Here is a 112,258-nt window from a genome sequence, read left to right on the forward strand (position 1 = left end):
TGGGCGATCTCAAAGTGAAATACGGTTCACTGTGGGAACTGGCTTGCCTGCGATAGCGGTTTGTCAGCTGATACAGCTGTGACTGATACACCGCCATCGCAGGCAAGCCAGCTCCCACACAGGGCTGCATTTCAAGTCAGGATTGTTGGTAGACCTTCGCAAATCCTTCGCGGATTTTGTCTTCCGGCAACTCATCGGCAATAAACACAATCACACTTTCGCGCGCCTCGCCCTCGGCCCATTCGGTGTCCCAATCGAACCCGTAAAGCTTGAGCACGCCTTGAAACACCATGCGCCGGTCTTCGCCGGCAATATTCAGCACGCCCTTGTAGCGCAGCAGTTGCTTGCCGTGGTCTTCCAGCAGCTCGTTCATGAACTCGCTGAGGCGGTCGATATCCAGCGGCTGGTCGGTGCGCAGCACCAGGCTGGAAATGCGGTCGATGGCCGGCGCCGCGCTGACCGGGCGCAAGCTCATGCCGGCGTTGAGGTTGAAGCCGCGCACATCAAGCAATTCGGCCAGGTCGATGGCGCCATGATCGACCACGCGGATCGGCGCGCGGCGGTTGATGCGGGTCAGGCGCTGGCTGAGGGCGTCGAAGGTGGCCTCGTCCACCAGGTCGCGCTTGCTCACCAGCAAGCGGTCGGCAAAACCGATCTGGGCCTGGGCGATGGCCTGGGTCAGGTGGTGTTCGGCGTGGGCCGCGTCCACCAGGGTGATGATGCCGTCGAGAAGGTAGCGCTCGCGCAGTTCTTCGTCGATGAAAAAGGTCTGGGCCACCGGCGCCGGGTCGGCCAGGCCGGTGCACTCGATCACCAGGCGGTCGAAGGCAATCTCGCCGCTGTCCAGGCGCTCGAGCAGCAGGTACAGGGCTTTGGTCAGGTCAGTGTGGATAGTGCAGCACACGCAACCGTTGGACAGGGTCATGACCTGCACCGGTTCTGCGCCCAGCAGCTGGGTGTCGATACCGGCGTCACTGAATTCGTTTTCGATCACGGCGATTTTCAATCCGTGCTCGGCCTTGAGCAGGTGGCGCAGCAAGGTGGTTTTGCCCGCGCCGAGGAAGCCGCTGAGGATGGTGACGGGGATGGGAGAGGACAAAACTATTCTCCTGTTTAATGAAATAACTGAAGGAACACAAAACAAATGTGGGAGCTGGCTTGCCTGCGATGCAGACAACTCGGTATTTCAGTCAGACCGAGGTGATGCCATCGCAGGCAAGCCAGCTCCCACATAAAGCCCTGCCCCCACAAGGGGACTCGCTAACCCGACAGGCGGGCTAGCAGCACTTGGGCCCACCCTTGCCACCGTAACGGGCTTCCTGGCGTTCCCGGAAGAACGCCTTGTAGTCCATCACCGGTTTGTCCGGGTGTTTGGTTTGCATATGCTCGACGTAGGTGTCGTAGTCGGGCATGCCGACCATCAGGCGCGCGGCCTGACCGAGGTATTTACCGAGGCGACTGATGTCATTGAACATGGTTGCAATCCTCGATTACGCGTCCGGAACCGCCTGGAACGGGGCTTCTTTATCCGTACGTTCTTTGTTGCCCCAGGCGGCGACGCCGACCTTGAGCGCATAGAACAGGATGCTGAAGACCACGAACAGGAACAGCGCCGTGAGCGTTGCGTTGGTGTAGGCGTTCCAGATCACGTGTTGCATCTGGTCGATGTTCTTGGCCGGCGCCAGGATCTGGCCGCCTGCCAGGGCATCGCTGTACTTCTTGGCCAGCGACAGGAAGCCGATCGCAGGGTTTGCGTCGAACAGTTTGATGAAGCCCGCCGTGGTGGTGCAGATCAGCAGCCAGACCGCCGGCAGCATGGTCACCCAGATGTAGCGCTGGCGTTTCATTTTGATCAGCACGACCGTGGCGAGCATCAGTGCGATCCCGGCCAGCATCTGGTTGGAAATACCGAACAGCGGCCACAAGGTGTTGATGCCGCCCAGTGGGTCGATCACGCCTTGGTACAGCAGGTAACCCCACATTGCCACGCAACCTGCGGTTGCGATCAGGTTGGCAGTCCAGGATTCGGTACGCTTGAGCGACGGCACGAAGGAGCCGAGCAAGTCCTGGAGCATGAAGCGACCGGCACGGGTACCGGCGTCAACCGCCGTCAGGATGAACAGCGCTTCGAACAGGATTGCAAAGTGGTACCAGAACGCCATGGTGTTTTCACCCGGCAACACACTGTGCAGGATCTGCGCGATACCCACCGCGAGGGTCGGTGCACCGCCGGCACGTGCCAGGATGGTGGTTTCGCCGATGTCATGGGCCACTGCTTGCAGCGCTTCCGGCGTAATCGCAAAACCCCAGCTGCTGACGGTTTGTGCCACGGCCATCACATCACCACCGACCACGGCGGCGGGGCTGTTCATGGCGAAGTACACACCAGGTTCGATCACCGAGGCGGCAACCATTGCCATGATGGCCACGAACGATTCCATCAGCATCGCGCCGTAGCCGATGTAACGGGCGTTGACTTCGTTATCCAGCAACTTGGGCGTGGTGCCCGAGGAAATCAGCGCGTGGAAACCCGAGACCGCGCCACAGGCGATGGTGATGAACAGGAACGGGAACAGGCCGCCCTTCCACACCGGGCCGGTGCCGTCGATGAACTGGGTCAGCGCCGGCATTTTCAGCTCTGGCATGGTGACCAGAATGCCGATCGCCAGGGCAATGATGGTGCCGATTTTGAGGAAGGTGGAAAGGTAGTCACGCGGCGCCAGGATCAGCCACACCGGCAGTACTGCGGCAACGAAGCCGTAGCCGATCAGCATCCAGGTGATTTGGATCCCGGTGAAGGAGAAGGCCTTGGCCCATACCGGGTCAGCGGCAATCTGCCCGCCCAGCCAGATCGAACCGAGCAGCAACAGCACGCCGATCACCGAGATTTCACCAATGCGGCCCGGGCGGATGTAGCGCATGTACACGCCCATGAACATCGCAATCGGGATGGTCGCCATTACGGTGAAGATGCCCCATGGGCTTTCGGCCAGGGCCTTGACCACGATCAGCGCCAGCACCGCGAGGATGATGATCATGATCAGGAAGCAACCGAACAACGCGATGGTCCCCGGGATGCGGCCCATCTCTTCGCGAACCATGTCGCCAAGGGAGCGGCCATTGCGACGGGTGGACAGGAACAGGACCATGAAGTCTTGCACTGCACCGGCCAGCACCACGCCTGCAATCAGCCACAGGGTGCCGGGCAGGTAGCCCATCTGCGCCGCCAGCACCGGGCCGACCAGCGGGCCTGCACCGGCAATCGCCGCAAAGTGGTGGCCAAAAAGGATGTGTTTGTTGGTCGGCACATAGTCCAGACCGTCATTGTTGAGCACTGCGGGGGTGGCCCGCCGTGGATCGAGTTGCATCACGTTGTTTGCGATGAACAGACTGTAGTAACGGTACGCAACCAGGTAGATGGCCACAGCAGCGACCACAATCCACAAGGCGTTGATCGCCTCGCCGCGGCGCAAGGCCACTACGCCCAGGGCGCACGCTCCTACGATTGCCAGCACCAGCCAGGGTAGGTGGCGTAGCAGGCTATTATTATTTTTCATTTTTATATTCCAGCCAGGGTGGACAGAAAGGACAGCCAGTCCGAGTTTAGCGCTGTTGGCTTTAAAGGCCACCCCCCTACATTGGTCTAGAGCCTTGCCCGGGCAAAAAAAGCACAAATAAAAGCTCGATGATGGCGCACGGCTACAATCCTTCTATCCACAGAGGATTTGACATGAACGAACAGTCGTCTGATCGACGCCGTTTTCGGCGTATCGCCTTCGATGCACGAACGACCATTGCGCAGAACGGCTGGAATTGGCCGGTGCAACTGGTGGACTTGTCGCTCAAAGGTTTGCTGGTGCAGCGCCCGGATGACTGGCAGGGCAATCGCACGGAGTCGTTCGACGTGGATATCCGCCTTGACCCGCAGGCGCATATAAAGATGCAGGTGAAGCTGGCCCATGACGATCACGGGCAATTGGGGTTTGTGTGCGAGCACATCGACCTGGACTCGATCAGCCATTTACGCCGGCTGATCGAACTGAACCTCGGCGATCAGGAAGAACTTGAGCGCGAACTTGGCGCACTGCTGCAGGTGTGACGCGTCAGGGAAACGCCGTACGCGCAGGGAACTCGTTTTCTGCGTCCCAGTAGCCCGCCTTCTGACTCGACGTGGCCTGCCATTGCCCGTCGACAAAACGGTAGGTTTCAAACCGGGTGGCAAAATCATCATCGCCGTCACCGTCCATGAATGACGAGACTTGCAACAACTCATCCGCGCCACCTTCGGCGGGCGTTGCGATCTGCCACGCGGCTTTGCCGGTCTGCGCCAGGGTCAATGGCTCGACCTTAGCGTCGGCGCTTTTGTAATTCAGCGGCGTGAGTTGCTGCCGGCTCGGCAGCAGCAGCTGTGTCGCGGGGCCGCTGTAGCTGCCCATCGGCGCGGTTTGATCGATGGTCAAAAAATACACAGGTTCCGGCAGCCCTTTGATGGGGGCCTTCTCCACCTGGGCCAAGGGGTAGCCGAGTTCTTCGCTTGCCAGCACTTCTCCGGACGCCGACAGCAAGCGCAGTCGGGCGTTAAGCAGCGGGTGTTCAACCAGATCACCGGGCTCGTCAAACGAGTCCTCATCCAGGCCATTGCCCCAGCTGTCTTTGTGCAACTGGGCGCTGATGCGCTGGTCTTCCAGTACCTGCAACACGCTGGCGTCTTGCGTTGCCAACGTCTGCGCCGATCGGTAACCGACCGGCAGCTTGGCTGGCTCGGCCAAAGCACCCATCGGCAACCCAACCAAGGCCATGAACAGGGCAACGGCTGCCCAGCGATTCGAGTTGTGCATTGCACTCATCCCTGACTGATCCATGAATTATTCGAACAGTGCATCCAGCGCCTGCTCCAGGCGGGTTACACCGATCACCTTCAACCCTGCCGGCATTTCCTTGGGCGCGTTGCCCTTGGGCACAATCGCGCGCTTGAAGCCGTGCTTGGCCGCCTCCTTCAGACGCTCCTGGCCGCTCGGCACCGGGCGCACTTCGCCCGACAGGCCAACCTCACCAAACACCAGCAGATCGTGGGGCAACGGTTTATTGCGCAGGCTGGACATCACCGCCGCCATCAACGCCAGGTCGGAGGCGGTTTCCAGCACCTTCACCCCACCGACCACGTTGAGAAACACATCCTGGTCGTGGGTGGGAATGCCGCCGTGACGGTGCAACACCGCCAGCAGCATTGCCAGGCGATTCTGGTCCAGGCCAAGGGTCACGCGGCGCGGGTTGGCCAAATGGCTGTCATCCACCAGTGCCTGCACTTCCACCAGCATCGGGCGAGTGCCTTCCCACGTAGCCATCACCACGCTGCCTGGGACTTCTTCCTGAGCGCGTGTGAGAAAAATCGCCGAGGGGTTGGAGACTTCTTTAAGCCCACGGTCGGTCATGGCAAACACGCCCAGTTCGTTCACCGCGCCGAAGCGGTTCTTCACTGCCCGCAGCAACCGCAAACGGCCATCGGATTCACCCTCGAAATACAACACGGTGTCGACCATGTGCTCCAGTACCCGCGGGCCGGCCAGCGCACCTTCTTTGGTTACATGGCCGACCAGGAAGATCGCCGTGCCGCTCTGCTTGGCGTAACGCACCAGCAGCGCCGCGCTCTCGCGCACTTGGGAGACGCCGCCCGGCGCCGATTGCAGCTGTTCGGTAAAAATCGTCTGGATCGAGTCGATCACCATGACCTTGGGCTTTTCGATGCGCGCCGTGGCGATGATGCTTTCGATGCAGGTTTCGGTCATCACCCGCAGTTGGTCCTGGGGCAAGCCCAGGCGGCGGGCGCGCATCGCCACCTGCTGCTGGGATTCTTCGCCGGTGACGTACAGCGCCGGCATGCGGCTGGCGATGCTGCACAGGGTTTGCAGCAGGATGGTCGACTTGCCGATGCCCGGGTCGCCGCCGATCAGCACCACCGAGCCGTCCACCAGGCCGCCGCCGAGCACGCGGTCGAGCTCACCGGACGCGGTGGAGAAACGCGGGATTTCTTCGACGCTGACTTCCGCCAGGGTCTTGATCTGCGCCTGTTGCCCGGTCCAGCCGGCACGGCCGGTGGGCGCTGCGGCGCCGCCGCTTTCAATCATGGTTTCCGTCAGGGTGTTCCACGCGCCGCACTCGGTGCATTGGCCGGCCCACTTGGGAAAGGTCGCGCCGCACTCTGTGCAGCCGTACATGCGCTTGGCCTTTGCCATTTGAGAACCTCCAACCGAAAAACCGCGATGATAGCTCAGCGCGGCGCCGGGGTCCGGATTTCACCACTGGCCAATCGTGAAGCGCTGTTGCCGATCGGGTCTTCAGCGTTGAGGTCGGCGCCTTTGGCTTTCAACTCATCCAACAACTCGACGCGCTTGAACAACCCGGCGTACATGGCCGCGGTCTGCCCGGCGCCGTTGCGTTGGTCGGGGTTGCAGTCAGTGGCCAGCAGACGCTGGGCGATTTTCAGCTCGCCTTTGAAAATTGCGCCCATCAGGGCGGTGTTGCCGCGTTTGTCTTGCACGCAGGCGTCGGCGCCGGCGCTGAGCAGGCGCTCCACGAAAGGGCCCTGGCCGTGATAGGCGGCGAGGATCAGCGCGGTGTAGCCCTTGTCGTCCTGGGTGTTGAGGCCGTAGCCGGACTCGATGAAGGTGTTGAGCATGTCGATATCGCCACGGCGGGCGGCATCGAAATAGTAGTCCTGCAGCTGTGCCTTGAGCGCGACCGGGTCAGGCGACTCGGCATGGGCGACAAAGGCCAGCATCGCCATCAGTAAACCAATCGAAATACGCATGGGGGTGTTCTCCTGCCAGGGGTCGACGCCCGTGCAAGGGCGCCGACCGGAACCAACGTCAGTCAGTGAGTTTTTCTGCCAGCGCTTTCACGCGAGCCAAATCACCCTTGGCGACCTTGGTCACGCCGGTGCCGTACTCCGGGTCGGCCTTGTAGAGGAACGACAGGATGATGTGCTTGCTCTCGTCATCCGTGGTGGCCAGCGAGCCGCCAAAGTTGTCGATCAGGTCCTGACGCTCTTTCTTGTTGTACGAGCGGTACAAGTCGCCAGCCTGCTTGAAGTTCTGCTCACGCTGGATCTTCGCCTGCTGGGTGCTGCCCGACAGCGCCGACTGGCTGTAGCGCGCGGTTTGCGGCTCTTCGCGCGGCAGCAGGCGGCTTGGCTGGTAGTTCACGCCGGTAGTGGTTTTGCCTGCATTCATCGCGCCGTCCTGGTTACCGTTGTTAACGGTTACCCGTGGGGCGTTGATCGGCAGTTGCAGGGCGTTCGGCCCCAGGCGGTACATTTGCGTGTCGGCGTAGGAGAACACCCGGCCTTGCAGCAGGCGGTCTTCAGAGGGCTCGATACCTGGCACCAGGTTGGCCGGCGCCATGGCCACTTGTTCGGTCTCCTGGAAGACATTCGCCGGGTTACGGTTCAGCACCATCTGCCCGACTTTACGCTCCGGTACGTTCGGCCAGATTTTGGTGGCGTCCAGCGGGTCGAAGTCGAACTTGGCCAGGTCCTCAGGCTTGAGCACTTGCACGTACAGGTCCCACTTGGGGAAGTCACCCTTGTTGATGTGGGTAACCAAGTCATGGGTCATGTGGCTGTAGTCACGCCCTTGCACTTCGGTGACTTGCTTGGGGTCAAGGTTGTTGATGCCCTGCAGGCTCTTCCAGTGGAACTTGACGTAGTGCACTTCGCCCTTGGCGTTAATCAACTTGTAGGCATGTACGCCGTTGCCGTCCATTTCCCGATAACTGGCCGGGGTGCCGGCGTCGGAGTACAACTCGGTGAGTGTACGAGTGGACTCTGGAACATGGGAGAAGAAGTCGAAACGGCGGGAGTCGTCGTCCAGGTTAGTGCGCGGGTCGGGTTTGAACGCATGAACCATGTCCGGGAACTTGATGGCGTCGCGAATAAAGAAAGTCGGGAAGTTATTGCCGACCAAGTCCCAGTTACCTTCGGCGGTATAGAACTTGGTGGCAAAGCCGCGTGGATCGCGCAGGGTTTCCGGAGAGTGGTTGCCGTGCACCACGGCCGAGAAGCGCACGAACACGGGCGTGGCCTCGCCTGCGGCGAACACTTTGGCCTTGGTCAGGTCGCTGAGGTCGTCAGTGACGGTGAAGGTGCCGTGGGCGCCGGTGCCACGGGCATGCACCACGCGCTCCGGAATGCGCTCACGGTCAAAGCGTTGCAGTTTTTGAATCAGTTGCACGTCTTGCAACAGCACCGGGCCATTGGCGCCGGCCGTTTGCGAGTTCTGGTTGTCGCCCACCGCCGCGCCGTTATCGCGGGTCAGGTTGGCAGCGTGTACGGAGAGTGAAAGCAGGGTGGCGCTCGCCAGTATCAGCGCGTGTCGCGCGATAACCGGGCGGCGCTTGATTGGATTCTTCATCGAGGTTTCCTCTGGTTTTTCTAGTGCACATTCAGTTGTGCTTGCCAGAGGCTAGTGACCCGCGACGCAGAAGATAAATAGAAAAACCCCACCGGGACGATTAAGAAAATACGGTGGTAAGCCACTGAAATAGCGAGTATTTCGCGCGCGATTGGTGGCACTTTGCAAACTATTTGCGTTTTAATGTGTCGATAAAAGCTGACAGTGTTAACGGTTGTGTCGCGCAAGCCCTCTACGACTGACTTACACTGACCTCCACCCTTCTCATCTGTAACAAGGAATAACCTATGGGCGTGATCAGTGAGTTCAAGGCCTTCGCGGTCAAAGGCAATGTGGTCGATATGGCCGTCGGTATCATCATCGGTGCCGCCTTCGGCAAAATTGTTTCCTCGTTTGTAGGCGACGTCGTAATGCCGCCGCTCGGTCTGCTGATCGGTGGTGTGGACTTCGGCGATTTGGCAATAACACTCAAGGCCGCTCAGGGCAACGTCCCTGCGGTGGTGTTGGCTTACGGCAAGTTTATCCAGAGCGTGGTCGACTTCCTGATCGTCGCGTTTGCAATCTTCATGGGCGTGAAGGCGATCAACCGCCTCAAGCGTGAAGAGGCTGTGGCCCCAAGCTTGCCGCCGACCCCGACCAAGGAAGAGGTGTTGCTGGGCGAGATCCGCGATTTGCTCAAGGCACAGAACGACAAGCCGCTTTAACCGGCACTGGTTTGGCAAAAAGGGCGCCTGTTGCAGGCGCCTTTTTTTATGCGCCGTACTACCAGTAATTCTCTACTGCCACCTGGCCTGGGCGACGGCTCAGGCTCAGTTGCATGTCGCGTTGCTTGAGCAATTGACGCGTGTCGTCGACCATCTGCGGATTGCCGCAGATCAGCACGCGGGAGTGTTCCGGGGTCAACTCGACGCCGGCCGCGCGCTCCAGTTCGCCATTCTCGATCAAGGTGGTGATGCGACCACTCAGGGCGCCAGGGTGTTGCTCACGGGTGACGGTGGGGATGTAGACCAGCTTGTGCGCATACTCGGCCAGGTACTCACGCTCGCCCAACGCGTGGATCAGTTCCTGATACGCAAGCTCCTTGGCCTCGCGGGCGCTGTACACCAGGACAATGCGCTCGAATTTTTCCCAGACCTCGAAGTCCTGCAGGATCGACAGGAACGGCGCCACGCCTGTGCCAGTGCCCAGCAGCCACAAATCTCGCCCGTCCACAAATCGGTTCAGCGTCAGAAAGCCTGTGGCCTGGCGCTCGACCATCAAGGTGTCGCCCACTCGCAGGCGGCTCAATTGACTGGTGAACTCGCCGCCCGGAACAACAATGGAGAAGAAGTCGAGGTGCTCGTCAAACGGTGAGGACACGATCGAATAAGCCCGCCAGACGGTGCTGCCATCCGCCTTGGTCACCCCCAGGCGCACGAACTGGCCGGCGGTAAACCGAAAACCCGGGTCGCGAGTGGTACGCAAAGTAAACAGGCTGGGGGTCAGCGATTGCACATCGAGCAAGGTCTGGCGGGTAAATTTCTCAGCACTGGCCGTCATGGGGGGCTCCGTTGAACAGGTGCCCTAGTGTCCCTCAAAGCGGCGTTGGGAAACACCGGTGGTTTGTACTGGCATTTTCATTGCTCGGGCATTCGCGAATGTAACGCCAATGAAACGCTGATGCTTTCAACGCAATTGCACCGTCGCCGGGGTTTTGGTGCTCACACTAATTATTTAGCTATCGCCCCTCATCCAATAGGCCATTAGATGATGGCGTTCATAAAAACAGCCCTGAATAGGCCATTTCCACAACCTGTTAAATTCAATAAGTTTTCTTCACCCAACAACTAACCTCCACAAAAACTCAGTTGTTGTACAAGCTCAACAAGTATAAATACCCGATCTTTCTGACAACTTTTTCATCTCAGTATGTGGGCTTTATCCTACACTCCTGTTCGTGGCGCATTGGGAGCCAGGACGTCCCCAACTCACACCTACCCCATGGAGATTCACCCTATGGTTAACTGGCGCAACACGAGACTCCCAAAACTGGAAGGCGAGAACAAGATCACCACTGTTTACGAGATGATCGTCAATCAAACTTTCCAGCTCGGTTTTGAATATTGCTCATTTACGATGAGTTCCCAACAACCTGCCAACCAGACACAACCTATTCGATTAAACAACTATCCAAATGAATGGAATGCACTGTACAACCAAGCGCATTTTTTTGATGTGGATCCCATAGTCGCCCACTGCAAACGCAGCGTAATGCCGCTGGTCTGGGATGAAAAAGCGTTCAGCACCGCGCCGAATCTATGGACGCTGGCCCAATCGTTTGGTGTGCACCTGGGATGGACTCAAGCCGTGCATGACTTCCAGGGTGTGTTCAGCATGCTGACCCTGGGCCGAAGTACCGGCAGCGTCAGCCCTGAAGAACTGTACGAAAAAGCAGGCCAGGTACTGTGGCTATGTCACGCCATGCACGCCGTCGTAGCGCAAACATATGCCGACACACCCAGTATCACGCCGCCCTGCAAACTGACCCCACGGGAAATAGAAATTCTCAGGTGGTCAGCCATCGGCAAGACCGCCTCGGAAATCGCCACGATTCTTTGCCTGTCAGAGCGGACCGTGGGCTTTCATATCAGCAGTTGCCTCAAGAAACTGGGCGTTACCAACAAGATCGCGGCTGTACTGCGCGCCTCAAAAGCGGGGTGGTTTTAGCCAACCTGGAAACACCGCATGTAATCCCCTTGAAAAAAACGTAACATTTACGGCCAATTCTGAGTGTTGACGCTGCGCCTTGGGTGCCGCCTCGCCGTACACTCAGACGGTTACGCCGGGTACCACGCCCGTCGAACGCCCATCGATGACCAGAGTCTCCCCCGCCATGCCCCTGCTTGACAGCCCCTTCGCCCAGCTCGATCTGATCCGCCAGCCAGAGCAACACAATGACCCGCTGCAGGCCTTTGATGCCGCCGATGAGTACTTGCTCAACTACCTGGCCGAACAGTCGCTGAATTCGGCAACCCGCGTGCTGGTGCTCAATGACAGCTTCGGCGCCCTGGCGGCCAGCCTCGAAGGCCAGGTGCAGGTGACCTCCAGTGGCGATTCGTTTCTGGCAGCCCTTGGCCTTGAGAAAAACCTGGTGCGCAACGCCAAGGCGTTTGATGCCGTGGCGTTTGTGCCAGCCTCGCACGTAGCCACCGGGCCTTTCGACCGCGTGCTGATCCGCGTGCCGAAAACCCTGGCCTTGCTCGAAGAACAGTTGATTCGCCTGCAAGGCCAACTGGCGCCAGGCGCCGAAGTGATCGCCGGGGCGATGATCAAACACCTGCCACGGGCCGCCGGTGAACTGCTGGAGCGCTACATAGGGCCCATGCACGCCTCGCTTGCGGTCAAAAAAGCCCGGCTGCTGATCGCCACCGTAGATGCTCGCCCAACCGCCGTGTCGCCCTACCCTACCCGCTACACCCTGGACGCACCGGCCATCGAGCTGCTCAACCATGCCAACGTGTTCTGCCGCGAAGGCCTGGACATCGGCACCCGCGCCTTCCTCCCGCACCTGCCGAACAACCTCGGCAGCGCCCGCGTGGCAGACCTTGGCTGCGGTAATGGCGTGTTGGCGATCGCCAGCGCCCTGCAAAACCCCGACGCGCAGTACACGCTGGTGGATGAGTCCTACATGGCCGTGCAATCGGCGGCCGAGAACTGGCAGGCCGCCCTGGGCGCTCGCGCGGTCACCCTGCGCGCCGACGACGGCCTGGCCGGTCAGGCGCCGCAGTCGCTGGACGTGGTGCTGTGCAACCCGCCCTTCCACCAGCAGCAGGTGGTCGGTGACTTCCTTGCCTGGCGCATGTTCCAGCAGGCGCGTGATGCCCTGGTCGTTGGTGGCGCGCTGTATATCGTGGGCAACCGCCATTTGGGCTATCACAGCAAATTGGCGAAGCTGTTCCGTGGCGTCGAGCAAGTCGCGGCCACGCCAAAGTTTGTGATTCTCAAAGCGCGCAAATAAAAAAACCCTGCCGCTCTTGCGAGTGGCAGGGCTGAAAAGCCGGGCCGCGAGGCCCGGATTGGGATGTCAGTGGGTGGTCAAGCCCGCCGCGCTCATGAACATGCGCATCAGGCTGGCCACGACAAACAGGGCCAGCACGCTGCCGGTCCAGATCATCGCCAGCCACCCCAGGCGCCGCCACAACGGCTGTTTCTCGGCCTGTTCGATCTCGTGCAACGAAGGTTTGCCGGACATGAAACGACCCTCCTAGTGATAGCCGTCTTCGTGGGTGACCTTGCCGCGGAACACGTAGTAGCTCCAGAAGGTGTAGCCCAGGATGAACCGGATGATGAACAACGTGCCCACCAGCATGAAGCCCTGGCTTTGCGGCGGTGCAGCGGCGTCCCAGATGGAAACCGACGGCGGAATGATGTTCGGCCACAGGCTGATACCCAAACCGCTGTAGCCGAGGAATATCAGCACCAGCGTCAGCAGGAACGGCGTGTAGTGCGCATTTCGCGCCACTGCGCGGATCAAGCCGTACATGGTCACCAGCACCAGAATCGGCACGGGCAGGAACCAGAACAGGTTCGGCAGGGTGAACCAGCGCGAGGAGATTTCCGGGTGCGCCAGAGGCGTCCACAAGCTGACAACGCCGATCACCGCCAACACCACGAACGCCAACGGCCGCGCCAGGTTGTGCATCTGCTCCTGCAACTTGCCTTCGGTCTTCATGATCAGCCAGGTGCAGCCGAGCAAGGCATACGCGATGACCAGCGCAACGCCGCAGAACATCGTGAACGGCGTGAGCCAATCCAGCGAGCCACCGGCAAACTGACGGTCGACCACCGGAATGCCATCGATGAACGCCCCCAGTGCCACGCCCTGGAAGAAGGTCGCCGCAATGGAACCGCCGATAAACGCCTTGTCCCACAAATGGCGCTTGTCGTCCTTGGCCTTGAAACGGAACTCGAAAGCCACGCCACGGAAAATCAGCCCGATCAACATCAGGATCAGTGGCAGGTAAAGCGCCGACAGCACCACCGAGTAGGCCAGCGGGAACGCGCCGAACAACGCCGCGCCGCCCAGTACCAGCCAGGTTTCATTGCCGTCCCATACCGGGGCGACCGTGTTCATCATCACGTCACGGTCGACTTTGCCGGGAATGAACGGAAAGAGGATGCCGATACCCAGGTCGAAGCCGTCCATGACCACGTACATCATGATGCCGAAGATGATGATCACGGCCCAGATCAGCGGAAGATCAATACCCATCTCAATTCCCCTTGTGCTGAATGTGGGCGTGGTCGTCGTCGCTGCCATCATCGGCGGCGGACAACGGACGGGCCGGCGTGCGTTTCTGGCCAGGGCCACCATGGGTAGGCTCGCTGCCTTCGTGGGTCTGCGGCCCTTTGCGCACCAGGCGCATCATGTAGCCCAGCCCTGCGCCGAACAGCGCGAAGTACACCACCACGAACAGCACCAGGGTGATCGTCATCTGCGCCAGGCTATGCCCGGAGGAAGCGTCCGCCGTGCGCATCAAACCGTAGACCACCCACGGCTGGCGGCCGATTTCGGTGGTAAACCAACCGGCGAGAATCGCGATCAGGCCGGACGGGCCCATCCACAGCGCCAGGTACAGGAACGGCCTGGAGGTGTACATCTTGTCGCCCCGACGCAGCCAGAGGCTGAACAGGCCGGTGAAGATCATCAGGAAACCCAGGCCAACCATGACCCGGAACGACCAGAACACAATCGTCGAGTTGGGACGGTCTTCAGGCGGGAACTCCTTGAGCGCCGGCACCTGTTTGTCCAGGGAGTGCGTCAGGATCAGGCTGCCCAGGTAAGGAATTTCGACCGCGTATTTGGTTTTTTCGGCCTTCATGTCGGGCAGGCCGAACAGGATCAGCGGCGTCGGCTCGTTGCCGATATTTTCCCAGTGGCCTTCAATCGCGGCGATTTTCGCCGGCTGGTGCTTGAGGGTATTCAGGCCGTGGAAGTCACCGATCACCGCCTGGATAGGCGCCACGATCAGCGCCATCCACATTGCCATCGAGAGCATGGTGCGGATCGCAGGGTTGTCCTTGCCGCGCAGCAGGTGCCAGGCCGCCGACGAACCGACGAAGAACGCCGTGGCCACAAAGGCCGCCGTGGCCATGTGCATCAGCCGGTACGGGAACGACGGGTTGAAGATCACCGCCAGCCAGTCGGTCGGAATCACGCGCCCGTCGACGATTTCAAAGCCTTGCGGGGTCTGCATCCAGCTGTTGGACGCAAGAATCCAGAAGGTCGAGATCAGCGTGCCGACGGCCACCATCACCGTGGCAAAGAAGTGCAGCTTGCGCCCCACCTTGTTCCAGCCGAACAGCATCACGCCGAGGAAACCCGCCTCCAGGAAGAAGGCCGTGAGCACCTCGTACGTCAGCAACGGCCCGGTTACAGCGCCGGCGAAGTCCGAGAAGCGGCTCCAGTTGGTGCCGAACTGGTAGGCCATGACCAGGCCCGAGACCACGCCCATGCCGAAGTTGACGGCAAAGATCTTCGACCAGAAATGGTAGAGGTCACGGTAGGTGTCGTTATGGGTCTTGAGCCACAAACCTTCCAGCACCGCAAGGTAACTGGCCAGGCCGATAGTGATCGCCGGGAACAGGATGTGGAACGAGATGGTGAATGCGAATTGAATTCGGGCGAGATCTAGCGCCTCCAAACCGAACATAAGTCTTCCTCTGTCAGGTAATACCGGCTGCTGGCTGGGAGCCTGCACCCACTGCCCCCACGGATATGGAGTGTGGCGAATTTCAATTCGTTTCTTTTTTTAAACCACCACGTAGGGAATCGGGCCTTTCGGCCTCCAGAACAATCCCGGGGCCGGTTTTGATCTGGATCAAGCATTGCTGAAAGAGTAGTCCCATTTTCGCTGTAGGAAGGCGTGGTCTTTTGCCGCGTGACAGCTTGCCTCATACCGGTGCACAGCAAACCCTTGCAACTATTTGTTACAGCATGATGCTAATCTCGCCGTTCCCTCTGCTCCCGACCTGAATTCCCGATGCCTACTAGTGAACCCGCGTTGCTGTTGCGTCACCATCGCCCTTTCATCGCGTTCTGGCTGGCACGGATCTTCACCGCCAGCGGCTTCCAGATGCTCACCGTGGCCATCGGCTGGAACCTCTACCAACTGACCGGCAACGTGCTGGACCTGGGCCTGGTCGGCCTGGTGGAATTCATCCCGCGCGTACTGTTCATGCTGCACACCGGGCATGTGGCCGATCGCTATGAACGACGCAAGGTCGCCGCCATCTGCCAGACCGTGCAGGCGCTGATTGCCTTGTCCCTGGCCATCGGCGGCCTGACCGGCAACGTGACGCGCGAGATGATCTTTATCCTCGCCTTCCTGCTCGGCGCCGCGCGTTCGTTTGAAATGCCGACCACCCAGGCGCTGCTGCCAAGCATCGTGCCCAGCGCACTGTTCCCGCGGGCCGTGGCCTCGTCGCAATCGGCGCAGCAACTGGCGACCATTGTCGCGCCGGCCTTGGGCGGCCTGCTCTATGCATTTGGCAGCGTGTGGGTGTATGGCCCGACAGTGGCGTTGTACCTGATCGCCTGCGTGCTGACCCTCAACCTGCCCGCACGCCAGACCCCGCTGAACAAAGCCAAGGCCACCATGGACTCGCTGCTGGCCGGGATTCGCTTTATCCGCAGCCGCCCGGACATCCTCGGCGCCATCTCGCTGGACCTGTTCGCCGTGCTGTTGGGCGGCGCCACCGCGTTGCTGCCGGTGTTTGCCAAGGACATCCTGCTGACCGGCGCCTGGGGCCTGGGCCTGCTGCGCTCGGCACCGGCGGTGGGCGCGTTGTTGATGTCGTTGTGGCTGGCACGGTTCTCGGTGGACCGGCATGTCGGGCGCGTGATGTTTACTGCCGTCGGCGTGTTTGGCGTGGCGACCATCGCGTTCGGCCTGTCGACCTCGTTCTGGTTTTCCCTGGCGGTGCTGGTGGTGCTGGGCGCAGCAGACATGATCAGCATGGTAATTCGCGCGTCGTTCGTGCAACTGGAAACGCCGGATGAAATGCGCGGCCGCGTCAGTGCGGTCAACGGCCTGTTTATCGGCGCGTCCAATCAGCTGGGCGAGTTCGAATCGGGGATCACCGCCCACTGGTTCGGCACCGTGCCCGCCGTGGTCATGGGCGGAATCGGCACGCTGCTGGTGACCGGGGTGTGGATAAAACTGTTCCCAACCCTGGCCAATCGCGACCGGATGCATGTGGCGGTAGAAGAGCCGAAGGCTGAAGCGGCGAAGGTCTGAGCACCGCCGCCTGACCGGAGGCAGCACTACAGAACACTGTGGGAGCGGGCTTGCTCGCGAAGGCGGTGCATCAGTCGATACAGTCATTGACTGACGCCGCGCTTTCGCGGGCTAACCCGCTCCCACAGTGGTTTTGAGGTGTGTGCTAGAGCACCTTGTCCAGGGTGACAGGGAAGTCGCGTACCCGTTTGCCGGTGGCGTGATAAATCGCGTTCGCCACCGCCGCCGCCACCCCGACGATGCCGATTTCGCCCACGCCTTTGGAGCCCAGGGCATTGACCACGTCGTCGTGTTCTTCGACAAAGATCACGTCAATCTCGCCAATGTCGGCGTTCACCGGGATGTGGTACTCGGCCAGGCTGTGGTTCATGTAGCGCCCCAGATGGTGGTCGATCTGCGTCTCTTCATGCAGCGCCATGCCAATACCCCACACCACGCCGCCGAGGATCTGGCTGCGGGCCATCTTCGGATTGACCACGCGACCGGCGGCAATCGCGCTGACCACGCGACTGACCTTGATGGTGCCCAGGTCTTCATCGACCCGCACTTCCACAAATACCGCCGAGTGAGTGGCCGTGGCGTAGCCCTCGCGTTTTTTGTCGAGCTCGCTGTCGACCTGCACTTGCAGCGCGTCCTCACCGCTGTCTTTAACCAGTTGGGCCAACGACACACTCACGTCGCCTGTGTGCAATTGGCCGTCTTCAAAGCGCACGGACTCGGCGTCTTTGAACACCGGGTACGTCTGCCGGGCAATCTTCAGCAGTTTGGCGTTGAGCGCTTCGCACGCCTGTTGCACGGCAGTGCCGACGGACGACACGGTAAACGAGCCGCCCTGCAAAGGCGCGGTGGGCAAGGACGAGTCCCCCAGCAAAAATTGGATATCGCCCATCGCCACACCGCTGGCCTGCGCGGCAATCTGGGTCATGACCGTGTAAGTGCCGGTGCCGATATCGGTGGTGGCGCTGCTGACTGTCAATTTGCCTTCGGCGTCGATGCTCGCCTTGGCGCTGGCCTTCATCTGCATGGCTTCCCACACGCCGCCGGCCATGCCCCAGCCGATCAACTGGTTGCCGTCACGCATGCTGCGTGGCTCCGGGTTGCGCTGGCCCCAACCGAAGCGTTCGGCGCCTTCGCTGTAGCATTCGCGCAGGGCTTTGCTCGACCAGGGTTTGTCTTCGTTCTGGTTGCGCTCGGCGTAGTTGATCAGGCGCAACTGCACTGGGTCCATGCCCAAGGCACAGGCCAGTTCGTCCATGGCGCACTCCAGGCCGATCACGCCCAGCGCGGCGCCTGGCGCGCGCATGTCCAGCGGGGTGTACACATCCAGCGGCACCAGGTTGTAGGTCAGCTGCACGTTATCGCAGTGATAGAGCATGCCGCTCCACTCCACCACGTGCTCGCTGAAGTCTTCGAAGCGCGAGGTCTGGCCAATTGCGGTGTGCCCCAACGCCAGCAGCCGACCGTTGGCGGCCGCGCCCATCTGCAACCGCTGCAAGGTGCGTGGTCGGTAGCCAAAGGTGAACATCTGTTGACGCGTCAGGGTGACGCGCACCGAACGCTTGAGCGCCAATGACGCCATCACCGCCAGGGGCAACTGGTATTGCGGGCGCAGGCCGGAACCGAAAGCGCCGCCGACGAACGCGGCAAAAATCCTCACCTGGCTCTTATCCAGGCCGAAGATTTTTTGCACATAGGCCTGGCAGTTCTGTGGGCCTTGGGTTTTGTCGTGGATATGCAGGGTGCCGTCCGGCTGATACAGCACCGTACTGGCGTGGGGTTCCATCGGGTTGTGGTGTTCGATGGGCGTGCTGTAGTGCACGTCGAGGCTGACGGCGGCAGCGCTCGACTCGGCCTGGAAGTTACCGCGGGGCGCGGGCGGCGTTTGTGGCGAGGGGTGCGCCTGCTCCTGCATGGCCAGCAAGTCGGTTTCAAAGGCTTCGCTTGCGTACTCGATCTCGACCAGAGAACCGGCATGTCGCGCCAGCTCCAAATTGTCGGCAATCACCAGCGCCAAGGGCTGGCCGCTATAAAGGACGCGGTCGTTGTAGAGCGGGCGAAACGGCGAGCCATCCGCCGCATCGTCGTCGGCGAACGCGTCATCGTAGCTGGCAAGCCTGGGGCGATTGTGGTGATCCAGCACCATGACTACGCCCGGCAGCGCCAGGGCCTTTGAGGCATCGATCTTGATCACCCGGCCCTTGGCGATGGTGCTGGAGACCACACTGCCGTGCAGCAAGTCTTTGTCTGGAAACTCGCCGGCATATCGCGCCTGGCCGGTGACCTTGAGCAGACCGTCGACGCGGTCCAGAGGTTTGCCGATAGCGGTCATGGGCGTTCTCCTGCGACAGCCGCGTCGCTCAGGGCGCGAATAATGCCACGGCGCGCTAGCTTGATTTTGAAGCCGTTGTGTTCCAGCGGTACGGCATCTTGCAGCAAGGCGTCGGCGGCGTTGCTGAAGGTTTCGCGGCTGACCGTCTGGCCGATCAGCGAGGCTTCCACCGCGCGGTCACGCCAAGGCTTGTGGGCCACGCCGCCCAGCGCAACGCGGGCGTCGATGATTTGGTCGCCGTCCAGTTCGAGGGCGGCGGCCACGGAGACCAGGGCAAAAGCGTAAGAGGCGCGGTCGCGGATTTTCAGGTAATGGCTGTGACGGGCCAGCTGGTTGGCGGGCAGCTCGATGGCGGTGATCAACTCATCGTCGGCCAGCAGGTTGTCGCGCTGCGGCGTATCGCCGGGCAGTCGATGGAAGTCAGCAAATTCGATGACGCGCGCACCCGCGCGGCCTTCGACATGCACCCGCGCCTCCAGCGCCGCCAAGGCCACGCACATGTCAGACGGGTGCGTGGCGACGCAGTGTTCGCTGGCGCCGAGGATCGCGTGAATACGGTTCAAGCCGGTGCGCGCCGGGCAGCCGCTACCGGGTTCGCGCTTGTTGCAGGGCACGCTGGCGTCATAAAAGTAGTAGCAGCGAGTGCGCTGCAACAAGTTGCCGCCGGTGCTGGCCATGTTGCGCAACTGCGGCGAGGCTCCGGCCAGGATGGCCTGGGACAGCAGTGGGTAACGCGCCTCGATCACGGGGTGCCAGGCCAGGTCGGCGTTGCTCACTAGCGCGCCGATCATCACGCCGCCACTGGCGGTCTCTTCAACGCCCTGCAGCGGCAGGCCGGTGATATCGATCAAGTGCTCGGGGCGGCTGATGTTTTCTTTCATCAGGTCCAGCAGGTTGGTGCCACCGGCGATAAAACGTGAAGCCGCGCTGCTCATGTGCACGGCCTCGTGCACATCGGCTGGCTTGCTGTACTGGAAGGGATTCATTGCTCACCTCCCTGGGCACGGCAGGCCGGCAAGGCATCTTCGATGGCATCGCGGATGTTGCTGTAGGCGCCGCAGCGGCACAGGTTGCCGCTCATCAGCTCCTTAATCTGCGCGGTGTCGTGGGCGCGGCCTTCATTGGCCAGGCCGACGGCGGAGCAGATCTGCCCTGGGGTGCAATAGCCGCACTGAAAGGCGTCATGTTTGATAAAGGCTTGCTGCATCGGGTGCAACGCGTCGCCGTCGGCCAGGCCTTCGATGGTGGTCAATTCGGCGCCATCGCACATCACCGCCAGGGTCAGGCAGGCGTTGACGCGTTTGCCGTCGCGCAACACTGTGCAGGCGCCGCATTGGCCGTGGTCGCAGCCTTTTTTACTGCCGACCAGGTCCAACTGTTCGCGCAGCAGGTCCAGCAAGGTGGTCCAGGGCAAAACGTCAAGTTGGCGGTTCTGGCCGTTCAGGGTCAGACGAATCGGGTGGCTGACGAACGGTCTGGCCGCCGCGCCATTGGGGGTTGCGCTCATAAACACCTCACGGGTTGGGGTATATCCGCGGCGTTCAGGAAAGTCGCCGTCTCAGGGGTACGACTTCCCGGGGTATTGAGCGTTCAAGAGGATTGATCAGCGGATGTTGAGCATCGTCGTCAGCGGGGTTTGCGAGCCGTTGATCGAGGAATTGCTGTACTCGAACCAGCCAGGGGCCTGGACGTTCAGGTCAAACACATAGATGTAGCCCATCACAGTGCCCACGCCATTACAGGCCTGGCTGATATTGCCGACCTGGCATACCGGCGAGCGTTGCCCGTTCAACTCGGCGCCATCGAAACGGCCCATCGGGCTTTTGCCCAGGCCGACTTCCATCACCGACACCTTGGTTGGGCCGCGATGGGCGCACATCTGCGTGCTGGTCGCGCGCTCCGGGATGGTTTCAGCGCAAGCGGCAGACTCCACTTTGAACACGCGCACTTCGCTCAACGCCGGTGCAGTCGCGCCCCAAGCCGGTGCCGCCAGCCCCAGGCCGATTAGGGCGAACAGAGCTAGACTGCTGGCGTTGGCTTTTTTCATGCTGTTGACGACTCTGGATTAAACGTCGACGCAGTATGCCTCAAGGCCATCCACCCACAAAACCAAGCCTATGCGCCATTGGCCTTCGGCTGCTGGTATGATGCGCCGCTTTTTCCGATCCTCTCTGAAACCACAGCCGCTTGGCGCAGTTTGTGCTTTGACTTAGAGGTCAACAAATAACGACGCAAAATAGCGTCACAGGGAGCCGGCATGCTGGAAAAGCTGTTTCAACTCAACGCACACAACACCAACGTGCGCACCGAGATTCTTGCGGGGATCACGACCTTTCTGGCCATGGCCTACATTCTGTTCGTGAACCCGAGCATCCTTGGCGAGACGGGCATGGACAAGGGCGCAGTGTTTGTCGCGACCTGCCTGGCCGCTGCCATCGGTTCGACCGTGATGGGCCTGATCGCCAATTACCCGATCGCACTGGCGCCGGGCATGGGCCTCAACGCCTTCTTCACCTACACCGTGGTGCTGCACATGGGCCACACCTGGCAAGTGGCGCTGGGCGCGGTGTTCATTTCGGCGGTGCTGTTCTTCCTGCTGTCGATCTTCCGCATCCGTGAGTGGATCATCAACAGCATCCCCTTGCCCCTGCGCTCGGCGATTGCCGCCGGTATCGGTCTGTTCCTGGCGCTGATCGCCCTGCACAACGCCGGCATCGTGGTCGGCAATCCGAACACCCTGGTGGGCCTGGGCGACCTGAAAAAACCGGCGCCTATCCTGGCCACCTTTGGTTTTATCCTCATCGTTGCGCTGGAAGCCCTGGCCGTACGCGGTGCAGTGCTGATCGGCATTCTGGCCGTGACCATTGTCTCGATCCTGTTGAATGTCACCCCGTTCGGCGGCGTGATCTCGATGCCTCCGTCCCTGGCCCCGACCTTCCTGCAGCTGGATATCAAAGGCGCGCTGGATATCGGCCTGGTCAGCGTGATCTTCGCGTTCCTGTTCGTTGACCTGTTCGACAACTCCGGCACCCTGATCGGCGTCGCCAAGCGCGCCGGCCTGATGGGCAAGGACGGCCACATGCCAAAAATGGGCCGTGCGCTGATCGCCGACAGCACCGCGGCCATGGCCGGCTCGCTGCTGGGCACCTCGACCACCACCAGCTACATCGAGTCTGCTGCGGGCGTGAGTGCCGGTGGCCGTACCGGTTTGACCGCCGTCGTGGTCGCGATCCTGTTCCTGCTGGCGCTGTTCTTCTCGCCACTGGCGGCCAGCGTTCCGGCCTTTGCCACCGCGCCTGCGTTGCTGTTCGTGGCCGTGCTGATGACCTCGGGCCTGGCCGAAATCGACTGGGATGACATTACGGTTGCAGCGCCGGTGGTGATCACCGCCCTGGCGATGCCCTTCACTTACTCCATCGCCAACGGCATTGCCTTCGGTTTCATCGCCTGGACCGCCATCAAGCTGCTTTCGGGCCGCTACCGTGAGCTGAACCCGGCACTGGTGATCCTGTCGATTCTGTTTGTGATCAAGCTGGGCTGGTTCAACGCATGACTTTTGACGCCGCAAGCTACACCGCTCAACTGCAAGACAAGGTCACGCGCTTGCGTGACCTGCTGGCACCGTTCGACGCACCCGAGCCGCAGGTTTTCGATTCGCCGCTGCAGAACTTCCGCCTGCGCGCGGAGTTTCGCCTGTGGCGCGAAGGCGGTGAGCGCCACTACGCGATGTTTTCCCAGGACGACAAGCGCACGCCGATTCTGATCGAAGAATTCCCGATTGCCAGCCAGCGCATCAACCAGTTGATGCCGCAACTCAAAGCCGCCTGGCAAGCCAGCGCGGCCCTGAGTCACAAGCTGTTCCAAGTGGAGTTCCTCACTACCCTGGCCGGCGACGCGATGATCACCCTGTGCTACCACCGCCCGCTGGACGAGCACTGGCACGCGGCCGCCAACCAACTCGCTGCCGATTTGAATGTCAGCATCATCGGCCGCTCCAAGGGCAAGCGTGATGTGATCGGCCACGACTACGTGGTGGAAAAACTCGCCGTCGGCGGGCGCACGTTCAGCTATCGCCAACCTGAAGGCGCGTTCACCCAGCCCAACGGCACGGTGAACCAGAAGATGCTCAATTGGGCGTATGAAGCCTTGGGCGATCGTCCGGATGATTTGCTCGAGCTGTACTGCGGCAACGGCAACTTCACCCTGCCGTTGGCGACCCGTGTACGCAAAGTGCTGGCGACCGAGATCAGCAAGACCTCAGTGAATGCGGCGTTGAGCAACCTCGATGAAAACGCGGTGGATAACGTCACCCTGGTGCGCTTGTCAGCCGAAGAACTCACCGAGGCGCTCAACGAAGTGCGCCCGTTCCGCCGCCTGCATGGCATCGATCTGAAAAGCTACGAATTCGGCAGCGTGTTCGTCGACCCGCCGCGCGCCGGCATGGACCCGGACACCTGCGAGCTGACGCGGCGCTTTGACAACATCCTGTACATCTCCTGCAACCCGGAGACGTTGGCGGCGAACATTGCGCAACTGCATGACACGCACCGGATTACCCAGTGTGCGATGTTTGACCAGTTCCCATGGACTCACCATATGGAATCCGGCGTGTTGTTGACCCGCCGGTAACCCGTCTCTTGCGCGTGCGACCGCCCCCTGGCTATTGGCAAGGGCGGTCGCCGACCACCGAACCCCCTCCCCCGCGCTGATTTACGGTTCGATAATCGAACAGATCCGCTGCCGTCAATTGACCAAATTAACCATCCAGTACATTTTATCTCCACAACCAATAATAACTGTGGAGATACCCCAATGCCGCCCATCGTGCTGGTGCTCAACGGCCCCAATCTCAATCTGCTCGGCACCCGCGAGCCCGCCACCTACGGCCATGAAACCCTGGCCGACATCGCCGCCCTGTGTGGGCGCAGCGCGGAAAAACTCGGGTTGAAAATCGAATTCCGCCAGACCAACCACGAAGGCGAACTGCTCGACTGGATCCACAGCGCCCGCGCCCGTTGCGCTGGCATCGTGATCAACCCGGCAGCCTGGACCCACACCTCGGTAGCGATTCGCGACGCACTGGTGGCCAGCGAAGTGCCGGTGATCGAAGTGCATTTATCCAATGTGCACGCGCGTGAGGCGTTTCGGCATCACTCGTTTGTGTCGCCCATTGCCAAGGCGGTGCTCGCCGGGTTCGGCAGCCATGGTTACCACCTGGCCCTGGAACACTTCAGCCACACGTTGAAAGGGTGAGCCCGATGAAACCGCGCATCCTCGCCGGCCTGATCGGCGCAGGTATCCAGGCCTCCCGCACGCCGGCCCTGCATGAACACGAAGGTGATGCCCAGGGCTTGCGCTACCTGTATCGCCTGATCGACCTGGAACCGCTGCAGCTGAACCTCAATGCCCTGCCCGACCTGCTGGACGCCGCCGAGATGATGCAGTTCACCGGCTTGAACATTACCTACCCGTGCAAACAGGCGATTCTGCCATTGCTCGACGAATTGTCCGACGAAGCCATGGGTATAGGCGCGGCCAACACCGTGGTGTTCAAAAACGGCAAACGCATCGGCCACAACACCGACTGCCTGGGCTTCGCCGAAGGGTTCCGGCGCAATTTGAATGACGTCGCGCGCCAGCATGTGGTGCAGATGGGCGCCGGCGGGGCGGGCGCGGCGGTGGCCCACGCGCTGCTGGCCGAAGGCGTGCACCACTTGAGCATTTTCGACGTGGACGTCGCCCGCGCTCGGGACCTGGTGGATAACCTTGCCCAGCGTTTTGGCGCCGGGCGCGCGCAGGTCGGCAACCACCTGGAAAGCGCCATGGCCGAGGCCGACGGGCTGGTCAACACCACGCCGATGGGCATGGCCAAGCTGCCCGGCACGCCGGTACCGGCCCAGCTGTTGCGGGCGGCATTATGGGTTGCAGAAATCGTGTATTTCCCGCTGGAAACCGAGCTGCTGCGCGATGCCCGCGCCCTGGGCTGCCGCACGCTGGATGGCGGCAACATGGCGGTGTTTCAGGCAGTGAAGGCGTTTGAACTGTTCAGTGGCCAGAGGCCGGATGCGCAGAGGATGTTGGCGCACTTCCAGAGCATGAATACCTGACTGCTGAAACCGAACCCCATGTGGGAGCGGGCTTGCTCGCAAAAGCGCTGTGTCAGTCGCCGGCTGTATTGGCTGACACTCTGCATTCGCGGGCAAGCCCGCTCCCACCCGGGTTATTCGATAGATTTAGGCTTGCAGGTAACGCATCACCGACTCACAGATCATCTCCCGATGCCGCTGCTTAACCGCTTCGTCCGACAACTCGATCTGAAAGATCTCACTGAACGTATGGCGGTTGGACACCCGGTAAAAGCTGAACGAGTTGATCAGCAGGTGCACGTCCAACGGGTCCAGCCCTTGGCGGAACACGCCCAGCTCGGCGCCGCGCTGCAACGTGGCGCCAAGCCCTTCGAGAATATTGCTGTTCATCGCCTTGATCGAATCCGAGCGCTTCACGTATTCGGCGTTGTTGATGTTTTCGATGCTGACGATGCGCACGAAATCCACGTTCTGGTCATGGTGATCAAAGGTGAATTCCACTAGCCGGCGGATCGCTTCGCGCGGCTCCAGGGCGGTGAGGTTCATGCGGGTTTCAGTATTGCGAATGTCGCCGTAGAGCTTCTCCAGCACCTCGACGTACAACTGCTCCTTGCTGCCGAAGTAGTAATAAATCATGCGTTTGGAGGTGTGGATGCGTTCGGCGATGGCATCCACGCGAGCGCCGGACAGGCCCTGCTGGACAAACTCGACGATCGCTTCCTGCAGGATGTTTTCGCGGGTCTTTTCCGGATTGTTCTTACGACTCTTGCGCGGTGCGTCTGACACAGCGGAGAGATCGGGGGTCAGGGTCATGGTGCGCTCACGGCCATTTTTGTTGTGCAGGCCGCGATTATGGGCCGAGGCGCTTCCCGAAGGAAGCACCTGGCCGCGCCGTCATAACCGTGCTTGTCGCGGCGCCCCGCTACGCGATTTGGCCATCGCCGCCAGGCGCACGGCCACGTTGGCTGCGCCATACCCGGCGTAGCCGTTTTTGCGCTGGATGATCTCGAAGAAAAACCGCCCTTCGAACGGCTCGGTGTACACATGAAACAGCTCACCGCCCTGGGCGTCACGGTCGTACAGCACGTTGTAGTACGCCAGCTCGCTGAGGAACTCGTCGTCAAAATCAAAGCGTGCCGCCAGGTCGTCGTAGTAGTTGAGCGGGATGTCCAGCAATGGCACACCTGCCTCTTTGGCCCGACTCACCTCGGCGAAAATATCTGCACAGTCGAAGGCGATGTGGTGCACACCCGAGCCGCGGTAGCTCGACAGCGCGTGGGAAATCGCCGTGTTGCGGTTCTCGGAAATGTTCAACGGCAGGCGAATCGAGCTGCAACGGCTGCGCAGCGCGCGGCTTTTCACCAGGCCGTAGGGGTCAGGCAGCACCACTTCATCATCGGCTTCGAAATCCAGCAGGCTCTTGTAGAACAACACCCAACTGTCGAGGCTGTCGGCGGGCAAGGCCATGGCCATATGGTCAATGCGCAGCAGGCCGCCGCTTGAGGCGGTAGTCGGTTGCAGATTGAAGTCGGTGCCGTACAGCCCGCCTTCGTTCTGATCCACCAGGTAAATCAGGCTGCCGTCCGGCGCACGCACGGCGGCCAACTCCAGTTCATTTGGCCCTACAAGCCCACGATATGGCTGCCCCTTGTAAGCCACCGCCCGCTGCAACGCCTTGGCGCTGTCCTTGACCCGAATCGCAGTGGCGCACAGCGACGGCCCGTGGGCTTCAAAAAAGTTGTGGGCAAAAGAATAGGGTTCGCAATTGAGGATCAGGTTGATATCGCCCTGGCGCAACAGGCTCACGCTCTTGGAACGGTGCTGCCCGGCCTTGACGAAACCCAGGCGTTCCAGCCATTGGGTGAGCTTGGCTGCGAGGTTTTCATCCACGGCAAACTCAAGAAATTCGATGCCGTCGTACTCGCTGGCGGCCGGCGTATCAAACAGGAGGTCGACCGGTTGAGCAGGCGCTCGCTGCTTGAGGCGCTCGCGGGTTTTCTCTTCCAGGTACAACAGCGAGCGCAAGCCATCCGCCGCATTCGCCCGCGTCGGGGCTGCGCGAAAACCATCGTTGAAAATTTCCAGGGACAACGGCCCGCTGTAGCCACTCTGGATAATCGGCGCAAGAAACCCCGCCAGATCGAACTCACCCTGCCCCGGGAAGCAGCGAAAATGCCGGCTCCACTCCAGCACATCCATGGCCAGGATCGGTGCGTCGGCCATTTGTACAAAGAAGATTTTGTCCCCCGGGATCTGGGCGATTGCACTCGGGTCGCCCTTGAGCGACAGGGTGTGGAAGCTGTCGAGCAACACGCCAAGGCTCGGGTGGTCGATCTGGCGCACCAGGTTCCACACTTGCTGCCAGGTATTCACGTGCTTGCCCCAGGCCAGCGCTTCATAGCCGATGCGCAGGCCACGGCGACCGGCGTGCTCAGCGAGCAGGCTGAGGTCGTCGAGCAAAATCTGCTCATCGCCGACGCAATCGGCCGAGGCATTGCTGCACACCAGCACCAGGTCGGTGCCCAGCTCCTGCATCAAGTCGAACTTGCGCTCGGCGCGCTCCAGGTTGCGCGCCAGGCGGTCGCGGCGGCAGCCTTCGAAGTCGCGAAACGGCTGGAACAAGGTAATGGCGATACCCAGGTCGGCGCACATCTGCCTAACTTCCCGTGGGCTGCCGTCGTAATACAGCAGATCGTTTTCGAAGATTTCCACACCATCAAACCCGGCAGCGGCAATGGCTTCGAGTTTTTCCGGCAGGGTTCCACTCAAGGAAACAGTGGCAATGGAGCGTTGCATGGGGCGACTCCCGGCAAATGAGGCTCGTCTTATTTACGGCAAATTATTGGCCGCTAAACTGTGCACAGCAATTGAAATGTACGAACCGGTTAGTTTTTTGGGCGATTATCGAACAAAATGGCAATCCGCGAATTGACGAGTTTTTAGCCACTGCGCACCATCGAACACGTATCAAGACCCAGAACACACCATAAAAATTTCAAAAAACGGGTACGACCTCATGCCTTCGCAAACTCCCGCCGTGGCCGTGCGCCACAGCAATCCGCACAGCGGCATCGGCGACAAAATCCGCGGCGCCATGGCCGTGGGCAAAACCCGCTGGGGCATGCTGGCCCTGGTGTTCTTCGCCACCACCCTGAACTACATCGACCGCGCCGCGCTGGGCGTGATGCAACCGATCCTGGCCAAGGAGATGAGCTGGACGGCGATGGATTACGCCAACATCAACTTCTGGTTCCAGGTTGGCTACGCCATCGGCTTTGTGCTGCAAGGCCGGCTGATTGATCGAATTGGCGTGAAGCGCGTGTTTTTCTGCGCCGTGCTGCTGTGGAGCCTGGCCACGGGCGCCCATGGCCTGGCGACGTCGGCCGTGGGCTTTATGGTGTGCCGCTTCATTCTCGGGCTGACCGAGGCCGCCAACTACCCGGCCTGCGTGAAGACCACGCGGTTGTGGTTCCCGGCCGGCGAGCGCGCAGTGGCCACCGGTATTTTCAACGCCGGCACCAATGTGGGCGCGATGATGACGCCGATGCTGCTGCCATTGATCCTTCACGTCTGGGGCTGGCAGGCGGCGTTTCTGTGCATGTCGGCACTGGGCGGGATCTGGCTGGTGTGCTGGGGCCTGAAGTACTACAACCCGGAAGACCACCCGACGGTCAAACAATCCGAATTGGACTACGTGCAGCAGGAAGTCGAACCGCCGCAACCCAGCGTGCCCTTCAGCCGCATCCTGCGCATGCGCGGCACCTGGGCCTTCGCCCTTGCCTACGCAATGACCGCGCCGGTGTTCTGGTTCTACCTGTACTGGCTGCCGCCGTTTCTGAACCAGCAATACAACCTGGGCATCAACGTGACCCAAATGGGCATCCCGCTGATCATCATTTACCTGACAGCCGACTTCGGCAGCGTGGGTGGGGGGATTCTGTCGTCATTCCTGATCGGCCGTGGGATGAATCCGATCAAGGCGCGCCTGTTGTCGATGCTGCTGTTTGCCTGCTGCATCGTCGGCGTGATCATGGCCGCCGGCTCCAGCCAGTTGTGGGTCGCCGTGTTCGCCATCTCCCTGGCCATCGGCGCGCACCAGGCCTGGACCGCCAACATCTGGAGCCTGGTGATGGACTACACGCCCAAGCACATGATGAGCACGGTGTTCGGTTTCGGCGGCATGTGCGCGGCCATCGGCGGCATGTTCATGACCCAGATTGTCGGCCACATCCTCACGGTCACGAACAACAACTACACCGTGCTGTTCACCCTGATCCCAGCGATGTACTTCATCGCGCTGACCTGGATGTACTTCATGGCACCGCGCAAGATTCCGACAGTCGAGGTTTGATTCAACGCCGCCGCTGCTGCCAGGCAGCGGCCAACCCGCTCATGCAGATCACCCCGATGCCGACCACCGTGGTCATGTCGGGGGTATGGTTGAACACCAGCCAGCCCAACAAACCCGCAAACACGATCTGGCAGTAGCCGAACGGTGCCAGCAAGGCCGGCGCCGCAAAGCGGAAGGCCTGGGTCAACATCAAGTGCGCGGTCATGCCGCACGTGCCTAACGCCAGCATCAGCACGCCATGCCACACCGTGGGCAACTGCCAGAAGAACGGCACCAGCGCACTCATCACCAGGGTATTGCACAGGCCGGCGAAAAAGTTACTGGTGGTCGGCGTGTCGTATTGGCTGAGGATGCGCGTGAGCAACTGGTAGAAGCAGAAGAACAACGCCGAACACAGCGGCAGCAGCACCGCAGGCGTGAACAGCTCACCGCCGGGGTGGATGATGATCAGCACGCCGACAAACCCGCAGATCACCGCCAGCCATTGGCCACGTGTCACGTGTTCACCGAGCAAGGGCACCGACAACGCTGTCACCAGGATCGGCGCCAGGAAGTTCACCGCCGTAGCTTCCGCCAAGGGGATGTAATGCAGCGCCGCGGTAAAAAACAGGCTGGTGCCCAGCAGGCACAACGCACGCACCACCTGCATGCCCGGGCGTTTGCTGCGCAGCACGCGCAAACCCGACTGCGGCAGGAAAATGCCGGCCATCAGCAAGGTGTGCACCAGGTACCGCGCCCACACCACCATCACAATCGGGTAGAACCCGGCCAGGTATTTGGACAAGGCGTCGTGGCTGGAAAACAGAAACGTCGCCACCACAATCAGCAGGATGCCTTTGAAGGGATGGTTGACGCCGGAAAGGGGTGTACTGACAGTCATTGAATTCTCTTGCATGGCGGGCTGAACGCTGAGCACTGAGCACTGAACACGCAGGCACTCAACCCGGTAATCTAGCAGGCGGGCCTGCGTGCGCCCCAAGAGCATAACCAAACACCGTGCGAACAGCGCACTAAATCACCGGATTCGAGTCCAACGCTGCACCTTTGCCCGCGCGTTGCACTTTTTAACCAAGGCCTTGCCGCTATGAAAAAGACACTCTTTGTTCTTTCTGCTCTCGTCCTGCTCACTGCTTGTAACCAAGAGTCCAAAGAAGCGCCCAAGCCCGCCCCGGCTTCGGTGCAAGCCACCCTGGTACCGGCCACGCCGCCCACCGACAAATGGGTCGGCAAGTGGATCGGCGTCGAAGGCCTGAACCTGACCATCGCCAAGGACGACAGCATCGGCCGCGGCCACTACGTTCTGACCATGAAGTACGGCCTTGACGCCGACGACGAAGGCACCTTCAAAGGTGAAGCCAACGAAGACGGTATCGCCTTTACCCGCCCGGACGGCCCGCAACAATTGAGCGCCGGTGACGGTGAGGCCACTGGCCTGAAATGGCTGGCGGATAAAAAGGACTGCCTGATCGTCGATACCGGCGAAGGCTATTGCCGCGACTGACCCAATCAACGTGACACAACTTTCATCTGGCGCCCCTGCCCGCACGGCCTGACAGCAACGATACTAGGCAACTCTCGTTGCTTGTCGGACAGCCGGGCTGGCGCCATTCATACGCACCAACAACACTGCTCTTAGAAAAGTGTTCGACAGGTTTAACGAGAGGATTGCCCCATGCTATGGAAAAAAGGCCGACGCAGCGACAACGTGGTAGATGCCCGCGATGACAGTGGCGGCGGCGGTGGCGGCATGCGGTTTGGCGGCGGCAAGGGGCTGAGCCTGACGGCAATTGTGTTGATCGTCGGTATTGGCTGGCTGACCGGCCAGGACCCGCTGCAGATCCTCGGCCAATTGACCGGCCAGGCGGAGCAAGCGCCGTCAGTGAGCACGCAGCCGCGCCAGGCACCGCCGGCCAATGACCAGCAGGCCGATTTCGTCCGCGCGATTCTGGGTGATACGGAAGACACCTGGGGCCAGGTGTTCAAGGAAAACGGGTTGGTCTACAAGAACCCGAAACTGATTCTGTTCCGTGGTCGGGTCAATTCCGCCTGCGGTGGCGCCACCTCGGCCAGCGGCCCGTTTTATTGCCCGGCTGACCAGCAGGTGTATTTGGACCTGGATTTCTTCCGGGAAATGTCGCAGCGCTTCCAGGCCGCCGGCGATTTCGCCCAGGCCTACGTGATCGCCCACGAAGTCGGGCACCACGTGCAAACGCTGCTGGGCATCTCGGCCAAGATTCAAGCCGCGCGCCAACAAGGCCGCCAGATGCAAGGCGACGGCGGCCTGCTGGTACGCCAGGAACTGCAAGCCGATTGCTTTGCCGGGGTGTGGGCCAACCGTGCGCAAAAACGCCTGAACTGGCTGGAGCCCGGCGATATTGAAGAAGCACTGAATGCGGCCAACGCCATCGGCGATGACCGTTTGCAACAGCAGGGTCAGGGCCGCGTGGTGCCGGACTCGTTTACCCACGGCACCTCTGCGCAGCGCGTTCGCTGGTTCAAGACCGGCTTCGCAGCGGGCCAGATCACTCAATGCGACACTTTTACAGCGAAGAGTCTTTAGATGAATAAACGATTGGGATTGCTGTTCGGCGTGATGATTGCCTGTTCCTCCGCCACCTGGGCCGCCGAGAAAGAACACGGCGTCAAGGTGGTCAGCCCCGATCGTTTCCACCTGGACGCCGGTGACCTCAGCCTGGGCTTGAGCCAGGACTGGAGCCAGCCGCTGCCCAACGTGACCCGCGCGCTGATCATCGTGCATGGCCGCCTGCGCAACGCACAGACCTACCTGCAAAGCGGCGAAGACGCAGCCGAACACGCCGGGGTTGCTGCCACCACCCTGGTGATCGCGCCGCAATTTCTCAACGAGTCCGACATAAAGCGCAACCACTTGGGCACCCAGGTATTGCGCTGGAACGGCAATGACTGGATGGCCGGCGACGCCTCGACGGGCCCTGGCCAGCTCAGTTCCTACGGCGCGCTGGACCAGATCATCAAGCACCTGGGCAACCGCAAGCTGTTCCCGGCGTTGAAGGAAATCGTAGTGGCCGGCCATTCCGGCGGCGGCCAGGTGGTGCAGCGTTTCGCCCTCACCGGCCACGACCACCCGCAGCTGCAAACCGAAGGCATCAGCCTGCGTTACGTGGTGGCCAATCCGTCGTCCTACGCCTACTTCAGCCCACAACGCCCGGTGAAATTCGACACGGCCAGCTGCCCTGGCTTCAACGATTGGAAGTACGGCATGCAAAACCTGCCGGACTACGCCAAGGGCCAGAGTGCGCAGCAGCTTGAGCAGGCTTACGTGTCACGCGACATCACCTACCTGCTCGGCCAACAGGACACCGACCCCAACCACCCGGCGCTGGATAAAAGCTGCGAGGCCGAAACCCAGGGTGCGTATCGCCTGATTCGTGGGCACAACTACTTTGACTACCTCAAGCAGCTTCATCCGCAGCTGACTCAGAGGCTGGTGGAAGTGCCAGGGGTTGGGCACGACGGGGACAAGATGTTTACTTCGCCTCAGGGCGAGAAGGTGTTGTTTGCAAAGTGACTGACAAAACCGGATAAAAAGGTGGGAGCGGGCTTGCTCGCGAAGGCGGATTTTCAGTCGACTCATCAGTGACTGATCCACCGCTTTCGCGAGCAAGCCCGCTCCCACATTCGATCTTCAGTGCTGGGGCTGGATCATCCGGCGCAGGGCCGCGCAATCCTCAGCGTGCCAATCCGCCAACTCCGGCCAAGGGTTCTCGGGCACATTCACCAACACCGTCCTGGTCCCCGCCGCCCGCCCGCAATCCAGGTCAAAGCGGTAGTCCCCGACCATCACCATCTCGCTCGGCGCCACCTTCCAAACCTGCGCCAGTTTCAGCAAACCACCCGGGTCCGGCTTGGGCGGCGCATCTTCACGCCCCAGCACATCGTCGACGGCAAAGCAGTCCTCCAGGCCAATCGCCTGCAGCGTGATGTGCGCCAACTCGCGCGCGTTGCGCGTCAGGATGCCCAGGCGATAACCGCGCCCGGCCAGCTCGCGCACCAGCTCCACCGCACCTTGCGCCGCCACTGACCCCACAGCCAGCTCGCGCTCATGCGCAAGCAGCCACGCGTGCTTGGCTGCCGCCACGTCCGCCGGCAAAGCCGCCAGGTGCGTGAGGATGTCGTCCTCGGGCGGAATCTCCAGGGCCACGCGAATCGCCGCAAAATCATGCACGGCGACCGTGAGGGTGCCGTCCATGTCAAACACCCAATGCTTGACGTCCGACAGGCTCATGCCCAGTCCTTGCGATGGCGAATCAAGCCTTCCTGGGTCACCGAGGCCACCAGTTGCCCGGCGCGGTTGTACACGCTGCCGCGCGAGAAACCGCGCGAGTTACCGGCCCACGGGCTGTCCATGGCGTACAGCAACCAGTCATCGGCGCGCAGGTCGGCATGAAACCACAGCGCGTGGTCGAGGCTGGCGACCTGCATATCCTTTTGCCACACGGTCTTGCCATGGGGCAGCAACGAGGTGGTCAGCAAACCAAAATCCGAGGCATAAGCCAGCAGGTATTTATGCAGCGCGGGCGCGTCGGCCAGCGCGCCGTCGGCTCGGAACCACACGTACTTGATCGGGTCGGACGGCTGCGGGTTGTACGGGTCTTTTTCAGTCACCGGGCGCACTTCGATCGGCTTGGGGCACAGCAACTTGTCGCGCATGTGCTCGGGGATCAGGTGCGCACGCTGCTGGGTCAGTTCCAGTTCGGACGGCAAGTTCTCCGGGCCGACCACCACAGGCATGGTGCTCTGGTGCTCAAAGCCCTTCTCGTCATATTGGAACGACGTGGTGCAGGTGAAAATCGGGTTGCCCTTCTGGATCGCCGTGACGCGGCGCGTGCTGAAACTGCCGCCATCGCGCACACGGTCAACCGAGTAAACCACCGGCAATGACGCGTCGCCGGGGCGCAGGAAATAACCATGCAGGGAATGCACATGTCGCGCTTCTTCTACGGTCTGGCTGGCAGCCGACAACGACTGGCCCAGCACCTGGCCACCGAACAGTTGGCGAAAACCCAGGTCCTGGCTGCGGCCGCGAAAGAGGTTTTCCTCGATCGGCTCCAGGGTCAGCAAGTCCACCAGATCTTCCAATACTTGGCTCATAGAGCAACTCCTACAACAATCGAGAGGGCATTCCGGGCTGCTTATCCGTGCAGCGTGTCCAACCATTGGGCGCGGGTGATGCGATACAAAACATGATGGCGCAGCGGATCATCTGCTGCGACCTTGGGGTGTTCAAAATCTGCCTGGGGATCGTAATGCATACCGATGGCCTGCATGACTTTTTGTGATGGCAGATTGGTTTCGGTGGTGAAGGCGAGAATTTCATCCAGCTGCAGTCGGTCAAAACCACACCGCAGCGCAGTCCACGCCGCCTCACTGGCGTACCCCAACCCCCAATGTTCGCGGGCCAGGCGCCAGCCGATTTCCACCGCCGGGGTAAAGTCCGCTTCAAAGCTGACATTCAGCAGCCCGGTCAGGCCGATAAATTCGCCGGTGTCCTTGCGCTGCAAGGCCCACAGGCCAAAGCCGTATTCAGCGAAATGCCCGCGAATCCGGCCGATCAACGCCGCGCTTTCCAAGTGGCTCAACTTGGCCGGGAAATAACGCATCACCTGCGGGTCGGCGCACATGCGCGCAAATTCCGGTAGGTCGCTGTCGCGCCACTGGCGCAGCAGCAAGCGCGCGCTTTCCAATTCCAGTATCGGCTCCATGGGTCCCCTCCCTTGCCATGTGCGTGAGTGTACAGCGCTGGTAAGATCCTTCGCAGGTTCCCGTCAGAAAATCCCATGCCATTGCCATTGATCTACCACGATGACTACAGCCCTGAGTTCCCGGCAGACCACCGGTTTCCCATGGACAAGTTTCGCCTGTTGCGCGACCACCTGGTGGACAGCGGGCTGACCGAGGACAGCCAATTGCTGCGACCAGAGGTATGCCCGGCGCAGATTCTGGCCCTCGCGCATGAACCGGGGTACATCGAGCGCTACATGAGCGGTGAGCTGTCGCGCGAAGACCAACGGCGCCTCGGCCTGCCGTGGAACGAAGCCCTGGCGCGACGCACCGTGCGCGCGGTCGGCGGCTCGATCCTCGCGGCCGAACAGGCGCTGCAACACGGCCTGGCCTGCCACCTGGCGGGCGGCACCCACCACGCCCATTACGATTACCCGGCCGGCTTTTGCATCTTCAATGACCTGGCGGTGATCAGTCATTACCTGCTGGCCAGCGGCCGGGTCAACCGCGTGCTGATCTTCGACTGCGACGTGCACCAGGGCGACGGCACTGCACGCATCCTCCACGACACGCCGGATGCCATCACCGTGTCGCTGCACTGTGAAAAGAACTTCCCCGCACGCAAGGCCCAAAGCGACTGGGACATCCCGCTGCCCATGGGCATGGGCGACGCCGATTACCTCAAGGTGGTGGACGATGCGCTCAACTACCTGCTGCCGCTCTACCAGCCTGACCTGGTGTTGTACGACGCCGGTGTCGATGTGCATAAGGACGACGCCCTCGGTTACCTCAAGCTGACAGACGCAGGCGTCGCCGCCCGCGACGAGAGCGTGATGCGCCACTGCCTGGGCCGCGACATTCCGGTGATGGGCGTGATCGGTGGCGGCTACAGCAAAGACCGCCCGGCCCTGGCCCGCCGCCACGGCATCCTGCACCACAGCGCTCAGCGGGTGTGGACGTCATCAGGGTGTCATTGAACTGTGCGCGTTACCCACAATGCCTGTGGAACGGCCTGTGGATAAGTTGAGCGTAAGCGCCTGAAAGCGCACAGCCGTATGGCCTGTAGGAAAGTGTACGTTTTTTGATCAGGCAGCCACGCTGCCGTCGGGTAGAATGCTCGGCCTATTCAGCGACCGTAGCCTTGCCCATGCCTCAGCACCCTTCTCGACACGTCACTCTTATCGGCGGCGGCCCAGCCGGGCTGATGGCCGCTGAAGTCCTGAGCCAGGCGGGCGTGCGGGTAGACCTGTATGACGGCATGCCGTCAGTGGGCCGCAAGTTTCTGCTCGCGGGTGTGGGCGGCATGAACATCACCCACTCCGAGGCGTACCCGGCGTTCCTGTCGCGCTACGCCGAACGCGCGCCGGACATGGCGCCGCTGCTGCGAGCCTTTGGTGCCGAGGCGTTGTGCGAGTGGATTCATGGGCTGGGCGTACAAACCTTCGTCGGCACTTCCGGCCGCGTGTTTCCTACCGACATGAAAGCCGCCCCGCTGCTGCGCGCCTGGCTCAAACGCCTGCGCGATCAAGGCGTGGTTATCCACACCCGGCATCGCTGGCTGGGGTGGACGGCCGACGGCGGTTTACTTATCCACAGCCCGGACGGCGAAAAAACTGTCCACAGCGATGCGGTGTTGCTGGCCCTGGGCGGCGGCAGCTGGTCGCGCCTGGGCTCCGATGGTGCCTGGCTCAAGTTACTGGAAGACAAAGGCGTGCCTTTCGCGCCGTTACAACCGAGCAATTGCGGCTTTGAGGTGTCAGCCTGGAGCGAATTGATGGTGAGCAAATTCGCCGGCGCGCCGTTGAAAAACGTCGCCATCGGCGTGGCAGATGACAAGCCTCGGTTGGGGGAATGCGTGGTCACCGCCATGGGCATCGAGGGCAGCTTGATCTACGCGCTGTCGGCGCCGATTCGTGAAGCGATCAATCGCGATGGCTCAGCCACGGTGCATATCGACCTGCTGCCGAGCAAGCCGCTGGACAAGGTCCAGGCTGCACTGGCCAAGCCGCGTGGTTCGCGCTCGATGAGCAAGCACTTGCACAGCCAATTGGGCCTGGACGGGGTCAAGGCGGCCCTGTTGCGTGAGCTGGCGCCTGCGGAACACTTCCATGATCCGGCGCAACTGGCGGTGGATATCAAGGCATTGCCGCTGACACTGGTGAAAACCCGGCCGATGGATGAAGCCATCAGCACGGCGGGGGGTGTGCCGTTTGAGGCGCTGGATGAGCGGCTGATGCTCAAGCAATTGCCGGGGGTGTTTTGCGCCGGGGAGATGCTGGATTGGGAAGCGCCGACGGGCGGCTATTTGCTGACCGGGTGTTTTGCCAGCGGCAGAGCGGCTGGGCGGGGAATGTTGGAATGGCTTAAGCGCTGAGGTCTGTGGCGACTTCAAAGCCGCCTTCGCAGGCAAGCCAGCTCCCACATTTTGAGCTGTGAATACATTCAAAATGTGGGAGCTGGCTTGCCCTGCGATGAGGCCATCAGCAGCGCCGCAAAATCACTTCTTCTTGCGCGGCCCAGTGTTGAAAACCGGCACCTTGCGCACCGGCTTGATCGACGGCTCAGCCGGCGCTACGTCCCCGCTGTCCACCCACTTACCCAAATTGCGCTTACCGCCGCCACCGCCCGACGTCTTTGGCTTCTTCGGCTTTTTCGGTTTTTTCACCACCTGCCCACTGGCATCGGTGTCCGGCACGCGGTGCTCCGGCTCAAAGTCCGGCTCCATTTTGCGGGTCAGGGTCTGACGCGTGAGCATCTCGATGGCCGACAGCATGTTCACCTCATCGGCACACACCAGCGAAATCGCCTCGCCGGTGTTGCCTGCACGGCCGGTGCGACCGATACGGTGAATGTAGTCTTCGGCCACGATTGGCAGGTCAAAGTTGACCACCATCGGCAAGTCTTCGATGTCCAGGCCACGGGCTGCCACGTCGGTGGCTACCAGAATCTGCACTTCGCTGGATTTGAAGCGGTCCAGCGCACGCTGGCGGGTTGCTTGCGGTTTGTCGCCATGGATGCCATCGGCATTGATGCCCAGGCCCTGCAACTTGTCTACCAGCGCATCCACGCCGTTACGGGTCTTGGCAAACACCAGCACCTGCTTCCAGCGACCTTTGCGCATCAGGTGCACAAACAGCTCCGCCTTGCGCTTCTTGTCCACCGGCACCACCCACTGTTTCACGGTGTTGGCGGCGACGTTGCGCGGGCTGACTTCAATGCTCAGCGGGTCGTTGAGCATCTGCCCGGCGAGCGAGCGGATTTCATCGGAGAAGGTCGCGGAGAACAGCAAGGTCTGGCGCTTTTTCGGCAGCATGCGGTAAATGTTCGCCAGTTCTTCCGAGAAGCCCAGGTCGAGCATGCGGTCGGCTTCATCCAGCACCAGGGTTTGCAACTGGTTGAGCTTCAGCGCGTTCTGGCGAAACAAGTCGATCAGGCGGCCAGGCGTGGCGACCAGAATGTCGACACCCTTGCGCAGCTTCATCATCTGCGGGTTGATGCTCACGCCGCCGTACACCGCGTACGTGGTCAGCGGCAGGTGTTGGGCGTACTCGGCGACGCTGGCGTGAACCTGCTCGGCCAGCTCGCGGGTCGGGCACAGAATCAGCGCACGCGCCGAGTTGGCGGCGACTTTCGGCCCTTCCATGGTCAACAGTTGCAGCAGCGGCAGGGCGAAACCTGCGGTCTTGCCGGTGCCGGTCTGGGCCGCGGCCATCAGGTCGCGACCGGCCAGCACCGCCGGAATGGCTTGCGCCTGCACCGGCGTCGGGGTCTGGTAGCCAAGCGTCTCAAGGGCGCGCAGCAAGGGTTCGATCAGGCCAAGTGTGGCGAAAGTCATGTGTTTACCGTAGGAAAAATTCAGCGCAAGGGCGTAATGCGCGGCAGTTTACCTTATTTCCGGCTTGGGCTTTCGCCACTGGGGCAGGCTGATCAGCAACACCGCGCTGATGATCACCAGCATCGCCAAGGCTTCCTCCATGCCGATGGTCTCGCCGACGAACACAATACCCAACAACACCGCGACGGCCGGGTTCACGTAGGCATAGCTGGTCGCCGCTGCCGGGCGTACATGCTTGAGCAGGTACATATAGGCATTGAAGGCGATGATCGAGCCGAACACGGCCAGATAAGCCAAGGCCAGCCAGCCTTCAATCGGCGGGATTGAATGCAGGCGCTCACCGGTCAGCGCACTGCCCACCAGCAGCAAGGCACCGGCGATGATCATCTCGGCCGCACTGGCCATGGCGCCGGCCGGCAGCGGCAAGTGCCGGCTCCACACCGAGCCGAAGGCCCAGGAGGCGGCGGCGAACAGCAGCAACATTGCACCGGTGGGGCTCGACTGCAGGTTGGAGCCCATGTTGAGCATGGCAATGCCGATAATCCCCAGCACCACGCCGGCCCACTCCAGGCGCGTATTGCGTGCGCCCCAGAAATACCCACACAGCAACGTGAACAACGGCACCGTCGCCACCGCCAACGCGGCCACGCCGGAAGCAACGCCGGTGTGCTCGGCAACCGTCACCGCACCATTACCAAAGGTCAGCAGCAAAACGCCGATCTTGGCCGCGGCCTTCCACTGCACCCACGTCGGCGCAGGCGCCCCGCGCCAGCGCAGATAGCCATACATCACCAACCCCGCTACCAGGAATCGAATCCCGCCCAGCATCAGCGGTGGCCAGTACTCCACGCCAATTCGAATTACCAGGTAGGTAGAACCCCAGATCACATACAGCGCAAAAAAAGCGGCAATCAACGGTAAGGGAAAGCGACGTGGGCCAGGCATTGGGTAGCTCTGCGGCAGAATATTGGAGGCTTATTCTAAAAAGGCAGCACGCTGAACATAAGTTACAAAACCTGTTTAAAGCGACCATACACTTTTCAAAACATGGTTCTGAAGGCTATAACCCGTGTATTCGAAAGCCACGCATCACCGGAGCCTTATCATGGACAAATACGACCGCATGCTCCTCAGCGCCCTGCTCGAGGATGGCCGCGCGTCCTATGCGCAGTTGGCACGCACCGTAAACCTCTCCGCCCCCGCCGTGGCCGAGCGCGTGGCCAAGCTGGAAGCCAGCGGGGTGATCACCGGGTATCAGGCCAAGGTCGACCTGTCGAAAATCGGTTTGCCGATCCAATGCACGATAGAGCTGCGCCTGACCAACAATGGCAGCCAAAAGGTTTACGACGCCCTCGCGGAAATCCCCGAGCTGACCGAATGCCATCGGGTAACAGGCGACCCGTGCGTGATCATGCAGGCGGCCGTGGGCTCGATGCCGGAGTTGGAGAACCTGATCAACCGGGTGGCGAAGTTTGGCTTCAGCAAGACCTCGATCATTTTGTCGAGCGCAATAGCGCGGCGGGTACCGTTGGGGCAGTTGGAACGCAATGGGAAAAATGGCGGCTGATACACCGTCATCGCTGCGATGCGGCGCCCCGACAAGCCAGCTCCCACAGTAGATTGCATCCAGCCCTGGCGCCTCGGTCAACCGTGGGAGCTGGCTTGCCTGCGATGGCGTCAGTTGCTTCAGCGAAGACTTGAGCGCTGAGCAATCAACTCGACAACCTGCTTGATGGTCGTGATGTGATCCCAGTCTTCCTGAGTCGCCTGCAGGTTGAATTGCCACTTAATCTGCATAACGAAGCAGGTCAAATCGTCATCAATGATCGTGAAGTCATGAATGAAATCCGTATGTTCCGTCACGTGGCTTCGGTCGATAAAACCAATGATATCGACGAACAGCTGAATCACCTTTTCGCAGATCTCGGCTCGGGTCGGGCTACCTTCCATTTCTCGCCTCATAGGCACACTTGCCAATACTGATCAGGTCAAAAATAGCCAGCCCCACAGCAACGAAGGGAATGCCTCGCCCAATAATGCCAAATACGCGGACGGTGCCACACGTTGCTTTTGCCAACCTGGCCGCTGTTGGCTGCCTGATCAGCTTACGAGGGAAAAAGCGCATTCCAATAAGGCTCGCCAGGTTCGTCGTTTTGCTGGAGCCGACGTGGATCCCGTTTCACCATGGTCAAAGTCACCCCCGATCCACCCAACTTCCTCAGCGAAGACGCCCTGCTCAACCGCCGTGCCATCGACTACTACCTCCACGCCTGCGCTCCGGACGCGCCCAACTTTGTGCTGAACGACAACCTGAGCTTCGAAGACGCGCTCGCGCATGCAACCGACTTGCTGCATTGCGCGGTGGAGACGGCGCAGGTGGCGGGTGAGACGATCAGCGCGCAACAGCGGGCGGTGATGCATTTGGTGGGGATGGCGAAAGACGTGGTGGGTCGGGCGTTGGAATGCGTGCAGCCTCGATGAACACGGCATAACCCCTGTGGGAGCGGGCTTGCTCGCGAAGGCGGTGTATCAGTCAATTGATCCGGCGGCTGACACACTGCAGTCGCGGGCAAGCCCGCTCCCACATTTGATCTTCAGTGTTCTTATGGAGTGTGGTCGGTTTAGAACCCGCGGTGCTTCTTCAGATGCTCATTGATCTTCGCTGCCGGCACTTTCTGCAAGGTGCACAGCAGGTCGTGGGACAGTTCGCGCAACCCATGCGTACCGCGCAATTGCTCGGCCAGGTGCGCCGTCAAGTTAGCTGCCATTTCGGCATCCGCCATCGCCCGGTGAGCCTTGCCGGTGTGGGGCAGTTGGGCGAATGAATTCAACGTGCCGAGTTTGTGGTTCGGCGCCGACGGCATCAGGCGGCGGGCCAGCAGCAGCGAGCAGGCGAATTTTTGCAGGCGAGTGCGGCGGATCAGGCCCAGCTCAAAATCCCAGAACTTTTGGTCGAACGCGGCGTTGTGCGCCAGCAGTGGCGTGGTGCCGACGAACTCATTCACTTCGTTCATCACGCGCTCGGCCGGTGGCGCGCTGCGCAGCATGGCGTTGCTGATGCCGGTGAGCTGTTCGATAAAGCCCGGCACGCGCACACCGGCATTCATCAGACTCTGGTAGCGGTCCACGATCTGCCCGCGTTCAAGGATGACCACCGCGATTTCCGTGGCCCGGCAGTGGCTGCTCGGGGTGATGCCGGTGGTTTCAAAGTCGATGACCGCTATACGTTCCAAACCTGTTCCAACTCCGTCTGACAATTGACTTATTTAAGCAGCAGCGCGCCTTCGATCGGCACGTAGCGGCTGGCGGCGCGGATCAGCGAGTTGGCCGTCAGCCCCGGGACGCCATAGGCCACGGCTTCGACGCCATGCTTTTGGATGATGCGCTCGAGCAGCATGTCGAAATCACCGTCGCCGGAGGCCAGCACCACTTCGTCGACGTGGTCGGCGGCGTCCATGATGTCGAGGGTGATGCCCACGTCCCAGTCGCCCTTGGCCGAGCCGTCGCTGCGTTGGATGTAGGGTTTGAGTTTTACCGTGAAGCCCAGGTTGCGCAGGATCTGCTGGAATTGCTGCTGCTTGCTGTCGCCACGGTCGATGGCGTACGCATAGGCTTCGACGATCTGCCCGCGCGCGCTGATGTCAGCCCACAAGGCAGCGTAATTGAAGTGGCAACCGTAGGCCTGGCGCACGGTGTAGTAGAGGTTTTGTACATCGGCGAACACCGCAATTTTCTTCACCGCACTTCCCCATGGTTGCCACTTGGACCTCGGACGTGAGAGCCCGCAAAGGCGCCAGTATGCCAGCCATGGGAAAGTTTCAGCGAAAAATCAGCCCGGGGCGACGAAGCGCCCCGGTTGAAGGCGAGTCAGACGAAGGAATCGTCGTCGCCAAACGAGGAGGAATCGTCGCCAAAGTCGCTGTCGGCGAAGCTGTCCGAGGCATTGTCGCGGCCCCAGCTATCATTGCCGGCAAACTTCTGGTCGTCGTTGCCCCAATTGCCGTTATCACTGGCGGGCGCCGGTTCTTCGCGGATGATTTCTTCCACCACTTGCGGCTGTTGCGAGTCGTGGTTGAACAAGCTGCTGATGCCTTCGGCCAACATCACACCACCGGCCACGCCGGCAGCGGTTTTCAACGCCCCGCCGAGGAAGCCACTGCCAATCGGTGCTGCGGGCGCTTGTTGGGGCTGTTGATAGTTTTGCGGCGGCGCGCCGTAGTTTTGCTGCGGCGCAGGCTGGCCGAACGAAGGCCGCCCAGGCTCACGCCAACCGCCACCGGACGCCGCCGGCGCACTTTGCGTGGGTTGCGGGTCACGGGAGCCGCCGCCAAAGATGCTCGACAGAAAACCGCCACTGCTCGGCGCCGGCTGTGCTGCCTGAGCCTTGGCCTGCTGCAACTCATCCTGCAACTGCTGGATCTGCTGCGCCTGTTGCTTGTTCTGCGCGTCGAGGCTCTTGATCGCGTGTTCTTGCACCAGGATCGACTGGGTCATGTAGTACCCAGCGGCCGGTTGGCGAGTCATGTGCTCCTTGATCCGCGCTTCAGCCAGGGCGTCGCGGGGGGCTGAGTCCGCTTCGGCTTGCTGCAGCCGTGAAAACAGTCCATCGATCAGGGTTTGCTCTTCGCTGTTCATGGCGACCTCGTTAGATTGCCGGTAAAAATCATGGGTCCGCCTGTGATCAGGCGAGCTACACACTAGTTATGGGGTTGTTACCAGACGTTTCAATGGTCTTTACGCAAGGTTTACGTTTGCTTACCTTTCGTCATGATCGGTTAAAGTATGGGCCTTGCTTTTCGGCCTGTGATGAACCTGATGAATCCGTTAGACGTTTTGCGCGACTCCTTCCGTTTCACCCAACGCAATCTGGGCGCTATCGTCCAGCTGTGCCTGCCGCTGGTGATTCTCGAAGCCCTGCTGCAACAAGTGCTCGATCACACGCTGGGCCCGGACGCCTTCCCCGGCTACAGCGTGGTGGTGGGGCTGTTGGTGTACCCGCTGTACACCGGCGCGTTGATCCTGTTTCTGGATGCGCGCACCCGTGGGGAGTCGCCGCGGACCAAAGACGTGTGGGCCATGGCACTGACCCTGTGGCCGCGTTTCGCGCTGCTCACGGCCATCAGCACCTTGCTGATCCTGCTGGGCTTGTCGCTGTATTTCCTGCCGGGCCTGTGGCTGATGGTGGTGCTGGCGTTTGCCGAGTACCTGTTGGTGTTACGCGGTATGTCGGCGCTGGAGGCGATGAAGGAAAGTTTTCGCCTGACCCGTGGGCATTTCTGGCGAATCCTGGTGTGCCTGCTGTGCGTGATGACGCCGCTGTGGCTGCTCAAAGGCGCCAGCGTGGCGGCCTACCCTGACCCCGCGCCGTTGCTGGGCGTACTGATCGACAGCGCCCACAGCTTCCTGCAACTGTTTACCAGCGTGGTGCTGTTCCGTTTATTCATGCTGATCGGTGGCGATGCCGACGCGCGGTGATATGCTCCTGCCACTCCTGAAACGCCATAAGCCGAGCCGATGACCCGTTTATTGCGCATCACCCTGTTGAGCCTGCTGATTATCGCGGGCCTGCTCGCCGCCCTGATCTACAGCCTGACCTGGCGCCCCGCCGACAAACAAATCCTGCCCGTAAGCTGCGTCGCGCCGCGTGCGCCAACGCTGCTGCCCGGGCAGGCGCTGAAGGTCATGACCTGGAATGTGCAATACCTGGCGGGCAAGAACTATGTGTTCTGGTACGACACCGCCGACGGCAATGGCCCGGATGATCGCCCTACCGTGGAAGACATGGCCTCCAGCCTCGACGAAGTGGCGCGGGTGATCCGCGACGAACAACCCGACATCCTGCTGCTGCAGGAACTCGACGAAAACGCCAAGCCCTCCCATTACCAGGACCAGATCGCCCTGCTGCAGGAACGCCTGGTCGATCTCTACCCGTGCAGCGCCCAGGCCTTCGACTGGAAAGCCGACTTTGTGCCCAGCCTGCATATTTTCGGCAGCGTCGGCCGCAAGCTGGTGACGCTCAGCCGCTACCAGATCGAACACGCCGAACGCCTGCAACTGCCGGTGTCTCCGGCCAACTTCATCAGTCGCCAGTTCCAACCCAAACCCGCCTTATTGTTGACCTACTTGCCGTTGAGCGATGGTGGCCAATTGGCCGTGCTCAACACCCGGCTGGACGGCGATAAGCCTGGGCGGTCGGCGGTGCAGGAGCAGGTAAAAGCCACGGTTAAGCTGCTGGACAAGTTCGAAGGCCGTGGCACGCCGTGGTTGATTGGTGGGGATTTCAACTTGCTGCCGCTGGGGCAATTCCTGCGCCTGGACGCGGGCAAGCGCGGGCAGTATTCGCCGGACAGCGAGCTGCACCTGCTCTGGGATAAATACCCGATGATCCCCAGTAACAGTGAATCCAGCGGGATTGACCGGGCCAAGTGGCTTACGCACTTCCCCAATGACCCGAGTGTGGATGGGCCGGATCGGACCTTGGATTATTTGTTCTACAGCCCAAGGATCAAGCGGGTAGAGGCCAAAGTACGGCAAGAAGACACACTGCGTATCTCCAACCACCTACCCGTGATCGCCCGGTTCCTGCTCCCGGCCGCGCAATAACCCACACTTAACACTTTGTGGAAAGCTGGCTTGTGTGGGAGCTGGCTTGCCTGCGATAGCTTCACCGCGGTGAACCCGATAGACCGAGTCGTCTGCATCGCAGGCAAGCCAGCTCTCACATTTGATCTGCACACGGCCTACTTGCGGGGTTTGATCCGGGCGGTGGGTTCGGCCACCAAGGGGTCGTCCGGCCAATAATGCTTGGGGTATCTTCCTTTCAAATCCTTCTTCACTTCGGCGTAGGTACTGCGCCAGAAGTTCGCCAAGTCCTGCGTCACCTGCACCGGCCGGCGCGCCGGAGACAACAGGTGCAGCTTGACTGCCTGGCGCCCACCGGCAATGCGCGGCGTGTCCGCCAGCCCGAACAATTCCTGCAAGCGCACCGCCAGAATCGGCGGCTGCTCGCTGTAGTCCAAACGCACCGAGGAGCCCGAGGGCACCTTCACGTGCTGCGGCGCCAGCTCGTCCAGGCGCTGAGGCAGCGGCCAGGGCAACAGGTTGTGCAGGAAACTGGAAATATCCAGGTTGGCGAAGTGGCTCAGGCGCGAGACTTTGCCGAGGTAGGGCATCAACCAATGCTCCAGGTTGGCGAGCAAAGCCTTGTCGCTGATATCCGGCCATTCACTGGCTTTGCCGGCGTCCAGCTGACGCAGCAGCATGACGCGGGCCTGCCATTGGCGCAGTTCAGGCGTCCACGGTAACAATTCCAGGCCTTTGCGGCGCACGAGGTTGACCAACGCCTGGCTGCGCGCTGACTCGTCGAGGCCGGTCAGCGGTTCGCGGCTGAGCACCAGTTCGCCGACTTTGCGCTGACGCTCCGCGCGCAGCACGCCTTCGCGCTCGTCCCAATCGAGCTGGTCGACGTTGCGCACTTGCTCGGCAAGCACTGTGTCGAACAGCGCCGGATCGAAGTCGGCCGCGAGGTAGATACGCTCTTCGCGCTGGCCCTGACGGCTGCCGAGGTCGGCGATCACCAGCCACGCTTGTTTCATCAGGCTGTCGGCCTCGGCGAACAGCGCGGCACGGCCATTGGCCAGGCGGTATTCGGCGCCGCCGGGGCGACGTTGCTGGGCGACGCGGTCCGGGTAGGCCAGCGCCAGCAAGGCGCCGAGCCAGCGCGGGTGATCGGGATCGGACACCGCCTGAGTCGCCTGGCCTCTCAAATAGCTGCGGTATTGCCGGGCAAGTTGCTTGGCGCGCTGCACGCCGCCTTGGGTACCTCGCGCACGCTCTTCGCCGGACATCAGCGCCAGCCGGCTGTGCAAGTCGGCACCGGCGCCGCGCAAGATGTCACGCTCGCCCAACAGCGCGGCGACATCACACGCCGTGGCCGCGAGCCCCAGGTCCTGACCGCGCAGCAACAGGTGGGCGATACGCGGATGCGCGGGCAACTCGGCCATCTTCTGGCCATGGGCGGTGAGTTTGTCGTCGTTCAAGGCACCCAGACGCACGAGCAAATCCTGAGCCTGGGCATACGCGGCAGTCGGCGGCACATCCAGCCACACCAGTTGCGTGGGCGTGACGCCCCAACGCGCCAATTGCAAGGCCAGCCCGGCAAGGTCGGCGGCGAGGATTTCCGCGCTGCCATACGCCGCCAGGCCTTCATGCTGGTCTTCGGTCCACAGCCGATAACACACGCCCGGCTCCAGGCGCCCTGCCCGGCCGGCACGCTGAGTGGCGCTGGCGCGGGAGATGCGCTGGGTGTCGAGGCGGGTCATGCCGCTGCCAGGGTCGAAACGCGGGACCCGCGCCAGCCCGGCGTCGATCACCACGCGCACGCCGTTGATGGTCAGGCTGGTCTCGGCGATGTTGGTGGCCAGTACCACCTTACGTTTGCCGGCGGGCGCCGGGTCAATGGCGGCGCGTTGGGCGTTGAGGTCAAGCTCGCCATGCAGCGGGCACAGCAGCACATCCGGGCGATCGCCCAAAGCGTCGGCCAGTTGTTGATTAACCCGGCGAATCTCGGCCTGCCCCGGCAGAAACACGAGAATGCTGCCGGTCTCGTCATGCACGGCCTCAAGGACGGTCTGCACCACGCGCGGCTCGATAAATTCACCGGCCTGGTACGGGCGGCCCCAGCGCATCTGCACCGGGAACATGCGCCCTTCGCTGCGCAGGATCGGCGCGTCATCCAGCAGGCCGGATAGGCGTTCGCCTTCGAGGGTGGCGGACATCAGCAGGATTTTCAGCGGTTGTTCGTCGCGAAACAGATCGCGGCCATTCAGGCTCAGCGCCAGCGCGAGGTCGGCGTCGAGGCTGCGCTCGTGGAATTCGTCAAAGATCAGCAGGCCCACGCCTTCCAGCGCCGGGTCGTCCTGCAAGCGGCGGGTGAGGATGCCTTCGGTGACCACTTCGATACGCGTAGTGGGCCCGACCTTGCTGTCGAGGCGGATGCGATAGCCGACGGTTTCGCCGACCTTTTCGCCCAGCTCGCTGGCCAAGCGTTCGGCGGCCGCACGCGCGGCCAGGCGTCGGGGTTCGAGCATCAGGATGGTCTGCCCGGCCAGCCATGGCTCGTTCAACAAGGCCAAGGGCACGCGGGTGGTTTTACCGGCGCCGGGCGGCGCTTCCAGCACGGCTTCATGGCGAATCGCCAAGGCGTCACGCAGGGCGGGTAAAACATCATCGATCGGCAACGAATTCATACTGGCTCCAAAGCAGAGCGGCGAGTATAACGGCGAACTGCCGGATGCCGGTGCTGGTCTCAACGAGACCGCCCAATCCCACGGGTAACGCGGTTAAGTGTGGGAGCGGGCTTGCTCGCGAAGGCGGTGTATCAGTCGACACATGTATTGACTGACACGCCGTCTTCGCGGGCAAGCCCGCTCCCACATTGGATAGTCGTCGTCCGGTAGATCTGGCTTATAGTTTCGTATCAACCGTGTTCAGGAGAGTTTTCATGCGTATCGCTTCCCGTGTCATCGGCGGTGTCCTCGCCGTCACCCTGCTGAGCCAACTGACCGCCTGCGGTTCGATTTTCTACCCGGACCGCCGCGGCCAGATCGACGGCAAGATCGACCCGGCGATTGCCGTGCTCGACGCCGTGGGCCTGCTGTTCTACGTAATCCCCGGCCTGATCGCATTCGGCGTGGACTTCGCCACCGGCGCGATTTACTTCGAGCCCGGCAAAACGGCTCAAGTCGCACCCGAGAAACTGCACGAAGCCATCGGCGCCGACGGCAAGGTCGATAACGCCAAGCTGCAAACCATCATCCAGAAGGAAACCGGCCGCACCCTGCCGCTGGATGACCCGCGCATGATCCAGTTCAAGGGCAGCGTGCAGCAACTCGCCTCCCTGGGCCTGCAGCCCGCCGCTTAAGGATTCGACCCGCTTATGACCAGCAGTCCCGAACACGCAAGGCTCTTGCGCCTGGCCACCCGCGCGTCGGTGGGCGTGGCCTGTGCGCTGATTATTATCAAGGCCATCGCCTGGTGGTTCAGTGGCTCGGTGAGCATGCTCGCCGGGTTGACCGACTCGCTGCTCGATGGCGTGACCTCGTTGCTGAACCTGCTGGCAGTGCATTACGCGCTGCGCCCAGCCGACGATGATCACCGTTACGGGCATGGCAAGGCGGAGTCGCTGTCGGGCATGGCCCAGGCGTTGTTTATCGCCGGCAGTGCGGTGCTGATCGCGTTCCAGGCGTACCAGCGTCTGCACCATCCGGAACCGGTCGGCGCGCCATGGCTGAGCATCGGGGTCATCGTGTTTTCACTGGTGATGACGGTGGCGCTGCTGATGCTGCAACACCGGGTGATCCGCGAAACCGGCTCCAACGCCGTGCGCGCGGACTCGCTGCACTACCGTTCGGACTTGATGCTCAATGGCAGCATTCTGGTGGCGTTGGTGTTGGCGGGGTTCGGCTTCAATCAGGTCGATGCGTGGTTCGGCCTGGGTATCGCCGCGTACATTTTGTGGAGCGCTATCCAGATCGCCCGCGAAAGCTTTGCGGTGTTGATGGACGAGGAACTGCCAGCCGAAGTGAGCCAGCACATGCTGGAACTGGCGCGCGGTGTGCCGGGCGTGTTGGGTGCGCATGATTTGCGCACGCGGATTTCCGGCAGCCACTGGTTCGTGCAACTGCATCTGGAATTGCCGGGGGAATTATCGTTGTCGGTTGCCCACGGCATCAGCGACCGGGCCGCCGATGCCATTCACAACGCCTACCCGCGCGCCGAAGTGCTGGTGCACGCCGACCCGCGGGAAGTGGTCACGGGCAATAAGGCTTAGTACTGCACCTGATACCCGCGACTGGTGAGGCAGTTGCCCTGGGCCTGGCGGTAGGTTTGCACCACCGCAGGGTCCGGGGCGTAGGTGACGGTCCGTGGGTCGAAACCGCTTTGTTGCACTGCCCAGCGATAACAGTCGTAGCCGTCCTGCTGCACTTGCGCCGGTGACTGGCCGTTGGCCGGGTAGGCCACCACGTCATAGCCATTGCCTTGCGGCGCAGGTTGCGGTGCCGGCACCTCTGTCGGCGGCTGCACCACCACGTACTGCTGGGTGGCGTTTTCATAGGTGTAGTACGAACCCGCTGCAAGGAAGAACAGCGCGCTTCCCACCCACACTTCGCGCGCATAGTCCGGCAGGTATTGCACGCGGATGCCGTACGGCGGCGTCACCACGACATAACGCGGGCCTTGCGGGCGATACCAGTAACCGCCGGAGAAGAAGTAATCCTGGCCACGGTAAGGCACGCGGTAGTTGCGGTCGGGAAACCGATCCACTGTATAGCCGGGGCGATATTGCGGGCCAGGGCCCCAACCATTGCCGTGCCCACTGGGGCGACCCGGCCAGCGGTTGTCGTTGGGGTGGCCATTGTTGAAGCCGCCACCCGGGCGCCCAGGGCCATTGCCGGCCTGCCAATGCTGGTTGCCATCGTTACGGCGCGGGATGTCCTGATAGTGACCCTGGCGCGGCTCCTGGGTTTGCCGAACCGTGTCCGGGCGCCCCTGAATCGGCAGGTTATTCGCGGGCTGCGGCGCCGGCCGAGGCTGTTCGGCACCTTGCGGGCGACCTTGCCATTGCCCACCGCCGTGCTGCTGTTGCTCGGCGCGATCAAAATGCTGGTTTTGCGGCCGAGGCTGGTTGTTCTCGACATGCGGGTTCTGCGGGCGCGGCTGGTTGATTTCCGGGCGCGGTTGATTGTTTTGCGGACGTGGTTGGTTATTTTGCGGTCGCGGCTGTTCGTTGCCTTGCCGTCCGCCTTCGGGACCTCTTTCATGCTGACCGCCCCCTTCAGAGCGCGGGTCGTCGGCCATCACGTGCGAGCCAACGGTCATCATCAGCAAACCTACACCTGCCATACGCCAGATGCGCTTCATGCTATTCCTCACTGCGGATAAGGGCCTAGAACGTCCGGCCTCATAGATGAGACTGGAAAAGCCTCGCCCGGTTCTGAGACAGGTTATCAGTCACGAGAAGTATTTTTTCGGGTAAAAACGCGCGCAAAGAAAAAGGGGTGACCCGTCGGCCACCCCTTGAGAATTTCGTCCGTGCTCAACGCTTTTGACGTTGGCTCACCTCACGCCGTCTTGTGGACAGTGTGCAGCCTGGAGGCCGGCTCAACCCTGCTGGGGCGGCGGCCGCAGCGGGCCTGATTGGGCGGGCTGCAGTGGACTGTTGTCCAGGCGGTGATTCTGTTGGTAATCATAGGCCCGCCGCGCCGACAGATGATTGCGAAGATTGCGTCAATAAACAGTGCTTGCGCAATTTTTAACCCTTCATAGATAATTCGCCGCAATAGTTACGACAAAGGCCAACCCAATGAGCAAGCTTGACCGATACGACCTGAGTATTTTGGCGGAATTGCAGCGCGACGCGAGGATCTCCAACCAGGAGTTGGCCGAGCGCATCGGCTTGTCGCCTTCGCCCTGCTCGCGCCGGGTCAAGCAGCTTGAGGACGATGGTTACATCGCGCGCCAGGTCGCCTTGCTCGATCGCAAGATGCTCGGCCTGAGCCTCACGGCCTATGTGCTGATCGGCATGGACCGCCACACACCCGAGCGTTTCGAGAATTTCGAAGCGGCCATCCGCACCCTGCCGCAAGTGCTGGAATGCAGTTTGGTCACTGGCATGGATGCGGACTATCAGTTGAAAGTGGTGGTGCCGGACATGGATCACTACCAGAAACTGCTGCTGGGCCACCTGACCCGCATTGAAGGCGTGACCAGCGTGCGATCGAGTTTTGTGCTTAACCAGGTACTCAACAGCACAGAATTGCCGCTGACCCACCTGCGTACCTGATCGCGAAATCAATGAAGATCCATTGTGGGAGCGGGCTTGCTCGCGAATGCGGTCTGTCAGTTAACGAATAGGTAACTGATCCACCGCATTCGCGAGCAAGCCCGCTCCCACATTTGGATTGCACTTCGACTCAGGTCAATGTTGCGCCTGAAGCCCTGCTTTATACTTCCCGCCTGCCCTGCCGGAAAATGCTCACATGAACAACATCGACCCCGCCGTGTTTGAAGAATGGATGATGACCGGCCTGGTCACCATTCTGATCATTTTCATGGGCTTTATCGTTTGGGACCTGGCGAAGAAATCCAAAGCCGGGCGCTTTGGCTCGTTCATTCTGTTCTTCGTACTGGGCCTGGGCGTGGCCGCGTTCATCATCAAGAGCGTGGTGATCGGCCTGATCGAATCCGGCGCCTTATAAACGCGCCGGCACTTCCTTCCATTGGCCTTGATCCAGGCCATCAATCGACCAGTCACCAATGCGCACGCGCACCAAACGCAATGTCGGCAAGCCCACCGCAGCAGTCATGCGCCGCACCTGGCGGTTACGCCCTTCACGAATCACCAGCTCCAGCCAATGCGTGGGCACGCTCTTGCGAAAACGCACCGGCGGATTGCGCGGCCACAATTCAGGTTCGTCCAACTGCCGGGCTTGCGCGGGCAAGGTCATGCCGTCGTTAAGCTCCACGCCGTCACGCAGGCGCTGCAATTGCTCTTCGGTCGGTTCGCCCTCGACTTGCACCCAGTAGGTTTTCGCCAGCTTGTGCTTGGGGTCGGCAATCCGGGCCTGCAGTTGGCCATCGTTGGTCAGCAGCAGCAGGCCCTCGCTGTCACGGTCCAGGCGGCCAGCCGGGTAGATACCGGGGATGTCGATAAAATCCTTGAGGGTCGCGCGCCCGCCTTCGTCGCTGAACTGGGTCAGCACGTCGAAGGGTTTATTGAACAGGATCAACTTCGGCTCGGCCGGTGGCGCCTTGGCGACACGACGGGGAGCGCAATACGCAGGTTTCACGCCAGGGCGGCGCGAATCGGGACGGGTGGGACGGGACATGGCAAAGGAACATCTAACGGTCAGGACCGACAATGCTAGTGGCCTGACCGCTAAATGACCATCCCAACCGCTTAGCGGAACGGCGGCTCGTCGAAGCTGCGCAGTTTGCGCGAGTGCAGCGAGTTGAGTTCGGTGCGCAACAGGTCCACCGCCTCGATGCCGATCTTCAAGTGCTGGCTGACCGCACGCTCATAGAACGCGTTGGCCGAACCCGGCAGCTTGATCTCGCTGTGCAGCGGCTTGTCCGAGACGCACAGCAACGTGCCATACGGCACCCGCAGACGATAGCCCTGGGCGGCGATGGTGCCGCTTTCCATGTCCACGGCCACGGCGCGGGACAGGTTGATCAGCGGCCGTTCCTGGGCCCAACGCAGCTCCCAGTTGCGGTCGTCGTAGGTCAACACGGTGCCGGTGCGCAGGCGCTTTTTCAGCTCTTCGCCTTTCTCGCCAGTGACGTTGGCCGCCGCTTGCTGCAGGGCCATCTGCACTTCGGCCAGGGCCGGGATCGGAATATTCGGCGGCACCACGCGGTCCAGAATCCCGTCGCGGCGCATGTAGGCGTGGGCCAGTACGTAATCGCCAATGGTCTGGGATTGGCGCAGACCGCCGCAGTGGCCGATCATCAGCCAGCAATGCGGGCGCAGCACGGCCAAATGATCGGTGATGTTCTTCGCATTTGATGGGCCAACGCCGATGTTCACCAGGGTCACGCCGTGGCCATCAGTGGCCTGCAGGTGATAGGCCGGCATCTGATAACGGTGCCAGACCACGCCCGCCGCAATGGCCGAGGCTTCGCCGTGGTCCATGCTCTTGTCGATGATCACGTTGCCCGGCAGCACCATGCGGATAAACCGCGGGTCACTGCGCAATTGCTCCAGGCCATGCAGGATGAACTGGTCAACATAGCGATGGTAGTTGGTCAGCAGGATCCACGGCTGCACATGGCGCCAGTCGCTGCCGGTGTAGTGCACCAGGCGGCGCAGGGAAAAGTCCACGCGGGCGGCATCGAACAGCGCCAGCGGCAGCGGGTCGGTGTTTTCCCAGTCGTATAGGCCATCGGCGATACCGTCGGTGGCCGCGGACAGGTCGGTGCTGGGGAACACCCGCGCCAGGGTTGCGGCAGTCACGCCGGAGCCGGCCAGTTCGTCGCCCTGCTCCACCACATACGGGTAAGGAATATTCTGTTGGCTCACGCCGACTTCTACCGTCACGGTGAAGTCGTGCATCAGCGGCACCAGTTGCTCCAGCAGGTACTTACGGAACGCGGCCGGATGGGTGACGGTGACGCTGTAGGTTCCCGGCAGCTGAACCTTGGCGTACGCCCGAGTGGTCTGAGGGACTTCGCCGTGGCAGTGGTAGGTCAGGCGCAGTTCTGGATAGCGAAACAACGCGCGTTGCGCGGCGTCGGGCTCGACGCGGTCCTTGAGGTATTGCTTGAGGGCTTGATTGAGCGCACCGGTAGCACGCTCGTGAAGAGCCGCCAGCCGATCCACGGCTTCTTCGGCGGTTTGAACGACAACAAAAGCTTCGGTCACGGTAAGCATCCTGTGTTCTGACTTGCAGGCCTTTATCTTGCCTGTATCCCGGCCTCACTGAAACAGTAGGATTGGAATGCGATTAATAATGTGGGCGCGGGCTTGCTCGCGAATGCGGTGTATCAGTCACCTAATCAGTCACTGACAGACCGTATTCGCGAGCAAGCCCGCTCCCACATTTTGACCGCGTGTAGTCAGAGGGTTGGGGTTGAACGAGCAACGATCGCTTCCACCTCCACGCCACGCGGCAAGGTGCCATACACCCGACCGGACGACTCCCCCAAGCGGCTGGCAATAAACCCATCACTGACCGCCGCGTTCCCGGCCTCCAGCAACAGTTTGGCCTGCAACGCCACGGCAATGTCCTCGGTCAATTGGCGCGCACGGTACTGAATATCCTGGGTATCCATAAACGCCGACTTAAGCTGCTCGATATGCCGCGCCAGTTGCGTGTGGCCATGCCCGTCCCCGAGTTCGACAAACAGCGCCTCGAGCACGCCCGGTTCTTTCGACAGTGCCCGCAACACGTCCAGGCACTGCACATTGCCGGAACCTTCCCACGTTGAATTAACCGGCGCCTCACGGTACAAGCGCGGCAGGATGCTGTCCTCGACATACCCGGCACCGCCCATGCACTCGGCCGCCTCGTTGATCATTGCTGGCGCGCGCTTGCAGATCCAATACTTGCCCACTGCCGTCACCAGCCGGGCGAATTTGGCTTCCTGCTCGTTATCCAGATGGTCCAGCGCCCGGCCCATGCGCATGCTCAATGCCAGCGACGCCTCGCTTTCCAGGGCCAGGTCAGCCAATACGTTTTGCATCAGCGGCTGCTCACTCAACACACGGCCACCTACCAAGCGGTGCGCACAATGATGACTGGCCTGGGTCAACGCCTGACGCATCAGCGCGCTGGAGCCAACCATGCAGTCGAAGCGGGTCATGGCGACCATTTCGATAATGGTCGGCACGCCACGGCCCTCTTCGCCGATCATCCAGGCCAGCGCGCCACGAAATTCCACTTCGCTGGAGGCATTGGAGCAGTTGCCGAGTTTGTTTTTCAGGCGCTGGATGTAGAACTCGTTGCGGGTGTCATCCGGGCGGTGCCGGGGCAGCAGGAAACAGGTCAAGCCTTTGTCGGTCTGCGCCAGCGTGAGGAACGCGTCACACATCGGCGCCGAGCAGAACCACTTGTGCCCCACCAGTTCATAAGCTTGCCCTGGGCCGCCCGCGCCCACCGGATACGCGCGGGTGGTGTTGGCGCGCACGTCGGTGCCACCCTGCTTCTCGGTCATGGCCATGCCGATGGTGGCCCCGGCCTTGTGGGCGATGCCGACATTGCGCGGGTCGTATTCGGTGCTGAGGATTTTCGGCAGCCAGGTCTGCGCCAGATCCGGTTGCAGGCGCAGGGCCGGCACGCAGGCGAAGGTCATGGTCAGCGGGCAACCGGTGCCCGCTTCGGCCTGGCTGTGCAGGTAGGTCATGGCGGCGCGCGCCACGTGGGCGCCGGGTTGCGGGTGCGCCCACGGCAGCGACGGCAGGCCATGTTCGACGGCGGTGCGCATCAGCTCGTGGTACGCCGGATGAAACGCCACCCAGTCGATGCGATGGCCATAACGGTCATGGCTGTTGAACACCGGCTTGTTCTCGTTTGCCAGAAACCCGGCTGCCATCAAAGGCCCGCCCGCCAGTGCGCCATACGCATCGATACGCGCATGGGCCCAGCCGGCGCCAAAGCGGCGCGACCAGTCTTGCAGGGGCACGTCAATGCGGTACAGGTTGGTGCCGTCCAGGGACGGTGGCTGATTGGTGACGTCGTGGGTTTCGGCGAACTGATGCAGGTTCATGACGGGCCTCCTGGAAAAAGGCCACGTGCAGTTGAGGCCTGAATTTCAGTTAAGCACCGTCACAGGGCTTAAAAAAGTGGCATACCCGCCTAATGTCCGGCGCTTTCGCCCTCTAACGGGCACAGCAGCCGACGCTCCAGCACCGCCTGCAGCGCTTCAAAACGCACAGGCTTGGCCAGCCGGTCCGTGATGCCAATGCCATGGCAGCGCTCGCGGTCCGTGCCATTGAGGGACGTCGTCAGGGCGATCACCGGCAGTTCGCCACACCCAGGCAGTGCACGGATCTGACAGCACAATGAGAACCCGCCTTCAGGCACGTCCAGCAGCACCGCATCAAACGTTTCACTCTGCAACATCGCCAGCGCAGACGAACCGTTGTCCACGGTTTTCACCCGATAGCCCAGCTTGAGCAGCATGCCACGCACCGCCAACTGGCCGACGCTGTTGTCGTCCACCAGCAGCACCGCGCACTCGTGGGGCGCGCGCTGCATCAAGGTTTCCTGGGGCGTCGCTTTGGGTTCGGGAGGCACCGGGCTCACCGTCACTTCGAGTTGGAACCGGCTGCCCTTGCGCGGCTCCGAATGATGGGTCAGGCGCCCACCGAGCAGCTCGATCAGCTGTCGGCAGATCGCCAGGCCGATGCCCAGGCCGCCGTATTCGCGGGTGGTCGAGCCGTCGAGCTGGAAGAAGCGCTGATACAGCGTGGCCTCGTCGAGGAAAGCGAAGCCGATACCACTGTCGGTGACGATAAAGCTCAGGCGCAAGCTGCCATCGCTTTGTGGAACACCCACCACACGCACGCGCACGGCGCCTTCGTGAGTGAACTTGAACGCGTTGTCGAGCAGGCAATCCAGGCACTGGATCAGTTTGTCGGCATCGCCGATCACGCGGTCCGGCAACTCGTCCGCCACGTCGATGGAGAATGCCAAGCCCTTGTTCTGGGCGCCGGTGCTGAACTGTTGACGCAAGGTGTCGAGCGCGCCGCGCAGGCTGAACACCTGGGGTTGGGCGGTCAGGCGCCCGGCCTGCAGTTCGGTCAGAGTGAGAATGCCGTTGACCATGCGCATCATGTCCCGCGCCGAGCCGGCGGCGGTTTGCTGGTACTGCGCCAGGTCATCGTCCAGCGGCACGGTTTGCATCAGCTCAAGGGAGCCGATCACGCCGTTCATCGGGGTGCGCAGTTCATGGGTCAGGGTAGCGAGGAATTCGTCTTTCAGACGATTGCTGCGCGCGAGCTGCTGGTTGAGCACTTCGAGTTTCTGGCTGGCGTCGAACAGGATTTGCGCCTGCTGCTCACGCATGCCATTGATGCGGTCCGCCAGGGCCAACGAGAGCAGCGCCACCTCAATCGCAGAACCGAGCTGGCTGGCGTACATGGTGAGAAACATGTTGGGCAAGTAGCCCAACACCATCAGGGTGTTGACCACCCCGCCGAGCAGGAATGCCGACCAGGCGATGATGAAATACCGCGCCATTCGCTGGCCGCAATACCACGCCTTGATCGCGGCAACAAAGATCGTCACGGTAAACACCAGCGCCAGACCGGTAGCCAGGCGCAGGGCCACCGCATAGCTGGTCAGCAGCGCCAGCACCATCACCACCGCGCCGCAGGTCGCCAGCGCCAGCAAGATCCGGTCGAGCCAGCGGCTGTGCTGCGCGGTGTGCAGGAAGCTGCGCGCAAACAGGCTGCCGAACAGCGCCGCCGACCCGATCAGGAACGGCACCGCCGCATTCGACCACCACGGGTTGTTCGGCCAGAAGTACTCCACGGCCACGCCATTGACCGACAGCTGGTACAGGCCGAACGAGGCGATATAAAGGATGTAATAGAGGTAGCTGGTGTCGCGCACGCTGAGGTAGATAAACAGGTTGTAGACCAGCATCCCCAGCAGTACGCCGTAGATAGCGCCCAGTACATACAGGCGCAGCGGCTGTTCTTCCAGGTAGGCGGTGCCGGCCCAGAGCGTCAACGGCGCCTGGATCGAGCCTTCGCTTTGCAGGCGCAGGTACACGGTTTGCTGCTGGTCGGGCACAAAGTTGAGCTTGAACAGGTAGTTGCTCTGGCGCACTTCACGGCTGGAAAAGGGCAGTGCGCTGCCGGTGCGAGTGGTCAGTCGGTAGCCGCCGGTGCCGTCGTTCTGGTACAGGTCCAGGCGGTTCAGCGGCGGGTACGCCAGCTCCAGGAACCAGGTACGCGGCGCGCGCGGGTCAGTGGCGGTGTAATGCAGCTCGACCTTGAGCCAGAACACCGAACGTGAATAGCCGGCATTGAGGGTGGCTTGGTCGTGGGTCTTGAACTGGGCGGCGTAGGCGGGGGAACTGACTTGGGCGATGGTGAGGGCGTCGGTAGGGTCTTCGAGTACTTGCATGACCCGGCCCAGCGGCAGGCTTCGAGTGCTCTGATTGAACTCGACGGCGCCGGCGAGCATTGGCAGCCCGCACAATAATAAGATCAGCAAATAGCGCATAGAGCCCCAGCGTGGCCTGTCCGGTTATGTCAAAAGCCCCCATTCCTTTTGAGAAGACGTATACCGGCGATACAGTAAGTTGTTTGGATCCACTCTAGCATAGCCGCTGGAGGCCATTAGACACCATTGAAATAATTTTTTGAAAGGCTCTAGAACGCGGCTTTCAACGGATTTATGCCGCAACGCTCGATAATGGCTATCAGCCACAATTACACCTGGGCAGCGGCAAAATTCAACCATCGCCAGACAGCCACGCAAAAAGCGTTTGGTGGTAAGCTCGCGCACCATGAATATCTACAGCTCTCGCCCCGTTGTCCTCTGTCTCTCCGGCCATGACCCAAGTGGTGGCGCCGGCCTGCAGGCAGATATCGAAGCCCTGCTCGCCCAAGGCTGTCATGCGGCTCCCGCCGTCACCGCCCTGACCGTGCAGAACACCGTCAATGTCAGCGATTTCCGCGTGCTCGACCGCGAGTGGGTCCTGGCCCAGGCGAATGCCGTGCTCGGCGATTCCGAGGTGGCGGCGGTCAAGCTTGGCATGCTCGGCTCCACAGCGATGGTCGACACCGTGGTCGAACTGCTGCAGGCTCACCCGCACCTGCCGGTGGTGTGCGACCCGGTGCTGCGGGCCGGCGGCGGTGGCAGCCTGGGCAAGGACGAAGTCGGCTACGCCATGCGCGAGCGGCTGCTGCCGTTGTCGCTGATCGCCACGCCCAACTTGCCTGAAGCGCGCATCCTCGCCGAATTGCCTGAGGGCACCGCGGACGAATGCGCCGAGAAGCTGCTGCCGTTTATCAAGCACTTGCTGATCACCGGCGGCCACGGCGACGAGCATCAAGTGCACAATCGCCTGTACAGCCGCGACGGCACGCGCCAGACCTTTACCTGCCAGCGCCTGCCCGGCAGCTATCATGGTTCGGGCTGCACGCTGGCCAGCGCACTGGCTGGTCGCATCGCCCAGGGCGAAGGCCTGGTCAGCGCCGTGCAGTCAGCGCTCAACTACACTTGGCGCACCTTGCGTGACGCCGAACAACTCGGCCAGGGCCAGTTCGTGCCGCGCCGTTTGCCGCTGGATTTCTGCTCTTAAAGCACAAGAGGCCTGCCCGATGAAACTACGTGGCCTGTATGCCATTACCGACAGCCAACTGTTGGCCGGCAAATTTCTCGCCTACGTCGAAGCGGCATTGGACGGCGGCGTAACCCTGCTGCAGTACCGCGACAAAAGCAGCGATGAAGCCCGCCGCCTGCGAGAAGCGGAGAAACTGCGCGAGCTGTGCTCGCGCTACAAGACCCAGCTTATTATCAATGACGACGCCGAACTGGCCGCGCGCCTGGGCGTGGGCGTACACCTGGGCCAAACCGACGGCCCACTGACTCCGGCCCGAGCGTTGCTCGGTTCCAAAGCGATCATCGGCGCCACCTGCCACAGCCAGATCGAATTGGCCGAACAGGCCGCCAAAGAAGGCGCCAGCTACGTCGCCTTCGGCCGCTTCTTCAATTCCAACACCAAGCCCGGCGCACCCGCCGCCACCGTCGAAATGCTGGCCCAGGCCCGCGCGCGCCTGCAGCTGCCGATCTGCGTGATCGGCGGCGTCACCCTGGAAAACGCCGAACCGCTGGTGGCCCACGGTGCCGACCTGCTCGCCGTGGTGCACGGCCTGTTCGGTGCCGACAGCACCCAGGAAGTCACGCGCCGCGCGCGCGCATTCAACGATCTTCTTAAAATTTCAGTTTAGAGAGCCCGACCATGTCCCGTTCCGAAACCCTGTTTGCCAATGCTCAGAAACACATTCCCGGCGGTGTGAACTCCCCCGTGCGTGCGTTCAAGAGCGTGGGCGGCACGCCGTTGTTCTTCAAGCATGCCGAAGGCGCCTACGTCACCGACGAAGATGACAAGCGCTACGTTGACTACGTGGGTTCCTGGGGCCCGATGATCCTCGGCCACAGCCACCCGGACGTGCTCGATGCGGTGCGCCAGCAGTTGCAACACGGCCTGTCCTACGGCGCCCCGACCGCCATGGAAACCGAAATGGCGGACTTGGTGTGCTCGATCGTGCCGTCGATGGAAATGGTGCGCATGGTCAGCTCCGGCACCGAGGCCACCATGAGCGCGATTCGCCTGGCCCGTGGTTTTACCGGCCGCGACAGCATCATCAAGTTCGAAGGCTGCTACCACGGCCACTCCGACAGCCTGCTGGTAAAAGCCGGTTCCGGCGCGCTGACCCAGGGCGTACCAAGCTCGGCCGGTGTACCGGCGGCCTTCGCCAAGCACACCCTGACCCTGCCCTTCAACGACATCGCCGCGGTCGAGCAGATGCTCAGTGAAGTGGGCCAAGAGGTGGCATGCATCATCGTCGAGCCGGTCGCCGGCAACATGAACTGCGTACCGCCGGCGCCTGGTTTCCTTGAAGGCCTGCGCGAGCAGTGCGACAAGCACGGCGTAGTGCTGATTTTCGACGAAGTCATGACCGGTTTCCGTGTCGCCCTCGGCGGCGCCCAGGCCTACTACGGCGTCACGCCGGACCTGAGCACCTTCGGCAAGATCATTGGCGGCGGCATGCCGGTGGGTTGCTTCGGCGGCAAGCGCGACATCATGCAGCACATCGCGCCACTGGGCCCGGTGTACCAGGCGGGCACCTTGTCGGGTAACCCGTTGGCGATGGCGGCCGGCCTGACCACCTTGCGCCTGATCAGCCGCCCGGGTTTTCACGCCGAGCTGACCGACTACACCACGCGCCTGCTCGATGGCCTGCAACAGCGCGCCGATGCTGCCGGCATCCCGTTCGTCACCACGCAAGCCGGCGGCATGTTCGGCCTGTACTTCAGCGGTGCCGACGATATCGTCACCTTCGATGACGTGATGGGCAGCGATGCCGACCTGTTCAAGCGCTTCTTCCACCTGATGCTGGAAGGCGGCGTTTACCTGGCACCGAGCGCCTTTGAAGCGGGCTTCACCTCGATCGCCCATGGCGATGCAGAGCTGAAATTGACCCTGGATGCTGCCGAGCGCGCCTTCGCGGCCCTGAAATAAGGGGCATATCAAGCTGACGTTGCCTTGGGTGACGTCAGAATTTGCTACTTTGCTTACAGCGCTTTCCTGCATTTTTCGAGAAATCACCTGCAATCCGGCAGATAACTTGCCCACGCAGCAGAAAAACGAGTAAAGACTTTGTAAGCAGAGGCCTGCTTATTTCATAATGCGCGCTTATTGGACCCCCGAGGGTCCGCGCGCCCCGTCAGAGGTAAGTCGATTCCCATGAAACGCACCGGCCGCACCCTGGTTCTGGGCTGCCTGTTGCTCCTTCAGCCGCTGCTGGCACATGCACAAGCACAAGCAGGCGGCAACTCGTTGTTAATCCCAGCGATGGGTCGTTGCACCCTCAATACCCAGCCAGACAGCCAGGCCGAAGCCCTGAGCGCGTGCCAGAAACAGGCCGACGGCGGGGATGCGCAGGCGCAATACGAGTTGGGCGAGTACTACCACGACGACAAAAACCCCGCGCGCGACCTCAACAAAGCCTTGAGCTACTTCGAGAAAGCGTCGTTGCAGGGCCACGCCCAGGCGCAATTTCAGTTGGGCAACATGTTCTTCAAAGGCGAAGGCGTGCCGGCCAACAACGTCCAGGCGTATATCGTGCTGAAAATGGCCGCGGTCAACGGCGCTGAAGACGCGCTGGACACCGCCGACGAAGTCGCCGAGCACATGCAGCGTGATGAGTTGGAAGTGGCAACCCAGGTGCTGGGCCAGATCTTCCGCAATTACTTGCAGGAATTGCAGAGTGCGGATGGGCGTTCGCCGTTCTCGCCATTGCCTTAAATTTTCAGTGCCTTTTTAGGCCCATTCGCGAGCAAGCCCGCTCCCACACTCGACCGAGTTCCAGCATAGGAACGCGGTCGAGTGTGGGAGCGGGCTTGCCTGCGATGGGCACACCTCGGTCTAACGTCCTACTTCTCAGGCATCGGCATCGGAAACGGCATGACATTGCTGGTACCACGCGCCTCGCTGATCTTCGGCGTGCCCAGGCGCTCGACTTCGTCGATGCGCACAATCGAATGCATCGGCACAAAGCTGCGCACCACGCCTTCAAACTGCGCCTTCAGTTTTTCCTCGCCCGGATCGACGACCAACTGGGTGCGCTCGCCAAAGACGAACTCTTCCACTTCCAGGAAGCCCCACAGATCACTTTGATAGATCTGCTTGGCGTACATTTCGAACACCTGGCCCTGGTTAAGGAAAATCACCTTATAGATTGGAGCTTCACGTTTGGTCATGGTGGGCGAATAACACATCGGGGATATAAAAGAGGGCGCGAACTATAGCATGGCACCCGATGCACAACGCTAGGAACCAATGGGCATGCCCCCTATAATGCGCGGTTCTTTACCACCAGTTGATGATTCCCATGGCCAAGAAGCTTTACATCGAAACCCACGGTTGCCAGATGAACGAGTACGACAGCTCGCGCATGGTCGATCTGCTGGGCGAACATCAGGCCCTGGAAGTCACCGCCCGCGCCGAAGATGCCGACGTTATCCTGCTTAATACCTGCTCGATTCGTGAGCGCGCCCAGGACCGTGTGTACTCTCAACTGGGCCGCTGGCGCGAGTTGAAACTGGCCAACCCGGACATGGTGATTGCCGTTGGCGGCTGCGTGGCCAGCCAGGAAGGCGCCGCGATCCGCGACCGCGCGCCCTACGTCGACGTGGTCTTCGGCCCGCAAACCTTGCACCGCCTGCCGGAAATGATCGACGCGGCACGTATCACCAAGCTGCCGCAGGTGGATGTGTCGTTCCCGGAAATCGAAAAATTCGACCACTTGCCCGAGCCGCGCATCGACGGCCCGAGCGCCTATGTGTCGGTGATGGAAGGCTGCAGCAAGTACTGCACCTTCTGCGTGGTGCCCTACACCCGTGGTGAAGAAGTCAGCCGGCCGTTTGATGACGTGCTGGCGGAAATTATCCACCTGGCCGAAAACGGTGTGCGCGAAGTGACCCTGCTGGGCCAAAACGTCAACGGCTATCGCGGCCAGACCCACGATGGTCGCCTGGCCGACCTCGCAGAGTTGATCCGCGTGGTGGCCGCCGTCGATGGCATCGAGCGCATTCGCTACACCACCTCGCACCCGCTTGAGTTCTCCGACAGCCTGATCCAGGCCCACGCCGAAGTGCCGGAGCTGGTCAAACACCTGCACTTGCCGGTGCAGTCGGGTTCGGACCGCATTCTGTCGGCGATGAAACGCAACCACACCGCCCTGGAATACAAATCCAAGCTGCGCAAACTGCGCGCGGCGGTGCCGGGTATCTGCATCAGCTCGGACTTTATCGTCGGCTTTCCTGGGGAGACCGAGAAAGATTTCGAGCAGACCATGAAGCTGATCGAAGACGTCGGCTTCGACTTCTCCTACTCGTTCGTCTACAGCCAGCGCCCGGGCACCCCGGCCGCCGACTTGGCGGATGAAACCCCTGAAGCGCTGAAAAAAGAGCGCCTGAATGCTCTGCAACATCGCCTGAACCAGCAAGGTTTCGAAATCAGCCGACAAATGGTCGGCTCGATCCAGCGCATCCTGGTCACCGACTATTCGAAAAAAGACCCGGGCGAGCTGCAAGGCCGTACCGAAAACAACCGCATCGTCAACTTCCGCTGCGACAACCCGACCCTGATCGGCCAGTTTGCCGATGTGCACATTGACGCGGCGCAACCGCACTCGTTGCGCGGGTCGTTGGTTCAGTAACCCACCCATATTGCTGACTGGTAGAGATCAAAATGTGGGAGCGGGCTTGCTCGCGAATGCGGTAGATCAGTTGATACATGGATTAGCTGACCCACCGCATTCGCGAGCAAGCCCGCTCCCACATGGGAACCGTGCTGCACTTGGGCTAGATAAGTGCTTTCGCACGTCGACGGCTGGCGTTATCCTCTCTTTCACCTCAACAGCCAAAGGGCGGCTAAAAGCGACCTTGAACGCACCCATAGAACCTCATCGTTTTCTCCTCGAGCCTTTTGAGGCTCGCCGTTTCGCCAACCTGTGCGGACAGTTCGACGAGCACCTGCGCCTGATCGAACAACGCCTGAGCATCGAGATCCGCAACCGCGGCAATCAGTTCGAGCTAATTGGTGAACCTCAGCACACCACGTCTGCAGAAAACCTGCTCCGCCGCCTCTACCGCGAAACCAAGGGTAGCGAGCTGTCGCCGGAGACCGTGCACCTGTACCTGCAGGAATCTGCCGTGCAAGACCTGGCGAACAACCCGGTTGCCGAAGCCAGCGTGGCCCTGCGCACCAAAAAAGGCATGATTCGCCCACGCGGCTTGAATCAGCAGCGCTACGTCAAAGAAATCCTCGGTAACGACATCAATTTCGGCATCGGTCCCGCCGGTACCGGCAAGACCTACCTGGCCGTGGCCTGTGCGGTGGACGCCCTGGAGCGCGAGCAAGTACGCCGCATCCTGCTGGTGCGCCCGGCGGTCGAGGCCGGCGAAAAGCTTGGCTTCCTGCCCGGCGACCTGGCCCAGAAGATTGACCCGTACCTGCGCCCGCTCTATGACGCGCTGTACGAGATGCTCGGCTTTGAATACGTGGCCAAACTGATCGAGCGCCAGGTGATCGAGATCGCCCCGCTGGCCTACATGCGTGGGCGTACGCTGAACAACAGCTTCATCATCCTCGACGAAAGCCAGAACACCACCGTCGAACAGATGAAGATGTTCCTGACCCGTATCGGTTTCGGCTCAACCGCTGTGATCACCGGTGACGTGACCCAGGTCGACCTGCCCAAGGGCACCAAGTCGGGCCTGGCCCAAGTCATCGAAGTGCTCAAGGACGTGCCGGGCATCAGCTTTACGCATTTCATGCCCAAAGACGTAGTGCGCCACCCGCTGGTGCAGCGCATCGTCGAAGCCTACGAGCGCTTCGACCACAAGGACGACGCACCCGCCAAGGACGTTCGCCGCGATGCTTGAGCTTGACCTGCAGCTGGCCACCGAAGCGCCCGCCCCCAGCGAAGAACAGTTCCGCCAATGGTGCACGCTGGCCCTGCGCCAGCGCACCGCCGACTCGGAGCTGACCATCCGCCTGGTGGACGAGCCCGAAGGCCGCGAACTGAATCACACTTGGCGTCAAAAGGATTACGCGACCAACGTGCTGTCCTTCCCAGCCGACGTGCCGGATGAGTTACTGGACATCCCGCTGCTGGGCGACTTGGTGATCTGTGTCGAGGTGGTGGAACGCGAAGCCAAGGAGCAAGGCAAGGAACTTGAGGCCCATTGGGCCCATCTAGTGATCCACGGCTGCTTGCATCTCTTGGGTTACGACCATATAGACGATGACGAAGCGCTAGAGATGGAAACACTGGAACAAACGTTGCTTGCTGAATTGGGTCACCGCGACCCTTATGCAGACGACGAAATCGAAACTACACCTCACTGAAACAACAAAGGATTTAGAGTAATCGCTATGAGCGAAGACCGATCGAGCAACGGGCAGAAGTCATGGCTGGGTAAATTGACCCAGGCTTTTGCCCACGAGCCGAAAAACCGCCAGGAGCTGCTTGAGCTGCTGCGCGAGGCCCATCAGAACAAGTTGCTGGACAGCGAAGCGCTGGCCATCGTCGAAGGCGCCATTCAGGTGGCTGACCTGCAAGTCCGGGACATCATGGTCCCGCGTTCGCAGATGATCAGCATCAAGGCGACCCAGACCCCTCGGGAATTCCTCCCGGCCGTGATCGACTCGGCGCACTCGCGCTACCCGGTGATCGGTGAAAGCCATGACGACGTCATGGGTGTCCTGTTGGCCAAGGACCTGCTGCCGTTGATCCTCAAGGAGAACGGCGACAACTTCAACATCAAGGACCTGCTGCGTCCGGCCACCTTCGTGCCTGAATCCAAGCGCCTGAATGTGCTGTTGCGTGAATTTCGCGCCAACCACAATCACATGGCCATCGTGATCGACGAATACGGTGGCGTGGCCGGTCTGGTGACCATCGAAGACGTGCTGGAACAGATCGTCGGCGACATCGAAGACGAGCACGACGTCGAAGAAGACAGCTACATCAAGCCGCTGCCCAGCGGTGATTTCCTGGTCAAGGCGCTCACGCCGATCGAGAACTTCAACGCGTTCTTCGACAGCGAATTCTCCGACGACGAGTTCGACACCGTCGGCGGCCTGGTAATGAGCGCGTTCGGGCATCTGCCCAAACGTAACGAGACCACCGAGATCGGCGCCTATCGCTTCCGCATCCTGAATGCCGACAGCCGCCGCATCCATCTGATTCGCCTGACACCTATTGCCCGCTAAGGATTGATATGCGCCGTCTGACCCGCCCCGGCTGGCCCGGTAACTTGCTGGCCGTGGTGGCCGGCGCCATCACCACCCTGGCGCTGGCGCCGTTCGATCTGTGGCCATTTGCACTGCTGGCGATCGGGTTGTTCTATATCGGCCTGCGCGAGCTGACGCCACGTCAGGCCTTGGGCCGTGGCTGGTGCTTCGGCTTCGGCCTGTTTGGCGCCGGCACCAGCTGGATCTACTACAGCATTCACCATTTCGGCGGCGCTTCGGTGCTGCTGGCTGGCTTTTTGATGCTGCTGTTTACCGCCGCCATCGCCTGGTTTTTCGCCCTGCCCGCCTGGCTGTGGGCGCGCTGGCTGCGCCGTAATGAAGCGCCGTTGGCCGACGCGCTGACGTTTGCTGCGTTGTGGGTCGGCCAGGAGGCGTTTCGCGGCTGGTTCCTCACCGGTTTCCCCTGGCTCTACTCTGGCTACAGTCAACTCGACGGCCCACTTACCGGCCTCGCGCCGCTGGGCGGGATGTGGCTGATTTCCTTCGCGCTGGCACTGACCGCTGCGGTGCTGTGCAACCTGCCACGCCTGCTGGCGAGCAGGCGCAACGGGTTCATCGGCGCAGGCCTGGTTCTGCTGGTTGCCCCCTGGGCCATCGGCCTGGCGCTCAAGCACCACGCCTGGACCGCGCCCTCGGGCGCACCCCTGACGGTGGCAGCGATCCAGGGCAACGTCGAACAAAGCATGAAGTGGGACCCGGAGCAGCTCAATGCGCAGTTGGCGCTGTACCGCGACATGAGCTTCAGCTCCAAGCGCGTCGACCTGTTGGTGTGGCCGGAAACCGCCGTGCCGGTGCTCAAGGATTCCGTCGAAGGCTATCTGGGCATGATGGGCAAGTTTGCTGCAGACCGGCACACGGCGCTGATCACCGGCGTGCCGATCCGCCAGGAAGTGCACCACCAGAAGCGTTTCTTCAATGGCATCACCGTGGTTGGTGAAGGCGAAGGCACCTACCTTAAGCAGAAGCTGGTGCCGTTTGGCGAATACGTGCCGCTGCAAGACATGCTGCGCGGGCTGATTGCGTTCTTCGACCTGCCGATGTCGGACTTTGCGCGCGGCCCGGCTGACCAGGCGATGCTGCAGGCCAAGGGCTATCAGATTGCGCCCTTCATTTGCTATGAAGTGGTGTACCCGGAATTTGCCGCCGGCCTGTCGGCCCAGAGCGACCTCTTGCTGACCATCAGTAATGACACCTGGTTTGGCCGCTCCATCGGCCCGCTGCAACACTTGCAAATGGCGCAGATGCGCGCATTGGAGGCTGGCCGCTGGATGATTCGGGCGACCAACAACGGCGTTACCGGCCTGATCAACCCGTTCGGGCAGATCACCGCGCAGATCCCGCAGTTCGAGCGCGGGATCCTGTACGGCGAAGTGGTGCCGATGCATAACCTCACGCCGTACCTGCAATGGCGCTCATGGCCGTTGATCATCGTCTGCCTGGGGCTGTTTGGCTGGGCGTTGCTGGCGGGCCGGATGTCCAAGACGGTCTGACAGACAAACCCAAAATCAATGTGGGAGCGGGCTTGCTCGCGAACAGGGTGCATCAGCTAACGAACAGGCTGACGGACGCACCGCTTCGCGAGCAAGCCCGCTCCCACATAAGCCCACCGCACCGTTGATTCACGGTGTTATCGATAAAACACCCGATACCCCACCTGCCCCACCGCCTCATTGATCAACTGCCCGCTGCGCCACACCGATACAAACTCGGGCATCCAGCCGCCGAGTGGCCGGGCATTGTCCACGCCCAAGAAACCCACCGGCCCCGGCACCACGGTGAAGCCGGCCTTCTCAAAACTCCACACCGCGCGCGGCATGTGCCAGGCCTGGGTCACCACCACCACGCGCTTGATGCCTTGGGGCAGCAGTATCTCGGCACTCATCTGCGCGTTTTCCCAGGTGGTGCGGCTGCGTTCTTCCTTCCAGCGCACCGTCACGCCGAAGTCATCCTGCATCGACACGGCCATCAACTGCGCCTCACTGGGCGGCGTGCCGTAGTGCAAGCCGCCGCTGGTCAATACCGGCAACCCGGAGGCCTTGGCCAGTCGCGCGGCATACCGCTGGCGCTCAAGACCGATGCCGGTGGGCTGATCACTGCCCCAGGCCGGATCACCGCGTTCGCGCCCAGAGCCCAGCACCACAATGGCATCAGCGCGCTGCGCCAATGTTGCCCACGCGTCACGCGCCAATGGTGGCTCGGTTTCCAGCGCATGCGCGCCCCATTGCACCATCACCGGCAGGCTGATCAGCCACAGCCCGCCCAACCCCACTACAAAGCAAAACCCGGCCAGGCGCGGGCGGCTTTTACGAAACCACCAGGCAAACACCAGCAACAGCAAAAAAATGCCGGGCGGCAAGAGCAATTGTTTAATGAAATAACGAAAAGGCATCGGGCATCTCCAAAGATGCCCGAAGCCTAGATGCAACGGGGTTTAGCGACAATCTTTACCAACACATTTCGAGAAGGTCACTGGATAACGCGATGTTTCACCGAACGGCCCGAAGCTTTTCGGGGCCGCGACCGGCCGCCACATCCTTCAGCCAGACCACCTTGGCCGAACGTGATGGCGCCTGGGCTGGCGGGGAAGCCTGCCCTTGAGAGGCACGGTGGTGATTCAATTCCAGGTAAACCTTGATCAATTCAAGCTCAGCCTGGCTCAAGCCTCGCAACTCCAATTCCAGAGGCCGTTCATCACGCAATCGGCCTGCGGTTCTGGCGGCATCCAATGCCCGACCCAAACGGTCGATCAGTCCTTGGTACAACTGCGGTTTCGTTAAAGTTCGCTGCGATTCAACCATCCCCTCACCTCATTGAAGATAAGACTCACTCCCCAATAAACAGCGTAGTCCCCGTGGCTGCGCCTGCCCGGCGCCGCGACAGACGGCCCTGCCTGCGCAATCAGGGTTTCCCTCGATAGAGTGGGGTCATGTATGCTACGGCGCTTCCTGTAACTCCACTTCCCGCAGGGTTTGGGCACGGACGCGCCGCTTTTTGGTGTCGATCAACCTGAACGTTGCACCGAAGAGGATTAGGCCACCCCTATTCAGTTCAAAAGTAGCCATGCACGAACAATATCAGCCCCGTGAAATAGAAAATGCCGCCCAAACCTTCTGGGACGAGCAAAAGTCCTTTGAAGTCAGTGAACAGCCAGGCAAGGAGACTTACTACTGCCTATCGATGTTCCCTTACCCCAGCGGCAAGCTACACATGGGGCACGTGCGTAACTACACCATCGGCGACGTGATTTCGCGCTACCAGCGCATGCTCGGCAAGAACGTCCTGCAACCCATGGGTTGGGACGCCTTCGGCATGCCGGCGGAAAACGCCGCGATGAAAAACAACGTGGCGCCCGCCAAGTGGACCTACGAAAACATCGCCTACATGAAGACCCAGCTGCGCAGCCTGGGCCTGGCGGTGGACTGGTCGCGCGAGGTCACCACCTGCAAGCCCGATTACTACCGCTGGGAACAATGGCTGTTCACCCGCCTGTTCGAAAAAGGTGTGATCTACAAGAAAAGCGGCACCGTGAACTGGGACCCGATCGACCAGACCGTACTGGCCAACGAACAGGTCATCGACGGTCGCGGCTGGCGCTCCGGCGCGCTGATCGAAAAGCGCGAAATCCCGATGTACTACTTCAAGATCACCGCCTATGCGGATGAACTCTTGTCGAGCCTCGACGACCTGCCGGGCTGGCCTGAACAGGTCAAGACCATGCAGCGCAACTGGATCGGCAAATCCAAGGGCATGGAAGTGCAGTTCCCGTACAACGTCGATTCCATTGGCGCTGCCGGCGCACTGAAAGTCTTCACCACCCGCCCGGACACCCTGATGGGCGCGACCTACGTCGCCGTGGCCGCTGAACACCCGCTGGCCACCCAGGCCGCGCAGAACAACCCAGAGCTTTCGGCCTTCATCACCGAATGCAAAGGCGGCAGCGTGGCCGAAGCCGACGTCGCCACCCAGGAGAAAAAAGGCCTGCCAACCGGCTTGTTCGTCGAGCACCCACTGACCGGTGAAAAACTGCCGGTGTGGGTCGCCAACTACGTGCTGATGCACTACGGCGATGGCGCAGTAATGGCCGTGCCGGCTCACGACGAGCGCGATTTCGAATTTGCCACCAAGTACGGCCTGCCGATCAAATCGGTCGTGCGTACCAGCTCGGGCGATACCAACCCGGCCCCGTGGCAAGACGCTTACGGTGAGCACGGCGAACTGATCAACTCCGGCGAGTTCGACGGCCTGGATTTCCAGGGTGCCTTCGACGCCATTGAAGTGGCACTGATCAAGAAAAACCTCGGTGCCTCGCGCACCCAGTTCCGCCTGCGCGACTGGGGCATCAGCCGCCAGCGCTACTGGGGCTGCCCGATTCCGATCATCCACTGCCAAACCTGCGGTGACGTGCCGGTGCCGGAAGACCAGTTGCCGGTGGTACTGCCCGAAGACGTGGTGCCCGATGGCGCCGGTTCGCCATTGGCGCGCATGCCCGAGTTCTACGAGTGCGCCTGCCCGAAATGCGGTGCACCGGCCAAGCGTGAAACCGACACCATGGACACCTTCGTCGAGTCCTCGTGGTACTACGCTCGCTACGCCTCGCCGCACTATGAAGGCGGTCTGGTGGAAAAATCCGCGGCCGACCACTGGTTGCCGGTGGATCAGTACATCGGCGGCATCGAACACGCAATTCTTCACCTGCTGTACGCGCGTTTCTTCCACAAGCTGATGCGCGACGAAGGCCTGGTCAGCTCCGACGAGCCGTTCAAGAACCTGCTGACCCAAGGCATGGTGATCGCCGACACTTACTATCGCCGCGAAGCCAATGGCGCCTACACCTGGTTCAACCCGGCGGACGTAGAGCTTGAGCGTGACAGCAAGGCCAAGGTGATCAGCGCCAAGCTGAAGTCCGACGGCCTGCCGGTGGAAATCGGCGGCACCGAGAAGATGGCCAAGTCCAAGAACAACGGCGTCGACCCACAGTCGATGATCGACCAGTTCGGCGCCGACACCTGCCGCCTGTTCATGATGTTCGCCTCGCCGCCCGACATGAGCGCCGAATGGTCCGACTCCGGCGTCGAAGGCTCGCACCGTTTCCTCAAGCGCGTCTGGCGCCTGGCGCACGCCCATGTCAGCCAGGGCCTGCCGGGCAAGCTGGACGTGGCGTCCTTGAGCGATGAACAGAAAGCCATTCGCCGCAGCACTCACCTGGCCATCCGCCAGGCCAGCCAGGACGTGGGCCAGAACCACAAATTCAACACCGCCATCGCTCAGGTGATGACGCTGATGAACGTGCTGGAAAAAGCACCGCAGGCGACCGAACAGGACCGCGCGCTGGTACAGGAAGGCCTGGAAGCGGTCGTCCTGTTGCTGGCTCCGATCACGCCGCACATCAGCCATGATCTGTGGAGCCGCTTGGGCCACAGTGGCGCGGTGATCGACGCCGGTTGGCCGGTACAGGATGACAGCGCGCTGGTACAGGACACGCTGCAGCTGGTAATCCAGGTCAACGGCAAACTGCGCGGCCAGATCGATATGCCAGCCAGCGCCAGTCGTGAAGACGTCGAGGCGGCTGCACGGGTCAACGAGAACGTGCTGCGCTTTACCGAAGGCCTGACGATCCGCAAAGTGATCGTAGTGCCTGGCAAACTGGTCAACATCGTCGCCAGCTAATCGGATCGGGCGCAGGGCTTGGGCCCTGCGCCGAACCAAACCTTTAAGGCCTCGATAAGGCCCACATGGTTTCAAGGGGAGCAACAAAATGATCAAACGCAATTTGCTGGTGATGGGCCTCGCTGTGCTGCTGAGCGCTTGCGGCTTCCAGCTGCGCGGTACCGGCACCAATGAACTGAGCATCAAGGAACTGGACGTCAGCGCCCGCAACGCCTATGGCGACACCGTGGTTCAGCTGCGCCAGACCCTGGAAAACAGCGGCGTGCGCGTCTACACCGGTGCAACCTACAAACTGGTCCTTGTGGACGAGCAGGAATCCCAGCGTAGCCTGAGCTACGCCAGCGCCGGCCGCGCGTCGGACGTTGAGCTCAATACGGCCGTCAACTATGAAGTACAAGGCCGTGACCACCTGCCATTGATGGCTGACAAGCTCGAAGTCCAGAAAGTGGTGAGCCACGACGGCAACAACCTGGTGGGTTCGGACTCGGAGATCATTCAGGTTCGCAAGGAAATGCGTCGTGAGCTGATCCAGCGCCTGATGGTACGTCTGCAACAGCTGACGCCGGAAAAACTGGCCGCTCTGCAGCAAACCGCCGACAACAAGGCCAAGGCTGACGCCGACGCCCTGAAAGCCGCAAAAGAATACGAAGACAACACGCCGAAACAATCGCCTGTTGAAGTCCCTGTCGAGTAAGCCAGACGGGGCGCCCCTGGCGCCCCGTTTGCCCCGCCTATGAAGCTCGCCCCCGCCCAACTCGCCAAACACCTGCAAGGTGGCCTCGCGCCTGTCTACATCGTCAGCGGTGATGACCCGCTGTTGTGCCAGGAAGCGGCAGACGCTATTCGCAGCGCCGCGCGCCAGCAGGGTTTCGATGAACGCCAGGTCTTCAGCGCCGACGCCAGTTTCGACTGGGGCACGCTGCTGCAAGCCGGTGCGAGCATGTCGCTGTTCGCCGAAAAACGCCTGTTGGAATTGCGCCTGCCCTCGGGCAAACCCGGCGACAAGGGCGCGGCGGCCTTGATGGAATACTGCTCGCGTCCCGCTGAAGACACAGTGCTGCTGATCAGCTTGCCCAAGCTCGACGGCAGTGCGCAGAAAACCAAATGGGGCAAGGCGCTGGTAGAGGGGCCACAGACCCAGTTCATCCAGATCTGGCCAGTGGACAGCAACCAGTTGCCGCAGTGGATTCGTCAGCGCCTGTCCCAGTCGGGGCTGTCAGCGACGCAAGACGCTGTTGAACTGATCGCCGCCCGGGTCGAAGGCAACTTGCTTGCCGCCGCCCAGGAGATCGAAAAGCTCAAGTTGATGGCCGAAGACGGTCAGATCACCGTCGAAACCGTGCAAGGCGCAGTGGCCGACAGTGCTCGCTTTGACGTGTTCGGGCTGGTGGACGCGATTCTTAATGGTGAACCTGCCCACGCCTTGCGCATGCTCGAAGGGCTGCGCGGCGAAGGCGTGGAACCCCCGGTGATTCTATGGGCCCTGGCCCGTGAGTTGCGGGTGCTGGCCAATATTTCGCTGCAATACAGCCAGGGCACTCCGCTGGACAAATGCTTCAGCCAGGCGCGGCCACCGGTCTGGGACAAACGCAAACCCCTGATGAGCAAAGCCCTGCAACGGCACTCGGCGCAACGCTGGGCACAGCTTCTACTTGAAGCGCAGCGCATCGATGCGCAAATCAAGGGTCAGGCGGCGGGTTCGCCGTGGATGAGCCTGAGCCGTTTGTCACTTTTGATGTCTGGTCAGCGCCTATCGTTACCGGCTGAATAACGCCCCGCCCAAAAACACCACAATCCCAATGTGGGAGCGGGCTTGCTCACGAAGACGGTGTATCAGTTTATGGATCAGGCGACTGGCCCACCGCCTTCGCGAGCAAGCCCGCTCCCCCATTTTGATCGTGCACCTTTCCTACACCGCGCCGGGCTTTACAGCGGCGTCACTTCGGCAGATGATTTGCACCGTTTCATCCCACCGACAGAGAGTATCGACATGAGCAAAAAGCCATCCAAGCATGGCCCCAACAAGGCCAAATCCATCATCGCCCAGCCACTGTTCCGAAGCCGTCAGGAACGCGCCGGCAAGGGCAAAGGCAGCTACCGCCGCGAAGCCTTCCAGTCTAATAGCTGGGAGGCTTCTTACTTTCTGGCTGCCTGAAGGCAAGCGCCCCTCCGGCATGATAAGGTCTGTACCTGATTTGTAATCCCTGGACCTGTGCATGCCCTCTAGTCTTTCCCGTCGTTGGCACCTTCGCCAATTGATCGCTGCCTCCAGCCTCATTCTGCTTGTCGCCTGCGCGGAAAAACCCACCGCCGCAGACGCGCAACCCCTGCCAAAACTGCAGACTGTGCCGGCCGTCGCGCCTGCCGTCGTTGCGCCGTTGGCCGTGGACAACCTCGATATCCAACCGACCCAGACCTTCGCCGAATGGCAAGCGGCCTTTCGCGTGGACGCCCTGAAAGCCGGGATCACGCCTGCGGTGTTCGACAACGCCTTTGCCGGCGTCACCCCCGACATGGCGGTGATTCGCGCTGACCGCAGCCAACCGGAATTTTCCCGCCCGGTTTGGGAATACCTCGACGGCGCCCTCTCGCCGGTGCGCGTACGCAATGGCCAAGCCTTGCTGATCAAGTACGCCGACATCCTGCAAAGCATCGAACAACGCTATGGCGTCGACCGCCAGGCGCTGGTTTCGGTGTGGGGCATGGAAAGCAATTTTGGCCAGTTCCAAGGCAATAATTCGGTGATCCGCTCCCTGGCAACCCTGGCCTACGAAGGCCGTCGCCCGGCGTTCGCCCAGGCGCAACTGCTGGCGGCGCTGCAGATCATCCAGCATGGCGACATCCAGGCCGACCAGATGAAAGGCTCCTGGGCCGGCGCGATGGGCCAGACGCAATTTATCCCGACTACCTATAACACCCACGCGGTCGACTTCGACGGTGACGGTCGCCGTGACATCTGGAACAGCCCGGCCGACGCCCTCGCCTCCACGGCGCATTACCTGCAAAGCTCTGGCTGGCAAAAAGGCCAGCCGTGGGGCTTTGAGGTGCAACAGCTGCCGGCCAACTTTGATTACGCCCTGGCAGACGGCGGCGTACGCAAGACCGTCGCCGAGTGGCTGAAACTCGGTATCCAGTTGCCACCTGGCGCGAGCATGCCGCCCAACGTCGACCAACTGTCCGCCGCCTTGTTGCTGCCGGCAGGCTACCGTGGCCCCGCTTTCCTGGTGCTGGACAACTTCCGCGCGATCCTCAAGTACAACAACTCGTCGTCCTACGCGCTGGCGGTTGGCCTGCTGTCGGAACGGTTTGGCGGCGGTGGTGTGATTCGTGGCGATTGGCCCAAAGATGAGCTGCCACTGAGCCGCTCCCAGCGCATCGATTTGCAGACAGTGCTGAGCGCCAAAGGGTATGACGCGGGCAATGCAGACGGCATCATCGGCGCCAACACGCGCAAGGCGATTCGCGCGGCGCAGCAGTCGCTGGGTTGGCCAGCGGACGGGTATCCGACGGTGAAACTGCTGGAGTCGTTGCAAAGCCAATAGGTCGGCGTATGGCGACTATCGCCTTCGCGAGCAAGCCCGCTCCCACATTCAACGACATTCCAAGGTTGGAACTCGGTCGAATGTGGGAGCGGGCTTGCTTGCGAAGACGGCATCACAGGCGACAATTATTTCAAAACTACATCCTGCTCCAACACCAGCCGCTGCTCCCCCGCATCCAGCCGCACCAACGCGCCCATCGGCAGCGTCAGGTTCGGATCGCAGTGCCCACTGCGCCAGCCGGACAACACCGGAATGCACAACGGTGCGAAGGTCTGCTTCAGCAGCCGCTCCAGCGCTGCTTTATCCACACCCGCCACGTCGCCCACCAGCACACCGGCAATTTGCTCCAGCTTGCCGGCCAGGCGCAGGTGAGTCAGCAGGCGGTCGATACGGTAGATCGGCTCGTTGACGTCTTCGATCAGCAAAATGATGCCCTCGGCATCAATCTCATAAGCCGTGCCCATGACTGCGGCGATCATCGACAGGTTGCCGCCCAGCAAGCGTCCACAGGCAATACCCGGCTCAAGGGTGGTCAATGGGTAGGCCACCGGGTGCGCCACGACACTGCCGGCGCCAAGCTGGCCGCGCAGCATGCTGAACAGCGATGACTCCGTGGGCTGTTGTTTGTCGCCCAGCAAATCGGCACTGAGCATTGGCCCGTGGAAAGTCACGAAGCCGGCGTAGCGGCTGATCGCCAGGTGCAACGCGGTGATGTCGCTGTAACCCACGAACGGCTTGGGGTTGGCGCGCAGCAGGTCGTAATCCAGGCGATCCAGCAAGCGTGGCGTACCGTAGCCGCCGCGCAGGCAGAAGATGGCATCGATTTCGGGGTCGGCGAAGGCAGCGTGAAGGTCACGCAGGCGCACGTCATCGCTGCCTGCGAGGTAACCGCCGCGCTCGTATACACCAGGGAAAATCCGCAGCTCATGGCCACGGGCACGCATCCATTGCCCGGCTTTTTCAACGTCGAGGGCGGCAGGGCCGGCGGGGGCGATCAGGCCGATGATGCCTTCGGCTCGAAGTGCAGGTACCGCGGCTGCCAGTTCAGTGCTCATCCATAAGTCTCCCATCTATGACGCAGAACGAAATGTGGGAGCGGGCTTGCTCGCGAAGGTGGGGTGTCAGTCAACACATCAGGTGACTGAAACACCGCCTTCGCGAGCAAGCCCGCTCCCACACAAGCCACGCCCAAATTACTCCAGGTCAGGCTCAGGAAACCAGGCTGGCCTTGACCAGCTTGGCCTGCTCGTCAGCGTGGTACGAGGAACGCACCAGCGGGCCGGACGCCACGTTCTTGAAGCCCATTTTGTAACCTTCCTCGGCGAACCAGGCGAAGGTGTCCGGGTGCACAAAACGCTGCACCGGCAAGTGGCTGCGCGACGGCTGCAGGTACTGGCCGAGGGTCAGCATGTCGATGTCGTGTTCGCGCATGCGCTTCATGACTTCGATCACTTCTTCGTCGGTCTCGCCCAGGCCCAGCATCAGGCCGGATTTGGTCGGGATGTGCGGCATCATCTGCTTGAATTTCTGCAGCAGGGTCAGCGACCACTGGTAGTCCGAGCCTGGACGCGCAGCCTTGTACAGGCGTGGCACGGTTTCCAGGTTGTGGTTGAACACATCCGGTGGCTCGGCCGCGGTGATTTCCAGCGCGACGTCCATACGGCCACGGTAGTCCGGCACCAGGGTTTCGAGCATCACGTTCGGCGACAACTTGCGGATCTCGCGAATGCAGTCGGCAAAGTGCTGGGCACCGCCGTCACGCAGGTCATCGCGGTCTACCGAGGTGATGACCACGTATTTGAGTTTCAGGTCGGCGATGGCGATGGCCAGGCTTTCCGGCTCGTTGACGTCCAGAGGCTTCGGCCGGCCGTGGCCAACGTCGCAGAACGGGCAACGACGGGTGCAGATGTCACCCATGATCATGAAGGTGGCGGTGCCGCCGGAGAAGCATTCGCCCAGGTTCGGGCAGGACGCCTCTTCGCACACGCTGTGAAGCTTGTGTTTGCGCAGCAGGGTCTTGATACGGTCGACTTCCGGCGAAACCGGGATGCGCACGCGGATCCAGTCAGGTTTTTTCGGCAGTTCGGTGGTCGGGATGATCTTGACCGGGATGCGTGCAACCTTCTCGGCGCCGCGCAGCTTGACGCCGGCTTCCACCTTGGCACGCGGGGCCGGACGCTCGGTGATGTCCAGCGTCGGGATCATGGTTTGCACTGCATCAGTAGTCATAATCAGTCGATTCCGCCCGTAAGGGTCGTCTGCTCAGCATAGTCGAGGTGTTTGACGAGCTGCGCACGCAGCCGGGCACTTACCTCGGCAAATTTAATCGGTGTGGCGTGGTCGCTCAGTTGGGTCATCGCCAACCCTGCGTAACCGCAGGGGTTGATGCGCCCGAACGGCGCCAGGTCCATGTCCACGTTCAGGGCCAGGCCATGAAAGGAACAACCGTGGCGAATCCGTAAACCGAGGGAGGCGATTTTCGCGCCGTTCACATACACACCGGGTGCATCGGGCTTGGCCGCGGCGCTCACGCCGTAACTGGCCAACAGCTCGATCAGGCAAGCTTCCATGCGGCTCACCAGGTCACGTACGCCAAAACCCAGCTTGCGTACGTCCAGCAAGAGATAAGCAACAAGCTGACCCGGCCCATGGTAAGTCACTTGACCACCTCGGTCGACCTGCACCACCGGAATATCCCCCGGCAGCAGCAGATGCTCGGCCTTGCCGGCCTGGCCCTGGGTGAATACCGGCGGATGTTCCACCAGCCAGATTTCATCCGGGGCCGAGCTGCCGCGCTCGTTGGTGAAGCGCTGCATGGCATGCCAGACCGGCTCGTAGGCCATCTGACCGAGCTCGCGAAAGCCCAGGACCTGAGACATCACAGCACCATGTGCACGAAGCCGGTGGCCCGCAGTTCGCTGTTGATGTCGTAGAGCTGGTCTTGACCGGTCGCAACGATGTGCAACTGGATCGTGGTGTACTTACCGTTGGAGCTCAATCGCTCGTCCACACGGTTGTCGTTGATCGTCGCGTGTTTACGCACGATCTCCAGAATCTTGTCTTTGTTGCCCACACCCGTATCGCTGATCACCTTGACGGGATAGTCCACGTTAGGGAATTCGATCTTTGGCGCCTTTACTTCTACTTCTTTATCGGTCATGGCGTAACGGCCTCGTAAGCGTAAGCCGTGGCGACGGGCAAAGCCCCACGTCAGGTCGACGCGGGGCTTTGCAGGTGCACACTTATCAGTTGAACAAGCTGTAGAAGAATAGACGAATGCTATCCCACACGCGGCGGAAGATACCACCTTCGTCGACGGCGTCCAGCGCGATCAGGTCGGCGCTGTGCACCACCTTGTCGTCCAGCTTCACTTCGACTTTACCGATAACGTCACCCTTGGCGATTGGCGCAACCAATTGCGGGTTCATGGTCATGCTGGCAGCGAGCTTTTTCAGCTGGCCTTTAGGCATGGTCAACGTCAGGTCGTCAGCCAGGCCGGCTTTGACTTGGTGGGTAGCGCCTTTCCATACCGGGGCTTGAGCCAGCTCAGCACCCTTCTGGTAGAAGGTCTGGGTTTCGAAGAAGCGGAAACCGTAGGTCAGCAGCTTTTGCGTCTCGGCCGCACGGGCCTGCTCGCTGTTAGTGCCGAAGACCACGGCGATCAGGCGCTGGCCGTCACGTACGGCGGACGACACCATGCAGTAGCCGGCTTCGTCAGTGTGGCCGGTTTTCAGGCCATCGACAGTCTTGTCGCGCCACAGCAGCAGGTTGCGGTTAGGCTGCTTGATGTTGTTCCAGAAGAATTCCTTCTGGGAGTAGATCGCGTAGTGCACCGGGTCGACGCGGATGATCGCGCGGGCCAGCAGCGCCATGTCGTGAGCCGACGAGTAGTGCTCCGGGTTCGGCAGACCGGTCGGGTTCATGAAGTGGCTGTTGGCCATGCCCAGGTCGCCGGCCGTCTTGTTCATCATGTCGGCAAATGCGTCTTCGCTGCCGGCGATGTGCTCGGACAGGGCCACGCTGGCGTCGTTACCGGACTGGATGATGATGCCGTGCAGCAGGTCGCTGACAGTCACCTGCGAACCGACCTTGATGAACATCCGCGAACCGCCGGTACGCCAGGCGTTTTCGCTGACGGTGACCGGGTCGTTTTCGCCGATCTGGCCGCGACGGATTTCCAGGGTCGCGATGTACGCCGTCATCAGCTTGGTCAGGCTCGCCGGTGGCAGGCGCTGGTCACCGTTGTTCTCGACCAGCACGTTGCCGCTGGCGGCATCCATGAGGACCCAGGCCTTGGCGGCCAGTTGCGGGGAAGCCGGCACCATTTCAACCGCCCAGGCGGCCGGGGTGATGATCAGCGAAAGAAGCAGGCACGTGCGTTTGGCTAAGGTGGTGATGTTCATCCGTCTCTCGAAATTGCTTATGGAAACTTGCCCTCGCGGGCAAAACTATTCAGACAGCCCGCTGCCAGACTGTCACGTGTTCGGTTGCCCGCTCACCCCTTGCCCCTGGGTTTTTATTGTTCAACGAGCCAACAACCAGGGCCCAGACCCGCGCACGCGTCTGAGCCATCAATCTTTCTTATTCGGCGGTGACCACGCTGGGTTGCCCCAGGTTGGCCAGGCGCACGCTGTTCTGTACTTGCGCCACTTCACTTGGCGAACCAATTGGCCCCATGCGCACACGGTGCAGAGTCTGCTGGTTACGTACGATGGAGCTGATGAAAACCGGCGCATTGACCATGCTGCTGAGCTTGGACCTTAACAGTTCTGCCGCGTCCGGGTTGGCGAAAGCGCCGACCTGCAGGTACTGACCGCCCACCGTGGAAGCGCCCGGTGCTGCGTGCGGCACGACCACCGTGTCCGGCGCGTGCTGCGCCGGTGGCGGTGTCCACTGTTCGATCTTGCCGGTTGACGCGGTCACTTGCGGCTGCGGCGTTTGTGGCTCGTTGAGCATCAACGGTGCCGGTTTGCCACGCTGGGCCCAGTACTGCGCCGGATCGATGCCTTCGACTTTCACGCGCGCGGTGCCGATTTCGGCATAACCGAGTTTCTTCGCGGCGGCGTAGGACAAGTCGATGATCCGGTCCGAATAGAACGGCCCACGGTCGTTGACCCGCAGGATCACCGTGCGGTTGTTGTCCAGATTGGTCACGCGTACGTAGCTGGGCAGCGGCAGGGTCTTGTGGGCCGCGCTCATGCCGTACAGGTCATACACTTCGCCGTTGGCGGTGTTCTGGCCATGGAACTTGGTGCCGTACCAGGACGCCGTGCCCGATTGGACGTAGGTCTTGGAATCCTGCAGCGGGAAGTAATTCTTGCCCAACACGGTATACGGGTTGGCCTTGTAAGGCCCGGTGTGCAGGGTCGGCGTGGCATCCGGGATTTTCGATACGTCGACATCCCACCACGGCGCGCCGTCTTTGTGCGCGCGGTTGATGTCCAGGCCCGGCTGGGCGCGAACGATACCGCCACCGCCCTTCTGCGCCGGCGCGCGGCTTGTGGTGGTGGTAGAAGAACAACTGACAACCAGCAAGGACAACGCGGCAAACGCCACCAGCTTGAGCGGTTTATGGAACGGCGATGCCCGCATTACTTGTTGCCCCGTGCTTGGACCAGCATGTCTGACAGCTGATGCACGGCCATGGCGTACATCACACTGCGGTTATAACGCGTGATTGCGTAAAAATTCTTCAGGCCCATCCAGTATTCCGGGCCGTTTTCGCCTTCCAGGCGGAACGCCGTCACCGGCATATCATCGCGTGGCGCATTCTGACTCGACCAGCCCAGGGCTCGCAACTCCCCGACGGTCTTGACCGGCTCGATTCCCTGGGTCAAACCTTCGTCGGCGCGCTCGCCGGTGACATCGGCACGGATCACCACCGGCTCGCCGGACACCCAGCCATGGCGCTTGAAGTAGCTGGCCACGCTGCCAATGGCGTCATCCGGATTGCTCCAGATATTGATGTGGCCGTCGCCGTCGAAATCCACGGCGTATGCACGAAAGCTGCTCGGCATGAACTGCGGCAAGCCCATCGCACCGGCATAGGAGCCCTTGAGGGTCAGCGGGTCGACCTGTTCTTCGCGGGCCAGCAGCAGGAATTCGCGCAGCTCCTTGCGGAAGAACTCGGCGCGCGGCGGGTAATCGAAGCCCAGGGTCGACAAGGCGTCGATCACCCGGTAACTGCCGGTATTGCGCCCGTAAAAGGTTTCAATGCCGATGATCGCGACGATGACCTGGGCCGGCACGCCGTACTCCTGCTCGGCGCGGGCCAGCGCGGCTTCGTGCTGGCGCCAGAAGTCCACACCCCGCGCCACGCGGGCGTCGGTGAGGAACATAGGGCGGTATTCTTTCCACTGTTTCACGCGCTCGGCGGGACGCGAGATCGCATCGAGGATCGCCTGCTTGCGTTGCGCTTCGCGGAACACGCCCATCAGCTGTTCACCGGCGAAACCGTAGTCGCGGGTCATTTCACCGACAAATTCGGCGACCTGGGGTGAGCCATCGTAGTCACCGGCCTGCGCCTCTTGCGTCGCGCCCAGCAGCCCAATCAGGCTCATCCAGGACGCATGCCGAGTCGCCCAGCCGCGCATTACTTGCATTGACATCTTCACCTTATTCAAACCTGTGCGATCCACTTGCGATGCGTGTGAATCGACATCAAAACCCCAAACGCTGACAGCAATGTCACCAGCGAAGTTCCGCCGTAGCTAATGAACGGCAACGGCACCCCAACCACCGGCAGCAGGCCACTGACCATACCGATGTTGACGAAAACGTAAACAAAAAAAGTCATGGTCAGGCTGCCGGCGAGCAGTTTGCCGAACAGCGTCTGCGCCTGCGCGGTGATCACCAAACCGCGACCAATCAACAGCAGATAAATCAGCAACAGCGCGCAAATGCCTACCAGGCCGAACTCTTCGCCCATTACGGCAATGATGAAGTCGGTGTGGCTTTCGGGCAAAAAGTCCAGGTGCGACTGAGTGCCCAGTAACCAGCCCTTACCAAATACTCCGCCGGAACCGATGGCGGCCTTGGACTGGATGATGTTCCAGCCGGTGCCCAGCGGGTCACTCTCCGGGTCAAGGAACGTCAGGATCCGCTGCTTCTGGTAGTCGTGCATAAAGAAGAACCACATGGCCACGGCCACGGGGATGGCGGCGGCCAGCACGCTGAGGATCCAGCGCCAGCGCAGGCCGCCCATAAACAGTACGAACGCACCGCCCGCGAGGATCAGCAGCGAGGTGCCGAGGTCGGGCTGGCGCACGATCAGGATGAACGGCACGCCAATCAATATCAGGCTGATGCCCACGTGCTTGAGCTGCGGCGGCAAGGTGCGCTTGGACAAATACCAGGCGATGGTTGCCGGCATCAAAATCTTCATGAATTCCGACGGCTGGAAGCGAATCACTCCTGGAATGTTGATCCAGCGCGTCGCGCCCATGGCGTTGTGGCCCATCACGTCCACCACCACCAGCAGCAATACGCCAGCGACATAACCAAGCGGCACCCAGCGCGCCATGAAACGCGGTTCGAGCTGGGCAATCACCACCATCGACAACAGGCCCAAGCCGAACGACGACGCCTGCTTGATCAGCAGGTCCCAGTTCTTGCCGCTGGCCGAATACAGCACGAACAGGCTGCCGGCCGCCAAGGTCAGCAGCAGGATCAGCAACGGGCCATCAATGTGCATGCGCTGCAATAACGTCGCGCGGCGACGCATCACATCCTCGCTGGAGAGGATGCGGTCAAAATTACTCTTCACGGGCCGTAACCTCGGTGCTTGAAGGGGGGCCGCCATATTCGGATTTGAGCCTGCCGTCGTCGGCCAACAGCCAGGCGTCCATGATCTGGCGCACCACGGGCGCAGCCACGCCGGAGCCGGACTCGCCGTTTTCGACCATTACTGCCACGACAATTTTCGGGTCGTCTGCCGGGGCAAAACCGACGAACAAGGCGTGGTCGCGATGGCGTTCCTGAACCTTGGAGCGGTCGTATTTCTCGCCCTGCTTGATCGCGACCACCTGCGCGGTACCACTCTTGCCGGCAATGCGGTATTGCGCGCCGGCCGCCGCTTTGCGCGCGGTGCCACGGGCGCCGTGCATCACTTGCTGCATGCCGTGGTTGACCTTGGTCCAGTCGGACGGGTCACGCAGCACGATGTCGGGAATCGGGTTTTCATCCACAGGCTTTTCGCCTTCGATGGTCTTGGCCAGGTGCGGACGGTTCCAGATGCCTTTATTGGCCACCAGCGCCGTGGCTTGCGCCAGCTGCAAGGGCGTTGCCTGCATGTAGCCCTGGCCGATACCAAGAATCAGGGTTTCGCCCGGGAACCACGCCTGGCGACGGGTGGCGCGCTTCCATTCCCGCGACGGCATCAGGCCGGGGGATTCTTCGAACATGTCCAGGGAGACTTTCTGACCCAGGCCGAACTTGCCCATGTAGGCAGACAGCCGGTCGATGCCCAGCTTGTGGGCCAGGTCGTAAAAATAGGTGTCGTTGGAGCGCATGATCGCGGTGTCCAGGTCGACATAGCCGTCACCGGTACGGTTCCAGTTACGGTATTTGTGATCGTAGTTGGGCAGCATGTAGTAGCCCGGGTCGAACACGCGGCTTGACGCGGTGACCACGCCCGAATCCAGGCCGGCAATCGCCACCGCCGGCTTGATGGTCGAACCCGGCGGATACAACCCGCGCAGCACGCGGTTGAACAGCGGCCGGTCGATGGAATCACGCAGCTCGGCGTAGGCCTTGAAGCTGATGCCGGTAACGAACAGGTTGGGGTCGAAGCTTGGCTGACTGACCATCGCCAGCACTTCGCCGGTTCTCGGGTCCAGTGCCACTACCGCGCCGCGCCGGCCACCCAAGGCCATTTCGGCCGCTTCCTGCAACTTGATGTCCAGGCTCAACACAATGTCTTTGCCCGGCACCGGGTCGGTGCGCTTGAGCACGCGCAACACGCGGCCGCGGGCGTTGGTCTCGACTTCCTCGTAACCCACCTGGCCATGCAGCTCCGGCTCGTAGAAACGCTCGATGCCGGTTTTACCAATATGGTGGGTGCCGCTGTAATTCACCGGATCGAGGCTTTTCAGCTCTTTCTCGTTGATGCGCCCCATGTAACCGACGGAGTGGGCAAAGTGCGGCCCTTGCGGGTAATGCCGCACCAACTGCGCCACCACTTCCACACCGGGCAGGCGGAACTGGTTCACGGCGATTCGCGCGATCTGCTCTTCGGTCAGCTCGAACAGGATCGGCACCGGCTCGAATGGCCGGCGCCCCTGCTTCATGCGTTTTTCGAAGATCACCCGGTCTTCCGGCGTCAGCTGCAGCACCTCGACGATCACGTCGAGGATTTGCTGCCAGTCGCCAGAACGCTCGCGGGTCATGCTCAGGCTGAAGCTGGGCCGGTTATCGGCCACCACCACGCCATTGCGGTCGAAAATCAGCCCACGGGTCGGCGGAATCGGCTGCACATGCACCCGGTTATTTTCCGACAGCGTGGAGTGATAGTCGTACTGGATCACCTGCAGGAAATACAGGCGCGCAATCAGCACACCGATCAGCCCCACCACCAGAAAGGCACCGAACACGACCCGCGCGCGTACCAGACGTGCGTCTTTCTCGTGGTCCTTGATGCGGATCGGCTGGGTCATCGGGAGGGGCGCAGATTATTTGTGGTAAGGGTGCCCGGACAGAACTGTCCAGGCGCGATACAGCTGTTCACCGATCAGAATCCTTACCAACGGGTGCGGCAGCGTCAGCGCTGACAGCGACCAGCGCTGGTCCGCCCGCGCACAGACTTCCGGCGCCAGCCCTTCGGGGCCGCCGACCATGAAGTTGACCGTGCGCGAATCCAGGCGCCAGCGATCCAGCTCCACCGCCAATTGCTCGGTGCTCCAGGGTTTGCCGTGCACCTCGAGGGTGACGATGCGCTCGTTGGGGCCGACCTTGGCCAGCATGGCTTCGCCTTCCTGACGGATAAAGCGCGCCACATCGGCATTCTTGCCCCGGGTGTTGAGCGGTATTTCCACCAGTTCCAGCGACAGCTCAGCGGGCAGACGCTTGGCATATTCGTGCCAACCTTCTTCCACCCACTTGGGCATGCGTGAACCGACAGCGATCAGACGCAGGCGCACAGCCGTTCCTTATTCCTGGTCTTTGTTGAGCTTGTCGAAGTGCGCGTGGCCCACTTCCGGGCTGTGGTGCTTGCCATCAGCGGCACGGCTCTGCTCGGCGCCTTTCCACAGACGCTCCAGGTCGTAGAACTGACGGGCATTGGAAGTCATCATGTGAACGATCACGTCGTCCATGTCCAGCAGCACCCAGTCGCTGTCGCCCTTGCCTTCTTCACCCAGCGGCTTCACGCCCTGGGCTTTGACGGCTTCGCGAACCTTGTCCAGCATCGCGCCGATCTGGCGGTTGGAGGTACCGGTGGCGATGATCATGAAGTCGGTGATGCTCTGCTTGTCGCGCACGTCCAGCACCTGGATGTCCTGGGCCTTAACGTCTTCCAGGGCAGCCACGGCGACTTTAACCAGCTCTTCGCCAGCCAGCTCAGGGCCGGTGTGCGCTTCAACTGGCAGCGGGGCGCTTTTGAAAGTGCCTTTGCGCTTAACTTTGCTTACGTCTTTGTTCGTCATATAAAACTCGTTTTGCTCGTATGTTCGGGCGCTTGCTGCACGACTGTGCGTGCGATCAAGCGCGCCTTTTCAGTTCGACGCACGGTAAAGCCCGTGCGCATCGATGTAGGCCAGGACCGCGTCAGGCACCAGGAAACGTACCGACTTCCCGCTGGCCAGCAGTTGACGGATCTGGGTGGCGGACACCGCAAGCGGCGTCTGCCAGACGAATGCAATATTCCCGTTCGGCCCGGTCAGGGCCAAGGGGTCACTTACCGACCGCGCGGCCAGCAGGTTGCGCAAGGCATCCGGCGGTTCGCTGTCGGCATCCGGGCGTTGCAAAACCAGGATGTGGCAATGCTGGAGGAGTTCCTCCCAGCGATGCCAAGAGGGCAGGCCGCAAAATGCGTCCCAGCCCAAAAGCAGAAACAACTGGTCGTCTGCGGCCAACTCGGCACGCATCAGTTCCAGGGTATCGACAGTGTAGGACGGTTTATCGCGCTTGAGCTCGTGGTCGTCCACCACCAGCGGCGCAATGCCGTCTACCGCCAGGCGCACCATCTCCAGGCGTTGTTGCGGTGATACCTGCGGCGTATCGCGATGCGGTGGCCGCGCATTGGGCATCACCCGCAGCTCATCCAGCGCGAGGGCGTCCGCCACTTCCAGGGCACTGCGCAAATGGCCGATGTGCACGGGGTCGAAGGTACCGCCGAGCAGCCCGATGCGTTTAGCCATCAAGTGCGCACGTGACCGTCGCCGAACACCACGTACTTCTCGCTGGTCAGGCCTTCAAGGCCAACCGGGCCGCGTGCGTGGAGTTTGTCGGTGGAGATGCCGATTTCCGCCCCCAGGCCATATTCGAAGCCGTCGGCAAAACGCGTCGAGGCGTTGACCATCACCGAAGCGGAATCCACTTCGTTGAGGAAACGCCGGGCATCGCTGAAATGCTCGGAAACAATGGCATCGGTGTGCTTGGAGCCGTATTTATTGATGTGCTCGATGGCCTGGTCCAGGTCGTCGACGATGCGGATCGACAGGATCGGCGCCGTGTACTCGGTGTACCAGTCCTGCTCTGTCGCCTCGATCACGTCCGCGCCCAGCAGCGCACGGGTACGTTCACAACCGCGCAGTTCCACGCCCTTGTCACGGTAGATGGCAGCCAGCTGCGGCAGCACGCGATCGGCAATGCCGACGTGCACCAGCAGGGTTTCCATGGTGTTGCAGGGGGCGTAGCGGTGGGTCTTGGCGTTGTCGGCGATGCGGATCGCTTTGTCGATGTCGGCGGCAACGTCGATGAACACGTGGCACACGCCGTCGAGGTGCTTGATCACTGGCACTTTCGCATCGCGGCTCACACGCTCGATCAGGCTCTTGCCACCGCGCGGCACGATCACGTCGACAAATTCCGGCATGGTGATCAGCGCGCCAACGGCGGCGCGGTCGGTGGTTTCCACCACTTGCACCACTTCAGCCGGCAGCTCGGCCACGGCCAGGCCCTGCTGAATGCAGGCGGCGATGGCGCGGTTGGAATTAATCGCCTCGGAACCGCCACGCAAGATGGTGGCGTTGCCGGACTTGAGGCACAGGCTCGCGGCGTCGATGGTCACGTTCGGGCGCGACTCATAGATAATGCCGATCACGCCCAGAGGCACGCGCATTTTGCCGACCTGGATACCGGACGGCAGGTAACGCATGTCGCGGATTTCACCGATGGGGTCAGGCAGTTTGGCCACCTGACGCAGGCCTTCGATCATGTCGTCGATACGCGCCGGGGTCAGCGCCAGGCGGTCCAGCAGGGCTGGCTCCAGGCCATTGGCGCGGCCATTGGCCAGGTCCTGTTCATTGGCAGCGGCCAGCTCGGAGCGCGAAGCATCCAGAGCATCGGCGGCGGCCAACAGGGCACGGTTCTTCTGCGCAGTGCTCGCACGGGCGATCAACCGCGAGGCCTGCCGGGCAGCGCGACCCAGGCGGGTCATGTAGTCAAGAACGGACTCAGTCATGGTCAGGGAGTCTTGGCAAAGAGGAAAGCGGCAGATTATAGCTGTGACGCCGCCCGACTGACAGCGGTGAGGGGCGGATGGTCGAAATGAACTGTAAAAACTTGGGGTTCAGCGGTAATTAAGGTGGGAGTTGTTATTATTCCGTCACATTTAGCCGCATTAACCCTGATCGCCATGTCCAGTTTTGCCCCTCAGCTCCCCGCCAGCGCCCTGCCCGACAGCTTCTTCGACCGCGACGCGCAACTACTCGCGCGCGAATTACTCGGAAAAGTCATACGCCACCGCGTGGGCGATATCTGGCTTTCAGCGCGAATTATTGAAACCGAAGCCTATTACGTGGCCGAAAAAGGCAGTCACGCGTCGCTCGGCTATACAGAAAAGCGTAAGGCTTTGTTTCTGGATGGTGGGCACATCTACATGTACTACGCCCGTGGCGGCGATTCGCTGAACTTCAGCGCCCAGGGCCCAGGCAATGCCGTGCTGATCAAATCGGCCTATCCGTGGGTCGATGAGATCTGCGGCCCGGCGAGTCTGGCGCAGATGCTGCTGAACAACCCCGATGCCAACGGCCACCCTCGCCCCGCGCAGAAACTCTGCGCGGGCCAGACGCTGCTGTGCAAAGCCTTGGGACTGAAAGTGCCAATGTGGGATGCCAAGCGTTTTGACCAGGAACTGCTCTACGTTGAAGACGTGGGCCAGGCGCCGTCGCAGATCATCCAGACCACGCGCCTGGGCATTCCCAGCGGGCGCGATGAACACTTGATGTACCGCTTTGTCGATGCTGGCTACGCGCCTTACTGCACCCGGAACCCGCTGCGCCGGGGCCAGGTCGAAGGCCGCGATTATTTTTTGATTTGAATTGATTGAGACTGCTGTTCGCGCCGGTCATTGATCCCAGCCACACAGCAGATCCAATGTGGGAGCGGGCTTGCTCGCGAATGCGGTGTGTCAGCTGCGGATTCCTTCACTGAGACACCGCATTCGCGAGCAAGCCCGCTCCCACAGATGATGACCACTGTCTCAGATTCTGCATTACCTACATGGAGTGGCGTTTTATGGGCCAATGGCTCGATAGCATTACCGGCTGGCTAACCCTGAACCCGCAATGGCTGGCCGTCGCGGTGTTTATCGTCGCGTGCGTGGAGTGCCTGGCCATCGCCGGGCTGATCGTGCCGGGCACGGTGCTGCTGTTTGCCATTGCGGCGCTCGCCGGCAGTGGCGCGCTATCCTTGAGTGAAACGCTGTTGCTGGGTTTCCTCGGCGGCTTGCTGGGCGACGGGGTTTCCTACTACCTGGGCCGACATTTCCATCAGAACATCCGACGCTTGCCCGGCCTGCGCCACCATCCTGAATGGATGAACGGCGCAGAAACCTACTTCCACAAATACGGCATCGCCAGCCTGTTGGTAGGACGTTTCATCGGCCCGTTACGCCCGATGCTGCCGATGGTGGCCGGGATGTGCGACATGCCCTTCCCGCGCTTTGCCGCCGTGAGCGTGTTGGCGGCGGCCGGCTGGTCGGTGGCCTATCTGCTGCCGGGCTGGGCCACCGGCGCGGCCTTTCGCCTGCCACTGCCGGCCGGTTTCTGGCCGCAGGCAGGTATCGTCGCGGCCTGCCTGGCGGTGTTGCTGGGCCTGAGCTTGAACAGCAGCCTGCGCGGCCATCGTCGCGCCACCTTGTGGATGGGTTGCGCCAGCCTGACGTTGTTGATTGCCCTGTTCATTGGCTACCCACACCTCAATGACTTTGATCAGGGTTTGAGCGCACTGGTGCAGGAACACCGTAGCCCCTGGCTGGACGAGGTGATGGTGCGGATTACCCAGCTGGGTGAGTTCAGGAAGATGTTTGTCGCCAGCGCCATCCTCACCGGCTTGCTGCTGCTGGCGCGGCAGTGGCGTCATGCCGTGTTCGTGGGCGCTACACTGGCCGGCGCGGCGGTGATCAACACCGGCACCAAGCTGTTTTTCGCCCGTGGCCGGCCGGAAATCCTCACGGACCCGCTGACCAGTTTCAGCATGCCCAGCGGCCACGCCTCCGGCGCATTTGCGTTTTTCCTGGCGCTGGCGGTACTGGCAGGTCGCGGCCAACCCACGCGCTTGCGCCTGACCTGGATGCTGCTGGGCTGTATTCCGGCGGCCTTCATTGCGCTGTCGCGCGTCTATCTCGGCGCCCATTGGCCCACGGACATCCTGGCCGGTACGTTGCTGGCGATGACGGTGTGTGCGTTCAGCCTGACCGTCATCCAGCATCAACACTCGCTGCCGGCGATGCCGCGCAAGACCTGGTGGCTGCTGCTGCCGGTGCTGGTGGCGCTCATGAGTTTTATCGCCCTGACCGGCACCCCCCACGCCCTGCTGCGCTACGCCTACTGAGTGAAGAGTTCGCCCTGCAACTCGTCGAGCAACATCTGGATGGCATCCAGGCGTTGCTGCGGGTCGTCGAGTTGCAGCAGGTCGATCTTGTCGGCCTCGGTGAACGGCAGCAGATAGGCCAGTTGGTTACCCAAGGCTTGCTGGCCATCGGCGTGGGTGCCCATGTCCAGCGAGGCAACCATCGGATGCTCAGCCAGCGCCTGGAGCAATGCCAGCAGGTCGGCGTCCTCTTCGCCCAGCGGTTGATCCGGCAGTTCTTCGAGCCACTGCACCTCGGCGACCAGTAGCTGGTCCTTCTGCACCCCGGTGTCACGCACGCGGAACCTGCGCCCGCCTTCGACGCGAATCCCCAGCAGGCCGTTGTCTTGTTGCTTGAAGTCGCGAATCAGCGCTTCACAGCCGATCAGCGCGTAGCCGTCCGGGGCCATGCCCACTTCCCTGCCGCTTAAGATGCACACCACGCCGAAGCTTTCGCCCTTTTTCATGCAGCGGCTGATCATGTCCAGGTAGCGCGCCTCGAACAGTTGCAAGTCGAGGGTGCAGCCAGGGAACAGCACGGTATTGAGCGGGAACAGCGCCAGACTCATAGAGGTTTCCTTAAACCCGGTTTAAACGATCACGGACACGGCCAGCGGCAGGAACACCGCCGTGGCCACGCCCATCAGACTCATGGCCAACGCCGCGAAAGCGCCGCACTCTTCGCTTTCCTGCAGCGCGACCGAGGTGCCGACCGCATGGGCGGTCATGCCCAGGGCCATGCCACGCGCTTCGGGGCTGTGCACGCCCAGGCGCGACAGGTACGCCGGGCCGATCATCGCGCCGACCACCCCGGTGATCAACACAAACACCGCCGCCAGGGCCGCCACGCCACCGATCTGCTCGGCCACCAGCATGGCAATCGGCGAGGTCACCGACTTGGGCGCCATGGTCATCAGCATCCTATGCTCAGCGCCAAACCACCAGCCCAGCAGCACACACAGGCCGGTGGCCAACACGCCACCTACCACCAGCGTAGTAAAAATCGGCCAGAACAATTGGCGGATCCGCCGCAGGTTCAGGAACAGCGGCACGGCCAGGGCCACGGTCGCCGGGCCGAGCAGAATGCCCATGATCTCGGTGCTTTTGCGGTACTCGACGTAAGTCAGGCCACAGCTGAGCAATACGCCGATCACCAGCAGCATGGACACCAGCACCGGCTGCAGGAAGATCCAGCGGGTTTTCTCGAAGGCCGCCAGCACCAGTTGATAGGCGCCAAGGGTAATACCGATGCCGAACAGAGGGTGATGAATGACCGCCGTCCATGCGCCTTGCCAGTCGAAGGTCATTGATCCTTCTCCTTGCGCTTGACCATCTGCTGCATCAGCACACCGACAAAGCCCATGGCGATCACCAGCGACAGCACCAGTGCGCCGACGATAGCCCAGAAGTCGGCAGCGATATCCTTGGCGTACACCATCACGCCCACGGCCGGCGGCACCAGCAGCAATGGCAAGTAACGCAACAGGCTGCTGGCGGCCAGGCTCAAGGGCTCGCCGACTTCACCGCGCCAGATCAGGAAGCCCAGCATCAGCAGCAAGCCGATGATCGGCCCCGGCAGCACCGGCACCAGCAAATGGTTGATCGCGGTACCGATCAATTGAAACAGCACCAGCCATGTCAGGCCCCGTAACAGCATCGGTTATCTCCCCCTCAAAACCCGCCCGCATTATAAGCACGCCGGCTCTATGCTTCGGCATTCGCCAAAAGCATGGTGGGTTGACCGGGTGGGTTGCCCATGATGATCTACCCTGGATTTGGCCCACCTATAAAAACGATGAACCAAGGAGAGTCGCAATGCCCTATGTACCTGTAGCGCAGCTCAAAGATTATGTCGGCAAGGAACTGGGACGTTCCGAATGGCTCACCATCGACCAGGCGCGTATCAACCTGTTCGCAGAGGCCACCGGCGATCATCAGTTCATCCACGTCGACCCGGTCAAGGCCGCGCAGACCCCGTTCGGCAGCACCATTGCCCACGGTTTCCTGTCGCTGTCGTTGATGCCCAAGCTAATGGAAGACCTCCTGATCGTGCCCGAAGGCCTGAAGATGGCGGTCAACTATGGCTTGGACAGCGTGCGCTTCATCCAACCGGTCAAGGTCAACTCCAAGGTGCGCCTGAACGTGACGCTCAACGACGTCACCGAGAAAAAGCCTGGCCAATGGCTACTCAAAGCCACCGCCACCCTGGAAATCGACGGGCAGGAAAAACCGGCTTACGTCGCCGAGTCGTTGTCGCTCTACTTCGTGTAAGCCCGCGCCTGTGGTGGGGATATAAACCTCACCACAGCGTATGTAAATTTATGTATGAAACTCGCAGCTGCGGCATACTCGGCGCTCAATTATCCGGATCCCGCTATGCGCCCACTCGCTCCCCTTGCCCTTGCCCTGTTGCTCACCGCTTGCGGAGACGGCGAATCGCTGTTGCCGCCCGATGCGCGCCTGCCCGATGGCGGCCGTTACCGGGGCGATGTGGTCAATGGTTTGCTGCAAGGCCAGGGCCGGGTCGACTACCCCAACGGCAGCTGGTACGCCGGCCAGTTCGACAAAGGCCAATGGCACGGCCAGGGTGAATGGCATGGCAGTAACGGCGAGGTCTATAAAGGTCAGTTCCAGCAAGGCCTGTTCGATGGCCAGGGCAGCCTGACCACGGCGGGCAGCAGTTATGTCGGTGGTTTCAAGAATGGCCGGCGCAACGGCGAGGGCACCCTCAAAGAGGGGCAAATGACCTATCGCGGCGAATTCAAGGACGATCAATATTCCGGCCTCGGCCGCCTCGAGCTGGCCGACGGCAGCCAGTATCAGGGCCAGTTCGCCCACGGCAAACCGAATGGCGAAGGCCAGCGTAACGACGACAGTGGCAACCAGTTCAGCGGCCACTTTGTCGATGGCCAACTCGAAGGCAATGGCACGTTCAACAGCGCCGACGGCGACATCTATGTCGGCCAGTTCAAACAGAACCAGCTCAACGGCAAAGGCCGCTATGAAAACGCCGACGGCGACGTGTGGATCGGCCAGTTCAAGGAAGGCGCCCTCAGCGGCAAAGGCGAGCTGATCGGCGTGGACGGCAGCCACTATGTCGGCCAGTTCAGCGACTGGCGCTTCACCGGCGAAGGCCGCTTGAACCTTACCGACGGCAGTTTCTATATCGGGGGGTTCGACAGCGACAGCTATCAAGGCAAGGGCACCCTCGTGCTCACCGATGGCACCGTAGAGGCCGGCACCTGGGTCAACGGCATGCGCGTGCGCGACGCCGACGGCAAGCTGCTGCCCGACCCGCTGGAAATCGGCATACTGGCCCAAGGCCGCTTGCTCGATGCCGCCCTCGCCGCCGTGCCCACCTCCACCCCCGCCGTCGAGCTGTACACCCTGGTGCTGGCCGGCGACGGCAAGCAAAGCGTGTTCCTGCGCGAAGCCGATTATGTGAGCAACATGCTCGCCACCCGTTTCGGCGCGCGCGGGCAGATTCGCCTGGTCAACCACCGCGACCATATTGCCGACCGCCCGCTGGCCACGCGCGAAAGCCTGCGCCGCGCCGTGCAAACCCTTGCCGAGCGCACGGGGCCGGAAGACCTGGTGTTTATCTACATGACCAGCCATGGCACTCACGAACACGAACTGGTGCTCGACCAACCGCGCATGGAACTGGCCGACCTGCCGGCCGATGAACTGGCCGCCGTGCTCGCCCCGCTGAAAAACCGCGACAAGGTCATCGTGATTTCCGCCTGCTACTCCGGTGGGTTTATCCCGGCGCTCAAAGATGAGCGCACGCTGATCATGACCGCCTCGCGTGCCGATCGCGTGTCCTTCGGCTGCTCCGAGGAAGCGGACTTCACCTACTTTGGCGATGCCCTTTTCGCACAAGCTTTAAACCAGACAGATGACTTACAGCAGGCTTTCAAACTGGCACAAATGCACGTGTCCGAGCGCGAACAGGCGGACAACTTCGAAGCGTCCGAACCGCAGATATGGGCGCCCAAAGGCGTGATCGCCCATTGGCAGTTATTACGTAAACAGCAGGCACGAAAGGCGCTCGAAAGCGTCTCAATGAATAGCAAGGAAGCCAAGGGCAACTAAGCTGTAACGTGTAACAAGGGGGAAACACCATGTACCTGACACCACAACATATCTTGCTCGCCGGGGCCTCGGGCCTCACCGGCGAACACCTGCTCGACCGCCTGCTCAACGAACCTACTGTGACCCGCGTACTGGCGCCTAGCCGCAAGCCGCTGGCTGAACACCCGCACCTGGAAAACCCGGTGGGTGATCCAGTGGCGTTGCTGCCGCAACTGAGCGGCCAGGTCGATATCGCCTTCTGCTGCCTGGGTACCACAATCAAACAGGCTGGCTCCGAAGCGGCCTTTCGCGCGGTCGACCTGGACATGGTCGTGGCCTTCGCCAAGCGCGCTCGGGAAATGGGCGCGCGGCACCTGATCGTGATCAGTGCAATTGGCGCCGACCCGAAATCCTCGATCTTCTACAACCGCGTCAAAGGCGAAATGGAGCAGGCGCTGAAGGCCCAGGACTGGCCGCAACTGACCATCGCGCGACCTTCGCTGTTGCTGGGAGAGCGCCTGGAACCCCGTTTGGCTGAACAGCTCGCCGGGCCGTTGTCGCGGCTGATTCCGGGCAAGTACCACGGCATTGAAGTCTGCGAGCTGGCTCGGGCCATGTGGCGCCTGGCGCTGGAAGAGCAGGACGGGGTGCGGGTGGTCGAGTCGGATGAGTTGCGCAAGCTCGGCAAGTAACGTCGTTCAGCTTTGGCACACAACAAACGGTGGGAGCGGGCTTACTCGCGAAGGCGGTGGATCAGTCAACTTAGGCATCGACTGACACGCCGCCTTCGCGAACAAGCCCGCTCCCACATTGGTTTTGTGTTGCCTGCAAGGTCGGTGCTACAGACCACCGGTTGCGTTGAAGCCCACACCCAACACCGTCAGAACCGACAGCGGCAACAGCAGTGTATCGAGCAGCGCGCTGGCCGGCAGGTCGATGTGCGGATAGCTCGGCGCTTCAGCGCCAAATCTGTCCTTGGCGCAACAGCCACCGTCAATCGCATACAAATCCAGCCGCGTGCCGGCGTACACCACCGGCGCGCCAGGCTGCGCTGCGTCCAGCGTGCGTGCGGTGGCGCAGCCCGTCAGTTGCAGCGCCAGCAGCACTAACAGGGCTTTATTCATCGCTGCTCAAATGGTGCTCGCCCCAACGCGGCAGCATGTCCTGGGGAATGTTCAGCAGGTTGAGAATCCGCGCCACCACAAAATCCACCAGGTCATCAATGGTCTGCGGCTGGTGATAAAAGCCGGGCGAAGCCGGCAAGATGGTCACGCCCATGTTCGACAACTTGAGCATGTGCTCCAGATGGATGCTCGAATACGGCGCCTCGCGCGGCACCAGAATCAGTTGACGGCGCTCCTTCAAGGTCACGTCCGCCGCGCGCTCGATCAAGTTGTTGCAGGCGCCCGTGGCAATCGCCGACAAGGTGCCGGTAGAGCACGGCACCACCACCATCGCCGCCGGCGCCCCGGAGCCTGAGGCCACGGGCGACATCCAATCCTCTTTGCCGTAAACCTTGATCTGCCCTGCCGCAGCCCCGGTGTATTCGGTGAGGAAGGCTTGCATCATCTGCACCTTGGGCGGCAGCGCGACATCAGTTTCGGTGGCCAACACCAACTGCGCGGCCTTGGAGATCAAAAAATGCACCTCGCGGTCTTCGCGCACCAGGCAATCGAGCAGACGCAGGCCATAGGGCGCGCCGGAGGCACCGGTCATCGCCAGGGTGACGCGTTCCGGGCCGCTCATTTCAGCGCCTCGGCCAGCTTGCCATGCAGGCCGCCGAAGCCACCGTTGCTCATCACCACGATGTGGGTGCCCGGCGTGGCTTGATGCTTGACGTGCTCAATGATGCCCTCAATGGAATCGCAAACGGTTGAGGGCACGGTGCACAGCGCAGCAATGCCCGGCAGGTCCCAGCCAAGGTTGGGCGGCGCATACCAGACCACTTGGTCGGCGTCATTGACGCTTTCCGGCAGGCCATCACGGTGTGCGCCCAGCTTCATGGAATTGGAGCGCGGCTCGACAATGGCAATGATCGGCGCATCGCCGACCTGCTTGCGCAGGCCATCCAGCGTAGTGGCAATGGCCGTCGGGTGGTGGGCAAAGTCGTCGTAGATGGTAATCCCGTTGACGTCGGCGACTTTCTCCATGCGGCGCTTCACGCTTTTGAAAGCACTCAACGCGGCGATGCCCATGGCGGGCACCACGCCCACATGTCGCGCGGCCGCCAGGGTGACCAAGGCGTTGGCGACGTTGTGCTGGCCAGTCATGCCCCACTCGACGATGCCTTGGGCTTGCCCCTCAAACAGCACTTCAAATCTGGAACCGTCTTCGCTGAGCAGGTTGACCTGCCACTGCCCGCCCGCGCCGGTGGTTTGCACTGGGGTCCAGCAGCCCATATCGATCACACGCTGCAAGGCCGGCTCGGTGGTCGGATGGATGACCAGGCCTTCGCTCGGTATGGTGCGCACCAAGTGGTGGAACTGGCGCTCGATGGCCGGCAGATCGGGGAAGATGTCGGCGTGATCGAACTCAAGGTTGTTCAGGATCGCCGTGCGCGGGCGGTAATGGACGAACTTGGAGCGTTTGTCGAAGAACGCGCTGTCGTATTCATCTGCCTCGATCACGAAGAACGGTGTGTCACCCAGGCGCGCCGACACCGCAAAGTTTTGCGGCACACCGCCAATCAAAAAGCCCGGGCTCATGCCTGCGTGCTCCAACACCCAGGCGAGCATGCTGCTGGTGGTGGTCTTGCCGTGAGTGCCGGCCACCGCGAGTACCCAGCGACCTTGCAACACGTGGTCCGCCAGCCACTGCGGGCCGGAGACATAAGGCAAACCTTTATTGAGTACATACTCGACCGCCGGGTTGCCTCGCACCATGGCGTTGCCGATCACCACCAGGTCTGGCACCGGGTCGAATTGCGACGGATCGTAGCCTTGGGTCAACTCGATACCCTGGGCCTGCAGTTGCGTGCTCATGGGCGGGTAAACATTGGCGTCGGAGCCGGTGACGTGGTGGCCCAACTCTTTGGCCAGAACCGCCATCGACCCCATGAAGGTGCCGCAAATACCGAGAATATGAATGTGCATGGTTGACCTCGTAAAACATCGAGGCAGGTTAGCGCAGGGAGGGGAAAATCGCACTCTTTAGCTGCCGCAGTGCTGGGGTGACGGGGTCAATCCAGACGGCCGTTTACCGAAAAAGAAGCGCCGCCGCCTACGCTGTGGTTGCCAGTACGCAACCCATCGAAGACAGCCGCACTTCTTTCATTGCTGGCTCTGTGGCTCAGAGCCTGGGACGCCGGCGCTCACCTAGGCGGCGCTGCCCCGGTGCTTCACTTTCATTGCCCCCATCAACGCGGTAAGGGCCGCCATCCTGGACTCCAAGCCAAGTGCCCGGCTTTTGATGTCGTCTTTTTCGGCCCCGGTTGAGGCGGCCTGAAAGGAAATACCCAGCTTCTGCGCTTCGTTGGCAAATGCCGGCTCGATGTAATCAAGCATCTCCTCGAGATAATCCATTCGCTCTTCGTTTGTTTTCGCGACCCATTCCAGGCCTGGCTGTACATGCGGCTCGGAACGAAGATCCGCCAAGGTATTTGCCAACAGAAATACGCTCTTCTGACTATGATCCACCAGACGCCCATCCTGAACACTTTGCTCAGTGGCGGCCGTCTTCGTCGAACTGATGAGGGGTTTTACGACCTCCAGAATGGCTCCGCTGGCGACCACGCCAACCGTCGAAAGCGGTACTGTCACCACTGCCGTGATGCTGGCGACTTTTGCAATGTCCTTGCGCTGAAGCGGGAGCGCACGGTCCGCTTTCGCACTGCTGGCCTGCACCAGCTCCGCTGCGTTTTCTTCCAGGCCCCGTGCAGAAAACGGTTCGACTTCCTGGCCCTCTACTCGACCGGGCGTCGGTTGCGCGAACAACTTATCTCGCATTCCAGCGTCCTTCTGGGCTTGCCACTCTTTTTGATGCTTGGCGTGGTAATCGGCCATTTCCGGTGTGTCAGGAGTGTCAGGTGCCTCTCCCGGCGTGCGGGTACCGCTCGCGTGGCCTGGCGCGCTGAAGCCATTCACGTGTGCGTCCACCAAATGCTGATCATAGGCCTGATTACCTGCCCCGGGTTTGCTGCCTGACCCGCCTTGGAGTTTCGGCGCGTCAATAACCCGCGTAGAACCGGAAGGAACACCTGAGATGTCTACCCTGGTAAAACCTGAGGAGAAAAGATCGCCGATCTTTGAGAATGCCAAGGGCCGCGAGATTGAATTTGAAAACATCATAATGATTTACCTAATGGTTGATTAACATTAGAAAGTCATCCATTTCCTTCATTTAATACGTGGCAGAACAACCAATAACGTTCCGATTAAACTCTATAAATCTACAACCGATTAATGAGCAGACTAGTTACCCACAGCCATAACTTCTCAAACACCCAGAGGCCGTTACTTAACACCCGATAACTACTGACTAAGTTATGTGGCCGCAGGTGCCAGCGCGCTCACCACACCGAACTGTAGTAACTGGGGGCCAAACGGCGTATTGGTGAGCGTATTGTAGGCGTACCACGCACCTTTCTTAAAAACAGCAACCACGGGCACCCACAAATTATTGCTTTGCGCGCGATGAAACCCTTTGACGACATCATCGTCCTTATAAATCTTTGTCACATCGTAGCTGCGCGAGTGCCCTCTTAATCGGGACAACACCTCGTCGCCATGTTCAAGCACGTACTTGATGTCCTTATACCCAGCACTCGCGCCTCGATTAAGGTTTTTCGCAATATCGGCCGCGTCGGTATAGCCCACCGAAGCGCCGACACCGGCAAAGACCGAACTCTTGATAACATTGCTGAGCGCCTGACCGCCCCTGACGGTTTTTCGAGCAGTGTTAAGCGCCGGAAGGACAAAGCCTAAAATGTCGAACCCGATATTGAAGATCGCTCCCGACACGTCGCCCCTGATTGCGTCCTGAATGCCGTCATAGAAAGGGATCAGTCCAAGAAAAAAAGCTTTCAACTGTTTGTCGTAGCGTTCTCCTTTTTCTATCGCCGTAATCCCGGCCGCCTTGGACTTCAGCGCTTCATAGTCACGGGTAAAAAAACTGGCCGCCGTGATACCAAGGGCGCCGCTTTTGGCGGAAAAGTACGTCCCGTTCAATTTATCAGGGCGTTCAAGGGGATCACGCCCGTGATGGGTCGCGCCGTATTGCGTGTAGACGTTGTACGTGCCCGGAACACGACCTTGGGTGCTCCCGCCAAAATAGGCGCCGTCGTTAGCATTGGTGTGTTCACCCGGAAACCCGCTTTCCTTGACGAACCGCCCCAATGCCGGGAAGTAACTGTAGTAGCTGGCCTGACCCGCACTCCCCGCTACTTTCATGAGCAAACCATGCCGGCCTTTGAGTGCCTCGACCTCTTGTACCGTGGGCGTTCGGGGCTTGATATCGGCGTACAAGGAGAGCCCTGATACAGGCTCTGCACTGTTCCAGGAAAATCCCGGTGCAGGCGCCGTATCAAGAAAGGGGCGAGACACCTCGATAAAACTGACAGCCGACTGTTCGATACGCGCTCGGTCCACCCTGGGTAATAGCGAAAGCTGATACTTAAACTGAATGGCCCAGGCACTGTCATGCGCCACTTTATAGTTCTCAAAGGTTGTAGAAAACACCTGATTGATATCAGGAACAAGTTGAGCAAGGCGTGGCGTTATCGCCGCCCAAGGCAGCGCCTTATTATTCAGCGACCGCCAGCGCTCTGGTTTGATCGGACCACTCATATACACATCAAGCAGCGAAACAGGGTCATGTTTGACCCACGGTGCCTGCAACACCTTTTGGGTGGGGTCCAACTCAGGAAACACCCGCTTCAACTCAGCCACCGCCAATTGCTCTCGCGTCGTCGCAGGTGCTGACAAAGTATCACCTGCCCATGCCAGCTCTTTTTGTTGTTTATTCAGCGCCTCTTGTGAACGCTTGACGTCTGTGTACCCATAGTCGTGGTTGGGTTTAAACGCGATAACACCGTTGGCCAGGCCCCAGGTAATAATTGCACTGCCCGATGCGGCACTCAGCTGATCCTCGCCTTCCAGGGACGTGAGCGGCGCTTCACCAAACGCCATTACTTGGCTGAACGTCATGTTCCCCGCAGCGCCAGGCACTTGTTGCTCAATACGTGAAACTTCTATGGCGAAGTTCGCCCACGTATGAGAGCCGTAAACAAGGTTAGGCGGTATGTCCTTTACCAGGAACTCTGGGGCGGCGGCCGCTAATAATAACTGCGCAGCCACAGGCGCCGCTTCAACCCCGACCTTACGCTCAAGGTGAGTGGTGAAACCTTTGACAATGGTTGCAGGTGAGCAACCTGCGTTGTCCCCTTGATACAGGTTGTAGCCCGCCAAATTGAAGCAGGACTTGCCCATTCCAGGATCAAGCTCTTGCACCAGGGCGACACTCACACACTCGTTTACACTGGTGGGGGTCTCGATCACCTTGATCTTTTTTTGTATCTCCTGACCCAAGGCCCGCGCTTTGGGTGATCGAATCAGCAGATCCAATGCCGACGCAGGGTTACGCGCGATGGTTGCCTTGGTGGCCTGAGGAAGCTCGCTGATCAGCCGCCGTAATAAGCTGCCCGCACCGGCGTCCGCCTGAGGATTTGATCGGTGGGTTACTTGGGCCTTGTGCCATTGACCTACCGTTGCGCGGACCTTGCGCAGTGACGTCGCGCTCAATAAACCAGCGATCGACCTTGCCCCGCCAGCGTTCGCGCGCGGCGCCCGATGGGCCAGGTCAAAGGATAACGCCAGCGCCAAACCCTGGGCCTGCTGACTATTGACGGGCACTTTATGCCCCTCCTGCCTGAGCATGTGCGCCACGCTCATCCGGGGGCGCTGCTCACTGGCAAATTGGCTGGAGCGCGGGTCGATCTGAAGCATGATCGCGTCCAGGTCGATGCGCCCACTGGCGTCATCGGTCTGAGACCGCAGCGCAGTCATGAGCGCATGACGGTTAGCGTCATCACCCAGCGCCGTCTGCTGCCGGGTCAACGCCTCTGCAGACCGCAGCGACGCATAAGCCGAGGGCGCGAATGCAAACAGCGCCTTATTCGCCAGTTTCTTGCGGTGCAAGGCCGCTTGCGCAGGTGTGAGGTCTATTGGCTGATTGTAAAACTGGCCCACCGTGTACAACGGCACTTTGCCTTCCGGCCAGGGGTAACTGAACCCCTGCCCGGGTTGAGGCGCGATCACCCTGGCAATCGACAACAGTGTTCGGGAAACATCGGACCACCCCGAATCGTCCCGTAGCGTAAACCTGCGCAATGCGCCGTCGACGATGCCGGCAAGCTCCCCACGCGCCGGGTCCAGCTGCATGCCCCCCGTATCAAGCCCTTGCCCTTTCGCCCACGCCAGGAACCCAGGGCCTTTGAAGGCGCTGTCCAGTTGGGCGCGCCAACGCCCAAGCGTGGACCCTGCGGGCACTTGAACATCAGGCGACATCCCCGACGTCTGGTAGGAGCGCGTGGCCAAAGCGCTTGCGAAGAACCTCGCCAACTGGGCATCCCCCATGGCGCGGCATTCGGTGCTGTCCGGCAACCCGGCACTGCGCTCCTGTCCACTGGCAGGCTTATCGGCGGGCGCCGGGGCGGACTTCACGACCGGCGCCGCTGCATGAGTTGGAAAGATTGGCTGTGGACTAAACTTCGAAACATTAGTCATTCAACACCTCGCAGGCAAAACAGTCTGGCTGACTGTTCACGCACTGAGTGGTGCAACTACCTACAAACATCACAACAAACTGCCGAAAAGTCTGCATTCGGATATGTCAATTGCTGTTTGTTTCTCTCTCTACATTACGCAACACTTAACCGGGTTTAATGGCCTGGTTAAGTTAAATAACTGCGTTCAATCCCGTGTTTGCGCAACTTTCTGTAAAGCGTATTTCGACTCACCCCCAAATGCTCAGCGGTGCGGGTCATGTGCCAATGGTGTTGCTGCAACGCTTCAAGCAAAGCCACGCGCTCCGCATCGTTCAAGGCAAGGCCGGAAACGGGTTCAGAGGCTACGGCGGGTCGGGCCTGACGAATGATTGACGGCAAGTCGTCAAACCTGATTCGCCCATCCTCGGACAACGCCGCCAAGGTGCGTAAGACGTTGCGCAACTGCCGCACGTTGCCCGGCCAGGCAAAGTCCAGCAGCGCCTGGCGCGCCGTCTCGTCGAGCAACACGACCTGCCCTGGCGCCTCATCGGCCAGCAAAAAGTCCAGCAATTGAGCTTTGTCGCTGCGCTCACGCAAAGGCGGCACGTCGATTTCAAGGCCGTTGAGGCGGTAGTACAAGTCTTCGCGGAAGCTGCCGCTGGCCACACGCGCCAACAAATCACGGTGCGTTGCGCTGATGATCCGCACATTGATTGCTTGCGGCTCACCGCCGATGGGCACGACCAGACGGTCTTCCAACACCCTCAGCAGGCGGGTTTGCAATGCGAGAGGCATGTCGCCGATCTCGTCGAGAAACAAGGTGCCGCCGTCGGCCTGCTGTAACTTGCCGCGCATGCCTTCCTTGAGCGCGCCGGTAAAACTGCCGCCGCGATACCCGAATAGTTCGCTTTCGATCAGGCTCTCAGGAATGGCGGCGCAGTTGAGCGCAACAAAGGCTTTGTCAGCCCGCTGACTGGCCTGATGCACGGCCTTGGCGAAAGCTTCCTTGCCCGAACCGGTTTCACCGTTGATCAGCAACGGTACGTCGCGCTCGAACACCCGCAGCGCCTTGCGAAACTCATTCTGCAGCACCGGGTCGCCCAAGCAGATGCCCGTCAGGCGCGGCGCCTGGGGCTTGGCCTGCGGTGCCGGCACGCTGCGTGCCTGGCCGCGCAATGCGGCGAATAAATGCCGGCCATCACGCGTACGCAGTGGCCAACTGGCCGTGGCGTTGGCGCTGGCACGGCCAAGCAGTTGATCAAGGGAACACTCGAAAAACGCTTCCACCGGTTGCCCCAGCAAACCGCCACGAACCTGTGCCAGCAGGTTGAGCGCGCTTTGGTTGACGGCGCAGATCCGCCCTTCGCCATCGAACGCCAGCAACCCTTCACTGAACAGCCCCACGGATTCGGCCTGCAGGTGAAAACGCAGCAACCACTGGTTTTCAAAATGACGCAGGAAGTAACAACTCTCGATCATCTTCGCCGACAGGTTCACCAGCGCCATGGTGTGGAATTGGCTCTGCCGCGACACGGCCTCGCGCGCCGACGACACGTCCAGCACGGCCAACAGCTCGCCCTGAGGGTCGAACACCGGGCTCGCCGAACAGGTCAGGCCGGTGTGGCGGCCGCGAAAATGCTCATCGCGGTGAATGGTCAGGGACTGGCGCTCCACCAGGCAGGTGCCGATGCCGTTGGTGCCTTCGCACGCCTCACTCCAGTCGGCGCCCAGCCACAGCCCGGCGCGCTCGAAAATCTTGCGTTCCGAAGGTGCTGTCACACAGTTGAGAATCACCCCACGCGCATCGGTGAGCAATACCGCATGGCCGGCGCCGGAAAGCTGCTGATGCAGGCTGTTCATTTCGCTGCCGGCAATGTGCAGCACCTGCTGCAGGCGTTCGCGGCTTTCCAGCAGGCGGCCATGTTCGAGCACGGTGGGGGCGATGCTCAACGCGGGGTCGAGGTGATAATCCTCCAGGCAGCGCAGCCAGGAGCGGGCGATGGACGGGTCGCTGCCGGGGCCTTGGGCAAGGTCCTGCCCACGGGTGACGGTGAGGACTTGCTGGGCATGGCGACTGAAATGATCGTTTTGCATGTTCTTATTATTCTCTCTGCGTGAGAACAGCCAGCATCCCCCAGCCACCCAGGCATTGCAATCCCGGGCAGACTCGCCGGTCACAGGCTGTACCGTTTGTGGCACACACTGTCACCCCACCTGTACCAGCCCTGTCACAGCAACGCCTTGCAATAAACCTCAAGCCCTTGATTTACCTGGCCTGCAAAGCAGTGGCCCGACCTTTGCTCTACGCTTTATCAAGCGCAACACCGCTGCACTCCAATAAACATAAAAGTCAGGAGATACCCACCATGCGTTATGCACATCCCGGTACTGAAGGCGCGATTGTTTCGTTCAAGGCCAAGTACGGTAACTACATCGGCGGCGAATTCGTCGCGCCGGTGGATGGCAACTACTTCACCAACACCTCGCCAGTCAACGGCAAGCCCATCGCCGACTTCCCGCGCTCCACGGCCAAAGACATCGACAAAGCCCTCGACGCCGCCCACGCCGCCGCGGATGCCTGGGGCAAGACCTCGGCTCAGGACCGCTCGCTGGTGCTGCTGAAAATCGCCGACCGCATCGAACAGAACCTCGAACTGCTGGCCATCACCGAAACCTGGGACAACGGCAAAGCCGTGCGTGAAACCCTCAACGCCGACATCCCACTGGCGGCCGACCATTTCCGCTACTTCGCCGGCTGCATCCGCGCGCAGGAAGGCACCAGCGCCGAAATCAACGAACTGACCGCCTCGTATCACTTCCACGAACCGCTGGGCGTGGTCGGCCAGATCATCCCGTGGAACTTCCCGCTGCTGATGGCCGCGTGGAAACTCGCCCCGGCCCTGGCTGCCGGTAACTGCGTGGTGCTCAAGCCCGCCGAGCAAACACCACTGGGCATCAACGTGCTGATGGAACTGATCGGCGACCTGCTGCCGCCAGGCGTGCTGAACGTGGTGCACGGTTACGGCAAAGAAGCCGGCGAAGCCCTGGCCACCAGCAAACGCATCGCCAAGATCGCCTTTACCGGCTCGACCCCGGTGGGCTCGCACATCATGCACGCGGCGGCCGAGAACATTATTCCGTCCACCGTTGAGCTGGGCGGCAAGTCGCCGAACATCTTCTTCGCCGACATCATGAAAGCCGAACCGTCGTTTATCGAAAAGGCCGCCGAAGGCCTCGTGCTGGCGTTTTTCAACCAGGGTGAAGTGTGCACCTGCCCATCGCGCGCGCTGGTGGAAGAGTCGATCTACGACGACTTCATGAAAGTGGTGATGAAAAAGATCGAGCAGATCAAACGCGGCGACCCGCTGGACACTGACACCATGGTCGGCGCCCAGGCGTCCGAGCAGCAGTTCGACAAGATCCTGTCCTACCTGGAAATCGCCAAGGGCGAAGGCGCGCAATTGCTCACCGGCGGCAAGGTCGAGAAGCTCAGCGGCGACATGGCCGGCGGGTATTACATCCAGCCGACCCTGCTCAAGGGCACCAACGAAATGCGCGTGTTCCAGGAAGAAATCTTCGGCCCGGTGGTGAGCATCACCACCTTCAAGGACGAAGCCGAAGCCCTGGCAATTGCCAACGACACCGAGTTCGGCCTGGGCGCCGGTGTGTGGACCCGCGACATCAACCGCGCCTACCGCATGGGCCGCGCGATCAAGGCCGGCCGCGTATGGACCAACTGCTACCACCTGTACCCGGCGCACGCCGCGTTCGGCGGTTACAAGAAGTCCGGTGTGGGCCGTGAGACGCACAAAATGATGTTGGATCACTACCAGCAGACCAAGAACTTGCTGGTGAGCTACGACATTAATCCGTTGGGTTTCTTCTGACTTAAACCTGTAACAGGCGACCAGCTCTCAACTTGACATGCAATCAAGTGTGGGAGCTGGCTTGCCTGCGATGCAGGCACCTTGGTGTGTCAGGCACAGCTCGTTGATGCTATCGCAGGCACGCCAGCTCCCACATTAGATCTACGCAAGTACTCGCAACTCGCATTCGGCACAAAGAGGCCGAGTTAAAACAATAAGAATGGACGGTACTTTCCCATGCCTAGCGAACCCACTGGCTCTTCCGTCGACTTCGAAAAAGTCGGCACCGACTACTTCCAACAACGCGAACTTAAAAAAGGCGCCGCCGGCTGGGTGCTGTTGGTCGGCCTTGGCGTTGCCTATGTGATCTCCGGCGACTACGCCGGCTGGAACTTCGGCCTGGCCCAAGGTGGCTGGGGCGGCATGTTCCTCGCCACCTTGCTGATGGCCACCATGTACCTGTGCATGTGCTTCTCGCTGGCCGAACTGTCTTCCATGATCCCCACCGCCGGCGGCGGCTACGGCTTTGCCCGCAGCGCGTTTGGCCCCTGGGGCGGCTTCCTTACCGGCACCGCGATCCTGATCGAATACGCCATCGCCCCCGCGGCCATCGCGGTGTTTATCGGCGCTTATTGCGAGTCACTGTTCGGCATTGGCGGCTGGATGATTTACCTGGCGTTCTACATCATCTTTATCGGCATCCACATCTTCGGCGTGGGCGAAGCCTTGAAGCTGATGTTTGTGATTACCGCTGTAGCGGCGATTGCCTTGGGCGTGTTCCTGGTGTCGATGGTGCCGCACTTCAACATTGCGAACCTGCTGGACATCCCCGTGACCGAGGCCAAAGGCGCCAGCACTTTCTTGCCGTTTGGCTACGTCGGCGTCTGGGCGGCGATTCCCTATGCGATCTGGTTTTTCCTCGCCGTCGAAGGCGTGCCGTTGGCTGCCGAAGAAACCAAGAACCCCAAGCGTGACCTGCCTCGTGGCTTGATCGGCGCCATTGTGGTGCTGACCAGTTTTGCCCTGTTGATTCTGGTCATCGCACCCGGCGGCGCCGGCACTTACGCGCTGATCAAGTCGGGCAACCCGTTGGTTGAGGCGCTGGCACTGTCCTACGGCGGTTCGACCTGGATGGGCAGCTTCGTCAACCTGGTTGGCTTGGCCGGGCTGATCGCGAGCTTTTTCTCGATTATCTACGCCTATTCGCGGCAGATCTTCGCCTTGTCCCGCGCCGGTTACTTGCCGCGCAAGCTATCGCAAACCAACAAAAGCAAGGCGCCGGTGCTGGCGCTGGTGATCCCGGGCATCATCGGTTTTGGCCTGTCGCTGACCGGTCAGGGTGATTTGCTGATTCTGGTGGCGGTCTTCGGCGCGACCATTTCCTACGTACTGATGATGGCCGCGCACATCACCCTGCGCATCCGCCGCCCCAAAATGGACCGTCCGTACCGCACGCCGGGCGGCATTTTCACCTCTGGTGTCGCGCTGGTACTGGCCTGCGTGGCCGTAGTGGCGGGCTTTCTGGTGGATCCGCGGGTGGTGATTGGCGCCGCGATCATCTATGGAGTATTAATTGCTTACTTTGCTTTCTACAGCCGGCATCACTTGGTAGCAGGCACGCCCGAAGAAGAATTCGCCGCGATCCAGGCCGCAGAGGCCGCCTTGCACTGAATGCCGTAAACCTCGACGCGGGCAGCTGGCCCGCGTCGCCAAGGAGACACTGTATGGCAAGCTTTTCCCACGCGGTGGGTGCACAGACCTACCGCTTCGACAGCCTCAAGGACGTGATGGCCAAGGCCAGCCCGGCGCGTTCCGGGGACTTCCTGGCCGGCGTGGCCGCGCAGAACGACGGCGAACGCGTGGCGGCGCAGATGGCGTTGGCGAACATCCCGTTGAAGCACTTCCTCGAAGAAGTGCTGATCCCCTACGAAAGCGACGAAGTCACCCGGCTGATTATCGACACCCACGATAAACAGGCGTTTAGCGTGGTCAGCCACCTCACCGTCGGCGGCCTGCGCGACTGGCTGCTCAGTGACGCGGCCGACGAACACGCCCTACGCGCATTGGCGCCGGGGCTGACACCGGAAATGGCCGCCGCCGTCTCCAAGATCATGCGCGTGCAGGACTTGGTGTTGGTTGCGCAAAAGATCCGCGTGGTCACTCAGTTTCGCGACACCATGGGCCTGCGCGGGCGCCTGTCGACGCGCCTGCAGCCCAACCACCCGACGGACGAACCGGCGGGCATCGCCGCGAGCATTCTCGACGGCCTGCTCTACGGCAACGGCGACGCCATGATCGGCATCAACCCGGCCACCGACAGCATCGCCTCGATCTGCGCCATGCTTGAGATGCTTGATGCGATCATCCAGCGCTACGAAATCCCCACCCAGGCCTGCGTACTGACTCACGTGACCACGTCCATCGAGGCCATCAACCGGGGCGTGCCGCTGGACCTGGTGTTCCAGTCGATTGCCGGCACCGAAGCGGCCAACGCCAGTTTCGGCATCAGCCTGAGCGTGCTGCAGGAGGGTTACGAGGCAGGTTTGAGCCTGAACCGCGGCACCTTGGGCCAGAACCTGATGTACTTCGAAACCGGCCAGGGCAGCGCCTTGTCGGCCAACGCGCACTTTGGCGTCGACCAGCAAACCTGTGAGACCCGCGCCTACGCCGTTGCGCGGCATTTCAAGCCGTTTTTGGTCAACACCGTTGTAGGTTTTATCGGCCCCGAGTACCTGTACAACGGCAAGCAGATCATCCGCGCCGGCCTGGAAGACCACTTCTGCGGCAAGCTGCTCGGCGTGCCGATGGGTTGCGACATCTGCTACACCAACCACGCCGAGGCCGACCAGGATGACATGGATACCCTGCTAACCCTGTTGGGCGTGGCCGGGATCAACTTCATCATGGGCATCCCCGGCTCCGACGACATCATGCTCAACTACCAGACCACCTCGTTTCACGACGCGTTGTACGCCCGACAAACATTGGGTTTAAAACCGGCGCCGGAGTTTGAACAGTGGTTGGCCAAGATGGGCATCTTCACGCAAGCCGACGGCAAGGTGCACTTCGGCAACAGCCTGCCACCGGCGTTTCGCCACGCCTTGAAGCAATTGGGATGAAGGAGCCGCCTGTGCAAGTAGAACTGCCTGACAACCCGTGGCTGGAACTGCGCCGCCTGACCCCGGCGCGCATCGCCCTGGGCCGCACCGGCACCAGCATTCCCACCAGTGCGCAGTTGGACTTCCAATTCGCCCACGCCCAGGCGCGCGATGCGGTGCACCTGCCTTTTGACCATGAAGGCCTGAGCAGCCAAATGGCCGAGCGCGGCCGTGAGAGCTTGCTGCTGCACAGTGCCGCCGTTGACCGACATATGTATCTGCAACGCCCGGACCTGGGGCGACGCCTCAGTGATGAGTCGGCGCAGAGCTTGCGCGACTACGCCGCCGCGAACCCTGGCGGTGTGGACCTGGCCGTGGTGGTGGCCGATGGGCTGTCGGCGCTGGCCGTGCATAAACACACGTTGCCGTTTCTGACACGCATGGAGGAACAGACTCACGCCGAAGGGTGGTCCTTGTCGCCAGTCATCCTGGTGGAACAGGGCCGCGTGGCGGTGGCCGATGAAATCGGCCAGTTGCTGGGCGCCAAGATGGTGGTGATTCTGATCGGCGAGCGGCCGGGGCTCAGCTCGCCGGACAGCCTGGGGTTGTATTTCACCTACAACCCCAAGGTCGGGCTCACCGATGCGTATCGCAACTGCATTTCCAACGTGCGCCTGGAAGGCCTGAGCTACGGCATGGCCGCGCACCGCCTGCTTTACTTGATGAAAGAGGCGTGTCGCCGGCAGCTGTCGGGGGTCAACCTCAAGGACGAGGCACAGGTACAGACCATCGAGTCGGATGATCCTGACCTGATGAAAGGCAATTTCCTGCTCAGCCCGCCGGAATGACCGATAGCCGCACGATTGCGCTTTTTTGCGCCATTAGGCAGCATCCGGTCACGGCCGCTTGTGTGGTCATCCCCCATTTGGAAGTTGAGGCCTGGCATGCGGATTACTCAAGCGACCCTGGAACACTTGGACCTGTTGACCCCGTTGTTCGTCAAATACCGCGAGTTCTATGGCGCGCTGCCGTTTCCCGACTCATCGCGGGCGTTTCTGGAAAAACGCCTGCGCCGCAAGGAGTCGGTGATCTACCTGGCCCTGGCCGACGATGATGACAAGCGACTGCTGGGTTTTTGTCAGCTGTACCCGAGCTTTTCGTCGCTGTCGCTTAAACGCGTGTGGATCCTCAATGACATCTACGTGGCCGAAGATGCGCGCCGGCAATTGGTGGCGGACAACCTGATGCGCACGGCCAAGAAAATGGCCAAGGAAACCCAGGCGGTGCGGCTGCGGGTGTCGACCAGCAGTGACAATGAAGTGGCGCAGAAGACCTACGAGTCGATTGGCTTTCGCGAAGATACGGAGTTCAAGAACTACGTGTTACCGATCAGCGAAGACTGATAACGCCGAATGGCTTTGGCTTCCTAATGCGGCAAGTGAGCTTCCTGTGGCGAGCGGGTTCAGTGTGGCGAGCGGGCTTGCCCCGCGTTGGGCTGCGCAGCAGCCCCAAAACCAGGCGCCGAGTTATACCTGAAGGAATGCAGAACTTCTCGGGGGCCGCTTCGCAGCCCAACGCGGGGCAAGCCCGCTCGCCACGGTAAGCCCGCTCGCCACGGTAAGCCCGCTCGCCACAGAAGACCCGCTCCCACATTTGGATCGATGTAGATCGGAAGTACCTGCGACATGCCCCGCTACAAAACCCACACGCTTTTCACCTCTCAATACGTATAATGCGGACCTTTCAGGGTTGTAAGAAATACGGCATACACTTGTAGCCTTACTTACCCGTAGACCCCGCACTGGCCTGCTGAGCCGGGCCATTCACACAGGTGCCATCCATGGATTTCAACCCGCTCGACCTTATCCTGCATCTCGACGTTTACCTCGACATGCTGGTGAGAAACTACGGAGTGTGGATCTACGCCATTCTGTTCCTGGTTATCTTTTGCGAAACCGGCTTGGTGGTCATGCCATTCCTGCCCGGCGATTCCTTGCTGTTCATCGCTGGCGCTATCGCGGCAGGTGGCGGCATGGACCCGATCCTGTTGGGCGGCTTGCTGATGCTGGCGGCCATCCTGGGTGACAGCACCAACTACGTAATCGGGCGAACAGTGGGAGAACGCTTGTTCAGCAACCCGAACTCGAAAATCTTCCGCCGCGACTACCTGCAAAAAACCCACGA

General features: G+C 61.3%; 106 protein-coding genes (1 of these 106 running past the window's edge). 48 read left to right on the forward strand and 58 right to left on the reverse strand.

Annotation, left to right across the window (positions count from 1 at the left end; translation table 11 throughout):
• Positions 1–136: 136 nt before the first annotated feature.
• The 3 genes from yjiA to AC19YS_RS16500 form a co-directional block, all read right to left on the reverse strand.
• A complete protein-coding gene (yjiA, locus tag AC19YS_RS16490) occupies positions 137–1,099 on the reverse strand; it encodes a GTPase (RefSeq protein WP_500602248.1) in 963 nt (320 codons plus the stop codon).
• 178 nt (positions 1,100–1,277) lie between these two features.
• Positions 1,278–1,475, reverse strand: a complete 198-nt coding sequence (locus AC19YS_RS16495; protein WP_003194308.1) for a YbdD/YjiX family protein — start codon at positions 1,473–1,475, stop codon at positions 1,278–1,280.
• A 15-nt stretch (positions 1,476–1,490) separates the two neighbouring features.
• Positions 1,491–3,557: a carbon starvation CstA family protein gene (locus AC19YS_RS16500; RefSeq protein WP_106579291.1), complete on the reverse strand. Its 2,067-nt coding sequence runs from the start codon at positions 3,555–3,557 to the stop codon at positions 1,491–1,493.
• 173 nt (positions 3,558–3,730) lie between these two features.
• Here AC19YS_RS16500 and AC19YS_RS16505 point away from each other — a divergent pair, with 173 nt between their 5' ends.
• Entirely contained in the window at positions 3,731–4,099 is a 369-nt protein-coding gene (locus AC19YS_RS16505; protein ID WP_106579292.1) for a PilZ domain-containing protein, read from the forward strand.
• Positions 4,100–4,103: 4 nt separating this feature from the next.
• Here AC19YS_RS16505 and AC19YS_RS16510 read toward each other — a convergent pair whose 3' ends face one another.
• Genes AC19YS_RS16510 through katB form a run of 4 tightly spaced genes read right to left on the reverse strand, consistent with a single transcriptional unit; the run spans position 4,104 to position 8,408 of the window.
• Entirely contained in the window at positions 4,104–4,838 is a 735-nt protein-coding gene (locus AC19YS_RS16510; RefSeq protein WP_178125294.1) for a hypothetical protein, read from the reverse strand.
• Positions 4,839–4,865: 27 nt separating this feature from the next.
• Positions 4,866–6,233, reverse strand: a complete 1,368-nt coding sequence (gene radA, locus AC19YS_RS16515; protein WP_017139308.1) for a DNA repair protein RadA — start codon at positions 6,231–6,233, stop codon at positions 4,866–4,868.
• Between the two features lie 35 nt (positions 6,234–6,268).
• Positions 6,269–6,808 carry an ankyrin repeat domain-containing protein gene (locus tag AC19YS_RS16520; protein WP_106579293.1) on the reverse strand — a complete coding sequence of 180 codons (540 nt, stop codon included), beginning with the start codon at positions 6,806–6,808 and terminating at the stop codon, positions 6,269–6,271.
• A gap of 58 nt (positions 6,809–6,866) precedes the next feature.
• On the reverse strand, positions 6,867–8,408 hold the full coding sequence (gene katB / locus AC19YS_RS16525) for a catalase KatB (RefSeq protein WP_500602249.1): 1,542 nt from the start codon (positions 8,406–8,408) through the stop codon (positions 6,867–6,869).
• 287 nt (positions 8,409–8,695) lie between these two features.
• On the opposite strand from katB, the gene mscL reads away from it, so the two are divergent.
• Positions 8,696–9,112: a large-conductance mechanosensitive channel protein MscL gene (mscL, locus tag AC19YS_RS16530; RefSeq protein WP_106579295.1), complete on the forward strand. Its 417-nt coding sequence runs from the start codon at positions 8,696–8,698 to the stop codon at positions 9,110–9,112.
• A 58-nt stretch (positions 9,113–9,170) separates the two neighbouring features.
• On the opposite strand, the gene AC19YS_RS16535 is transcribed toward mscL, so the two are convergent.
• Positions 9,171–9,947, reverse strand: coding sequence for a ferredoxin--NADP reductase (locus tag AC19YS_RS16535; RefSeq protein ID WP_500602250.1), 777 nt, complete (start codon positions 9,945–9,947; stop codon positions 9,171–9,173).
• A 456-nt stretch (positions 9,948–10,403) separates the two neighbouring features.
• Here AC19YS_RS16535 and AC19YS_RS16540 point away from each other — a divergent pair, with 456 nt between their 5' ends.
• Both AC19YS_RS16540 and AC19YS_RS16545 read left to right on the forward strand, forming a co-directional pair.
• A complete protein-coding gene (locus AC19YS_RS16540) occupies positions 10,404–11,114 on the forward strand; it encodes a helix-turn-helix transcriptional regulator (protein ID WP_200623910.1) in 711 nt (236 codons plus the stop codon).
• Positions 11,115–11,280: 166 nt separating this feature from the next.
• Complete coding sequence (locus AC19YS_RS16545; protein WP_119740973.1) at positions 11,281–12,405, forward strand: methyltransferase; 1,125 nt, start codon at positions 11,281–11,283, stop codon at positions 12,403–12,405.
• A gap of 66 nt (positions 12,406–12,471) precedes the next feature.
• On the opposite strand, the gene AC19YS_RS16550 is transcribed toward AC19YS_RS16545, so the two are convergent.
• From AC19YS_RS16550 to AC19YS_RS16560, 3 genes are read right to left on the reverse strand one after another with little or no spacing between them, the layout of a single operon-like run.
• On the reverse strand, positions 12,472–12,639 hold the full coding sequence (locus AC19YS_RS16550) for a DUF2474 domain-containing protein (RefSeq protein ID WP_071489954.1): 168 nt from the start codon (positions 12,637–12,639) through the stop codon (positions 12,472–12,474).
• 12 nt (positions 12,640–12,651) lie between these two features.
• A complete protein-coding gene (gene cydB, locus AC19YS_RS16555) occupies positions 12,652–13,659 on the reverse strand; it encodes a cytochrome d ubiquinol oxidase subunit II (protein ID WP_500602251.1) in 1,008 nt (335 codons plus the stop codon).
• Position 13,660: 1 nt separating this feature from the next.
• Positions 13,661–15,100: a cytochrome ubiquinol oxidase subunit I gene (locus AC19YS_RS16560; protein ID WP_106579300.1), complete on the reverse strand. Its 1,440-nt coding sequence runs from the start codon at positions 15,098–15,100 to the stop codon at positions 13,661–13,663.
• A 330-nt stretch (positions 15,101–15,430) separates the two neighbouring features.
• Between AC19YS_RS16560 and AC19YS_RS16565 the strand changes: the two genes are divergently transcribed.
• The gene (locus AC19YS_RS16565) at positions 15,431–16,687 is read left to right on the forward strand and encodes an MFS transporter (protein WP_119740971.1); all 1,257 of its coding nucleotides are present in this window, start codon (positions 15,431–15,433) and stop codon (positions 16,685–16,687) included.
• Positions 16,688–16,832: 145 nt separating this feature from the next.
• Here AC19YS_RS16565 and AC19YS_RS16570 read toward each other — a convergent pair whose 3' ends face one another.
• The 4 genes from AC19YS_RS16570 to AC19YS_RS16585 form a co-directional block, all read right to left on the reverse strand.
• Positions 16,833–19,016, reverse strand: a complete 2,184-nt coding sequence (locus tag AC19YS_RS16570) for a xanthine dehydrogenase family protein molybdopterin-binding subunit (protein WP_500602252.1) — start codon at positions 19,014–19,016, stop codon at positions 16,833–16,835.
• A complete protein-coding gene (locus tag AC19YS_RS16575; protein ID WP_106579303.1) occupies positions 19,013–20,002 on the reverse strand; it encodes an FAD binding domain-containing protein in 990 nt (329 codons plus the stop codon). The genes AC19YS_RS16570 and AC19YS_RS16575 overlap by 4 nt, the downstream gene beginning before the upstream one ends.
• Positions 19,999–20,523, reverse strand: coding sequence for a (2Fe-2S)-binding protein (locus AC19YS_RS16580; protein ID WP_200623912.1), 525 nt, complete (start codon positions 20,521–20,523; stop codon positions 19,999–20,001). Before AC19YS_RS16580 ends, AC19YS_RS16575 begins: the two co-directional genes overlap by 4 nt.
• A 96-nt stretch (positions 20,524–20,619) precedes the next feature.
• Positions 20,620–21,063, reverse strand: a complete 444-nt coding sequence (locus AC19YS_RS16585; protein ID WP_106579305.1) for a DUF4879 domain-containing protein — start codon at positions 21,061–21,063, stop codon at positions 20,620–20,622.
• Between the two features lie 210 nt (positions 21,064–21,273).
• On the opposite strand from AC19YS_RS16585, the gene AC19YS_RS16590 reads away from it, so the two are divergent.
• From AC19YS_RS16590 to AC19YS_RS16605, 4 genes are all read left to right on the forward strand, one after another.
• Positions 21,274–22,569, forward strand: a complete 1,296-nt coding sequence (locus AC19YS_RS16590; protein WP_119740963.1) for an NCS2 family permease — start codon at positions 21,274–21,276, stop codon at positions 22,567–22,569.
• On the forward strand, positions 22,566–23,645 hold the full coding sequence (gene trmA / locus AC19YS_RS16595; RefSeq protein WP_106579307.1) for a tRNA (uridine(54)-C5)-methyltransferase TrmA: 1,080 nt from the start codon (positions 22,566–22,568) through the stop codon (positions 23,643–23,645). The genes AC19YS_RS16590 and trmA overlap by 4 nt, the downstream gene beginning before the upstream one ends.
• A 183-nt stretch (positions 23,646–23,828) precedes the next feature.
• Entirely contained in the window at positions 23,829–24,269 is a 441-nt protein-coding gene (gene aroQ, locus AC19YS_RS16600; protein WP_106579308.1) for a type II 3-dehydroquinate dehydratase, read from the forward strand.
• A 5-nt stretch (positions 24,270–24,274) separates the two neighbouring features.
• Positions 24,275–25,123, forward strand: a complete 849-nt coding sequence (locus AC19YS_RS16605) for a shikimate dehydrogenase (protein ID WP_500602253.1) — start codon at positions 24,275–24,277, stop codon at positions 25,121–25,123.
• A gap of 126 nt (positions 25,124–25,249) precedes the next feature.
• Here AC19YS_RS16605 and AC19YS_RS16610 read toward each other — a convergent pair whose 3' ends face one another.
• Together AC19YS_RS16610 and quiC are read right to left on the reverse strand one after the other, a co-directional pair.
• Positions 25,250–25,915 carry a TetR/AcrR family transcriptional regulator gene (locus tag AC19YS_RS16610; RefSeq protein WP_124418513.1) on the reverse strand — a complete coding sequence of 222 codons (666 nt, stop codon included), beginning with the start codon at positions 25,913–25,915 and terminating at the stop codon, positions 25,250–25,252.
• Between the two features lie 81 nt (positions 25,916–25,996).
• Positions 25,997–27,898, reverse strand: coding sequence for a 3-dehydroshikimate dehydratase QuiC (gene quiC / locus AC19YS_RS16615; protein ID WP_200623913.1), 1,902 nt, complete (start codon positions 27,896–27,898; stop codon positions 25,997–25,999).
• Positions 27,899–28,118: 220 nt separating this feature from the next.
• Between quiC and AC19YS_RS16620 the strand changes: the two genes are divergently transcribed.
• A complete protein-coding gene (locus AC19YS_RS16620; RefSeq protein WP_119740953.1) occupies positions 28,119–29,453 on the forward strand; it encodes an MFS transporter in 1,335 nt (444 codons plus the stop codon).
• A gap of 1 nt (position 29,454) precedes the next feature.
• Here the strand turns inward: AC19YS_RS16620 and AC19YS_RS16625 are convergent, their stop codons facing one another.
• Entirely contained in the window at positions 29,455–30,333 is an 879-nt protein-coding gene (locus AC19YS_RS16625; protein WP_106579313.1) for a DMT family transporter, read from the reverse strand.
• Positions 30,334–30,537: 204 nt separating this feature from the next.
• Here AC19YS_RS16625 and AC19YS_RS16630 point away from each other — a divergent pair, with 204 nt between their 5' ends.
• From AC19YS_RS16630 to AC19YS_RS16640, 3 genes are all read left to right on the forward strand, one after another.
• Positions 30,538–30,954, forward strand: a complete 417-nt coding sequence (locus AC19YS_RS16630; RefSeq protein WP_106579314.1) for a membrane lipoprotein lipid attachment site-containing protein — start codon at positions 30,538–30,540, stop codon at positions 30,952–30,954.
• Between the two features lie 171 nt (positions 30,955–31,125).
• Complete coding sequence (ypfJ, locus tag AC19YS_RS16635) at positions 31,126–32,013, forward strand: KPN_02809 family neutral zinc metallopeptidase (protein WP_200623914.1); 888 nt, start codon at positions 31,126–31,128, stop codon at positions 32,011–32,013.
• Positions 32,014–33,000 (forward strand): alpha/beta hydrolase, encoded by a 987-nt coding sequence (locus AC19YS_RS16640; RefSeq protein ID WP_500602254.1) that lies wholly within the window; start codon positions 32,014–32,016, stop codon positions 32,998–33,000.
• Positions 33,001–33,117: 117 nt separating this feature from the next.
• Here the strand turns inward: AC19YS_RS16640 and AC19YS_RS16645 are convergent, their stop codons facing one another.
• Genes AC19YS_RS16645 through AC19YS_RS16655 form a run of 3 tightly spaced genes read right to left on the reverse strand, consistent with a single transcriptional unit; the run spans position 33,118 to position 35,194 of the window.
• Positions 33,118–33,717, reverse strand: a complete 600-nt coding sequence (locus AC19YS_RS16645) for an HAD family hydrolase (RefSeq protein WP_500602255.1) — start codon at positions 33,715–33,717, stop codon at positions 33,118–33,120.
• Positions 33,714–34,583: an acyl-CoA thioesterase II gene (gene tesB / locus AC19YS_RS16650; protein WP_500602256.1), complete on the reverse strand. Its 870-nt coding sequence runs from the start codon at positions 34,581–34,583 to the stop codon at positions 33,714–33,716. The genes AC19YS_RS16645 and tesB overlap by 4 nt, the downstream gene beginning before the upstream one ends.
• 41 nt (positions 34,584–34,624) lie before the next feature.
• On the reverse strand, positions 34,625–35,194 hold the full coding sequence (locus tag AC19YS_RS16655; protein WP_106579319.1) for a GNAT family N-acetyltransferase: 570 nt from the start codon (positions 35,192–35,194) through the stop codon (positions 34,625–34,627).
• 75 nt (positions 35,195–35,269) lie between these two features.
• Here AC19YS_RS16655 and AC19YS_RS16660 point away from each other — a divergent pair, with 75 nt between their 5' ends.
• Both AC19YS_RS16660 and AC19YS_RS16665 read left to right on the forward strand, forming a co-directional pair.
• Entirely contained in the window at positions 35,270–36,190 is a 921-nt protein-coding gene (locus AC19YS_RS16660; protein WP_106579320.1) for a histone deacetylase family protein, read from the forward strand.
• A 170-nt stretch (positions 36,191–36,360) separates the two neighbouring features.
• On the forward strand, positions 36,361–37,587 hold the full coding sequence (locus AC19YS_RS16665) for a TIGR03862 family flavoprotein (protein ID WP_200623917.1): 1,227 nt from the start codon (positions 36,361–36,363) through the stop codon (positions 37,585–37,587).
• A gap of 123 nt (positions 37,588–37,710) precedes the next feature.
• On the opposite strand, the gene rhlE1 is transcribed toward AC19YS_RS16665, so the two are convergent.
• Together rhlE1 and yedA are read right to left on the reverse strand one after the other, a co-directional pair.
• Positions 37,711–39,048 (reverse strand): RNA helicase RhlE1, encoded by a 1,338-nt coding sequence (gene rhlE1 / locus AC19YS_RS16670; RefSeq protein WP_119740936.1) that lies wholly within the window; start codon positions 39,046–39,048, stop codon positions 37,711–37,713.
• Positions 39,049–39,096: 48 nt separating this feature from the next.
• Entirely contained in the window at positions 39,097–39,993 is an 897-nt protein-coding gene (gene yedA, locus AC19YS_RS16675) for a drug/metabolite exporter YedA (protein WP_106579323.1), read from the reverse strand.
• Between the two features lie 160 nt (positions 39,994–40,153).
• Here yedA and AC19YS_RS16680 point away from each other — a divergent pair, with 160 nt between their 5' ends.
• The gene (locus tag AC19YS_RS16680; RefSeq protein ID WP_106579324.1) at positions 40,154–40,615 is read left to right on the forward strand and encodes an Lrp/AsnC family transcriptional regulator; all 462 of its coding nucleotides are present in this window, start codon (positions 40,154–40,156) and stop codon (positions 40,613–40,615) included.
• A 119-nt stretch (positions 40,616–40,734) separates the two neighbouring features.
• Here the strand turns inward: AC19YS_RS16680 and AC19YS_RS16685 are convergent, their stop codons facing one another.
• Positions 40,735–40,998, reverse strand: a complete 264-nt coding sequence (locus AC19YS_RS16685; RefSeq protein ID WP_500602257.1) for an acyl carrier protein — start codon at positions 40,996–40,998, stop codon at positions 40,735–40,737.
• Between the two features lie 234 nt (positions 40,999–41,232).
• On the opposite strand from AC19YS_RS16685, the gene AC19YS_RS16690 reads away from it, so the two are divergent.
• The gene (locus AC19YS_RS16690; protein ID WP_500602258.1) at positions 41,233–41,529 is read left to right on the forward strand and encodes a DUF3077 domain-containing protein; all 297 of its coding nucleotides are present in this window, start codon (positions 41,233–41,235) and stop codon (positions 41,527–41,529) included.
• Between the two features lie 140 nt (positions 41,530–41,669).
• Here AC19YS_RS16690 and AC19YS_RS16695 read toward each other — a convergent pair whose 3' ends face one another.
• The 3 genes from AC19YS_RS16695 to AC19YS_RS16705 all read right to left on the reverse strand — a co-directional run bounded on the left by AC19YS_RS16695 (position 41,670) and on the right by AC19YS_RS16705 (position 43,683).
• Positions 41,670–42,281 carry a 3'-5' exonuclease gene (locus AC19YS_RS16695; protein ID WP_106579327.1) on the reverse strand — a complete coding sequence of 204 codons (612 nt, stop codon included), beginning with the start codon at positions 42,279–42,281 and terminating at the stop codon, positions 41,670–41,672.
• Positions 42,282–42,310: 29 nt separating this feature from the next.
• A complete protein-coding gene (locus AC19YS_RS16700) occupies positions 42,311–42,787 on the reverse strand; it encodes a LabA-like NYN domain-containing protein (RefSeq protein WP_119740929.1) in 477 nt (158 codons plus the stop codon).
• Between the two features lie 128 nt (positions 42,788–42,915).
• A complete protein-coding gene (locus AC19YS_RS16705; protein ID WP_500602259.1) occupies positions 42,916–43,683 on the reverse strand; it encodes a DUF2076 domain-containing protein in 768 nt (255 codons plus the stop codon).
• A gap of 180 nt (positions 43,684–43,863) precedes the next feature.
• On the opposite strand from AC19YS_RS16705, the gene AC19YS_RS16710 reads away from it, so the two are divergent.
• Together AC19YS_RS16710 and AC19YS_RS16715 are read left to right on the forward strand one after the other, a co-directional pair.
• Positions 43,864–44,523: a YciC family protein gene (locus AC19YS_RS16710; RefSeq protein WP_119742768.1), complete on the forward strand. Its 660-nt coding sequence runs from the start codon at positions 43,864–43,866 to the stop codon at positions 44,521–44,523.
• Positions 44,524–44,562: 39 nt separating this feature from the next.
• Entirely contained in the window at positions 44,563–45,651 is a 1,089-nt protein-coding gene (locus AC19YS_RS16715) for an endonuclease/exonuclease/phosphatase family protein (protein ID WP_179676688.1), read from the forward strand.
• 137 nt (positions 45,652–45,788) lie between these two features.
• Here AC19YS_RS16715 and hrpB read toward each other — a convergent pair whose 3' ends face one another.
• Entirely contained in the window at positions 45,789–48,296 is a 2,508-nt protein-coding gene (gene hrpB / locus AC19YS_RS16720; RefSeq protein ID WP_500602260.1) for an ATP-dependent helicase HrpB, read from the reverse strand.
• Between the two features lie 254 nt (positions 48,297–48,550).
• Between hrpB and pmcY the strand changes: the two genes are divergently transcribed.
• Together pmcY and AC19YS_RS16730 are read left to right on the forward strand one after the other, a co-directional pair.
• On the forward strand, positions 48,551–48,970 hold the full coding sequence (gene pmcY / locus AC19YS_RS16725) for a periplasmic Zn2+ metallochaperone PmcY (RefSeq protein WP_106579351.1): 420 nt from the start codon (positions 48,551–48,553) through the stop codon (positions 48,968–48,970).
• Positions 48,971–48,985: 15 nt separating this feature from the next.
• A complete protein-coding gene (locus tag AC19YS_RS16730; RefSeq protein ID WP_500602261.1) occupies positions 48,986–49,879 on the forward strand; it encodes a cation diffusion facilitator family transporter in 894 nt (297 codons plus the stop codon).
• Here AC19YS_RS16730 and AC19YS_RS16735 read toward each other — a convergent pair.
• On the reverse strand, positions 49,876–50,970 hold the full coding sequence (locus AC19YS_RS16735; protein ID WP_106579353.1) for a DUF6515 family protein: 1,095 nt from the start codon (positions 50,968–50,970) through the stop codon (positions 49,876–49,878). The genes AC19YS_RS16730 and AC19YS_RS16735 overlap by 4 nt on opposite strands.
• A gap of 442 nt (positions 50,971–51,412) precedes the next feature.
• Between AC19YS_RS16735 and AC19YS_RS16740 the strand changes: the two genes are divergently transcribed.
• Both AC19YS_RS16740 and AC19YS_RS16745 read left to right on the forward strand, forming a co-directional pair.
• Positions 51,413–51,892, forward strand: a complete 480-nt coding sequence (locus tag AC19YS_RS16740; protein ID WP_003194418.1) for an Lrp/AsnC family transcriptional regulator — start codon at positions 51,413–51,415, stop codon at positions 51,890–51,892.
• 205 nt (positions 51,893–52,097) lie between these two features.
• Positions 52,098–52,307, forward strand: a complete 210-nt coding sequence (locus tag AC19YS_RS16745) for a DUF2788 domain-containing protein (RefSeq protein WP_007975837.1) — start codon at positions 52,098–52,100, stop codon at positions 52,305–52,307.
• Here the strand turns inward: AC19YS_RS16745 and AC19YS_RS16750 are convergent.
• The 4 genes from AC19YS_RS16750 to AC19YS_RS16765 form a co-directional block, all read right to left on the reverse strand.
• On the reverse strand, positions 52,302–52,937 hold the full coding sequence (locus AC19YS_RS16750) for a pseudouridine synthase (RefSeq protein ID WP_404485155.1): 636 nt from the start codon (positions 52,935–52,937) through the stop codon (positions 52,302–52,304). The two genes, AC19YS_RS16745 and AC19YS_RS16750, sit on opposite strands and share 6 nt — an antisense overlap.
• Before the next feature lie 71 nt (positions 52,938–53,008).
• Positions 53,009–54,481, reverse strand: a complete 1,473-nt coding sequence (gene amn, locus AC19YS_RS16755; RefSeq protein WP_164487962.1) for an AMP nucleosidase — start codon at positions 54,479–54,481, stop codon at positions 53,009–53,011.
• A 185-nt stretch (positions 54,482–54,666) separates the two neighbouring features.
• Positions 54,667–56,316 carry an acyl-CoA dehydrogenase family protein gene (locus tag AC19YS_RS16760; protein WP_500602262.1) on the reverse strand — a complete coding sequence of 550 codons (1,650 nt, stop codon included), beginning with the start codon at positions 56,314–56,316 and terminating at the stop codon, positions 54,667–54,669.
• A gap of 89 nt (positions 56,317–56,405) precedes the next feature.
• The gene (locus tag AC19YS_RS16765; RefSeq protein ID WP_500602263.1) at positions 56,406–58,784 is read right to left on the reverse strand and encodes a hybrid sensor histidine kinase/response regulator; all 2,379 of its coding nucleotides are present in this window, start codon (positions 58,782–58,784) and stop codon (positions 56,406–56,408) included.
• 286 nt (positions 58,785–59,070) lie between these two features.
• Here AC19YS_RS16765 and AC19YS_RS16770 point away from each other — a divergent pair, with 286 nt between their 5' ends.
• The 4 genes from AC19YS_RS16770 (at position 59,071) to AC19YS_RS16785 (ending at position 62,598) form a co-directional block, all read left to right on the forward strand.
• Positions 59,071–59,868 carry a hydroxymethylpyrimidine/phosphomethylpyrimidine kinase gene (locus tag AC19YS_RS16770; RefSeq protein WP_106579357.1) on the forward strand — a complete coding sequence of 266 codons (798 nt, stop codon included), beginning with the start codon at positions 59,071–59,073 and terminating at the stop codon, positions 59,866–59,868.
• A 19-nt stretch (positions 59,869–59,887) separates the two neighbouring features.
• Positions 59,888–60,517, forward strand: coding sequence for a thiamine phosphate synthase (thiE, locus tag AC19YS_RS16775; protein WP_119740910.1), 630 nt, complete (start codon positions 59,888–59,890; stop codon positions 60,515–60,517).
• An 11-nt stretch (positions 60,518–60,528) separates the two neighbouring features.
• Positions 60,529–61,812 carry a glutamate-1-semialdehyde 2,1-aminomutase gene (hemL, locus tag AC19YS_RS16780; RefSeq protein ID WP_106579359.1) on the forward strand — a complete coding sequence of 428 codons (1,284 nt, stop codon included), beginning with the start codon at positions 60,529–60,531 and terminating at the stop codon, positions 61,810–61,812.
• Between the two features lie 225 nt (positions 61,813–62,037).
• Positions 62,038–62,598, forward strand: coding sequence for a tetratricopeptide repeat protein (locus AC19YS_RS16785; RefSeq protein ID WP_119740906.1), 561 nt, complete (start codon positions 62,038–62,040; stop codon positions 62,596–62,598).
• 128 nt (positions 62,599–62,726) lie between these two features.
• On the opposite strand, the gene AC19YS_RS16790 is transcribed toward AC19YS_RS16785, so the two are convergent.
• On the reverse strand, positions 62,727–63,053 hold the full coding sequence (locus AC19YS_RS16790) for a DUF1820 family protein (protein ID WP_003194436.1): 327 nt from the start codon (positions 63,051–63,053) through the stop codon (positions 62,727–62,729).
• Between the two features lie 131 nt (positions 63,054–63,184).
• On the opposite strand from AC19YS_RS16790, the gene miaB reads away from it, so the two are divergent.
• The 5 genes from miaB to lnt all read left to right on the forward strand — a co-directional run bounded on the left by miaB (position 63,185) and on the right by lnt (position 68,606).
• On the forward strand, positions 63,185–64,513 hold the full coding sequence (gene miaB, locus AC19YS_RS16795; RefSeq protein ID WP_106579361.1) for a tRNA (N6-isopentenyl adenosine(37)-C2)-methylthiotransferase MiaB: 1,329 nt from the start codon (positions 63,185–63,187) through the stop codon (positions 64,511–64,513).
• Positions 64,514–64,739: 226 nt separating this feature from the next.
• Entirely contained in the window at positions 64,740–65,741 is a 1,002-nt protein-coding gene (locus tag AC19YS_RS16800; RefSeq protein ID WP_106579362.1) for a PhoH family protein, read from the forward strand.
• Positions 65,734–66,207 (forward strand): rRNA maturation RNase YbeY, encoded by a 474-nt coding sequence (gene ybeY, locus AC19YS_RS16805; protein WP_124418527.1) that lies wholly within the window; start codon positions 65,734–65,736, stop codon positions 66,205–66,207. The genes AC19YS_RS16800 and ybeY overlap by 8 nt, the downstream gene beginning before the upstream one ends.
• A gap of 27 nt (positions 66,208–66,234) precedes the next feature.
• On the forward strand, positions 66,235–67,074 hold the full coding sequence (locus AC19YS_RS16810; RefSeq protein WP_200623932.1) for a CorC family transporter: 840 nt from the start codon (positions 66,235–66,237) through the stop codon (positions 67,072–67,074).
• 8 nt (positions 67,075–67,082) lie between these two features.
• Positions 67,083–68,606 carry an apolipoprotein N-acyltransferase gene (gene lnt, locus AC19YS_RS16815; RefSeq protein ID WP_500602264.1) on the forward strand — a complete coding sequence of 508 codons (1,524 nt, stop codon included), beginning with the start codon at positions 67,083–67,085 and terminating at the stop codon, positions 68,604–68,606.
• A gap of 137 nt (positions 68,607–68,743) precedes the next feature.
• On the opposite strand, the gene AC19YS_RS16820 is transcribed toward lnt, so the two are convergent.
• Positions 68,744–69,505 (reverse strand): YdcF family protein, encoded by a 762-nt coding sequence (locus AC19YS_RS16820; protein ID WP_500602265.1) that lies wholly within the window; start codon positions 69,503–69,505, stop codon positions 68,744–68,746.
• Positions 69,506–69,602: 97 nt separating this feature from the next.
• Positions 69,603–69,914, reverse strand: a complete 312-nt coding sequence (locus AC19YS_RS16825) for a hypothetical protein (RefSeq protein WP_119740902.1) — start codon at positions 69,912–69,914, stop codon at positions 69,603–69,605.
• Between the two features lie 262 nt (positions 69,915–70,176).
• Between AC19YS_RS16825 and leuS the strand changes: the two genes are divergently transcribed.
• From leuS to AC19YS_RS16850, 5 genes are all read left to right on the forward strand, one after another.
• On the forward strand, positions 70,177–72,783 hold the full coding sequence (gene leuS / locus AC19YS_RS16830) for a leucine--tRNA ligase (RefSeq protein ID WP_500602266.1): 2,607 nt from the start codon (positions 70,177–70,179) through the stop codon (positions 72,781–72,783).
• Positions 72,784–72,871: 88 nt separating this feature from the next.
• The gene (locus AC19YS_RS16835; RefSeq protein WP_106579368.1) at positions 72,872–73,477 is read left to right on the forward strand and encodes an LPS-assembly lipoprotein LptE; all 606 of its coding nucleotides are present in this window, start codon (positions 72,872–72,874) and stop codon (positions 73,475–73,477) included.
• 39 nt (positions 73,478–73,516) lie between these two features.
• Positions 73,517–74,554: a DNA polymerase III subunit delta gene (gene holA, locus AC19YS_RS16840; protein ID WP_106579369.1), complete on the forward strand. Its 1,038-nt coding sequence runs from the start codon at positions 73,517–73,519 to the stop codon at positions 74,552–74,554.
• Between the two features lie 219 nt (positions 74,555–74,773).
• Positions 74,774–74,938, forward strand: a complete 165-nt coding sequence (gene arfA, locus AC19YS_RS16845; protein WP_003176285.1) for an alternative ribosome rescue factor ArfA — start codon at positions 74,774–74,776, stop codon at positions 74,936–74,938.
• Positions 74,939–74,999: 61 nt separating this feature from the next.
• Positions 75,000–76,325: a lytic murein transglycosylase gene (locus AC19YS_RS16850; protein ID WP_200623935.1), complete on the forward strand. Its 1,326-nt coding sequence runs from the start codon at positions 75,000–75,002 to the stop codon at positions 76,323–76,325.
• A 125-nt stretch (positions 76,326–76,450) separates the two neighbouring features.
• On the opposite strand, the gene AC19YS_RS16855 is transcribed toward AC19YS_RS16850, so the two are convergent.
• The 13 genes from AC19YS_RS16855 to AC19YS_RS16915 form a co-directional block, all read right to left on the reverse strand.
• The gene (locus tag AC19YS_RS16855) at positions 76,451–77,368 is read right to left on the reverse strand and encodes a S66 peptidase family protein (RefSeq protein WP_500602297.1); all 918 of its coding nucleotides are present in this window, start codon (positions 77,366–77,368) and stop codon (positions 76,451–76,453) included.
• Positions 77,369–77,534: 166 nt separating this feature from the next.
• Positions 77,535–78,554 (reverse strand): lipoyl synthase, encoded by a 1,020-nt coding sequence (gene lipA / locus AC19YS_RS16860; protein ID WP_500602267.1) that lies wholly within the window; start codon positions 78,552–78,554, stop codon positions 77,535–77,537.
• A 2-nt stretch (positions 78,555–78,556) separates the two neighbouring features.
• Positions 78,557–79,204 carry a lipoyl(octanoyl) transferase LipB gene (lipB, locus tag AC19YS_RS16865; protein ID WP_200623937.1) on the reverse strand — a complete coding sequence of 216 codons (648 nt, stop codon included), beginning with the start codon at positions 79,202–79,204 and terminating at the stop codon, positions 78,557–78,559.
• The gene (locus tag AC19YS_RS16870) at positions 79,204–79,485 is read right to left on the reverse strand and encodes a DUF493 domain-containing protein (protein ID WP_017136054.1); all 282 of its coding nucleotides are present in this window, start codon (positions 79,483–79,485) and stop codon (positions 79,204–79,206) included. Before AC19YS_RS16870 ends, lipB begins: the two co-directional genes overlap by 1 nt.
• A gap of 85 nt (positions 79,486–79,570) precedes the next feature.
• On the reverse strand, positions 79,571–80,728 hold the full coding sequence (locus tag AC19YS_RS16875; protein WP_500602268.1) for a D-alanyl-D-alanine carboxypeptidase family protein: 1,158 nt from the start codon (positions 80,726–80,728) through the stop codon (positions 79,571–79,573).
• A 178-nt stretch (positions 80,729–80,906) separates the two neighbouring features.
• Positions 80,907–81,917: a septal ring lytic transglycosylase RlpA family protein gene (locus AC19YS_RS16880; RefSeq protein WP_200623938.1), complete on the reverse strand. Its 1,011-nt coding sequence runs from the start codon at positions 81,915–81,917 to the stop codon at positions 80,907–80,909.
• Complete coding sequence (gene mltB / locus AC19YS_RS16885) at positions 81,917–82,927, reverse strand: lytic murein transglycosylase B (protein WP_124418530.1); 1,011 nt, start codon at positions 82,925–82,927, stop codon at positions 81,917–81,919. The genes AC19YS_RS16880 and mltB overlap by 1 nt, the downstream gene beginning before the upstream one ends.
• 17 nt (positions 82,928–82,944) lie before the next feature.
• Entirely contained in the window at positions 82,945–84,048 is a 1,104-nt protein-coding gene (gene rodA, locus AC19YS_RS16890) for a rod shape-determining protein RodA (RefSeq protein ID WP_057703348.1), read from the reverse strand.
• 31 nt (positions 84,049–84,079) lie between these two features.
• On the reverse strand, positions 84,080–85,978 hold the full coding sequence (gene mrdA, locus AC19YS_RS16895) for a penicillin-binding protein 2 (protein ID WP_119740889.1): 1,899 nt from the start codon (positions 85,976–85,978) through the stop codon (positions 84,080–84,082).
• A gap of 15 nt (positions 85,979–85,993) precedes the next feature.
• The gene (rlmH, locus tag AC19YS_RS16900) at positions 85,994–86,461 is read right to left on the reverse strand and encodes a 23S rRNA (pseudouridine(1915)-N(3))-methyltransferase RlmH (protein ID WP_003176297.1); all 468 of its coding nucleotides are present in this window, start codon (positions 86,459–86,461) and stop codon (positions 85,994–85,996) included.
• 9 nt (positions 86,462–86,470) lie between these two features.
• Positions 86,471–86,965 (reverse strand): ribosome silencing factor, encoded by a 495-nt coding sequence (gene rsfS, locus AC19YS_RS16905; RefSeq protein WP_003215432.1) that lies wholly within the window; start codon positions 86,963–86,965, stop codon positions 86,471–86,473.
• 69 nt (positions 86,966–87,034) lie between these two features.
• Complete coding sequence (gene nadD / locus AC19YS_RS16910) at positions 87,035–87,679, reverse strand: nicotinate-nucleotide adenylyltransferase (RefSeq protein WP_106579377.1); 645 nt, start codon at positions 87,677–87,679, stop codon at positions 87,035–87,037.
• Positions 87,679–88,944, reverse strand: coding sequence for a glutamate-5-semialdehyde dehydrogenase (locus AC19YS_RS16915; RefSeq protein ID WP_500602269.1), 1,266 nt, complete (start codon positions 88,942–88,944; stop codon positions 87,679–87,681). Before AC19YS_RS16915 ends, nadD begins: the two co-directional genes overlap by 1 nt.
• A 174-nt stretch (positions 88,945–89,118) precedes the next feature.
• Here AC19YS_RS16915 and AC19YS_RS16920 point away from each other — a divergent pair, with 174 nt between their 5' ends.
• Positions 89,119–89,802, forward strand: a complete 684-nt coding sequence (locus tag AC19YS_RS16920; protein WP_106579379.1) for a DNA-3-methyladenine glycosylase — start codon at positions 89,119–89,121, stop codon at positions 89,800–89,802.
• Positions 89,803–89,999: 197 nt separating this feature from the next.
• A complete protein-coding gene (locus AC19YS_RS16925; protein WP_500602270.1) occupies positions 90,000–91,316 on the forward strand; it encodes a bifunctional DedA family/phosphatase PAP2 family protein in 1,317 nt (438 codons plus the stop codon).
• Here AC19YS_RS16925 and AC19YS_RS16930 read toward each other — a convergent pair.
• The 3 genes from AC19YS_RS16930 to AC19YS_RS16940 are packed head-to-tail and all read right to left on the reverse strand — an operon-like array spanning position 91,310 to position 92,991.
• Complete coding sequence (locus AC19YS_RS16930) at positions 91,310–91,903, reverse strand: LON peptidase substrate-binding domain-containing protein (protein ID WP_106579381.1); 594 nt, start codon at positions 91,901–91,903, stop codon at positions 91,310–91,312. The two genes, AC19YS_RS16925 and AC19YS_RS16930, sit on opposite strands and share 7 nt — an antisense overlap.
• Positions 91,904–91,924: 21 nt before the next feature.
• Positions 91,925–92,641, reverse strand: a complete 717-nt coding sequence (locus AC19YS_RS16935) for an LrgB family protein (RefSeq protein WP_106579382.1) — start codon at positions 92,639–92,641, stop codon at positions 91,925–91,927.
• Positions 92,638–92,991 carry a CidA/LrgA family protein gene (locus AC19YS_RS16940; RefSeq protein WP_106579383.1) on the reverse strand — a complete coding sequence of 118 codons (354 nt, stop codon included), beginning with the start codon at positions 92,989–92,991 and terminating at the stop codon, positions 92,638–92,640. Before AC19YS_RS16940 ends, AC19YS_RS16935 begins: the two co-directional genes overlap by 4 nt.
• A gap of 158 nt (positions 92,992–93,149) precedes the next feature.
• On the opposite strand from AC19YS_RS16940, the gene AC19YS_RS16945 reads away from it, so the two are divergent.
• From AC19YS_RS16945 to AC19YS_RS16955, 3 genes are all read left to right on the forward strand, one after another.
• Positions 93,150–93,605 (forward strand): MaoC family dehydratase, encoded by a 456-nt coding sequence (locus tag AC19YS_RS16945; RefSeq protein ID WP_106579384.1) that lies wholly within the window; start codon positions 93,150–93,152, stop codon positions 93,603–93,605.
• 105 nt (positions 93,606–93,710) lie between these two features.
• Positions 93,711–95,429 carry a C13 family peptidase gene (locus AC19YS_RS16950; protein WP_200623941.1) on the forward strand — a complete coding sequence of 573 codons (1,719 nt, stop codon included), beginning with the start codon at positions 93,711–93,713 and terminating at the stop codon, positions 95,427–95,429.
• Between the two features lie 29 nt (positions 95,430–95,458).
• Complete coding sequence (locus tag AC19YS_RS16955; protein WP_106579386.1) at positions 95,459–96,100, forward strand: oxidoreductase; 642 nt, start codon at positions 95,459–95,461, stop codon at positions 96,098–96,100.
• Positions 96,101–96,247: 147 nt separating this feature from the next.
• On the opposite strand, the gene AC19YS_RS16960 is transcribed toward AC19YS_RS16955, so the two are convergent.
• From AC19YS_RS16960 to AC19YS_RS16985, 6 genes are all read right to left on the reverse strand, one after another.
• Positions 96,248–96,532, reverse strand: a complete 285-nt coding sequence (locus AC19YS_RS16960) for a YceK/YidQ family lipoprotein (protein ID WP_106579387.1) — start codon at positions 96,530–96,532, stop codon at positions 96,248–96,250.
• On the reverse strand, positions 96,525–97,154 hold the full coding sequence (gene ubiX / locus AC19YS_RS16965; RefSeq protein ID WP_003219402.1) for a flavin prenyltransferase UbiX: 630 nt from the start codon (positions 97,152–97,154) through the stop codon (positions 96,525–96,527). The genes AC19YS_RS16960 and ubiX overlap by 8 nt, the downstream gene beginning before the upstream one ends.
• Positions 97,151–98,500: a UDP-N-acetylmuramate:L-alanyl-gamma-D-glutamyl-meso-diaminopimelate ligase gene (gene mpl / locus AC19YS_RS16970; RefSeq protein ID WP_119740877.1), complete on the reverse strand. Its 1,350-nt coding sequence runs from the start codon at positions 98,498–98,500 to the stop codon at positions 97,151–97,153. Before mpl ends, ubiX begins: the two co-directional genes overlap by 4 nt.
• Positions 98,501–98,722: 222 nt before the next feature.
• The gene (locus tag AC19YS_RS16975; protein WP_500602271.1) at positions 98,723–99,694 is read right to left on the reverse strand and encodes a hypothetical protein; all 972 of its coding nucleotides are present in this window, start codon (positions 99,692–99,694) and stop codon (positions 98,723–98,725) included.
• A gap of 195 nt (positions 99,695–99,889) precedes the next feature.
• Positions 99,890–103,129: a hypothetical protein gene (locus AC19YS_RS16980; RefSeq protein WP_500602272.1), complete on the reverse strand. Its 3,240-nt coding sequence runs from the start codon at positions 103,127–103,129 to the stop codon at positions 99,890–99,892.
• Positions 103,130–103,296: 167 nt separating this feature from the next.
• Positions 103,297–105,204: a sigma-54-dependent Fis family transcriptional regulator gene (locus AC19YS_RS16985; protein WP_179676643.1), complete on the reverse strand. Its 1,908-nt coding sequence runs from the start codon at positions 105,202–105,204 to the stop codon at positions 103,297–103,299.
• Between the two features lie 272 nt (positions 105,205–105,476).
• On the opposite strand from AC19YS_RS16985, the gene exaC reads away from it, so the two are divergent.
• The 6 genes from exaC to AC19YS_RS17015 all read left to right on the forward strand — a co-directional run.
• A complete protein-coding gene (gene exaC, locus AC19YS_RS16990; protein WP_106579392.1) occupies positions 105,477–106,997 on the forward strand; it encodes an acetaldehyde dehydrogenase ExaC in 1,521 nt (506 codons plus the stop codon).
• Between the two features lie 216 nt (positions 106,998–107,213).
• A complete protein-coding gene (gene eat / locus AC19YS_RS16995) occupies positions 107,214–108,647 on the forward strand; it encodes an ethanolamine permease (RefSeq protein ID WP_106579393.1) in 1,434 nt (477 codons plus the stop codon).
• Positions 108,648–108,700: 53 nt separating this feature from the next.
• Positions 108,701–110,095 (forward strand): ethanolamine ammonia-lyase subunit EutB, encoded by a 1,395-nt coding sequence (locus AC19YS_RS17000; protein WP_500602273.1) that lies wholly within the window; start codon positions 108,701–108,703, stop codon positions 110,093–110,095.
• The gene (eutC, locus tag AC19YS_RS17005) at positions 110,092–110,922 is read left to right on the forward strand and encodes an ethanolamine ammonia-lyase subunit EutC (RefSeq protein ID WP_106579395.1); all 831 of its coding nucleotides are present in this window, start codon (positions 110,092–110,094) and stop codon (positions 110,920–110,922) included. Before AC19YS_RS17000 ends, eutC begins: the two co-directional genes overlap by 4 nt.
• Before the next feature lie 96 nt (positions 110,923–111,018).
• Positions 111,019–111,477 (forward strand): GNAT family N-acetyltransferase, encoded by a 459-nt coding sequence (locus AC19YS_RS17010; RefSeq protein WP_017136027.1) that lies wholly within the window; start codon positions 111,019–111,021, stop codon positions 111,475–111,477.
• A gap of 437 nt (positions 111,478–111,914) precedes the next feature.
• A protein-coding gene (locus AC19YS_RS17015; protein ID WP_106579396.1) for a DedA family protein crosses the window boundary here: on the forward strand, positions 111,915–112,258 show its 5' portion. Its footprint extends 313 nt past the window's final position; 344 of the gene's 657 nt are visible here — the first part of the coding sequence; it begins with the start codon at positions 111,915–111,917; its stop codon lies off the right edge, out of view.

The sequence above is a fragment of the Pseudomonas sp. MF08831 genome (assembly GCF_059862645.1).

Bases quoted from the DNA above. Each gene is read 5' to 3' on its own strand.
- AC19YS_RS16985 (WP_179676643.1), bottom strand. From the start codon at position 105,204: ATGCAAAACGATCATTTCAGTCGCCATGCCCAGCAAGTCCTCACCGTC.
- AC19YS_RS16540 (WP_200623910.1), top strand. From the start codon at position 10,404: ATGGTTAACTGGCGCAACACGAGACTCCCAAAACTGGAAGGCGAGAAC.
- AC19YS_RS16660 (WP_106579320.1), top strand. From the start codon at position 35,270: ATGCCATTGCCATTGATCTACCACGATGACTACAGCCCTGAGTTCCCG.
- AC19YS_RS16975 (WP_500602271.1), bottom strand. From the start codon at position 99,694: ATGATGTTTTCAAATTCAATCTCGCGGCCCTTGGCATTCTCAAAGATC.
- AC19YS_RS16545 (WP_119740973.1), top strand. From the start codon at position 11,281: ATGCCCCTGCTTGACAGCCCCTTCGCCCAGCTCGATCTGATCCGCCAG.
- AC19YS_RS16735 (WP_106579353.1), bottom strand. From the start codon at position 50,970: ATGAAGCGCATCTGGCGTATGGCAGGTGTAGGTTTGCTGATGATGACC.
- AC19YS_RS16685 (WP_500602257.1), bottom strand. From the start codon at position 40,998: ATGGAAGGTAGCCCGACCCGAGCCGAGATCTGCGAAAAGGTGATTCAG.
- leuS (WP_500602266.1), top strand. From the start codon at position 70,177: ATGCACGAACAATATCAGCCCCGTGAAATAGAAAATGCCGCCCAAACC.
- AC19YS_RS16520 (WP_106579293.1), bottom strand. From the start codon at position 6,808: ATGCGTATTTCGATTGGTTTACTGATGGCGATGCTGGCCTTTGTCGCC.
- AC19YS_RS16740 (WP_003194418.1), top strand. From the start codon at position 51,413: ATGAGCAAGCTTGACCGATACGACCTGAGTATTTTGGCGGAATTGCAG.
- AC19YS_RS16565 (WP_119740971.1), top strand. From the start codon at position 15,431: ATGCCTACTAGTGAACCCGCGTTGCTGTTGCGTCACCATCGCCCTTTC.
- AC19YS_RS16620 (WP_119740953.1), top strand. From the start codon at position 28,119: ATGCCTTCGCAAACTCCCGCCGTGGCCGTGCGCCACAGCAATCCGCAC.
- AC19YS_RS16960 (WP_106579387.1), bottom strand. From the start codon at position 96,532: ATGAATAAAGCCCTGTTAGTGCTGCTGGCGCTGCAACTGACGGGCTGC.
- AC19YS_RS16705 (WP_500602259.1), bottom strand. From the start codon at position 43,683: ATGAACAGCGAAGAGCAAACCCTGATCGATGGACTGTTTTCACGGCTG.
- lipB (WP_200623937.1), bottom strand. From the start codon at position 79,204: ATGTCTCAGGTCCTGGGCTTTCGCGAGCTCGGTCAGATGGCCTACGAG.
- AC19YS_RS16790 (WP_003194436.1), bottom strand. From the start codon at position 63,053: ATGACCAAACGTGAAGCTCCAATCTATAAGGTGATTTTCCTTAACCAG.
- mrdA (WP_119740889.1), bottom strand. From the start codon at position 85,978: ATGACCCAGCCGATCCGCATCAAGGACCACGAGAAAGACGCACGTCTG.
- rhlE1 (WP_119740936.1), bottom strand. From the start codon at position 39,048: ATGACTTTCGCCACACTTGGCCTGATCGAACCCTTGCTGCGCGCCCTT.
- quiC (WP_200623913.1), bottom strand. From the start codon at position 27,898: ATGCAACGCTCCATTGCCACTGTTTCCTTGAGTGGAACCCTGCCGGAA.
- exaC (WP_106579392.1), top strand. From the start codon at position 105,477: ATGCGTTATGCACATCCCGGTACTGAAGGCGCGATTGTTTCGTTCAAG.
- miaB (WP_106579361.1), top strand. From the start codon at position 63,185: ATGGCCAAGAAGCTTTACATCGAAACCCACGGTTGCCAGATGAACGAG.
- eat (WP_106579393.1), top strand. From the start codon at position 107,214: ATGCCTAGCGAACCCACTGGCTCTTCCGTCGACTTCGAAAAAGTCGGC.
- yedA (WP_106579323.1), bottom strand. From the start codon at position 39,993: ATGCCTGGCCCACGTCGCTTTCCCTTACCGTTGATTGCCGCTTTTTTT.
- AC19YS_RS16625 (WP_106579313.1), bottom strand. From the start codon at position 30,333: ATGACTGTCAGTACACCCCTTTCCGGCGTCAACCATCCCTTCAAAGGC.
- rodA (WP_057703348.1), bottom strand. From the start codon at position 84,048: ATGCGTCGCCGCGCGACGTTATTGCAGCGCATGCACATTGATGGCCCG.
- amn (WP_164487962.1), bottom strand. From the start codon at position 54,481: ATGCTTACCGTGACCGAAGCTTTTGTTGTCGTTCAAACCGCCGAAGAA.
- AC19YS_RS16560 (WP_106579300.1), bottom strand. From the start codon at position 15,100: ATGTTCGGTTTGGAGGCGCTAGATCTCGCCCGAATTCAATTCGCATTC.
- eutC (WP_106579395.1), top strand. From the start codon at position 110,092: ATGAAGGAGCCGCCTGTGCAAGTAGAACTGCCTGACAACCCGTGGCTG.
- AC19YS_RS16750 (WP_404485155.1), bottom strand. From the start codon at position 52,937: ATGTCCCGTCCCACCCGTCCCGATTCGCGCCGCCCTGGCGTGAAACCT.
- pmcY (WP_106579351.1), top strand. From the start codon at position 48,551: ATGCGTATCGCTTCCCGTGTCATCGGCGGTGTCCTCGCCGTCACCCTG.
- ypfJ (WP_200623914.1), top strand. From the start codon at position 31,126: ATGCTATGGAAAAAAGGCCGACGCAGCGACAACGTGGTAGATGCCCGC.
- AC19YS_RS16570 (WP_500602252.1), bottom strand. From the start codon at position 19,016: ATGACCGCTATCGGCAAACCTCTGGACCGCGTCGACGGTCTGCTCAAG.
- AC19YS_RS16940 (WP_106579383.1), bottom strand. From the start codon at position 92,991: ATGCTGTTACGGGGCCTGACATGGCTGGTGCTGTTTCAATTGATCGGT.
- aroQ (WP_106579308.1), top strand. From the start codon at position 23,829: ATGCCGCCCATCGTGCTGGTGCTCAACGGCCCCAATCTCAATCTGCTC.
- AC19YS_RS16585 (WP_106579305.1), bottom strand. From the start codon at position 21,063: ATGAAAAAAGCCAACGCCAGCAGTCTAGCTCTGTTCGCCCTAATCGGC.
- hemL (WP_106579359.1), top strand. From the start codon at position 60,529: ATGTCCCGTTCCGAAACCCTGTTTGCCAATGCTCAGAAACACATTCCC.
- AC19YS_RS16495 (WP_003194308.1), bottom strand. From the start codon at position 1,475: ATGTTCAATGACATCAGTCGCCTCGGTAAATACCTCGGTCAGGCCGCG.
- AC19YS_RS16550 (WP_071489954.1), bottom strand. From the start codon at position 12,639: ATGTCCGGCAAACCTTCGTTGCACGAGATCGAACAGGCCGAGAAACAG.
- tesB (WP_500602256.1), bottom strand. From the start codon at position 34,583: ATGAGCCAAGTATTGGAAGATCTGGTGGACTTGCTGACCCTGGAGCCG.
- AC19YS_RS16955 (WP_106579386.1), top strand. From the start codon at position 95,459: ATGTACCTGACACCACAACATATCTTGCTCGCCGGGGCCTCGGGCCTC.
- AC19YS_RS16835 (WP_106579368.1), top strand. From the start codon at position 72,872: ATGATCAAACGCAATTTGCTGGTGATGGGCCTCGCTGTGCTGCTGAGC.
- ubiX (WP_003219402.1), bottom strand. From the start codon at position 97,154: ATGAGCGGCCCGGAACGCGTCACCCTGGCGATGACCGGTGCCTCCGGC.
- AC19YS_RS16770 (WP_106579357.1), top strand. From the start codon at position 59,071: ATGAATATCTACAGCTCTCGCCCCGTTGTCCTCTGTCTCTCCGGCCAT.
- AC19YS_RS16785 (WP_119740906.1), top strand. From the start codon at position 62,038: ATGAAACGCACCGGCCGCACCCTGGTTCTGGGCTGCCTGTTGCTCCTT.
- AC19YS_RS16535 (WP_500602250.1), bottom strand. From the start codon at position 9,947: ATGACGGCCAGTGCTGAGAAATTTACCCGCCAGACCTTGCTCGATGTG.
- AC19YS_RS16760 (WP_500602262.1), bottom strand. From the start codon at position 56,316: ATGAACCTGCATCAGTTCGCCGAAACCCACGACGTCACCAATCAGCCA.
- AC19YS_RS16680 (WP_106579324.1), top strand. From the start codon at position 40,154: ATGGACAAATACGACCGCATGCTCCTCAGCGCCCTGCTCGAGGATGGC.
- rsfS (WP_003215432.1), bottom strand. From the start codon at position 86,965: ATGACGAACAAAGACGTAAGCAAAGTTAAGCGCAAAGGCACTTTCAAA.
- AC19YS_RS16850 (WP_200623935.1), top strand. From the start codon at position 75,000: ATGCCCTCTAGTCTTTCCCGTCGTTGGCACCTTCGCCAATTGATCGCT.
- AC19YS_RS16950 (WP_200623941.1), top strand. From the start codon at position 93,711: ATGCGCCCACTCGCTCCCCTTGCCCTTGCCCTGTTGCTCACCGCTTGC.
- AC19YS_RS16510 (WP_178125294.1), bottom strand. From the start codon at position 4,838: ATGCACAACTCGAATCGCTGGGCAGCCGTTGCCCTGTTCATGGCCTTG.
- AC19YS_RS17000 (WP_500602273.1), top strand. From the start codon at position 108,701: ATGGCAAGCTTTTCCCACGCGGTGGGTGCACAGACCTACCGCTTCGAC.
- AC19YS_RS16880 (WP_200623938.1), bottom strand. From the start codon at position 81,917: ATGCGGGCATCGCCGTTCCATAAACCGCTCAAGCTGGTGGCGTTTGCC.
- AC19YS_RS16655 (WP_106579319.1), bottom strand. From the start codon at position 35,194: ATGGAGCCGATACTGGAATTGGAAAGCGCGCGCTTGCTGCTGCGCCAG.
- thiE (WP_119740910.1), top strand. From the start codon at position 59,888: ATGAAACTACGTGGCCTGTATGCCATTACCGACAGCCAACTGTTGGCC.
- AC19YS_RS16825 (WP_119740902.1), bottom strand. From the start codon at position 69,914: ATGGTTGAATCGCAGCGAACTTTAACGAAACCGCAGTTGTACCAAGGA.
- AC19YS_RS16630 (WP_106579314.1), top strand. From the start codon at position 30,538: ATGAAAAAGACACTCTTTGTTCTTTCTGCTCTCGTCCTGCTCACTGCT.
- hrpB (WP_500602260.1), bottom strand. From the start codon at position 48,296: ATGAATTCGTTGCCGATCGATGATGTTTTACCCGCCCTGCGTGACGCC.
- AC19YS_RS16920 (WP_106579379.1), top strand. From the start codon at position 89,119: ATGTCCAGTTTTGCCCCTCAGCTCCCCGCCAGCGCCCTGCCCGACAGC.
- trmA (WP_106579307.1), top strand. From the start codon at position 22,566: ATGACTTTTGACGCCGCAAGCTACACCGCTCAACTGCAAGACAAGGTC.
- AC19YS_RS16930 (WP_106579381.1), bottom strand. From the start codon at position 91,903: ATGAGTCTGGCGCTGTTCCCGCTCAATACCGTGCTGTTCCCTGGCTGC.
- arfA (WP_003176285.1), top strand. From the start codon at position 74,774: ATGAGCAAAAAGCCATCCAAGCATGGCCCCAACAAGGCCAAATCCATC.
- AC19YS_RS16610 (WP_124418513.1), bottom strand. From the start codon at position 25,915: ATGACCCTGACCCCCGATCTCTCCGCTGTGTCAGACGCACCGCGCAAG.
- AC19YS_RS16645 (WP_500602255.1), bottom strand. From the start codon at position 33,717: ATGAGCCTGTCGGACGTCAAGCATTGGGTGTTTGACATGGACGGCACC.
- AC19YS_RS16730 (WP_500602261.1), top strand. From the start codon at position 48,986: ATGACCAGCAGTCCCGAACACGCAAGGCTCTTGCGCCTGGCCACCCGC.
- AC19YS_RS16765 (WP_500602263.1), bottom strand. From the start codon at position 58,784: ATGCGCTATTTGCTGATCTTATTATTGTGCGGGCTGCCAATGCTCGCC.
- AC19YS_RS16715 (WP_179676688.1), top strand. From the start codon at position 44,563: ATGACCCGTTTATTGCGCATCACCCTGTTGAGCCTGCTGATTATCGCG.
- mltB (WP_124418530.1), bottom strand. From the start codon at position 82,927: ATGCAAGTAATGCGCGGCTGGGCGACTCGGCATGCGTCCTGGATGAGC.
- AC19YS_RS16810 (WP_200623932.1), top strand. From the start codon at position 66,235: ATGAGCGAAGACCGATCGAGCAACGGGCAGAAGTCATGGCTGGGTAAA.
- AC19YS_RS16505 (WP_106579292.1), top strand. From the start codon at position 3,731: ATGAACGAACAGTCGTCTGATCGACGCCGTTTTCGGCGTATCGCCTTC.
- katB (WP_500602249.1), bottom strand. From the start codon at position 8,408: ATGAAGAATCCAATCAAGCGCCGCCCGGTTATCGCGCGACACGCGCTG.
- lipA (WP_500602267.1), bottom strand. From the start codon at position 78,554: ATGACTACTGATGCAGTGCAAACCATGATCCCGACGCTGGACATCACC.
- AC19YS_RS16945 (WP_106579384.1), top strand. From the start codon at position 93,150: ATGCCCTATGTACCTGTAGCGCAGCTCAAAGATTATGTCGGCAAGGAA.
- AC19YS_RS16580 (WP_200623912.1), bottom strand. From the start codon at position 20,523: ATGAGCGCAACCCCCAATGGCGCGGCGGCCAGACCGTTCGTCAGCCAC.
- AC19YS_RS16820 (WP_500602265.1), bottom strand. From the start codon at position 69,505: ATGCCTTTTCGTTATTTCATTAAACAATTGCTCTTGCCGCCCGGCATT.
- AC19YS_RS16575 (WP_106579303.1), bottom strand. From the start codon at position 20,002: ATGAATCCCTTCCAGTACAGCAAGCCAGCCGATGTGCACGAGGCCGTG.
- AC19YS_RS16665 (WP_200623917.1), top strand. From the start codon at position 36,361: ATGCCTCAGCACCCTTCTCGACACGTCACTCTTATCGGCGGCGGCCCA.
- ybeY (WP_124418527.1), top strand. From the start codon at position 65,734: ATGCTTGAGCTTGACCTGCAGCTGGCCACCGAAGCGCCCGCCCCCAGC.
- AC19YS_RS16875 (WP_500602268.1), bottom strand. From the start codon at position 80,728: ATGAACATCACCACCTTAGCCAAACGCACGTGCCTGCTTCTTTCGCTG.
- lnt (WP_500602264.1), top strand. From the start codon at position 67,083: ATGCGCCGTCTGACCCGCCCCGGCTGGCCCGGTAACTTGCTGGCCGTG.
- AC19YS_RS16605 (WP_500602253.1), top strand. From the start codon at position 24,275: ATGAAACCGCGCATCCTCGCCGGCCTGATCGGCGCAGGTATCCAGGCC.
- AC19YS_RS16925 (WP_500602270.1), top strand. From the start codon at position 90,000: ATGGGCCAATGGCTCGATAGCATTACCGGCTGGCTAACCCTGAACCCG.
- AC19YS_RS17010 (WP_017136027.1), top strand. From the start codon at position 111,019: ATGCGGATTACTCAAGCGACCCTGGAACACTTGGACCTGTTGACCCCG.
- AC19YS_RS16590 (WP_119740963.1), top strand. From the start codon at position 21,274: ATGCTGGAAAAGCTGTTTCAACTCAACGCACACAACACCAACGTGCGC.
- mscL (WP_106579295.1), top strand. From the start codon at position 8,696: ATGGGCGTGATCAGTGAGTTCAAGGCCTTCGCGGTCAAAGGCAATGTG.
- AC19YS_RS16710 (WP_119742768.1), top strand. From the start codon at position 43,864: ATGAATCCGTTAGACGTTTTGCGCGACTCCTTCCGTTTCACCCAACGC.
- radA (WP_017139308.1), bottom strand. From the start codon at position 6,233: ATGGCAAAGGCCAAGCGCATGTACGGCTGCACAGAGTGCGGCGCGACC.
- nadD (WP_106579377.1), bottom strand. From the start codon at position 87,679: ATGGCTAAACGCATCGGGCTGCTCGGCGGTACCTTCGACCCCGTGCAC.
- AC19YS_RS16870 (WP_017136054.1), bottom strand. From the start codon at position 79,485: ATGACCGATAAAGAAGTAGAAGTAAAGGCGCCAAAGATCGAATTCCCT.
- AC19YS_RS16640 (WP_500602254.1), top strand. From the start codon at position 32,014: ATGAATAAACGATTGGGATTGCTGTTCGGCGTGATGATTGCCTGTTCC.
- cydB (WP_500602251.1), bottom strand. From the start codon at position 13,659: ATGGGTATTGATCTTCCGCTGATCTGGGCCGTGATCATCATCTTCGGC.
- AC19YS_RS16980 (WP_500602272.1), bottom strand. From the start codon at position 103,129: ATGACTAATGTTTCGAAGTTTAGTCCACAGCCAATCTTTCCAACTCAT.
- AC19YS_RS16500 (WP_106579291.1), bottom strand. From the start codon at position 3,557: ATGAAAAATAATAATAGCCTGCTACGCCACCTACCCTGGCTGGTGCTG.
- AC19YS_RS16690 (WP_500602258.1), top strand. From the start codon at position 41,233: ATGGTCAAAGTCACCCCCGATCCACCCAACTTCCTCAGCGAAGACGCC.
- AC19YS_RS16915 (WP_500602269.1), bottom strand. From the start codon at position 88,944: ATGACTGAGTCCGTTCTTGACTACATGACCCGCCTGGGTCGCGCTGCC.
- holA (WP_106579369.1), top strand. From the start codon at position 73,517: ATGAAGCTCGCCCCCGCCCAACTCGCCAAACACCTGCAAGGTGGCCTC.
- mpl (WP_119740877.1), bottom strand. From the start codon at position 98,500: ATGCACATTCATATTCTCGGTATTTGCGGCACCTTCATGGGGTCGATG.
- AC19YS_RS16935 (WP_106579382.1), bottom strand. From the start codon at position 92,641: ATGACCTTCGACTGGCAAGGCGCATGGACGGCGGTCATTCATCACCCT.